The sequence below is a fragment of the Chryseobacterium lineare genome, assembly GCF_977014045.1.
On the sequence record NZ_CDRNIQ010000001.1, the window covers coordinates 1,614,802 to 1,730,144 of the forward strand.

The 115,343-nt window shown below is 36.7% G+C and carries 102 protein-coding genes and 1 riboswitch (2 of these 103 only partly in view); of the genes, 35 read left to right on the forward strand and 67 right to left on the reverse strand.

Annotated features, from left to right (window positions below):
- Positions 1-911 carry the 5' portion of a DUF4421 family protein gene (locus tag ACWNCI_RS07070; protein WP_449387750.1) on the reverse strand. It extends 109 nt beyond the left edge of the window, so 911 of the gene's 1,020 nt are visible here — the first part of the coding sequence; the start codon lies at positions 909-911; its stop codon lies beyond the left edge, outside the window.
- A 116-nt stretch (positions 912-1,027) separates the two neighbouring features.
- Here ACWNCI_RS07070 and ACWNCI_RS07075 point away from each other — a divergent pair, with 116 nt between their 5' ends.
- Entirely contained in the window at positions 1,028-1,501 is a 474-nt protein-coding gene (locus ACWNCI_RS07075) for a 23S rRNA (pseudouridine(1915)-N(3))-methyltransferase RlmH (protein WP_449387751.1), read from the forward strand.
- 68 nt (positions 1,502-1,569) lie between these two features.
- Here the strand turns inward: ACWNCI_RS07075 and ACWNCI_RS07080 are convergent, their stop codons facing one another.
- The 8 genes from ACWNCI_RS07080 to secD form a co-directional block, all read right to left on the reverse strand.
- Entirely contained in the window at positions 1,570-2,385 is an 816-nt protein-coding gene (locus ACWNCI_RS07080) for a tetratricopeptide repeat protein (RefSeq protein WP_449387752.1), read from the reverse strand.
- Positions 2,382-2,948 carry a phosphatase PAP2 family protein gene (locus tag ACWNCI_RS07085; RefSeq protein ID WP_449387753.1) on the reverse strand — a complete coding sequence of 189 codons (567 nt, stop codon included), beginning with the start codon at positions 2,946-2,948 and terminating at the stop codon, positions 2,382-2,384. Before ACWNCI_RS07085 ends, ACWNCI_RS07080 begins: the two co-directional genes overlap by 4 nt.
- 1 nt (position 2,949) lies before the next feature.
- Positions 2,950-3,285: a Sec-independent protein translocase subunit TatA/TatB gene (locus ACWNCI_RS07090; protein ID WP_449387754.1), complete on the reverse strand. Its 336-nt coding sequence runs from the start codon at positions 3,283-3,285 to the stop codon at positions 2,950-2,952.
- Positions 3,286-3,360: 75 nt separating this feature from the next.
- Positions 3,361-4,005, reverse strand: a complete 645-nt coding sequence (locus ACWNCI_RS07095) for an SCO family protein (RefSeq protein WP_449387755.1) — start codon at positions 4,003-4,005, stop codon at positions 3,361-3,363.
- Positions 3,977-4,552 (reverse strand): toxin-antitoxin system YwqK family antitoxin, encoded by a 576-nt coding sequence (locus tag ACWNCI_RS07100; RefSeq protein WP_449387756.1) that lies wholly within the window; start codon positions 4,550-4,552, stop codon positions 3,977-3,979. Before ACWNCI_RS07100 ends, ACWNCI_RS07095 begins: the two co-directional genes overlap by 29 nt.
- Entirely contained in the window at positions 4,524-5,288 is a 765-nt protein-coding gene (locus tag ACWNCI_RS07105) for a YHYH protein (RefSeq protein WP_449387757.1), read from the reverse strand. Before ACWNCI_RS07105 ends, ACWNCI_RS07100 begins: the two co-directional genes overlap by 29 nt.
- Before the next feature lie 106 nt (positions 5,289-5,394).
- Positions 5,395-6,663, reverse strand: coding sequence for a TCR/Tet family MFS transporter (locus tag ACWNCI_RS07110; protein WP_449389485.1), 1,269 nt, complete (start codon positions 6,661-6,663; stop codon positions 5,395-5,397).
- A gap of 154 nt (positions 6,664-6,817) precedes the next feature.
- The gene (secD, locus tag ACWNCI_RS07115) at positions 6,818-9,727 is read right to left on the reverse strand and encodes a protein translocase subunit SecD (protein WP_449387758.1); all 2,910 of its coding nucleotides are present in this window, start codon (positions 9,725-9,727) and stop codon (positions 6,818-6,820) included.
- Between the two features lie 215 nt (positions 9,728-9,942).
- Between secD and ACWNCI_RS07120 the strand changes: the two genes are divergently transcribed.
- Positions 9,943-11,304 carry a PQQ-dependent sugar dehydrogenase gene (locus tag ACWNCI_RS07120; protein ID WP_449387759.1) on the forward strand — a complete coding sequence of 454 codons (1,362 nt, stop codon included), beginning with the start codon at positions 9,943-9,945 and terminating at the stop codon, positions 11,302-11,304.
- Between the two features lie 238 nt (positions 11,305-11,542).
- Here ACWNCI_RS07120 and hemN read toward each other — a convergent pair whose 3' ends face one another.
- The 3 genes from hemN to ACWNCI_RS07135 form a co-directional block, all read right to left on the reverse strand.
- Positions 11,543-12,901 (reverse strand): oxygen-independent coproporphyrinogen III oxidase, encoded by a 1,359-nt coding sequence (gene hemN, locus ACWNCI_RS07125; protein WP_449387760.1) that lies wholly within the window; start codon positions 12,899-12,901, stop codon positions 11,543-11,545.
- A 190-nt stretch (positions 12,902-13,091) separates the two neighbouring features.
- Positions 13,092-14,117 carry a glycosyl hydrolase gene (locus ACWNCI_RS07130; RefSeq protein ID WP_449387761.1) on the reverse strand — a complete coding sequence of 342 codons (1,026 nt, stop codon included), beginning with the start codon at positions 14,115-14,117 and terminating at the stop codon, positions 13,092-13,094.
- A gap of 63 nt (positions 14,118-14,180) precedes the next feature.
- Positions 14,181-15,701, reverse strand: a complete 1,521-nt coding sequence (locus ACWNCI_RS07135; protein ID WP_449387762.1) for an APC family permease — start codon at positions 15,699-15,701, stop codon at positions 14,181-14,183.
- Positions 15,702-15,866: 165 nt separating this feature from the next.
- On the opposite strand from ACWNCI_RS07135, the gene pnuC reads away from it, so the two are divergent.
- The 5 genes from pnuC to ACWNCI_RS07160 all read left to right on the forward strand — a co-directional run bounded on the left by pnuC (position 15,867) and on the right by ACWNCI_RS07160 (position 21,765).
- The gene (gene pnuC, locus ACWNCI_RS07140; protein WP_449387763.1) at positions 15,867-16,541 is read left to right on the forward strand and encodes a nicotinamide riboside transporter PnuC; all 675 of its coding nucleotides are present in this window, start codon (positions 15,867-15,869) and stop codon (positions 16,539-16,541) included.
- Positions 16,538-17,167: a hypothetical protein gene (locus tag ACWNCI_RS07145; protein WP_449387764.1), complete on the forward strand. Its 630-nt coding sequence runs from the start codon at positions 16,538-16,540 to the stop codon at positions 17,165-17,167. Before pnuC ends, ACWNCI_RS07145 begins: the two co-directional genes overlap by 4 nt.
- Positions 17,168-17,269: 102 nt before the next feature.
- Positions 17,270-18,037, forward strand: a complete 768-nt coding sequence (dapF, locus tag ACWNCI_RS07150; protein ID WP_449387765.1) for a diaminopimelate epimerase — start codon at positions 17,270-17,272, stop codon at positions 18,035-18,037.
- 23 nt (positions 18,038-18,060) lie between these two features.
- On the forward strand, positions 18,061-19,086 hold the full coding sequence (mltG, locus tag ACWNCI_RS07155) for an endolytic transglycosylase MltG (RefSeq protein ID WP_449387766.1): 1,026 nt from the start codon (positions 18,061-18,063) through the stop codon (positions 19,084-19,086).
- 168 nt (positions 19,087-19,254) lie between these two features.
- On the forward strand, positions 19,255-21,765 hold the full coding sequence (locus ACWNCI_RS07160; protein ID WP_449387767.1) for a TonB-dependent receptor domain-containing protein: 2,511 nt from the start codon (positions 19,255-19,257) through the stop codon (positions 21,763-21,765).
- Positions 21,766-21,812: 47 nt separating this feature from the next.
- On the opposite strand, the gene ACWNCI_RS07165 is transcribed toward ACWNCI_RS07160, so the two are convergent.
- Genes ACWNCI_RS07165 through ACWNCI_RS07180 form a run of 4 tightly spaced genes read right to left on the reverse strand, consistent with a single transcriptional unit; the run spans position 21,813 to position 24,904 of the window.
- The gene (locus ACWNCI_RS07165) at positions 21,813-22,265 is read right to left on the reverse strand and encodes an adenylyltransferase/cytidyltransferase family protein (protein WP_346984895.1); all 453 of its coding nucleotides are present in this window, start codon (positions 22,263-22,265) and stop codon (positions 21,813-21,815) included.
- A 19-nt stretch (positions 22,266-22,284) separates the two neighbouring features.
- Complete coding sequence (gene galE, locus ACWNCI_RS07170) at positions 22,285-23,319, reverse strand: UDP-glucose 4-epimerase GalE (RefSeq protein WP_449387768.1); 1,035 nt, start codon at positions 23,317-23,319, stop codon at positions 22,285-22,287.
- 17 nt (positions 23,320-23,336) lie between these two features.
- Complete coding sequence (locus tag ACWNCI_RS07175; RefSeq protein WP_449387769.1) at positions 23,337-23,780, reverse strand: hypothetical protein; 444 nt, start codon at positions 23,778-23,780, stop codon at positions 23,337-23,339.
- Positions 23,780-24,904 carry a DegT/DnrJ/EryC1/StrS family aminotransferase gene (locus ACWNCI_RS07180; protein WP_449387770.1) on the reverse strand — a complete coding sequence of 375 codons (1,125 nt, stop codon included), beginning with the start codon at positions 24,902-24,904 and terminating at the stop codon, positions 23,780-23,782. The genes ACWNCI_RS07175 and ACWNCI_RS07180 overlap by 1 nt, the downstream gene beginning before the upstream one ends.
- An 87-nt stretch (positions 24,905-24,991) precedes the next feature.
- On the opposite strand from ACWNCI_RS07180, the gene ACWNCI_RS07185 reads away from it, so the two are divergent.
- The gene (locus ACWNCI_RS07185) at positions 24,992-26,602 is read left to right on the forward strand and encodes a S8/S53 family peptidase (protein ID WP_449387771.1); all 1,611 of its coding nucleotides are present in this window, start codon (positions 24,992-24,994) and stop codon (positions 26,600-26,602) included.
- Positions 26,603-26,648: 46 nt separating this feature from the next.
- Here the strand turns inward: ACWNCI_RS07185 and ACWNCI_RS07190 are convergent, their stop codons facing one another.
- Positions 26,649-27,398: a hypothetical protein gene (locus tag ACWNCI_RS07190; protein WP_449387772.1), complete on the reverse strand. Its 750-nt coding sequence runs from the start codon at positions 27,396-27,398 to the stop codon at positions 26,649-26,651.
- A 10-nt stretch (positions 27,399-27,408) separates the two neighbouring features.
- Positions 27,409-29,943: a phosphoenolpyruvate carboxylase gene (locus ACWNCI_RS07195; protein ID WP_449387773.1), complete on the reverse strand. Its 2,535-nt coding sequence runs from the start codon at positions 29,941-29,943 to the stop codon at positions 27,409-27,411.
- Positions 29,944-30,074: 131 nt separating this feature from the next.
- Here ACWNCI_RS07195 and ACWNCI_RS07200 point away from each other — a divergent pair, with 131 nt between their 5' ends.
- The 6 genes from ACWNCI_RS07200 (at position 30,075) to ACWNCI_RS07225 (ending at position 35,865) form a co-directional block, all read left to right on the forward strand.
- Positions 30,075-30,935, forward strand: a complete 861-nt coding sequence (locus tag ACWNCI_RS07200) for a hypothetical protein (RefSeq protein ID WP_449387774.1) — start codon at positions 30,075-30,077, stop codon at positions 30,933-30,935.
- A gap of 144 nt (positions 30,936-31,079) precedes the next feature.
- Positions 31,080-31,484, forward strand: a complete 405-nt coding sequence (locus tag ACWNCI_RS07205; protein ID WP_449387775.1) for a hypothetical protein — start codon at positions 31,080-31,082, stop codon at positions 31,482-31,484.
- 244 nt (positions 31,485-31,728) lie between these two features.
- Positions 31,729-32,313, forward strand: a complete 585-nt coding sequence (locus tag ACWNCI_RS07210) for a hypothetical protein (RefSeq protein ID WP_449387776.1) — start codon at positions 31,729-31,731, stop codon at positions 32,311-32,313.
- Between the two features lie 941 nt (positions 32,314-33,254).
- Complete coding sequence (locus ACWNCI_RS07215) at positions 33,255-34,418, forward strand: iron-containing alcohol dehydrogenase (RefSeq protein ID WP_449387777.1); 1,164 nt, start codon at positions 33,255-33,257, stop codon at positions 34,416-34,418.
- 254 nt (positions 34,419-34,672) lie between these two features.
- On the forward strand, positions 34,673-35,140 hold the full coding sequence (locus tag ACWNCI_RS07220) for a lipocalin family protein (protein WP_449387778.1): 468 nt from the start codon (positions 34,673-34,675) through the stop codon (positions 35,138-35,140).
- Positions 35,141-35,211: 71 nt separating this feature from the next.
- Positions 35,212-35,865 carry a GDSL-type esterase/lipase family protein gene (locus ACWNCI_RS07225; protein ID WP_449387779.1) on the forward strand — a complete coding sequence of 218 codons (654 nt, stop codon included), beginning with the start codon at positions 35,212-35,214 and terminating at the stop codon, positions 35,863-35,865.
- 76 nt (positions 35,866-35,941) lie between these two features.
- Here the strand turns inward: ACWNCI_RS07225 and ACWNCI_RS07230 are convergent, their stop codons facing one another.
- The 19 genes from ACWNCI_RS07230 to ACWNCI_RS07320 all read right to left on the reverse strand — a co-directional run bounded on the left by ACWNCI_RS07230 (position 35,942) and on the right by ACWNCI_RS07320 (position 63,129).
- On the reverse strand, positions 35,942-37,294 hold the full coding sequence (locus tag ACWNCI_RS07230; RefSeq protein ID WP_449387780.1) for a DEAD/DEAH box helicase: 1,353 nt from the start codon (positions 37,292-37,294) through the stop codon (positions 35,942-35,944).
- A gap of 179 nt (positions 37,295-37,473) precedes the next feature.
- Positions 37,474-39,123 (reverse strand): ABC1 kinase family protein, encoded by a 1,650-nt coding sequence (locus ACWNCI_RS07235; RefSeq protein ID WP_346984882.1) that lies wholly within the window; start codon positions 39,121-39,123, stop codon positions 37,474-37,476.
- Between the two features lie 67 nt (positions 39,124-39,190).
- A complete protein-coding gene (locus ACWNCI_RS07240) occupies positions 39,191-39,523 on the reverse strand; it encodes a transposase (RefSeq protein WP_042722146.1) in 333 nt (110 codons plus the stop codon).
- A 9-nt stretch (positions 39,524-39,532) separates the two neighbouring features.
- Complete coding sequence (locus ACWNCI_RS07245) at positions 39,533-39,964, reverse strand: transposase (protein ID WP_449387781.1); 432 nt, start codon at positions 39,962-39,964, stop codon at positions 39,533-39,535.
- A gap of 638 nt (positions 39,965-40,602) precedes the next feature.
- A complete protein-coding gene (locus tag ACWNCI_RS07250) occupies positions 40,603-42,102 on the reverse strand; it encodes a nitrilase-related carbon-nitrogen hydrolase (RefSeq protein ID WP_449387782.1) in 1,500 nt (499 codons plus the stop codon).
- A 915-nt stretch (positions 42,103-43,017) separates the two neighbouring features.
- Entirely contained in the window at positions 43,018-44,547 is a 1,530-nt protein-coding gene (gene guaA, locus ACWNCI_RS07255; protein WP_346984877.1) for a glutamine-hydrolyzing GMP synthase, read from the reverse strand.
- Positions 44,548-44,700: 153 nt separating this feature from the next.
- Positions 44,701-45,939 (reverse strand): phosphoribosylamine--glycine ligase, encoded by a 1,239-nt coding sequence (gene purD / locus ACWNCI_RS07260; RefSeq protein WP_346984876.1) that lies wholly within the window; start codon positions 45,937-45,939, stop codon positions 44,701-44,703.
- A 131-nt stretch (positions 45,940-46,070) separates the two neighbouring features.
- Positions 46,071-47,588 carry a bifunctional phosphoribosylaminoimidazolecarboxamide formyltransferase/IMP cyclohydrolase gene (purH, locus tag ACWNCI_RS07265; protein ID WP_346984875.1) on the reverse strand — a complete coding sequence of 506 codons (1,518 nt, stop codon included), beginning with the start codon at positions 47,586-47,588 and terminating at the stop codon, positions 46,071-46,073.
- A 276-nt stretch (positions 47,589-47,864) separates the two neighbouring features.
- Positions 47,865-48,437 (reverse strand): phosphoribosylglycinamide formyltransferase, encoded by a 573-nt coding sequence (purN, locus tag ACWNCI_RS07270; RefSeq protein ID WP_449387783.1) that lies wholly within the window; start codon positions 48,435-48,437, stop codon positions 47,865-47,867.
- A gap of 81 nt (positions 48,438-48,518) precedes the next feature.
- Positions 48,519-49,511 carry a phosphoribosylformylglycinamidine cyclo-ligase gene (gene purM / locus ACWNCI_RS07275; protein ID WP_449387784.1) on the reverse strand — a complete coding sequence of 331 codons (993 nt, stop codon included), beginning with the start codon at positions 49,509-49,511 and terminating at the stop codon, positions 48,519-48,521.
- A gap of 266 nt (positions 49,512-49,777) precedes the next feature.
- Positions 49,778-50,329 (reverse strand): NADPH-dependent FMN reductase, encoded by a 552-nt coding sequence (locus tag ACWNCI_RS07280; protein WP_449387785.1) that lies wholly within the window; start codon positions 50,327-50,329, stop codon positions 49,778-49,780.
- Between the two features lie 29 nt (positions 50,330-50,358).
- Positions 50,359-51,087: a pirin family protein gene (locus ACWNCI_RS07285; protein WP_449387786.1), complete on the reverse strand. Its 729-nt coding sequence runs from the start codon at positions 51,085-51,087 to the stop codon at positions 50,359-50,361.
- A gap of 199 nt (positions 51,088-51,286) precedes the next feature.
- A complete protein-coding gene (locus tag ACWNCI_RS07290) occupies positions 51,287-52,669 on the reverse strand; it encodes an MFS transporter (RefSeq protein WP_449387787.1) in 1,383 nt (460 codons plus the stop codon).
- 4 nt (positions 52,670-52,673) lie between these two features.
- Positions 52,674-53,189 carry a nuclear transport factor 2 family protein gene (locus tag ACWNCI_RS07295; protein WP_346984867.1) on the reverse strand — a complete coding sequence of 172 codons (516 nt, stop codon included), beginning with the start codon at positions 53,187-53,189 and terminating at the stop codon, positions 52,674-52,676.
- Positions 53,190-53,318: 129 nt separating this feature from the next.
- Entirely contained in the window at positions 53,319-55,169 is a 1,851-nt protein-coding gene (locus tag ACWNCI_RS07300) for a glycoside hydrolase family 13 protein (protein ID WP_449387788.1), read from the reverse strand.
- Between the two features lie 238 nt (positions 55,170-55,407).
- Positions 55,408-57,564: a glycoside hydrolase family 97 protein gene (locus ACWNCI_RS07305; RefSeq protein WP_449387789.1), complete on the reverse strand. Its 2,157-nt coding sequence runs from the start codon at positions 57,562-57,564 to the stop codon at positions 55,408-55,410.
- Between the two features lie 82 nt (positions 57,565-57,646).
- Positions 57,647-58,756, reverse strand: a complete 1,110-nt coding sequence (locus tag ACWNCI_RS07310; protein WP_449387790.1) for a SusE domain-containing protein — start codon at positions 58,754-58,756, stop codon at positions 57,647-57,649.
- An 18-nt stretch (positions 58,757-58,774) separates the two neighbouring features.
- Positions 58,775-60,373 carry a RagB/SusD family nutrient uptake outer membrane protein gene (locus ACWNCI_RS07315; RefSeq protein ID WP_346984865.1) on the reverse strand — a complete coding sequence of 533 codons (1,599 nt, stop codon included), beginning with the start codon at positions 60,371-60,373 and terminating at the stop codon, positions 58,775-58,777.
- A 5-nt stretch (positions 60,374-60,378) separates the two neighbouring features.
- Entirely contained in the window at positions 60,379-63,129 is a 2,751-nt protein-coding gene (locus tag ACWNCI_RS07320) for a SusC/RagA family TonB-linked outer membrane protein (protein WP_346984864.1), read from the reverse strand.
- 326 nt (positions 63,130-63,455) lie between these two features.
- Between ACWNCI_RS07320 and metG the strand changes: the two genes are divergently transcribed.
- Positions 63,456-65,492 carry a methionine--tRNA ligase gene (gene metG, locus ACWNCI_RS07325; protein WP_449387791.1) on the forward strand — a complete coding sequence of 679 codons (2,037 nt, stop codon included), beginning with the start codon at positions 63,456-63,458 and terminating at the stop codon, positions 65,490-65,492.
- 85 nt (positions 65,493-65,577) lie between these two features.
- Here the strand turns inward: metG and ACWNCI_RS07330 are convergent, their stop codons facing one another.
- The 5 genes from ACWNCI_RS07330 to ACWNCI_RS07350 all read right to left on the reverse strand — a co-directional run bounded on the left by ACWNCI_RS07330 (position 65,578) and on the right by ACWNCI_RS07350 (position 72,091).
- On the reverse strand, positions 65,578-66,282 hold the full coding sequence (locus tag ACWNCI_RS07330; protein WP_449387792.1) for a class I SAM-dependent methyltransferase: 705 nt from the start codon (positions 66,280-66,282) through the stop codon (positions 65,578-65,580).
- A 678-nt stretch (positions 66,283-66,960) separates the two neighbouring features.
- Positions 66,961-68,553 (reverse strand): MFS transporter, encoded by a 1,593-nt coding sequence (locus ACWNCI_RS07335; protein ID WP_449387793.1) that lies wholly within the window; start codon positions 68,551-68,553, stop codon positions 66,961-66,963.
- A gap of 149 nt (positions 68,554-68,702) precedes the next feature.
- A complete protein-coding gene (locus ACWNCI_RS07340) occupies positions 68,703-69,824 on the reverse strand; it encodes an HlyD family secretion protein (RefSeq protein ID WP_449387794.1) in 1,122 nt (373 codons plus the stop codon).
- A 21-nt stretch (positions 69,825-69,845) separates the two neighbouring features.
- Positions 69,846-71,156: a TolC family protein gene (locus ACWNCI_RS07345; RefSeq protein ID WP_449387795.1), complete on the reverse strand. Its 1,311-nt coding sequence runs from the start codon at positions 71,154-71,156 to the stop codon at positions 69,846-69,848.
- Positions 71,157-71,245: 89 nt separating this feature from the next.
- Positions 71,246-72,091 (reverse strand): helix-turn-helix domain-containing protein, encoded by an 846-nt coding sequence (locus tag ACWNCI_RS07350; RefSeq protein WP_449387796.1) that lies wholly within the window; start codon positions 72,089-72,091, stop codon positions 71,246-71,248.
- Positions 72,092-72,161: 70 nt separating this feature from the next.
- Here ACWNCI_RS07350 and ACWNCI_RS07355 point away from each other — a divergent pair, with 70 nt between their 5' ends.
- The gene (locus tag ACWNCI_RS07355) at positions 72,162-72,635 is read left to right on the forward strand and encodes an Mpo1 family 2-hydroxy fatty acid dioxygenase (RefSeq protein WP_346984855.1); all 474 of its coding nucleotides are present in this window, start codon (positions 72,162-72,164) and stop codon (positions 72,633-72,635) included.
- 79 nt (positions 72,636-72,714) lie between these two features.
- Here ACWNCI_RS07355 and ACWNCI_RS07360 read toward each other — a convergent pair whose 3' ends face one another.
- Complete coding sequence (locus ACWNCI_RS07360) at positions 72,715-73,509, reverse strand: glycosyltransferase family 32 protein (RefSeq protein WP_449387797.1); 795 nt, start codon at positions 73,507-73,509, stop codon at positions 72,715-72,717.
- Positions 73,510-73,754: 245 nt separating this feature from the next.
- On the opposite strand from ACWNCI_RS07360, the gene ACWNCI_RS07365 reads away from it, so the two are divergent.
- Complete coding sequence (locus tag ACWNCI_RS07365; protein ID WP_449387798.1) at positions 73,755-75,080, forward strand: alpha-amylase family glycosyl hydrolase; 1,326 nt, start codon at positions 73,755-73,757, stop codon at positions 75,078-75,080.
- Positions 75,081-75,122: 42 nt separating this feature from the next.
- Here ACWNCI_RS07365 and ACWNCI_RS07370 read toward each other — a convergent pair whose 3' ends face one another.
- Entirely contained in the window at positions 75,123-76,190 is a 1,068-nt protein-coding gene (locus ACWNCI_RS07370) for a DUF2891 domain-containing protein (protein ID WP_449387799.1), read from the reverse strand.
- 132 nt (positions 76,191-76,322) lie between these two features.
- Between ACWNCI_RS07370 and ACWNCI_RS07375 the strand changes: the two genes are divergently transcribed.
- Positions 76,323-77,189 carry a DUF4349 domain-containing protein gene (locus tag ACWNCI_RS07375; RefSeq protein ID WP_449387800.1) on the forward strand — a complete coding sequence of 289 codons (867 nt, stop codon included), beginning with the start codon at positions 76,323-76,325 and terminating at the stop codon, positions 77,187-77,189.
- Positions 77,190-77,240: 51 nt separating this feature from the next.
- Here the strand turns inward: ACWNCI_RS07375 and ACWNCI_RS07380 are convergent, their stop codons facing one another.
- From ACWNCI_RS07380 to dnaA, 3 genes are all read right to left on the reverse strand, one after another.
- Complete coding sequence (locus ACWNCI_RS07380) at positions 77,241-77,939, reverse strand: SAM-dependent methyltransferase (protein ID WP_449387801.1); 699 nt, start codon at positions 77,937-77,939, stop codon at positions 77,241-77,243.
- Positions 77,940-77,950: 11 nt separating this feature from the next.
- Positions 77,951-78,400, reverse strand: coding sequence for a low molecular weight protein-tyrosine-phosphatase (locus ACWNCI_RS07385; protein WP_449387802.1), 450 nt, complete (start codon positions 78,398-78,400; stop codon positions 77,951-77,953).
- Positions 78,401-78,498: 98 nt separating this feature from the next.
- A complete protein-coding gene (gene dnaA / locus ACWNCI_RS07390; RefSeq protein ID WP_346984848.1) occupies positions 78,499-79,953 on the reverse strand; it encodes a chromosomal replication initiator protein DnaA in 1,455 nt (484 codons plus the stop codon).
- A gap of 137 nt (positions 79,954-80,090) precedes the next feature.
- On the opposite strand from dnaA, the gene ACWNCI_RS07395 reads away from it, so the two are divergent.
- The 4 genes from ACWNCI_RS07395 (at position 80,091) to ACWNCI_RS07410 (ending at position 84,260) form a co-directional block, all read left to right on the forward strand.
- A complete protein-coding gene (locus tag ACWNCI_RS07395; protein WP_449387803.1) occupies positions 80,091-80,501 on the forward strand; it encodes an acyl-CoA thioesterase in 411 nt (136 codons plus the stop codon).
- A gap of 23 nt (positions 80,502-80,524) precedes the next feature.
- Positions 80,525-81,373, forward strand: a complete 849-nt coding sequence (gene pheA, locus ACWNCI_RS07400) for a prephenate dehydratase (protein ID WP_449387804.1) — start codon at positions 80,525-80,527, stop codon at positions 81,371-81,373.
- Positions 81,374-81,517: 144 nt separating this feature from the next.
- Positions 81,518-83,713, forward strand: a complete 2,196-nt coding sequence (locus ACWNCI_RS07405; protein WP_449387805.1) for a DUF2339 domain-containing protein — start codon at positions 81,518-81,520, stop codon at positions 83,711-83,713.
- 109 nt (positions 83,714-83,822) lie between these two features.
- Positions 83,823-84,260 carry a hypothetical protein gene (locus ACWNCI_RS07410; RefSeq protein ID WP_449387806.1) on the forward strand — a complete coding sequence of 146 codons (438 nt, stop codon included), beginning with the start codon at positions 83,823-83,825 and terminating at the stop codon, positions 84,258-84,260.
- A 94-nt stretch (positions 84,261-84,354) separates the two neighbouring features.
- Here the strand turns inward: ACWNCI_RS07410 and ACWNCI_RS07415 are convergent, their stop codons facing one another.
- Both ACWNCI_RS07415 and ACWNCI_RS07420 read right to left on the reverse strand, forming a co-directional pair.
- Positions 84,355-85,632: a replication-associated recombination protein A gene (locus ACWNCI_RS07415; protein WP_346984843.1), complete on the reverse strand. Its 1,278-nt coding sequence runs from the start codon at positions 85,630-85,632 to the stop codon at positions 84,355-84,357.
- 588 nt (positions 85,633-86,220) lie between these two features.
- Positions 86,221-86,967, reverse strand: coding sequence for a DUF6261 family protein (locus ACWNCI_RS07420; protein ID WP_449387807.1), 747 nt, complete (start codon positions 86,965-86,967; stop codon positions 86,221-86,223).
- Between the two features lie 49 nt (positions 86,968-87,016).
- Here ACWNCI_RS07420 and ACWNCI_RS07425 point away from each other — a divergent pair, with 49 nt between their 5' ends.
- The 3 genes from ACWNCI_RS07425 (at position 87,017) to lgt (ending at position 88,942) form a co-directional block, all read left to right on the forward strand.
- Positions 87,017-87,223: a hypothetical protein gene (locus tag ACWNCI_RS07425; RefSeq protein WP_346984840.1), complete on the forward strand. Its 207-nt coding sequence runs from the start codon at positions 87,017-87,019 to the stop codon at positions 87,221-87,223.
- Positions 87,224-87,393: 170 nt separating this feature from the next.
- The gene (gene yidD, locus ACWNCI_RS07430) at positions 87,394-87,645 is read left to right on the forward strand and encodes a membrane protein insertion efficiency factor YidD (protein WP_346984839.1); all 252 of its coding nucleotides are present in this window, start codon (positions 87,394-87,396) and stop codon (positions 87,643-87,645) included.
- 430 nt (positions 87,646-88,075) lie between these two features.
- Positions 88,076-88,942: a prolipoprotein diacylglyceryl transferase gene (gene lgt / locus ACWNCI_RS07435; protein ID WP_042722543.1), complete on the forward strand. Its 867-nt coding sequence runs from the start codon at positions 88,076-88,078 to the stop codon at positions 88,940-88,942.
- Positions 88,943-89,049: 107 nt separating this feature from the next.
- Here lgt and ACWNCI_RS07440 read toward each other — a convergent pair whose 3' ends face one another.
- Positions 89,050-90,564, reverse strand: coding sequence for an NAD(P)H-hydrate dehydratase (locus ACWNCI_RS07440; RefSeq protein ID WP_449387808.1), 1,515 nt, complete (start codon positions 90,562-90,564; stop codon positions 89,050-89,052).
- A 205-nt stretch (positions 90,565-90,769) separates the two neighbouring features.
- Here ACWNCI_RS07440 and mscL point away from each other — a divergent pair, with 205 nt between their 5' ends.
- Positions 90,770-91,159: a large conductance mechanosensitive channel protein MscL gene (mscL, locus tag ACWNCI_RS07445; RefSeq protein ID WP_449387809.1), complete on the forward strand. Its 390-nt coding sequence runs from the start codon at positions 90,770-90,772 to the stop codon at positions 91,157-91,159.
- Positions 91,160-91,211: 52 nt separating this feature from the next.
- On the opposite strand, the gene ACWNCI_RS07450 is transcribed toward mscL, so the two are convergent.
- Positions 91,212-92,171 carry a D-2-hydroxyacid dehydrogenase gene (locus tag ACWNCI_RS07450; RefSeq protein WP_346984836.1) on the reverse strand — a complete coding sequence of 320 codons (960 nt, stop codon included), beginning with the start codon at positions 92,169-92,171 and terminating at the stop codon, positions 91,212-91,214.
- A gap of 84 nt (positions 92,172-92,255) precedes the next feature.
- Positions 92,256-92,663 carry an LNS2 domain-containing protein gene (locus ACWNCI_RS07455; protein WP_089998567.1) on the reverse strand — a complete coding sequence of 136 codons (408 nt, stop codon included), beginning with the start codon at positions 92,661-92,663 and terminating at the stop codon, positions 92,256-92,258.
- A 257-nt stretch (positions 92,664-92,920) separates the two neighbouring features.
- On the opposite strand from ACWNCI_RS07455, the gene idi reads away from it, so the two are divergent.
- The 3 genes from idi to gcvT are packed head-to-tail and all read left to right on the forward strand — an operon-like array spanning position 92,921 to position 95,001.
- A complete protein-coding gene (idi, locus tag ACWNCI_RS07460) occupies positions 92,921-93,436 on the forward strand; it encodes an isopentenyl-diphosphate Delta-isomerase (protein ID WP_449387810.1) in 516 nt (171 codons plus the stop codon).
- Positions 93,433-93,909 (forward strand): hypothetical protein, encoded by a 477-nt coding sequence (locus ACWNCI_RS07465; protein WP_346984834.1) that lies wholly within the window; start codon positions 93,433-93,435, stop codon positions 93,907-93,909. Before idi ends, ACWNCI_RS07465 begins: the two co-directional genes overlap by 4 nt.
- 15 nt (positions 93,910-93,924) lie before the next feature.
- The gene (gcvT, locus tag ACWNCI_RS07470; protein ID WP_449387811.1) at positions 93,925-95,001 is read left to right on the forward strand and encodes a glycine cleavage system aminomethyltransferase GcvT; all 1,077 of its coding nucleotides are present in this window, start codon (positions 93,925-93,927) and stop codon (positions 94,999-95,001) included.
- Between the two features lie 290 nt (positions 95,002-95,291).
- Here the strand turns inward: gcvT and ACWNCI_RS07475 are convergent, their stop codons facing one another.
- The gene (locus tag ACWNCI_RS07475) at positions 95,292-95,645 is read right to left on the reverse strand and encodes an arsenate reductase family protein (RefSeq protein WP_449387812.1); all 354 of its coding nucleotides are present in this window, start codon (positions 95,643-95,645) and stop codon (positions 95,292-95,294) included.
- A 116-nt stretch (positions 95,646-95,761) separates the two neighbouring features.
- Here ACWNCI_RS07475 and ACWNCI_RS07480 point away from each other — a divergent pair, with 116 nt between their 5' ends.
- The 3 genes from ACWNCI_RS07480 (at position 95,762) to ACWNCI_RS07490 (ending at position 98,520) form a co-directional block, all read left to right on the forward strand.
- A complete protein-coding gene (locus ACWNCI_RS07480; protein WP_449387813.1) occupies positions 95,762-96,229 on the forward strand; it encodes an acyl-CoA thioesterase in 468 nt (155 codons plus the stop codon).
- Complete coding sequence (locus tag ACWNCI_RS07485; protein WP_449387814.1) at positions 96,229-97,101, forward strand: sugar phosphate isomerase/epimerase family protein; 873 nt, start codon at positions 96,229-96,231, stop codon at positions 97,099-97,101. Before ACWNCI_RS07480 ends, ACWNCI_RS07485 begins: the two co-directional genes overlap by 1 nt.
- A gap of 13 nt (positions 97,102-97,114) precedes the next feature.
- Positions 97,115-97,180: riboswitch (Fluoride riboswitch) on the forward strand.
- A gap of 32 nt (positions 97,181-97,212) precedes the next feature.
- The gene (locus tag ACWNCI_RS07490) at positions 97,213-98,520 is read left to right on the forward strand and encodes a voltage-gated chloride channel family protein (protein WP_449387815.1); all 1,308 of its coding nucleotides are present in this window, start codon (positions 97,213-97,215) and stop codon (positions 98,518-98,520) included.
- An 88-nt stretch (positions 98,521-98,608) separates the two neighbouring features.
- On the opposite strand, the gene ACWNCI_RS07495 is transcribed toward ACWNCI_RS07490, so the two are convergent.
- The 8 genes from ACWNCI_RS07495 to ACWNCI_RS07530 form a co-directional block, all read right to left on the reverse strand.
- Positions 98,609-98,797 carry a hypothetical protein gene (locus ACWNCI_RS07495; protein ID WP_449387816.1) on the reverse strand — a complete coding sequence of 63 codons (189 nt, stop codon included), beginning with the start codon at positions 98,795-98,797 and terminating at the stop codon, positions 98,609-98,611.
- Between the two features lie 165 nt (positions 98,798-98,962).
- Entirely contained in the window at positions 98,963-100,204 is a 1,242-nt protein-coding gene (locus tag ACWNCI_RS07500; protein WP_449387817.1) for an MFS transporter, read from the reverse strand.
- A 76-nt stretch (positions 100,205-100,280) separates the two neighbouring features.
- Complete coding sequence (gene rny, locus ACWNCI_RS07505) at positions 100,281-101,846, reverse strand: ribonuclease Y (RefSeq protein ID WP_449387818.1); 1,566 nt, start codon at positions 101,844-101,846, stop codon at positions 100,281-100,283.
- A gap of 223 nt (positions 101,847-102,069) precedes the next feature.
- Positions 102,070-102,357 carry a cell division protein ZapA gene (locus ACWNCI_RS07510; protein ID WP_346984828.1) on the reverse strand — a complete coding sequence of 96 codons (288 nt, stop codon included), beginning with the start codon at positions 102,355-102,357 and terminating at the stop codon, positions 102,070-102,072.
- On the reverse strand, positions 102,357-102,659 hold the full coding sequence (locus ACWNCI_RS07515) for a hypothetical protein (RefSeq protein WP_449387819.1): 303 nt from the start codon (positions 102,657-102,659) through the stop codon (positions 102,357-102,359). The genes ACWNCI_RS07510 and ACWNCI_RS07515 overlap by 1 nt, the downstream gene beginning before the upstream one ends.
- A 138-nt stretch (positions 102,660-102,797) precedes the next feature.
- Positions 102,798-103,580: a type IX secretion/gliding motility protein PorT/SprT gene (gene porT / locus ACWNCI_RS07520; protein WP_449387820.1), complete on the reverse strand. Its 783-nt coding sequence runs from the start codon at positions 103,578-103,580 to the stop codon at positions 102,798-102,800.
- Positions 103,581-103,583: 3 nt separating this feature from the next.
- Positions 103,584-104,315 carry a bifunctional demethylmenaquinone methyltransferase/2-methoxy-6-polyprenyl-1,4-benzoquinol methylase UbiE gene (ubiE, locus tag ACWNCI_RS07525; RefSeq protein ID WP_449387821.1) on the reverse strand — a complete coding sequence of 244 codons (732 nt, stop codon included), beginning with the start codon at positions 104,313-104,315 and terminating at the stop codon, positions 103,584-103,586.
- Positions 104,316-104,318: 3 nt separating this feature from the next.
- The gene (locus tag ACWNCI_RS07530; RefSeq protein WP_346984826.1) at positions 104,319-104,888 is read right to left on the reverse strand and encodes a hypothetical protein; all 570 of its coding nucleotides are present in this window, start codon (positions 104,886-104,888) and stop codon (positions 104,319-104,321) included.
- Between the two features lie 101 nt (positions 104,889-104,989).
- Between ACWNCI_RS07530 and ACWNCI_RS07535 the strand changes: the two genes are divergently transcribed.
- Together ACWNCI_RS07535 and ACWNCI_RS07540 are read left to right on the forward strand one after the other, a co-directional pair.
- Complete coding sequence (locus ACWNCI_RS07535) at positions 104,990-106,057, forward strand: 3-oxoacyl-ACP synthase III family protein (protein WP_449387822.1); 1,068 nt, start codon at positions 104,990-104,992, stop codon at positions 106,055-106,057.
- A gap of 69 nt (positions 106,058-106,126) precedes the next feature.
- The gene (locus tag ACWNCI_RS07540) at positions 106,127-107,332 is read left to right on the forward strand and encodes a metallophosphoesterase (RefSeq protein ID WP_449387823.1); all 1,206 of its coding nucleotides are present in this window, start codon (positions 106,127-106,129) and stop codon (positions 107,330-107,332) included.
- A gap of 66 nt (positions 107,333-107,398) precedes the next feature.
- Here the strand turns inward: ACWNCI_RS07540 and ACWNCI_RS07545 are convergent, their stop codons facing one another.
- Together ACWNCI_RS07545 and ACWNCI_RS07550 are read right to left on the reverse strand one after the other, a co-directional pair.
- On the reverse strand, positions 107,399-108,151 hold the full coding sequence (locus ACWNCI_RS07545; protein ID WP_449387824.1) for a polysaccharide deacetylase: 753 nt from the start codon (positions 108,149-108,151) through the stop codon (positions 107,399-107,401).
- A gap of 85 nt (positions 108,152-108,236) precedes the next feature.
- On the reverse strand, positions 108,237-109,202 hold the full coding sequence (locus ACWNCI_RS07550; protein ID WP_346984822.1) for an NAD-dependent epimerase/dehydratase family protein: 966 nt from the start codon (positions 109,200-109,202) through the stop codon (positions 108,237-108,239).
- 293 nt (positions 109,203-109,495) lie between these two features.
- On the opposite strand from ACWNCI_RS07550, the gene ACWNCI_RS07555 reads away from it, so the two are divergent.
- Positions 109,496-110,776, forward strand: a complete 1,281-nt coding sequence (locus ACWNCI_RS07555; protein ID WP_449387825.1) for a dicarboxylate/amino acid:cation symporter — start codon at positions 109,496-109,498, stop codon at positions 110,774-110,776.
- A gap of 253 nt (positions 110,777-111,029) precedes the next feature.
- Here the strand turns inward: ACWNCI_RS07555 and ACWNCI_RS07560 are convergent, their stop codons facing one another.
- The 4 genes from ACWNCI_RS07560 to ACWNCI_RS07575 all read right to left on the reverse strand — a co-directional run.
- Complete coding sequence (locus ACWNCI_RS07560) at positions 111,030-111,881, reverse strand: diacylglycerol/lipid kinase family protein (protein ID WP_449387826.1); 852 nt, start codon at positions 111,879-111,881, stop codon at positions 111,030-111,032.
- Positions 111,882-111,925: 44 nt separating this feature from the next.
- Positions 111,926-112,738 carry a hypothetical protein gene (locus tag ACWNCI_RS07565; protein ID WP_449387827.1) on the reverse strand — a complete coding sequence of 271 codons (813 nt, stop codon included), beginning with the start codon at positions 112,736-112,738 and terminating at the stop codon, positions 111,926-111,928.
- A gap of 17 nt (positions 112,739-112,755) precedes the next feature.
- Entirely contained in the window at positions 112,756-113,586 is an 831-nt protein-coding gene (locus ACWNCI_RS07570; protein WP_449387828.1) for an RsiV family protein, read from the reverse strand.
- An 81-nt stretch (positions 113,587-113,667) separates the two neighbouring features.
- Positions 113,668-115,343, reverse strand: the 3' portion of a protein-coding gene (locus tag ACWNCI_RS07575) for a transglutaminase-like domain-containing protein (protein ID WP_449387829.1). It continues 256 nt past the right edge of the window; 1,676 of the gene's 1,932 nt are visible here — the last part of the coding sequence; its start codon lies off the right edge, out of view; the stop codon is at positions 113,668-113,670.

Consider the following 115,343-nt stretch of genomic DNA (forward strand, 5'->3'; position numbering starts at 1 on the left):
TTTTCGTTGGAACTATTAATCCAGTTGAGTTGGGTTCCACCGCCAAAAAACCATTTTCCATTGTCATATCCTATTCTTGCATTTGAATAAAGCCCGACATTAAATTCATGAAAATTTTCGTCGATCAGCTTTGCATAATATAATTCCGGGTATACTTCCATAATAGCATACCAATGGGGTTTAATTTTCTTTTGGACACCTCCGCCCGACCGTAAAGCAATTCTGAAGTCCTTTGAAGGCGGATCATCATTTTCTGTAAAAATTTGTCCCTGATAGATTGTTTTGTTGACATCACTTAGAATATTATATTGGTAAAACAGCCCTGTACTTACTACGAAAACATCTTTCAGCGGCTGATAGGTCATATTGTTGAAACTTCTGTAACCTGATTTATTTCCTACCCACAAATAGGTTGTTTCACCTTTAAAAGAACGGTATTTTGCATCAGGAAACTGCAGGTAACCTTCTTCATTATAATCGTTTCCGTACAACAGTTGCATAAATTCTCTGGTGTCCTGAAAATAGAGGCCTTTCACCTGGCTGAAATAGATATATTGCCTGATCTTGGGGGTGAGGAAAAAAGTGAATCCAAAGTTGAAATATTTTGATTTTCCTTTTTCCGGATCGTCATTATTGATATTCGTGAGCTTGGGAGCAAAGGAAAAACTAATGTCGAGCCAGCGATATCTTAGAAAAAATTCTGTATAAAATGCATCATTGGGTCTTAAACGGAAAACCTTATCTTCATATAACAAACCAAATGAATTATGAAGATAACTTAATCCTCCAACAACAGAAATTTTCTTTTTATCTTTTTCAAAGTACTGATCTAACTCTTCATCACTAACTTCCTGAGAAAAGGAGATTAGTGGAAAACACAAAAGCAGAAAAGGCAGTATTGTTATTTTCATTGACTTGGCATAATACAAAAATAATAATTTTTTCAGACTTGGATTCCGGTATTGCAGAACGTGATTATGACATTTCTTGATTTATGAATATCTTTGAAGCTTAATTTAAAATAAAAATGCAGATTAACTTGCTTTGTATCGGTAAAACAGATGATAAGGAAATTACTTCTTTAATCAATTATTATCTAAAAAGACTTCCCAAGCACTGGAATTTTGAAATTACTGAAATTCCTGATGTGAAAAACGCAAGAAGTTTATCTGCTGATCTTTTAAAGAAAGAAGAAGCAAAACTGTTCATGAATTATATAGACAGAACAGACTTCGTCCTGATTTTAGATGAAAAAGGCAAGCAGCTTACAAGCCGGGAATTTTCAAAGAAAATTGACACATGGATGAATTCTTCAGTGAAAAAAGTTCATCTTCTTATTGGTGGTGCGTATGGATTTTCTGATGACATTTATACCCGAGCAAATGAAAAAATATCATTATCGAAAATGACTTTCACGCATCAAATGATAAGGCTTTTTATTGTAGAGCAACTTTATCGCGCAGATCAGATTTTACAGGGAAAACCGTATCATAATGATTAATCAGTTTTTTTAGGTTTCGGGGGGGGCGGCGAAGCCGCCCCCCCGAAACCTAAAAACTTACCATAAACTTATTTTTTAACCTCACATTTAGAGTAATATTCTATCAATAGAGGTTTTTCATAGCCCAGGCTTACCGCCTTATCAAGACTTGCGCAAGCTTCCTTTGGCTTTGCAGTTTCAAATAAAATTAGTGCTTTATTTACGTAAGCCTGCGCAAATTTAGGATCAATAGAGATTGCTTTATTAACATCTGCGAGCGCTTCTTTGTTTTTCTTTAATTTAAAATAAACATCACCTCTTCCGCTGTACAAAAGAGATTCCGGCTTTTCGGAAATCAACTGATTATAATCCTTCAGTGCGCCTTCAAGATCGCCACTGTTTTTTTTCAGATTGGCGAGTCCTGTTCGGGCGTAAATATTGTCCGGAGCAAAGCTTAATATCTGATTCAGGTCTTTTGCAGCCAGATCTTTTTTACCCAGATTTTCATACACTTTAGAGCGGGTAAGATACATGTCTGCATTTTCCGGTTCGAGCTTAAGACCTTGATTAAGATAATCCAATGCAGCCTGTTTATTGCCCTTCTGACCATGAATAGAACCTAAATTTGCATACACCGCGGCAGACATAGGATTGGCTTTTAACGCCGATTCGTAAGATTTGAACGCTGAATTTGTTTTACCGAGTCTTCTTTGGGAAGTTCCGAGATAATTATAATATTCAGATTGTAATTTCTGGATTTTCTCACTCTGAACAAGCTTTGAATATTCTTCTTCAGCACACTTATAATCTGCTTTCTGAAAACATTCTTCAGCAATTTTTTTGTCTTGAGCCTGCAGATATACTATTGAAAATGTTAAAGTTAAAAAAAGTAAATGTTTTTTCATGAGGTTATATTTTGTTTGTTGATCACTTTTTTTGCGAGTGCAGAAAACACCAGCCCCAATAAAGTTCCAACAAACGCCCCCACCAAAATATCTATCGGGAAATGCACTCCTAAATATATGCGACTGTAAGATACTACTACTGCCCACACAAATATAGCATAAGGAAACCATTTAAGCTTATTTTTTAATAAAATACTTAAATAGGTTGCCAAAAAGAATGTATTGGAAGCATGCGCAGAATAAAACCCGAACTGCCCGCCGCATTTTACAATCCTCATGTGATGCTCTAAGGCAGGATCATGACATGGCCTTAATCTCTCAATACCATGTTTGAAAATACCCGCAACCTGATCGGAAACCGTAACTCCTATAGCGACAAATATCAGAATAAAAACTAAAGATCTTAGTTTATAATTTTTAAATAAGAAATATAAAAAAATAATATAAAGCGGAACCCAGATCCATGTACTTGAAATCAGCATCCAAAACTGATCAAAAGAAGAATTCCCCAAATTATTGAGAAACAAGAATAGCTTTCTGTCTTCCTGAATAATTTCTTCCATATTATCTGCTTATAGGGCCTTCATAGGTTTCGTCTTCGGAAGGTTTCGGCTGTGGAGGTTGATTTGAGGTTTGAGGATCAGTAAGAATATCCTTCTGAACATCTTTCATCGGATTGAAATCTTTTGCAGCATCTTTCACTTTCTCAATCTCACGTTTAATCTCAGAAACAGGATTATCTGTTTCCTTCATGATTTCAGTTTTGATATCTTCCACTGCCCCACGCATCTTCCTTACCCCCGCACCCAGATCTCGGGCAATCTGGGGAAGTTTATCCGGTCCGAATAATACGACAATTGCTATAGCAATCAATGCCATTTCTCCAATGCTTAGTTCCATAACACAAAATTACAAAAGAAATGCGAAACTGAATATGAAATATTAAGTTTTAATAAAATATTAAGTTTGATAGCATTATTCTACTTTCAGAATTGAAATATCTCTGATGAGCTGTTCGATATCTGTCTGTAGAGTTCCGTTGTATATTCCTCTTATTTTTCTGTTCTGATCCGATAAAATAATATGTTCCGTATGAAGAAATTCTGTGCTGTCGCGGGTAAAACCAAGATCTTCTTCGGCAAAATAGGACTTTCGGGCAAGCTTGTAGATTTCGCCTTTGCTTCCGGTAAGAAAATGCCAGTTGGGATTGGTTATTTTGTGAGATTCTTTAAAAGCTTTCAGCTTGGATGAAGTATCGATCCACGGAGTTACGGAGAAAGACAATAAAACAACGTCGGGATCATTCCTGTATTTCTGATCTACCAAGCTCAGATTCCGAATCATGGTCGGACATATACTGCCACAGGAAGTAAAAATAAAACTTGCAATATGTATTTTATGATCGACAGTTTTATCCGTGATGGTTTTGTAATCCTCATCCGTAAATGAAAAAGTACCAATCCTATGAGTAATTTTTTCTGACGCTTCTTCCTTAGACAAAAAATATGGCGTAAAATCCGGTGTATTGTAATAAGGTACTGAACTTTCCTCCTTCTTTTTGCAGGAAAGAATACACAATAAAATCATAAAACTATTTCTGAAAAACACTGTCCGTGACATTTACGCAATTTTTTGTTCCTAATAATCCATATCTTTTTCCATGGTTTACCACATAATTGGATCTTATCTTTCCGTTGTCGTAAAACTGTTTCTGGATTCCCTCTTCATAGCCCAGTTTATAATGCATTTCTTTTACCAGACGGCCGTCCCTGTTCCATTCTTTGTATTCTCCATTATTTTCACCTTTAAGGAAAAAACCGGATATTTTCATATTTCCGTTATCCCACCATTCTCTAAGACTTTTAACCTTCACTCCTTTATCAAAAAAACGTTGTGCAGATAATTTTCCACTGGGAAAAAACTGTTTCCATTCTCCATTTTCTTTACCATTTTTAAATTCCATTATTTCTGCCGTATCTTTCGTGCCAGGGTACAAAGAATAAACAACTCCTGAAAAGAGTTTACTATCATGAAAAACCTGGCCATTATTATTCTCCAAGTGAATTGCATTCAGATTATAATAACTCAGTTTTTTTTCTTCCGGTGATTCACATGATATCAATAAGAAAAATAAGAGATTAATTACTAACAGTTCCCGGTGTGCCATAAAAACCATTTCCGTTGATGTACGGATCATTATTTGTGATATGATAATGGTAAATACCGTTAGGATAATCTGCTGTTGCAGATGTATGCCCGTGGTAAGCATCAAGTGAAGCATTTGTAACGGTTATGCCTCCTTCTTCAGGCCCGTAAACAGGAAAGCCATCCAGCAAAAAGCCAAGCAATGCAGATTTGGATGCTTTTACCGTGGTTAAATATTTAGGTTCCACATGATAATGATAATCTCCTGCCTGCGCCGGATGCCCCCACCATTGGTCAAAGGAAACAATTTCGCCTGAAAGAGGCTGATTTGGGCCTGCATATTGGTTAAAAAAAGGAACTCCATTAAGAGAAACTCCTATAGGACCAAGAGGCGTGGCAATATGAGCTGAATTAACAGCAGGATTAATCGGAATTTTAAATGTATAATTTTTTGTTGAAATAGAATTCGGATTTTTAGAAAATGTAAAGTCTCCATAGGTAGTTCCGGAAAAGTTTTCATACAGACTATTTGCTGCAGGGTAGTAAATACTTTTATGGTCGGGTGTACCATTGGTTTTGATATAAACATAAGTACCGTCTGAAGTAATGCTCAAAGCACCGTAAATCTTCTTGTAAATTGTGGGAACTTCCGAATTGTTTTCATTATTGCTGTCATCTTGGGAAGAATTGTCACCGGAACTGCAACCGGAAAATATCACTATTGTAATAAATGCCAATAAAATTTTAAAATTTTTCATATTCATGCTATTTTCATCAAATATATGAAAATAGCACAATTCAAAACCAGATTACTCTAAATTAATCAACATAAACCTGTCAGACGAATCAAACTGATGATTTGCTTTATAGATTAATTTCTTCTTTTTTAATTTTCTTTTTCTGAAAGTTGAAATACGTAATAATCACACTTATACTCATTAAAATAAAAGCCAGAAAGAATGGAGCCCCTGAAAACTTAAACGGTGCTTCATCATGAGTAAAATAGTAAAACAAATTCGTCATCATCGGCGGCCCGATAATCGCAGTCGCACTCATAAGACTGGTAAGTGCGCCCTGTAGCTCTCCTTGTTCATTCGACGGGACACTTTTGGTAATAACCGATTGAAGTGCGGGACCACAGATCCCTCCCAGACAATATGGAATTAAAAAAACAAACATCATCCATCCCTGAGTGGCAAATGAAAATAACAACATCCCTATCGCATAAAGCGTCAGTCCATAATAGATGCTTTTCTGTTCGCCCAATCGTGGAGTTGTCCATCTGATCAAACCTCCCTGGACAAGACCTACCAGTAAACCGACAACACCTAAAGATATGCCTACCATTCTTTCGTTCCAGCTGAATTTATACATGGTAAAGAAGCTCCAGTTACTCTGTACGGCATGGCCAGCAATATAAATTAAAATCAAAGAAACAATCAATCCTGAAATTTCCGGGTGTTTTCCTAAAAATTTAAACGAACCAATCGGGTTGGCGCGCTTCCAGTTGAATTCTCTTCTTTTATCTTTATCTAAACTTTCCGGAAGGATAAAATAACCGTAAAGGAAATTTAACAAACATAATACAGCCGCCGCATAAAATGGAACTCTCGCTCCATAATGCCCTAACAGACCTCCTAAAACTGGTCCGATAATAAATCCCAGTCCGAAAGCTGCACCAATAAGTCCAAAATTCTTTGCGCGGTCTTCATCTGTTGAAATATCTGCAATATAGGCACTGGCGGTAGTTACACTCGCACCCGTAATTCCGGCAATAATCCTTCCGATAAACAGCCAAAGTATCGTTGGAGCCAAAGCCAGCAAAATATAGTCAACCGCAAATCCGAAAAGAGAAATCAGGATGATTGGTCTTCTTCCGAATTTATCACTCAGGTTTCCTACAACCGGCGAGAAAATGAATTGTGTAAACGCATAAGCAAACCCAAGCCAGCCGCCATATTTTGCAGCCTCACTTATATCACTGTGAATCAGCTCCTCAATAAGTTTAGGAACCACCGGAATGATAATTCCCCATCCCGTAATATCAATGAGCAATGTAATAAATATAAAGCTCATCGCAGCTTTCTTCCTTGAGTTTTCCATAATGGTGCAAAAATAGTGAAATCGGAGAATAGTTTGAATTGTCAATTGGTAATTTTACTCGCAAAATCAATTTTTAAATTAAATTCACTTTGACTCCGAAGGAACTGACTATTAACTATTAAAAAATGCCAACAAAAAAGCCTTCCATCACTGAAAGGCTTTTTCTTATTTATTGTAGTATAAATTATTTTGAAGCAAGTACTTCTTTATTCGTAGTTGATTTACCGTGAACTTCTTCTTCCTTACCGGTTTTCAAGAAGTCATAAGCAATTGCAGATGCTACGAAGATTGATGAATATGTACCGAATCCGATACCGATCAACATAGCAAACATAAATCCTCTCAGGTTATCTCCACCGAAAATAAAGATCGCTAAAATTACTAAGATGGTAGTAAATGAGGTGTTGAATGTTCTACCTAACGTACTGGAAATAGAATCATCGAATAATCCAGCCAGTGTTAAAGATTTCTTCTCTCTCAAATATTCCCTGATTCTGTCGAAGATAATTACCGTATCATTGATAGAATATCCCAATACTGTAAGAATCGCCGCCACAAAATCCTGATTGATCTCCATATTGAATGGCATATATTTATGGAGTAATGAATATGCTCCCAAAATAATAACCGCATCGTGGAATAATGCTGCAACAGCACCAAGGGAGAATTGCCATTTTCTGAATCTTACCAAAATGTAGATGAAAATACCTGCCAAAGCCGCAATTACCGCAAGGATACCATGAGTTTTGATATCATCAGCCACTGTAGGTCCTACTTTTTCAGAAGAAATGATTCCGGCATGAGCTTTTTCAGGGGCTTTGAAATCTTTCATCGTTGTATTTGCAGGAAGGCTGGATTTTAATCCTTCGTATAATTTCTGCTCAACAGTCTGGTCTGCTTTTAAAGATTCGTCCTCAATAAGATAATCTGTAGAAATTTTCAGCTGTTTGTCGTTACCGAAAGTTTTAGCTTCAACAGAAGAGTTCTTACCATCTTCAGTCTGAAACATTTTAACAAGACTAGCCTCAACATCTTCAGCATTTACCGTTTTATCGAATCTCACTACATAATTTCTACCTCCGGTAAAGTCGATACCGTATTTAAAGCCATGAATAGCGATAGATGCAATACAAACAATCGTTAAAATACCTGAAACGATGTAAGCATATTTTCTTTTCCCTATAAAATCGATCCATGTATTTCTGAAAAGATTTTTCGTAGCCCCCGTCCATACGGAAAGGTGTTTTCCTTTATTTAATCTTGAGAAGATCATTACCCTTGAGATCAATACCGAAGTAAAGAAAGTCATCAAAATACCGATTCCCAATGTTAATGCAAAACCTTTGATTGGCCCAGTTCCGAAAAGGAAAAGCACACCAGCAGTAAGCAATGTCGTTAGGTGACCATCTACAATTGCATTTAAGGCGTGTTTGAAACCATCTTTGTATGCTTCAAGAATACTCTTGCCGGCGAAGAGTTCTTCTTTTGTTCTTTCATATATAATCACGTTCGTATCTACCGCCATAGCCATCGTAAGCACGATACCCGCGATACCAGGAAGTGTAAGGGTAGCATCTACGGAATCCATAATTCCAAAAATGTAGAATAAGTTGATGATCATTGCAATGACAGCATATACACCAGCTCCACCGTAATAGAAAATGATATACGCTATAATTAATAAGAATGCAATTCCGAAAGACATCATCCCGGCATCGATAGACTCTTGTCCCAGTGATGGTCCTACTACGGTAGCCTGAACTACTTTCGCACCTGCAGGTAATTTTCCTGCACCTAAAACATCTACCAATTCCTTGGCTTCTTCCTGAGAGAAATTACCGGAAATCTGTGTTCTACCATTAGGAATGGCATTCACAACATTTGGTGCGGTATAAACTCTGTTGTCAAGCGTTACAGCAACAGGTTTACCAACATTCTTTTCAGTCAGAGTTTTCCATTCTTTAGCTCCTTTGGAATCCATCTGCATATCTACCACTACTCTGCTCAGCTCATCATAGCCGATATTAGCAGTTTCAACAGCACCATCTACCGGAGCTTTTTGGTTGATATTCCCTCTGATTGCATATAATACTAAGCTTTCAGCATCAGTTGCTTCAGGCTTGTATCCCCACATGAATTGTGTATATTTAATATTAACCGGACGTAAAGACTGCGCTACTTTGCTGTTCAGAATTTTGTTTACAGCAGCAGTATCAGACAATTTTACGTTGGCAACACCATTCGTTCTTAATTTATCAAGGTGAATAATATTCATGAAGTTTGTTGTTTTCGCAACCCCCATAGAATCACCTTTTGCAGCCACCACCGAAGTTAATGTCTGGAAATATGGCGCAATTTCAGGAACCTGCTGTACTTCCCAGAACTGAAGTTTTGCAGAAGTCTGAAGCATCTTTTTTACTTTATCGATGTCCTTCATACCGGGCATTTCCACAGAAATTCTTGCGGTACCAGGCACTCTCTGTACATTCGGCTGCACAGCACCCATTTTGTCAATTCTGGTTCTGATTACTTCGTAAGCCGTACCTACAGACGCATCGATTTTTCTTTTAACAATGCTTTTTACCTGCTCGTCAGGAGTATTGTACTTTACTTCAGTAAGCGTTGTGTTTCCGAAAAGTTCCGGATCTGCCAGCTTCAGATTTGTACCTTTTGCTTTGTTAATTGCATCGAACTGATCAAAAAAGTTGTCGATGTAAGATTTTGTAGAATTCTTCTGAACTTCATCCGTTTTATTCAAAGCCTCGATAAGAACCGGATTGGTAGAATAATTTGTCAAATCATTCACCAGGTCTCTCTGGTTGATCTCCAAAAGAACGTTGATCCCGCCTTTAAGGTCAAGACCAAGCTTCATTTCTTTGTCTTTGGCTTTGGTGTAATAAAGTTTAGTGAATCCAAGATTCAGAGTATCCTTAGAAAGTCTAGCGATTTCTTTCTGATACTTCTCCGGATTGTCTCCTGCAATAGCAGTCGCCTGCTTTTCAATTTTGCTGGCGTACCATGTTGGTAATAGCTCGTTTAAGCAAATCAACCCTAGTACAATAGCAACAATTGTAATAAGTCCTTTTCCTTGCATTTTGTTATAACTACGTTAAATTAAGTCGGCAAATATAATCATTTTCTTGTATTTTATGAATATTTAACAACAGAAATCCTTTATTTTCAGATATATCGGCATTCTTATTTTCATTTAAGATTTAATAATTTTTTAATGGTATTTTAATGAATTCTATAATGTTTAATTGGTACGAAATTTTCATTGTTGTTTAATACACTAAATATCAAAATATTATGAAAAATCTACTTTTTGGCGCAAGCTTATTTTCTTCTTTCTTTTTTAATGCCCAAAGCATTAACCTGGAAGAATTTGCAGCCGGGTTTACAGCACCGGTAGAAATTACAAATGCCAATGACAGCAGAATGTTTGTAGTTCAGCAAAACGGAATCATCAAAATCGTACAGCCTGACGGAACAACAAATTCGACCAATTTCCTGAATATCAGCTCAAAAATAACCTATGGAGGTGAAAGAGGACTTTTAGGACTGGCTTTTCATCCGCAATACTCAACCAATGGGTATTTTTTTGTGTATTACAACGATACCAGCGGAAATATTACGGTAGCCAGGTACACCAGAAGTTCAAATCCGGATGTGGCCGACGTAACAACGGAAAAAATTATTTTAAACCAACCCAAACCGTTCGATAATCACAATGGCGGAAGCATACATTTTGCTCCCGACGGATATCTTTGGATCGTTACCGGTGATGGCGGAAGCGGCGGAGATCCTAATAACAACTCGCAAAACAAAAATTCTCTTTTAGGAAAACTCCTGAGATTGGATATCAATTCTACAGGGGCGTACAATATTCCTGCTGACAATCCTTTTGTAGGGACTGACGGAGCTGATGAAGTTTGGGCTTACGGATTGAGAAATGCATGGAAATTCAATTTCGACACGGTTTCAGGAAACGTGATGATTGCGGATGTCGGTCAGGGACAGATTGAGGAAATCAATAGAATGCCTTTAACACAAGCAGGAATCAACTACGGATGGAGATGCTACGAAGGTAATAATGCATACAACACAACAGGATGTGCCGCACAGTCTACCATGACATTCCCTGTAGCAGCATACGACCATTCAGGCGGAAAATGTTCCATTACAGGCGGATATGTTTACAGAGGAACCCAATATCCGGCTTTACAGGGAAAATATATTTTTGCAGATTATTGCTCAACCCAGATCGGAATCATGAATAATGATGATTCTATCACCTGGTCGCCTGCATTTTCCGGAAATAATTTTTCTACGTTTGGAATCAATAATCAGAATGAACTTTTTGTAGCCGCAGTCAATAACGGTAAAATATTCAGAGTAACAACATCAACGTTGGCAACGAATGAAAATGATTTTTCCTCTCAAATAAAAATTTATCCTAATCCGGCTACCAAAAAGGTTTTCATAGAAGGAATCAAAGATAAAAATACGACTGTGGAAATTGTGAATAGCGAAGGAAGAAAAGTTCTGGAACAAGGAAAAATTGAAAATGATAATGGTATAAATATTTCAGGAATTCCAAGCGGAGTTTATTTTATTCACCTTAATTCAGACAACCAAAAATCATACAGTAAAAAACTCATCATCAAATAACCGGAATACACATCCATAATCCCTTTAAGCTCCGGTATTTTAACCGGAGTTTAATTTTGCTTTCAAAATTAACCCTAATGACTTTAAAAATTTATCCTGATGATTTTCCGAAATTATCAGGATAAATTCAAAGATTTATACGGATGAATATTTCTAACCATGCGAAGGCTAATAAAAAAATGTTTCTGCAGGTAATATCCTGACAGAAACATTTTAAGAATATTTTTTAATGTTATTTCTAAATCGTCATTGAGAAAATCCTTGTTTCAGGTTTATTCCTCATCATTCTAAGGTCAAATACCATCGCTACATTTCTCGTAAAAGCTCTTCCTTTTTCCGTTATTTTGATCTGATTATCATGAATTTCAACCAGTTCATCTTTTTCCATCTCTTTTAACATTTCAAATGCATTTTGCAATTCAGGAAATGAATTATGCATATCAAAATGAGTTTCAAGCTGGCACATCAAATTAAGAATATGCCTTCTTACTATAAGATCTTCTTCATTTAAAATATGACCTTTTACCACAGGAATTTCGCCTTCTTCAACCATTTTCTGATACTCTTCCACTGTTTTTACATTCTGTGCAAAAGCATACCAGGAATCTGAAATAGCCGACATTCCGAGCCCAACCATCAGCTGGGTCTTACTGGAAGTATATCCCATAAAATTCCGGTGCAGCTTTTTTTGAATCAGAGACTGATAAAGATCGTCGTGCTCAAGGGAAAAATGATCCATTCCTACTTCGATATATCCTAAATCCTGAAGTAATCTTTTACCATCTTCATACAGCCGGCGTTTTTCCTCACCACTTGGAAGGTCGTTTTCATCAAAACCTCTCTGCCCAACACCTTTTACCCACGGAACGTGTGCGTAGGAATAGAAAGCAAGACGGTCGGGTTTTAATTCCATCGTTTTACGGATGGTATATTCCATCGCTTCCCAAGTCTGATGGGGAAGACCAAAAACAAGATCATGACTGATCCCCGTATATCCGATTTCTCTTGCCCATTCCGTTACTTTTTTTACGTTTTCAAAAGGCTGAATCCTGTTGATCGCCTTCTGAACTTTCAGATCATAATCCTGAACTCCGAAACTTGCTCTTCTGAAACCAAGATCATATAAGGTCTGTAGATGCTCTCTGGTGGTATTATTAGGATGTCCTTCAAAAGAAAATTCCTGATCTTCGGCAATTTCAACCGTTTCAAAAATCCCTTCCAGTAAGGTTTTTAAATTCTGTGGAGAAAAGAAAGTTGGCGTTCCACCGCCCAGGTGAAGTTCCTTTAGCTTTGGTTTTTCATTAAATAAATTAAGATAAAGCTGCCATTCTTTCAATACACTCTCCATGTATGGTATTTCTACGCTATGCTGCTTGGTGATGCGTTTATGGCAGGCACAAAATGTACACAACGCCTCACAAAAAGGCAGATGGATGTAGATGGAAATCCCTTCTTCTGCATTCGATTCCTTAAACGTTCTGATGACACTCTGCTTCCACAATTCCGGGGAAAAACTGCTTTCATCCCAATACGGAACCGTAGGATAAGAGGTGTAACGCGGTCCGGGAATATTATATTTATCTATTAAAGAATTCATTTCGATTTAAAATTTTAATGAACTTTCGTAAAAGTTTCATAATGCAAAATTAAAGATATCTGATGAATTTCTAATCATGAAATATATTAGGATCTTTTCGCGAAATTTATAATCAGTCTAAATACTTCAATTTAATTGAAATAATCAATAATATTATTAATTACAAAAGATTGGTCAGATAATGATAAAATCAGAATCTTAATTTCATCACAGAAATCTTGTCCTTTCCTGCAAAAACAACAGTATTTTCATCAATCCACTGGCACACGAAAAATCCTTTTTCATCGGAAATTTTTCTCCAGGTTTTCCCAAAATCTGAAGAGTAGCTGATGTGTTGATCTCCTACTGCTATAATTTCTTTTCCTTTTGAATCGGGTTTTATTTTTACACAAGTCATGTAACCTGCATTTTGGCCCGAAGCCTGGATGGTCCAGCTTTCTCCGCCGTTATTTGTAGTAGCGATATTGTTGATATTCTCATTTTGCTTAGTATAATCTCCACCTACTGCAATACCGAATAAATCTTTGTAAAAATCGATGGAATAAATCCCTTGTGATGATGTTCCGGAAATAAAAGGTTGTTTCGGAAATTGCCAAACAATGTTGGTATCAAAATCTTTTCTAAAAACCCTGGAAGTAGCACCTCCTGTGGCGATCCACAAATGATTTTCCGATGATGCCATATTAGAATTACTTGCAGCAAATGCAGCTTCTCCTTTTTTAAATTCCAACCCGTTTGTTTGATTTGTCCAAAAAAGATTATTTTTTTTATTATACTGCAAAATACGTGCATTCCCATCTTTGTCGGGATCGCTTAATGCAAATGCCTTATTTTCATTTACAAAATGTAGCGCATCATAAAAAGCAGTTTTCAAAGTATCTTCAAAAATAATACTATGTTTTAAGTTACTTTTATTGATCCGAAAAAAATAAGCCGGGCTTTCAATGTTTATCGTATAAAAATATTTTTTGTCCTGAGCTAAAGTTCTAAACTGAAGTTTTTTATCTGATAATTCTATCTGTCTTTGTTTTTTAGGATGTTTCAGATCAACAAAGCCAAATTTAGAATCCGTACCGCTGTACCAGACTTTGTTGTCATATATTTCAATTGCTCTTATACTAATTTTATCATTTAGAATAGTCGTAAAACTTTCTATTTGTTGAGAAAATGTAAAAACTCCCAATAACGAAAATAAAAGTGGTAAGGTCTTTTTCATAGGTAACAAAAATAAAAAATCCACAAACTTCTCTGTGGATTTTTTGAATTTATATTAAATTAATTATAAATCTAAATCGGTTTTTTGTAAAGGCTCCTGCTCTGCCTTGAAAGTTTCTCCGTAACCAACTTTGTGAAGCTTACTGTTTCTAAGACTATAGGTGAAATAAATGATCACTCCTAATGCAAGCCATGCCAATGAAAGATATTTTGCTTCATGGCTCAGGTTCCAGATTAGGTAAACATTGATACAGATTCCTAAAGTTGCAATAACAGGCAATGCAGGAACTTTAAATGTTCTTGGTAACTGAGGTTCCTTTTTTCTTAAAATCCAAACTGCCACACAAACCATTGTAAACGCGAACAACGTACCGAAACTTGTCATATCAGCCAATTTGCTAATTGGTGTAAATGCAGCAACCGTGGCAATTAAAATCCCTAAAAGCATTAAACTTTTTGCAGGAGTTTTTCTTACAGGATGTACATCACTGAACAATTTAGGAATAAGACCATCTTTAGACATTCCTAAAAATATTCTCGATTGTCCCATGATCATTACCATTAACACGGAAACCAGTCCTACTGTTGCAGCTATCGTGATAATATAACCCGCCCATCCTTGTCCGGCAATTTCAAATGCATACGCTACAGGCGCCTTAATCGCATCCGGATAATTTCCGTGAGGATCAAAATCCTTATAGTTCATCATTCCTGTAAGTACCAAAGACACTAATATATATAATGCTGTACAAACCAAAAGTGAAACAATAATCGCAAAAGGAACATCTTTTTTAGGATTAATAGCTTCCCCTGCCTGTGTAGAAACCGCATCGAAGCCCACATACGCAAAGAAAATGGCAGCAGCTCCCGATATAATACCCTGAACACCATACGCTTCTTTCATACTATCCCCTTCTTTAACCATTGTAGCTACAGGGATAAAAGGATTCCAATTTTCAGTATTAATGAAGAAAGCACCAGCGACGATTACAAATATTACCGCAGAAACTTTCATAATCACAATAAGATTATTTGCTTTTGCAGCTTCTTTGGTTCCTTTAATAAGGATCGAAATCACTACAAGAACGATTACAAAAGCAGGCAAATTCATTGAAAACCCTTCTCCTGTATAACTTGCAGGATCTGAAGTAAGATAATCCGGCAAATGAAGCCCGAACATTTTCAAAAGCTTATTAAAATATCCGGACCAGGATACAGCCACCGTCATAGATCCCATTGCATATTCCAGGATAAGTCCCCATCCGATAATCCATGCAAAAATTTCTCCTACAGTTCCGTATGCATACGCATAAGCAGAACCTTCTACTGGTAAAATAGATGCAAATTCTGAATAACATAATGCTGCAAATACACAGGCGATTCCAGCGATAATGAAAGAAAGAGCTAATGCAGGTCCTGCATGGTAGTAAGCTCCGGTACCTGTAAGTACGAAAATTCCCCCACCAATAATAGCTCCGATTCCGATAGCTGTAAGACTCCATTTACCGAGCACTCTTTTGAGCTGACTGCTTTTCATATCATTTTCGAAAGCACTCATCGGTTTCTTGGTCCAAATTTTAGACATATTTTATTATTTATTAAAGATTTACGAAAATATAAAAAATTTAGAAACCTTAACGTTTATTAATAGATTTTCGTCATTTATTTTAAAGTAAGGTATATAAAAAACTGATTTTCATATTATTTAAATCATTTTAAAGTATCTCTTTTTTTGTTTATTTTTGATCTTATGAATCTATACGATCTTTTCGTAGAACCCTACGAAAGCTACACTACACTGCAGATTTTCCTTGAAGCCACTGCTACCGTATTCGGAATTTTAAGCGTTTATTTTTCCATTAAAAAAAATATCTGGGTATATCCCACCGGTATCATATCTACCCTGATCTATGTGTACATCCTCTTCAATTTCGGACTTTTGGGAGACTGTATGATTAATGTATATTATACTGTGATGAGCGTTTATGGATGGATTTTATGGGCGAGAAACTCAGAAGATCATGTCCATGTGGACGTTTCATGGGCATCAAAAAAAGAATGGCTTTACGGGATTTTACTTTTTGCCTTAAGTTTAATCTTAGTAACTATAGTATATTATTATAAACCTTACATCGATAATCATTTTTCAATAAAAAACGTAAGTCTTGGTTTGTATCACCTCGATTGGGGCAACTGGCTCGACGTCGTTACCACCTCTGTATTTCTGGTAGGCATGTGGTTTATGGCAAAAAGACGGATTGAAAACTGGATTTTCTGGATCATCGGAGATTTTATCTGCATACCCATGATGATTTACAAAGGTCTCGGAATCACTTCGGTTCAATATTTGGTATTTACTATAATGGCAATCCAGGGCTATGTTACCTGGAAGAATAGTTTAAGAAAAAGTTTAAAAAAGTCATGAAAAATTTATTAAAAATAGCATTCAGTGTTGTCACCATAGCGACTTTAGCATCGTGTACAGCCTATGCGGATCCGTATGCAAATACCTATGGAGATCCGTATTATGATAACGGATATTACTACGCCCCACAGGGATATTACGGTGGCGATGGATACTGGGGAAATGACGGGTATTATTACCGAAATAATATGAATTATTACTATGATAACGGAATTCCCTACTACTATCAAAACTATAACAATTCGAGAAGAAAGGTTTATGTTGAAAGAAGATCCGATAATGGAACAACCTCTGCCAGACCAAATAACGGATTCCGAGGAAATGTAAATGACGGAACATCCAACAACGGAAGTTTCAGAAACAATAACAGGCAAAATAATAATCAAAGATCAAATAACGGTTTCAGAAACCAGCAACAGAATGCTCCTAAACAGCAGAATAACAGCGGAGGATTCAGAAATAACTCTTCGAATAATACTAATAATTCAAACAGCGGTTTCAGGAATAATTCGTCTAACAGCAATTCCAATAGTGGAGGTTTAAGAAACAATTCCGGGACGCCGACGCAGCAAAGTACTCCTCAGCCGAATACCAACATGAACACAAACGGCGGAGGTTTTAGATAAAAACGATTATAAATAAGAAAACGGACAGCTAACACTGTTCGTTTTTTGTTTTAATTGCACTAATTTTGCATGTTTAATTCGAGATAAATATCAGCTATAAATATGGAATTTTATAAATATCAGGGAACCGGAAACGATTTTGTAATGATCGATAACCGCTCCGGAGAATGGGACGATCTTTCCATTACCCATATTCAGAAACTTTGTGACCGCCGTTTCGGCATCGGTGCAGATGGTTTAATAAAAATAAACTCTGCGGAAGGTTTTGACTTCGAGGTGGATTATTATAACTCCGATGGTTCAAAAAGCTTTTGTGGGAATGGCGCGCGCTGCTCAGTTGCCTTCGCTTTTTTCCTTGATATTTTTGAAGGAAAATGCAGATTTACAGCTATTGACGGAGAACATATTGCAGAAATTCACAACGGAATTGTAAAGCTGAAAATGAATGATGTTAAAACCATTTCCAATGATGGTGAAGATATGGTAATGGATACCGGATCTCCGCATTACGTAAAATATGTTGAAGATATTGTTAATTATGAAGTTTTTGCAGAAGGAAACAGTATCCGTAATTCTGAAAATTATAAAGAAAAAGGAATTAATGTGAATTTTGTGGAAAAAATTAATGATGATGAAATTTTCGTAAGAACCTATGAACGAGGCGTTGAGGATGAAACATATAGCTGCGGTACCGGAGTTACAGCTTCAGCTTTAACTTTTCTCCAAAATAACAATCTAATTTCCGTAAAAGTAAAGACTTTGGGAGGAAACCTAAAAGTATATGCTGAAAAAGAGGGAGATTCCTTCAGGAACATTTGGCTTGAAGGACCTGCAAAACAGGTTTTTAAAGGTAAAATCGAACTTATTTAAAGCAAATATTTAATCAAAATTCAATGAAAAAAGCTATACTCATCGTTATTCTGCTTGTTTTTGTGATAGGTGGATTTTTTGGTTTTAGATTTTATACTAAATATTACGGGAACAATATTAAAAAAGATGGTTATGTTCTCATCCCTCACAATGCGAATTTTAAACAGATTCTTGATTCTGCAGCAAAATATGTTGACAATAAAGAGACATTTGAAGCGGTTGCCAAAGAAAAGGAATTGGATAAACATTTCAAAGCGGGACGATATCATTTTCAAAAAGGTTTGGGAAATGCTAACCTTATCAATATGATCAAAGCCGGAAACCAAAGTGAAAACAGTTTCAGAATAGGTGATTTTGGAGACGTGTATCAGATGCTTGGAAAAGTTACAAAAAAAACAGAGCTGGATTCTTTACAATTCGTAAACGGATTGAATATCATTGCTACCGAAAAAGGTTATAATAATGCAGAAGATCTTAAAAAGTATTTCTTTATTGATACGTACAATTTTTTCTGGACGGTAACTCCCGAAGAATTTTTCAAAAAATTCAATGATCAGTATAATGAATTCTGGAACTCGGAAAGAAAGGCAAAAGAACAGCAATCAGGTCTTACAAGAGATCAGATTTATGCGTTGGCTTCCATTGTTTATAAAGAATCCGGAGGTAAGAAAGATGAAATGAGAACGATCGCAGGATTGTATCTTAACCGTTACCGAAAAGGGATGAAATTACAGTCGGATCCGACGGTAATTTATGCTATCAATAAGCAGACTAATTTCCAACAGTCCATTAAAAGGGTTTTCTATAAACACTTATCTACTCCATCGCCTTATAACACGTACGCCAATAAAGGCATTCCTCCGGGACCGATCTGTGTAGTGGATAAGAATTCAGTGGATGCCGTTTTAAATGCTGAAAAAAATGATTACATTTTTATGTGTGCAGATCCGGCAAGATTAGGATACCATAAATTCACAGCAAGTGCAGAGCAACACGTCATTAATGCAAAAGCATATCAGGACTGGCTGAATTCAAAAAATATAAAATAATAATCATAATTAACTTTTTTTTAACAATTTAATAATTAACATTTCGTATTTAAAAGCGACATATATATTACAAATAATAAATTAGGCTTGATATTTGAAATTAAAATCAATTGACAATTTCACAATATTAAGAGAAATCTTTCACGATTTTACACAAAAAGATACCTTATGAATCAGACGGAAATCATTAACATTTTTACAAAAAAAACCTTAGGGCTTACATTTGTACTTTCTGCAGCCGCTTTGGCTTTTGCACAGGAGAAGGTAGGTATTTCCGGGTCGGTAGTCAGTAAGAACAACCAGCCCGTTCCTTACGCATCTGTTACTTTCAGTAATAAAGCAAACAAACAATTCAGTGATGCTACGCTCACCGACGAAAAAGGCCAATATAAACTTGAACTTACTCCCGGTCAATATGACATTACGGTAGAGGCTATCGATTACAAAAAAAGTGTCGTTACAAAACAAATAACTGCTGCGGGCAATATAGGAGCACTTTCTATTGATCCTGAATCAAGTGCGACCAACATCAAAACCGGAGACATCCAGGGGGTTGTTATTACAGCGCCTTCTACAAAACCTTACAAAGTAGAACTGGATAAAAGAACATACGACCCTTCTCAGGATATCGTAAGTAAAGGAGGAAATCTTCAGGATGTACTTGCGAATGTGCCTTCAGTTTCTGTAGATACGGACGGTACCGTTTCGATGAGAGGAAGTTCTAATGTAAAATTTTTAATTAACGGAAAACCTTCTGCCTTACTGGGAATTGATGACGGAGCAAATGCTTTGCAAAGCATCCCCGCTGACCAGATTGAAAGAATTGAAGTAATTACCAATCCTTCTTCTAAGTTTGAAGCAAGCGGAACAGCAGGTATTTTGAACATCATCCTAAAGAAAAGTAAAAAAACAGGTTTTAACGGAAGTATTACCGGAACTCTGGGATATTTACCTCAAACCAATCTCAACACCAATCTTAGCTGGAGAAAAGGAAATCTCACATGGTTCCTGAATGGTGGCGGTGGATATAGAGAATCTAAAAATACGAACAGAAATAATGCAACATATTTCACCCCGACACTAGATAATAAGGTAAATGCGGATCAAGAATCCATAACAAAGAGTAAAAACGATAACTATAATGCATCTACAGGTTTTGTGTATGATTTTTCTGACAAAACTTCAGTCAATGCATCAGGAACAGTAAGAACTTTTGATAGTGAAAATGACGGAAATGTATTTTATGGATATCGTTTTACTAATGGAAGCTTTTCGTCTGCGAGAAGACAAAATACCGGATCAAATAATAATCTTGCTTTTCAGGGAGACTTTGGACTAGACCATAAATTTGATGATAAAGGACAAAACCTATCGTTATCTTTAAGCTTGCAGAGAAATAGATCATATAACGATACAGATGTACTTCAGACTGAAAATGATGCTTTCACCCTACAAAATCTTATCGACCAAAATACGATTAATAAAACAGTAATTGCTAAGGCAGATTATGAACTGCCATTAGGAGAAAATTCTAAAATTGAGGCAGGATACAGATTGGATATCAATCAAAATGATTATGAAAATGATGTTTCACAAAGATATTCAACTACTGCAGATTATTTCTTTTTGCCAACCTTTACTTACAATGCAAATTACAAGGAGACCTTCAATGCAGGATATGCTCAGTTTAAAAGTAAAATTGGCAATCTTGCATATCAGCTGGGTTTAAGAAATGAATATTCTCAGATAGATATTAAATATCAAAATTTAGATTCTGATTCTAAACCGATTGATAAAACTAAAACTTACAACAACTTATTTCCTAGCGTTTTTTTAAGCTACGAAATAGCGAAGGACAATCAGTTTTTGGTTAATTACTCAAGAAGAATCGACCGTCCGAGATCTTTCTTCCTGATTCCTAATCCGAGTTATACGGATAATCAGAATATTTTCGATGGGAATATCGACCTGAATCCTTCTTATGTAGATTCTTACGAATTCGGATATAGTATTTCTAAAAATAAATTTACCATTAATCCAACCTTATATTTCAGACATACTACGGATGATGTGAAAATGGTTGTCTTTACAGGTAATGATGGGGCATTTCATACAAAACCCATCAATTTGGGAACTGATGACCGCTATGGTTTAGATCTTAATTTTAACTGGGACGCAACAAAATGGCTGAAGTTTTTAGGAAACGTAGATTTATTCGGTTACAAGACAACAGGTGTTTTTGCTGATGCCAGTTTAGTAAAAGAACCACTTTCATTTGAAGGTACAGGGTTCTCCAGCAGAGCAAGATTAACGACTACTTTTAAAGTTGATAAGACATTTAGTTTCCAATTCCAGGGGTTCTACAGAGGAGCACAGAAATCTCAGAATCAGGATAGAAAAGACATGTATGCCATCAGTTTCGGAGCTTCCAAAACAGTATTGGCCGGCAATGGTACAATAAGCTTCAATATTCAGGATATCTTTAATACAAGAGCGATGAGAAGCCTTACAACAACACCTTCCTTTGAGAGAGAATCTTACATGCAATGGCAACCAAGACAGTTTGCCCTTTCATTTACGTACAGATTCAAGCAGGGTGAAAAAATAGAACAGCCTAAAAGGAAAAAAGACATTAACTCCAACGCTGCAGGAGACGATCAGCAGGGAGGGCCAATGTAAACTTCCTCTATACAACAAAAAAATCCCGAAACTTAATTCGGGATTTTTTATTTAATTGTTTCAGCTTTTGAAACTTTTTCTAATTCTGCTTCGTAAATTCTTTTTCGCAAATCACTTGAAGAAAACCTGTGATCTCTCTTATTATAAAAGATCTCTATTCCTTTTTCTTCACAGTATTTTTTCCCTGTAAAATCACGGTCAAGATAATCGTCACCGATAATTCTCACATCAATCACAAAAGACTTTAGAATATCTTCCAGATCCTGCTCCGTGTAATAAGGAATAATCTCATCTACAGCATTTACTGCTTTTAATTGAATATATCTTTCAACGATAGTTTGTGTAGGCTTATTTTTATTAGGACGATCATGCGAAGGATCAATCTGCAAACCCACTATAAGATAATCGCAAACTGTTTTTGCTTCTTCAAGCATCTTGATATGACCTGCGTGCAGCAAATCAAATGAGGAAAACGTGATGCCTATTCTTTGTGTTTTCATATGTATAAATTCTTTTAAATTATAACTTGGCTTCTTGATTTCGTATTTCAAGATACTTTTGCCATTCCCAAACGGTTTTCAGTGCTTCTTCCAGAGAAGTGTCGGATTTCCAGCCGAGTTCTCTTTCCGCTTTGTCTACATTGGCATAGGCTATTGTGATATCACCTTCCCTGCGGTCACAGATCTGATAAGGAACTTGTACATTGTTTGCAATTTCAAAAGCTTTAACAACTTCCAAAACCGAAGATCCTTTTCCAGTTCCCAGATTATATATATCAACCACAGTGCCATCAGAAGTATTTTGCATTAATTTTTGCAATGCTGCAACGTGAGCCTTGGCAAGATCTACCACATAAATATAATCGCGAACCGCGGTACCGTCTTCGGTAGGATAATCATTTCCCCAGATATTAAGTTTTTCACGGATTCCTGCCGCCGTTTGCATGACGTAAGGCACCAAATTATTCGGGACTCCAATCGGTAGTTCTCCAATTTTAGCAGAAGGATGCGCCCCAATCGGGTTAAAATATCTTAGTAAAGTGATTTTCCGTTGATAAGCTTTAGCAAAATCAATTAAAATCTCCTCTCCCATCTGCTTGGTTTTTCCATAAACACTTTCCGGCATTTTAAGAGGGGTATTCTCGTCGATAGGCATCGTATCTGCCTGTCCGTAGACTGTACACGAAGAACTGAAGATGAAATTTGAAATACCTCTTTCCCTAAATTCCTGCAAAATATTGATTAGTGAAAACAAGTTATTTTCATAATAATCAACAGGCTTCAGCTGGCTCTCTCCCACTGCTTTTGATGCTGCAAAATTAATACAGCCTTCAATATTGTGGGCATCAAAAACCTGGGTTAAAAGTTCTTTTCTTTTTAAATCGAAAGGATAAAAAACAGGTTTTCTACCCGTAATCTCCTCAATATTTTTTAATATAAATCGTTCTGAATTGGATAAATCATCCACAATAACAACTTCAAAATTGTTATTCAAAAGCTCTACAACTGTGTGCGAACCGATATACCCTAAACCTCCTGTTACAAGTATTGCCATTTTTTAATTTTTATTTTTTAATCATTTTGTGTTCCTATTGTATCGACTTCAGATATATCAAAACTAAATTTTCTTTTATTATTTAAATAAATTAGAGATGAAAAAATCACAGAAAATATTACAATAATAGCAATAAATAAATATCTGGCTTCATCCTTTTCATATTTTAAATAATGAATACTAAAATCGAAAAAGTTTAAAATAATAGCTAAAAGATACATGATGCTAAGAAATCTTACAACTTTGGCCGGCTTTACAAAAAGTAAAATTAAAGCAATTGAATAAATAATAATATAACCTGAATACAATACTATTTCTATACTTTGATTCAAATTTTTAAAAGTATATTTTTCAAAAAAGATTAGTGAATACAAGCTTAATGATGAAATCGTAAACAGAATCACACTAATTATAATATTAGCGATATATAATTTCTTGCTATTAAAGATATTTCTTCTCATTACTTCATAAACTCCAGCACCGCATCCGTAATATACTTTAGCTGCTCATCATCAAGCTCTGTATGCATCGGAAGAGAAATTACCTGATCCAACAGCTTGTCTGTATTTACAAAATCAGCATCATTACTTTCCTGATAATACGCTTTCTGTTTTCTCAGTGCTACCGGATAATAGATCATTGCAGGAATTTCTTTTTCTGTCAGAAACTTTTGGAGTTCATTACGTTTTCCGTTCAGGATTCTCAGGGTATATTGATGGAAAACATGAGTAGAATATTCAGCTCTTTTCGGCGTTAAAATATGTTCGTTTTCGGCAAAAGCTTCATCATAATAATCTGCTGCCTTTTTTCTTGCTTCGTTATAATTGTCAAGATTAGGTAATTTTTTTCTCAAAATAGCAGCCTGAATACTGTCTAATCTTGAATTTACTCCAACCTCATCATGATAATATCTTTCGTACATTCCATGGTTGACGATACCTCTCAAGCGGTGCGCCAATTCATCGTTATTGGTGAAAATAGCTCCCCCATCTCCATAACAACCTAAATTTTTAGATGGAAAAAAAGAGGTTGTACCGACCGTAGACATTGTCCCTGCTTTTTTTACGGTTCCGTCTGAGAAATTAAATTCAGCACCGATAGCCTGCGCGTTGTCCTCGATAACATATAATTGATGCTCTTCGGCAATCTTCAAAATTTCCTCCATATTGGCACATTGCCCGAAAATATGAACGGGAATAATAGCTTTTGTTTTGGGAGTAATAGCTTTTTTAATTGCTTCTGTTGAGATCGTAAATGTATCATAATCAACATCTACCAAAACAGATTTCAATTTCAGTAAATGAATTACCTCAACTGTCGCCGCAAAGGTGAAATCTGCGGTAATGACCTCATCTCCTTCTTTAAGATCCAAAGACATCAAGGCAATCTGAAGTGCATCGGTACCGTTTGCACAAGGAATTACGTGTTTTACGTCTAAATAAGACTCCAATTCATTCTGGAAAGACTTTACCTCGGGGCCATTGATGAAAGCCGCCGAATCCATTACATTTAAAACTGCATTATCTACTTCATTTTTTATTTTGTAATACTGACTTTGTAAGTCAACCATTTGAATCTTTTTCATAAATAAATATTTCTGTAAAAATAAGGAATTTAAAATCCTTTCAAAAATTTTATTGATTTTGTTTTATCTTTATCTGAAAATAAATACATGAAAAAAATTTTACTCTTTTCTTTTTTAGCCGTTTGCTCTGTAAGCTTTGCGCAAACCTCACTTGTTTTTGTTTTTTTTAATGACAAACCCAACAAAGCAGCATTCTATGCCAATCCGCTGTCTGAACTTTCCCAGAAATCCCTTGACCGCAGAACAGCATTAGGTGTAGCACTCAATGATCAGGATGCACCGATTGAACAATCATATATTACCAACATTCAAAACTTAGGATTTACGGTTACAGATTATTCAAAATGGCTGAATGGAGTTGCAGTAAATGCTACTCCCACACAAATAGCATTGCTGCAGTCACAAACCTACGTTAATTCTGTAGAAAGTTTTGCTAAAAATACATCAGGAGTCCCAAAGATTAAATACGTTAACAAATGGGAAGATCCTTCATCAGCTGCCAATAAAAATTTAACTGTTTTTGATTATGGTTCCGGTTCAGAGCAGATTGATCAGATCAACCTTCGCCCTTTGCATCTTGCAGGTTATACAGGAACAGGCGTTACGATCGCTGTCATTGATGCCGGTTTTCCAAATGTAAATACAGGTTCAGCCTATGCAAGACTCTGGTCGAACGGCCACATTAAAGGCGGATACGACTTTGTTACAAAGGGAACGGACATCTACAATACATCACTTAGCGCTCACGGAGCTGTGGTTCTGGGAGCTATTGGAGGCTATGTACAGGATACCTTTGTAGGATCTGCCCCGGACGCTGATTTTTATCTTTACCGAAGCGAAAATGCCACCGTAGAAATCCCTGAGGAAGAACTCTACTGGATAGAAGCCGCAGAAGAAGCAGACAGAAAAGGAGTTGATATGATCACAACTTCTTTAGGCTATTCCACTTTTGACGATCCGAAATACAGTTATACGTATTCCAATATGAATGGCAACACGTCTTTCATTGCGCGTGGTGCCGAAATTGCCGTTAATAAAGGAATGTTTGTACTATTTGCAGCCGGTAATTCGGGGGTTCAACCGTGGCATTACATTATGACTCCGGCAGATAATGCAAAAGTATTCACCATCGGTTCCGTGGATGCTAACGGAGCATCTTCTGATTTTTCGTCTTATGGGCCTAATTCTGCAGGGGTAATAAAACCGGATGCCAGTGCGAGGGGCAGTTTAGCAACAACGGTCAACAATAACAATTCAACCGTTATAGTAAGTGGAACCTCTATAGCCACTCCGATTGCAGCTGGAGGAGTTGCGTGCCTGATTCAGGCATTTTCAACCATGGACAGAGATCTGATGAGGAACAAACTCAGGCAAACAGCATCCCTCTATCCCAATCATTCCGATCAGATGGGCTTTGGAATACTGAATTTTGGAAGTTTGTATAATAATATTTTAAATACTTCCGAATTGGTGAAGAAAAACAACATTGCTATTTTTCCGAATCCTGCTAAAGATATTCTTAATGTTGCTTCGGAAAGTGACGTTTTAGCACTGGAAGTTTATGACAATCTGGGAAGATTGATCATGAAAGCTAATCATCAAAAATCGCTGAAGGTTGAAGATTTTGCGAAAGGAGTCTATTATCTGAAAATTCAGACGAAAGATAAAGTCTATTATGAGAAATTTATAAAAGAATAAAGCAAAAACCTCTCGTGATGAGAGGTTTTTTCATATGATAAGATTATTAAAAATCAAGCTGGTCAAAATCTTTAATTTCAGATAAAAGAACAGGTTTCCGATTATCAATGGTAGACCAGGTTTCCTTGAAAACTTCATCACCATCTTCTTCTGAATCTTTGTTGATATTATCTTTAAACTGTTTTTTACCTGTTAAAAAATTAATGCTCGTTTCGTTTTGCACAATCGGTCCGCGATTATAGCTCGAATCGTAGCCAATCAGCTGAAAATCATTGTTTCTATATTTAAAAGTATAAGTCCAGTAGCCATATCTGCCGTGCATATAATTAATATAGAGGTTATTTTTGTCTATGGAGACATCCATTTCAGGAGCGTAATACACACCGCCATCTTCATTTTCGGACGAAAAACAGCTTTTGTTTTCAACAATCTTATTATAGCTGCCATCTTCTGTTTTAAACAAAACAATAATTCCCCGGCGGTTGCGGTCCAGCTTTCCCCGGTATTCATGGGTGATAATTTTGTCTTTTTCGGTTCCTTTGATAATCAGAACATAATCTTTATGCCCGTCATTATTCAGATTACCTTCAATCTTATCAAAAATCACAAATCCTTTTGGAACAAAATCAGAAGGCTGTTTCTTCTCAGTAGTTTTCACATGATCTTCCAATGCTTTTTCCACCGACAACGCTTCATTTTTGGCTGCAGGCGGCAATTTGTTCTGTGTTGAATCTTTACAGGAATCAAACAACAGCAAAGCGATAAATATGGAAACTGAAAAGAATACATTTTTCATACTACTAATTTTAAGCTGAATTTCTGCTCGCATTAATATTACCAAACAATGAACGTGTCACAAGCTTTTCGTAGGCTTCTTTATTTCCTTCGCCTTTCTGAATTTTCATTAAAGCATATTGCTGAATACTCAGTAACGGAAGTACAATTCTTTCCCGGATCTTGACCGATTTCCTTGAAAGCGGATCTTCTTCCTGAAGCATTTTGAAGCCCGTAAGTTCCAGCATAATATTTTTAGAAAGATTATATTCATCAAACAAAACATTCCAGAAAGCTCCGAATTTTGGGTTGATTTTAATATAATACGTTAATGGAAAATACGTTTTATTCATGCTCATCATTGAGTTTAGCACCAATGTTTTAAAGAAATCCGAACCTTTATACAATTCTTTCACTTCATCAAATCTTCCCTGCTCTTTCATCCGCTGCATAGCAAAACCGAATCCGAAAAATCCCGGAACGTTCTGTTTAAGCTGCGACCATGATCCTACAAAAGGAATCGCTCTCAGATCTTCAAATTTCAGTTCGTTACCGGCACCTCTTTTTGACGGACGGCTGCCGATATTGGTTTTTCCATAATATTCCAGTGTACTCATTTCCTGTAGGTAAGGAACAAACATCGGATGAGCCTTTAAATCTGAATATTTTTTATAGCTGATATCCGCCAGTTCTATAATTAATGCCCTCTCCTTTTCTGTAAGATCTTTTTTGGAATTTTTAAAGACATCATTTTCCACACCGGCTGTGAGAAGCTGCTCAAAATTATATTTAGCCTGCTCTTTATTTCCAAAAATACTGGTAATCGTCTGCCCCTGAATCGTTAATTCAATTTTATGATTGGCAATGGTTTTTCCCTGAGAAGCATAGAAGTCGTGCGTTTTTCCGCCACCTCTTGCAGGAGGGCCACCACGCCCATCGAAAAAGACGACTTTGATGCCGCTTTCTTCGGACAATTTTGTAAGCACTTCTTTAGCCTTATAAATTTCCCAGTTGGCTTTCAGGTAACCGCCGTCTTTGGTTCCGTCTGAAAAGCCAAGCATGATCGTCTGTTGATTTCCTCTTCTTTCCAGATGTTTTTTGTACACAGGATTCTGGTATAGTTCGGCCATCACATTTTCCGAATTGGCAAGACCTTCCATCGTTTCAAAAAGCGGAACAATATCCATATTGATTTCTTCATCCTGATAGCCGCAGATTCTGAAAAACGCATAGACATTCATCACATCCTTTACTGCATCGGAATTGGAAATGATATAACGGTTCATTCCTCTTGAGCCATTAAGCTTTTGGATGTCAGAAATTTGTGAAACCGTAAGCAAGGTGTCTTTAACAATATCTTCAAAATCATCAGGATTGACTTTTTCCGAAACCTGAATTAAGCTGTTGAATTTCTCTTCATAATCAGCATCGGCATTCCCGTTCAGCTTAGCAAAAACTTCATCAATGACTCTCTGATGAATCCTGCTGTCTTGGCGAACATCCAGCGTAGCAAAGTGGGTTCCGAAAATTTTCACCCGATCCCTGAAATCAGTCAGCAAATCGATGAATAATGAATTGTGCTGTTCTGTAAGAATTTTTTCTGCTTCGTCAATTCTTCTGATGATATCTTCAGCCGTTATTTTTTCGTTCCTGAAAATGGCAGCATACAGCTCATTGCTCAGTTTGGTAAGAACTTCAGAAACGCCTCTGAAGCTCAATCTTCTTCTTACCGATTTCAGATTATTATAGTAGGCTTTCAGTATAGCCGAATGAAGTTCTTCCGCTACCCTTTTGGTAACTTCCGCTGTTACAAAAGGATTTCCGTCACGGTCACCGCCGGGCCAGAAGCCTAGTTGGATGAGATCTTCATGAAGATGGAAATGTTCATTTCCAAAAGTTGATTTTATTTTATTGAAAAGTTCTCCGATCGAATCATAATACACATATCTCAGGTAATAGATAATGCTCATCGCCTCGTCAATCGGTGTGGGTTTTTCTTTGTTGACGAAAGGTGTCTTACCCAGCTGCTGCAAAAGCATATCGATATTGGTGATCGAGTCGTGGGTTATTGCATTTCTCAGATCATGGAGAATTCTCTGAACAGAGTTTGGGTAAAACTGTGTCGGGTGCGCGGTAAAAACGATTTTGACTGTGAAGTCCTTCAGTTTCTGTCGGACTTCCTCAAGTTTGTGATCCTGAAGCGAATGTTCGTAAAGATTGGTAACCGTCCCTTTATCACTGTCGGAATGAAGATTAGGAAACGCTGCGTCTTCGATGCTATCGAACAAAACCACCTGTCTTTCGATGTATTGTATGATTTTAAAAAGCAGTTCGAGTTTCTGCTCTTCGGTTTGTAAATCGGTATGGCTTTTAAAGAATTCTTCAACGATTTCTTCAGGAGTTTTTCCGGCCTCGTAGCCGATCTTGCTTTCTTCGCAAAGAAAGGGAAGCAGCATCCCGATATTTGTCATTTTATCATAAGGCAGGCTCATAAACAATGAATTGTAGATCTGGAACTTATTTTCCACGATCTGCCTGAATTTTTCTGCGCGTTGGTCGTGTATCATAATAACAAATGTAGGGGATTTTAAGAAAATTTTTACTTATTAATGTGTATAATTTTGAACAAAAATAATATTTTGATGTATTGTTAACTATTCTTTAATTTGATAAATTAGCGAAAAATCTAATACTCTATATGCAAGGCGATTTAACTAAAATAACCAAAAAGGAAATCATTGACTCACTATCAAGATCTGGATATCTTTTAGAATCAGAAATCACAAAAAAGATGCTAGATTATGGTTTCTTTGTGGAGTCAAATATCTCAGTACTAGATCCACAAACTGGAAAAAGTAGAGAAATTGATTTGGTAGCGGAAATTTATAGAGATTATAATGAAGAGAGAGCAAAATTAAAAACTGTTGCATTTGCTAGATATGTTTTTGAAATAAAAAATAATAATGCTCCACTAGTTTTATTGACAAAATATGAATTTTCTCCAAATTCTGAATTATACACAGGTCTTAAGACTGCAAAGACTTTTCCGAAAACAATGGATGAAGATGATATTTATTACTCAGATTTCTTCGATGTTCTTTTTAATAATGAAGAGAAAAATATTTTCACACAATATTGTTCATTTACACAAAAGAAAAATGAAGAATTAATGGCATATCATCCTGAAAATATTTATTCAGCTTTGAATAAATTAACCTATTATTGTGAAGATGTGATTTCAAGTTGGAATAATAACGACGGAGATTACAATGATGATTATTTAAGAAATTTTCTTTACTTGCCTATTATATTAATTAATGATCATCTATACGAGCTTGAATATAATGGAGAAAATGAAAGTAATCTACAAAAAGTTGAATTATCTCACTTAGTTTTTAATTATCATTATAAGGAGGAACATAAAACTTCAATAATTCATATCGTTACAAAATCTGGATTAAAAGATTTAATTGATAAGATTAAAAAGGCAGAAAAAGAGGTTGAAAAAAACCTTATGGAGCTAAGAATAAAATGGGAAACGTACAACAATAACTATTAAAACAGCTAGCTATTAGCTATTAAATTATCGACTGTCACAAGTTTTGGAAATATTTAAATCGCTATAATAATTCTGGATTACAATAATTTTGCTCACAAAACTTTAATAATTACTTTTACATTACCCACAATTAATTAATATGCAATGAAAAAACTCATCCTACTTTTACTCCCGCTTCTCCTTTTCACCGCCTGCGGTGACGACTGCTACAATGCACCTCAACCTGTGGTTTTTGAATTCGTGAATGCTGCCGGTGAAAATCTTATTGCCAACGGAACGCTGACTACCTATTCCATTCAGGATGAAAATCACGTATCTGTACAACTGACGAAAACGTCAGACAACAGAATACTTCTCGAAAATGTCGGGGCTTATGACGGTACCAAAAAATATACGTTTTATTCTAATGTCAAGGTTTTTGATTTTTCTATACAGTCATCAGAATTCAACAGTGGGTGTGATGGTTTTCAGATCAATAAGCTGACTTTTACAGGTATCGCCATCGATGTAAAGGATGAAAATGGGTATTACAAAATTATATTCCAGTAAATTTACTTTTTACTTGTTTAAACTTTCTATTAACCGCAAAAGGTGCAAAAGATTTAGATACTTTTAATCAAATTTCATCAACATGAAGAATAAAGAACACAATAGTTTTTAAAAATCTTTGATTTTTATTCTTTTGAGAACTTTGTTTCTCTAATAACAACTTTAAAATAGTCTTTTGCCTCTTTTATGGTTAAATTTAAAATAGTTTAAACAGCTTTTTTGCTAAATTGAAAAAAACAACAGAATGAAAGTACTATTTCCGGTTTTATTTCTATGCTCAGGATTGATTTTCGGTCAGAAAACTGTTCCTTCAGATTACAAAAAGATCCCGGAAATTTTAGATAATCCTGAATTGCTTTTTCCTTTTATTGTTCCCGATAAAAAATACGATTACTGGTCCGTTCTTCGCAACAATCCTGATCCCGACAAAGCCATCATCTATGAAAGTCAGGCCCCGGATTTTATGACATTAAATGATCCCACTCCGGAAAAAGGATTTTTTCAGAAATGCCTTGGAGAAGATTGCTTTTCTTATCTTTTGGCCTGTGAAAAAGGCAAAACGAAATACTTTTCCACCGAGCAGCAACTGAGAGATTTTATCGGAACGGTCGATAATCTTCCGGAAGCTATTTTAATAGCCAACACTTACGGTTATACTGTTGACACAGGCAATGCATTGAGCAGCTCTTATAAAATGGATGATAAAAATATATTCCTATATCTCACCAAGCTTACAAACAATGCTGCAGGCAAAGAATCTTTTTTCATTAAAATCAACAGGAAAACGGGAAAGCACGAGGTAAAAGGCAATGGGAACTTTTTAATATAAATACGTCAGTTCGATTTCTATAATATCCGCAACTTTATTTCATACACAGAATTACTTTTTACGTTTAAAATAGGTCTGAATTCTATTGTACAGCGTATTGTTTAACTGATTCACCTTTTCAACGAAGCTATAAATCATTGAAAAATAACAAATTGTACTTGATTGCCTCTTCGGACTGGTTGATCGGCTCTTCGGACTGGTTAATCGCTACTTCGGAACGGTTGATTGCTTATTCGGAGTGATTGATCGCTACTTCGGAGTGGTTGATCGATCATTCGAAACACTTAATTGCTTCATCGAACTGATTGATCCTATATTCGAAGTACTTGACGATCTCATCGAAGTAGTTGATGGTCTCAACTGAATGCCTGAATTTCACTTTACATACCAAAATACTTTAATCCGTCAGTTCGAGTAGGTTTTTTCGCAATGCAATGGAGAAAAGTGTATCGAGAACTTTTTACAATTAAGACATCTGTTCTCGATACAAAATTCTTTCAGAATTTCACTCGAAATGACGTTGTGTTTATAGATACAGGCAACAATGTTTTAATCCGTCTGTTCGAGTAGGTTTTCGCAATGGAATGAAGAAAAGCGTATCGAGAACTTTTTGTAATTAAGACATCTGTTCTCGATACAAAATTCTTTTTAGAATTTTTACTCGAACTGACGTTGTGTTTATAGATACAGGCAACAATGTTTTAATCCGTCTGTTCGAGTGGGTTTTCGTAATGCAATGGAGAAAAGTGTATCGAGAACTTTTGTTAATGGTACAGGTTCTCGATACAAAATTCTTTCAGAATTTTACTCGAACCGACGAAACGTTATTTACAATAGATCCGATAGTTTTAATAAAAATGAATCATTATAATTTTAAAACTTTATTAACGGTTATTTCACGATCCATTGCGTAAATTTGGGTTAAAATAAATTAAAGAACAATGCTTAATTTCGAATTTAAAAATCCAACTAAAATACTTTTCGGAAAAGGTGAAATTGCTAAAATTTCAAAAGAAATCCCGACCGAAGCCAGAATATTACTCATTTACGGTGGTGGAAGCATCAAAAACAACGGTGTTTATGACCAGGTAAAAGAAGCGTTGAAGGATCATGATGTGTATGAATTCGGTGGGGTACCTGCCAATCCTGAGTATGAAGTACTCATTAATGCTTTAAACTTCATCAAAGAAAAAGAGATCACTTATCTCCTTGCTGTGGGCGGAGGATCTGTAATCGACGGAACCAAATTTCTCTCAGCAGCAGCCAACTATGAAGGTGAGCCATGGGAAATACTCACAAAACCGGTAAGAACTTTTGAAGGAGAAGGAATGCCTTTCGGAACAGTATTAACATTACCGGCAACCGGCTCTGAAATGAATTCGGGCTATGTGATTTCAAGAAGGGAAACCAATGAAAAATTGTCTTCAGGAGGCCCGGGACTTTTCCCTGAGTTTTCAGTGCTGGATCCTGAAGTGGTAAAATCAATTCCGCCAAGACAGATTGTTAACGGACTGACGGATGCTTATACACACGTTCTGGAGCAATATATGACGGCTCCTTCTTCAGCAGACCTTCAGGAAAGAATTGCAGAAAGCATTCTCATCAGCTTACAGGAAACTGCTCCGAAAGTTCTTTCGGATGATTTCGATTATAATGCAGCCGGGAATTTCATGTGGTGCTGTACAATGGCGCTCAATGGCCTGATTCAGAAAGGAGTTATCACAGACTGGGCAGTACATGCCATGGGCCATGAACTCACGGCTTATTTCGGAATAGATCATGCGAGAACGCTGGCGATTATTGCTCCTTCTCATTACCGTTATAATTTTGAAACTAAAAAAGGAAAACTCGCGCAATATGCTGAAAGAGTCTGGGGAATAAAAGACGGAAGCATTGAGGAAAAAGCAGAGGCCGGAATCAAAAAGCTGGAAGAATTCTTTCACAGCCTACATATCCAGACTAAACTTTCAGAATACACGGAAGATTTCAAAGGAACTGCGGAAAGAGTAGAAAAAGCATTCACAGAAAGAAACTGGATGGGCCTCGGAGAGTACAAAAAACTAACTCCCCAGGATGCTTATAAGATTGTGGAGATGAGTTATTAGGAAGCTGGAGGCTGGGTGATGGAGGTTTATTTTCACTATGTTAAAAAAAAATTAAGCGTATACGATAAACTTCCAGCATCCATCTTCAAACCTCAAATCAAAAAATCAAGCGGTATAATAGTAAACTTCCAGCATCAAGCTTCAAACTTCCGGCACAGATTATTTTTTCTACAAACATTCGTTTAAAAATCCTTAATTTCATTAGAGATATTTCAAATTTATTTATATTTTAGCATATTCTTAAATTTGTGAAAATGAAAAAACAATTACTTTTATTTGCCTTTGCCTTTTCTGCGTTATCGCTTAGCTCATGTCAGGATGATGATACCCAAGCTTATGAAATGGATATGATGAAAGGTGAATGGAAAACCAGTAAAACAGAAGTAATTTCAGGAAAAGACGATAAAACAGTTATTGAAACAGATGTTCCTACCGGATGTTCTGCGAAGAATATTACGGAATACAGAACTGATTATTACACTGCTTATTCTGCTTATACAGGAACGGGAGCAGACTGTCAGCTAAGTTACAAATCAGAAGGAACGTATGAGTATGATACAGATACAAAAGATCTTACCGTCAAATACACCAATGACAGCCCTAGAAAATACAAAGTAATTGTGCTTACAAGCTCGGAAATGAAACTTAAACAGATGTTCGGAAACATTGACCAAGACGGAGACCAGGTGATCGACAACACCTACATTTCCTACAAAAGATAAAATGAAAACTCTCGAATTTCTCGGGAGTTTTTTAATGACAGAAATTTTATTAACTGAAAATTATTAAAACAATGAAGAAGATGTTATCAGCATTTTTATTGCTGACTTTTGCGCTTTTCTTTTTACAGGAAAAGAAACCAATGTTCTGGCAGGACATTCAGAACTTTAAAAAACAGGATCAGGAAACGGCACCTCCTAAAGACGCCATTCTATTAATCGGAAGTTCATCATTCACAAAATGGACGGATGTTTCCAATTATTTTCCTGACAAAACTATTATCAACAGAGGTTTTGGAGGCTCAAGACTGACAGATCTTAATGATTATGCGACAGATCTCCTAAACTATCAGCCCAAACAGATTATCATCTACTGCGGAGAGAATGATTTTGCTGATGATGACAAATTAAAAGCGGATGTAATTGTAGACAGATTTAAAACATTTTATAAAAAAATAAGGACAAAATTCCCGAAAATAGAAGTTGATTATATTTCCATAAAATATTCTCCAAGCCGCGAAAAGCTTTGGCCTCAAATGAAAGAAGCCAACAAAAAAATTGCTGCTTTTATGAAAAAGCAACCAAATTCTGAATTTATCGACATTACAAAAGTAATGGAAGATAAAAATGGAAATGTGAGAAAAGATCTTTTCGTGGAAGATATGCTTCACATGACACCGGAAGGCTATCAGCTTTGGGCTTCGGTCATGCTTCCTTATATGAAATAAATAAATGAGATTGATACAAAATCATTTCATTCTGATTACAAACAACAAAACTCCCGAAAATTTCGGGAGTTTGTTTTTATTTCTTTTTCTTAGACTTAGAGATTGCTTTTTGCTGAGCCCTGTTTGCCCCGAATTTTTTCGGTGCTTTTCTTTTGGATGGGCCACCCCAGTTTTCTTTCTTGTTTTTATCTTTCTTTTCATGGAAAGCTCCTCCGCCATCATTCAGTTTTACCTGAGCAGGATTTTTCATTATGACCTGTTCTTCTTCAGAAGCAATTTTCTTAGGATTGATCTTTACTTCTGCAGGGAAGTCGATATACTTTAGTTCTTTATCCATCAGCAATTCAATGTCAAGCGCTAAAGTTTCTTCCTTCTTAGTAACGAATGTCACAGCTTTTCCATCTTTATCCGCCCTACCGGTTCTACCGATCCTGTGAATATACTGCTCCGGAATATCAGGCGTTTCAAAGTTGATAACATGGGTAATGTCTGAAATATCAAGACCTCTCGCCATCACATCTGTTGTAATAAGTCCTCTTATTTCCTCATTCTCAAAACTTTTCATTGCTTTGAGCCTGTAATTCTGTGATTTATTGGAATGAATAACATCAAACTGGTCCGGGAAAAGCTCATCGATCTTGGTAAAAACGAGATCTGCATTTTTCTTATTATTGGTGAAAATCAACACTTTTGACATCTCAGTATCTTTCTTCAACAAATATTCAAGAAGGTTGATCTTTGTATTAAAGTTTTCTACTTTATAAGCGGTCTGTTCAATTTTTTCGAGCGGAGTCCCGGATTTTGCTAATGAAATCTCAATTGGACTCGCAAAATACTCATCCAGCATTTCATCTACAGATTCTGTCATGGTTGCAGAGAAAAGGATATTCTGTCTTTTCTCTTTCATCATTTCAAAAATATGGGTCAGCTGCGGTCTGAAACCAAGATTCAGCATTTCGTCAAACTCATCAATAATCAACTTCTGAACCTCTTTCAGGGAAATAGCATTATCAATTGCCAGATCCATCACTCTCCCAGGAGTTCCTACCAGAATATCACAGCCTCCGTCGAACAACAGCTTTTGGGTATTGATATTCTTTCCTCCGTAAATTCCTATAACTCTTGCAGTGATATTTTCCGTTAATTTCTCAACAATTTCTGAAACCTGTACTACAAGCTCTCTTGTAGGAACAAGAATCAAAACAGTAGGATTTCCGTTTTTGTTATACTTCCATGTTTTAAGGACAGGTAAAAGATAGGCCAGCGTTTTTCCTGTTCCGGTCTGTGCAATTCCCATTACATCACGCCCGGAAAGGATAGGTTTGAGGCTCTTCTCCTGAATCGGTGTAGGTTCGAATAATTCCAGATCTGCCAAAACATCAAGAATCTTAACCGGAAGTTCAAAATCTGCAAAAGTGAGTTTTTCCATTTTGCAAAGATAGGTAATTAATTTTTTAAACTTTGGCGGGAAGCCTTGAAGATGGATGATAGAAGTTTTTTAGAGATAGAGATACTTCGACAGGCTCAGCATTGCATTTCTAATACTAACTGTTTTAAAGAAAATTTGTAGCGATGTCATGCTGAGCGAAGTCGAAGCATCTCTAACAATTATTTTCTTGTAATCCTTAACAAAATAATGACAACCAATAAAATTGAAAAAATAAAACCCAGCACCGCTACCAAAGACATCTCCCCAATTCTAGGTCCGGATTCTGATACAAAAACAATTGCTGTTGCAATGATATTTGCCCCTAGAATCATAGCCAGAATCAGATTGATAATGCTTGATTTTATTAATTGATTCGTTTTTTCAATATTTTTGATTTCGCTGGAAACAGTAAATTTATTTTCGTCTAACTTCTGTAGAACAGAACGTAATTCTTTGGGGATTTCATCTACATTATCTGTAAAGTTCATCACTTTATCCATTCCTGCCTTAAAAATATTCTGCGGACTTATCTTTTTCGTAAATATTTTTTTTGTGTAAGGATGTAAACTTTTTACAATATCCAGATCCGGATTAATCGTTCGTCCGACTCCTTCAATCAGACCTATTCCTTTAAATAAAAGATAAAAATAATCCGGCATATACAGTCGGTTATCCTTCAGGACATCTTTCATCTTATTCATTACGGCATGAGGATCAATTTCTTTCAGTGAAGTGCTGTGAACGAAATCCAGAATATCTTCAACATCACCTTCAAATCTCCTTTCGTCGGGAATCTGATAGCTGACTGCCATTTTCTTCAGATAACGTACAATTTTATGTGGATTTTTCGCAACGAAACTTACAATAAGATTCTCAAGAATTTCTTTATCATTTGGCGGAATTTTTCCAACTGCTCCGAAATCTATGAAAACAACTTTTCCGTCTTTTTTTACCAGAATATTTCCCGCATGAGGATCTGCGTGAAAGAAACCATAGTCGAGAATCTGTGACACGAAAAGCCTCAGACCGGCTTCAGAAACCGTGACAGGGCTGATGGAATTAGCAAGAAGTGTTGTTTTATCGGTCACTTTTATTCCATCAATAAATTCCATACAGAGAATATTATTGTTGGAAAACTCTTCGTAAACCGTCGGAACGTAAGTCACTTTACTGTTTTTGAAATTTCTCCTGAACTGCAGAATATTTTCCTTTTCATTAATTAAAGAAACTTCTTCCAGCAAAGATTTTTCAAATGTTGAAATGGCCTGTTTAAGATTTAGCTTGTCTCCGATCTCGGAATATGATGAGATCAGTTTTTCAATATCTTTAAGGAGCAATAAATCATCTTCGATAACAGACTGTACATCAGGTTTCTTTATTTTTAAGATCACCTCGGTGCCATCTGCCAGTGACGCTTTATAGACCTGAGCAATTGATGCCGTGGCCAGAGGCTCATTCTGAATGTCAGAAAAATGTTCGGAAACGACAATATTAAATTCATTTTCAAGGATTTCAGCAACATTCATTTCTATTTTATCCACCTTATCCTGAAGTTTCTGAAGCTCCTGGATCAGCTCAGGAGGAAGAAGATCTTCCCTGTTGCTAAAGCTCTGGCCAAGTTTTACAAAAGTAGGTCCCAGCTCCTCCAAAGCCAATCTGATTCTTTCGTAAACGGTACCTTTAGATACGATTTCTTCAGGATTGGCGGAAATTTCCACCTGCTTATTTCCAACATTCATCCTGGCCAGAAGATCTTTGAAACCGTATTTACTCAACACGGAGATCAATTTGGCAGATCTTTTAAATTTTCTTTGTTGCTTGTCAAACATAATTTATAAAAATACAAAAAAACAAGCCAAAATCATTTCAAAAAGCGTTCCCTAATTGTATGCAAATTTATACAACAAAAAGCTTTTTCCATTTTGAAACAGTATTACGGCTCAGCTTGTAATGTAAAGCAAGCTTGGTATTATTTAAGCCGTGCTGCTTCTGAAATTCCAGAATTTTAATAATGGTTGATTTGCTGTATGATCGGTGTTGCTGATTAGATTTTGTAATATCCTTCGTAGACGGAGGAAAAATGATGTTGTTAATCGCTATCACATCCAGCTCAGTAAAGACTTTTTTATTTAAAATCTTTTCACATTCGCTCTTTTTTTCAGGAAATTTTTTATTGAGAATATCAGTATAAATCCTTCTAAAATCAGGCTGTGAAGTATTTTTTTTCATAATTAATTATTATTCAGATTTACCATATTTTTTAGTCCACCTATGCAGGGTAGATTTCGGGATTCTATATTCCTTTACAATCTGCGGCATTGTTTTTTCCTCATTTTCTATGAGTTCAACAATAAAATCAATAACTTCTCTTGTATAAATACTTTTACGGAAGTTTGGCAGCATTGATTTTTTTTCTTCTGTTTTATCAACTTTAGAAGGTGGTGCATAGAGAATAAGATGCTGGGAATATATCCTGAAAAAATCATATTCCAGAAGTTTACTCCACCTCATAAGCACATCAGTATCAAGACTTTTAGAGGCATACATTTCATTAATCTGTGCTTTTGTAGATTTCATGAATTTGCAGATTCTCTCTAATTCTATTGAGGTATCGGCTACACGTGTCTGTATGATACTTCCGATATGTATTTCTTTATAGTCAAATTTCATCTCTGTTTACTATATATAATGTATGGTTATTTTTAATTCGCTGATTTTTAAACATTCATAAACTTTTATAAAGTCAACCTTAGATTGAGCTAAGAAAAATTTTATCCTAAATATTTATGAAATATTGTTAACATGGAAATTCTATCGTTGTGGCAAAAATTGCAGAATCGTTTCATCAGCTATCAATTTTCAGCTGAAACAGAACTCATAAGCAATACAAATATTTTATCTCTTAAAGGGGAATATTTTACTTTTTTCATACTTATTATCAACGACTTACTAAGTTCTATAAAATACGATTTGGCATAATATCAGTTCTCTTATGACTGGCATTCCGACAAATTTAGTCAAATTGTAACAATAATGCAATATGTTTAAAGTATTGATATTTAATATCAACGACAAAACAATTTTCTTGTAACATTTACTGGATGATATTTCAAGTTTTTATTGAAGAAAACTATTCGTAATGAGATTCATTAAAGTATTGTAATGCTATTAATTACCAGCTTCATACATGATCTAATCAATGATTAGAATTTAATTTTTAACATAGACTATCTTCCAGATAAGTATCGGATCTGAAACAAAAAATAAACCTCTCAAAAAGGAAGTTTATTTATCGGTTAGATTACAATTTACTTTAAATATGTTTCATAAAGATCTTTTCTGCGGTCTTTCATGACCTGAACGGAGCCGTGATGATGAAGGTCTTTGAGTAAGTTCAGATCCACATCGACGATCAGGGTCATTTCGGTATTGGGGGTTGCTTCTCCTTTTACGGCATTTGACGGAAATGCAAAATCTGATGGCGTGAAAACAGCAGCCTGACCAAACTGAATATCCATATTATTGACTCCCGGAAGATTACCTACACAACCCGCTATAGCAACATAGCATTCATTTTCAATTGCTCGTGCAGCGGCGCAGTGACGCACTCTCATGTAAGCATTCTGCGTGTCGGTAAGGTAAGGAACAAAAAGAATCTTCATTCCCTGATCTGCAAGAATTCTCGGAAGCTCAGGAAACTCAACATCATAGCAAATCACTAATCCGATTTTCCCGCAGTCGGTATCAAAAACACGGATTTCGTTTCCTCCTTTCATACCGTAATATTTTTTCTCGTTTGGCGTGATGTGAATTTTACGGTATTCATCGACTCTTCCGTCTCTATGAAGGAGGTAACTTACATTATACAGATCATTATTTTCAAAAATCGGCATACTGCCTGAAATGATATTGACATTATAACTGATCGCCAAATCTGAAATTCTCATCTTTATTTCATCTGTCAGCTTAGCCAGCTCAATCATACTGTCTCTTTCGGAAAGCTTGTTGAAGGGCGCTAATAAAGGGGTATTGAACAGTTCCGGGAACAGCACGAAATCTGCTTTGTAATCGCCCATCACATCTACAAAAAATTCTACCTGTTCGTAGAAAGCATCAATATCCTTAAAATGTCTCATTTGCCACTGAACAAGACCAAGGCGGATGATGCTATCCTGCATCGTATTTGGTTTTTTGCTGTAATAGATGTTGTTCCATTGTAGCAGAACTGCATTTTCTTTTGAAGATTCGTCTTCTGGTAAATATTTTTTTAAAACCCTGATTGGTAAAAAGTTATTGGATAACTGAAAGGATAAAACAGGATCATAGATTTCTTTATCACGCACTCTCCTGATATATTCTCTCGGCGATAGTTCGCTGTGTTTATGATAATTCGGGATTCTGCCACCGAGAATGATTGATTTTAAGTTTAATAATTCACACAGTTCTTTTCTGGCATCATATAATCTTCTGCCCAATCTCAATTCGCGAAACTCGGGGTCTACAAAAACTTCAATTCCATATAAAACATCACCGGTGGAAGAATGGGTATTAAATGTGTAGTTTCCTGTGATATCACTGTATGTGTGATCGTCTCCGAATTCATTGTAATTAACTATAATTGAGAGTGCCACCGCAGCTAATTTACCATCTACAGTGATACATATCTGTCCTTTTGGAAATATTCTTGTGAGTTTTTCGATACTTTTTCTAGACCATATTGATTCTGACATTTGGGGATAGGCCCGTTTCATTGTAACAACCAATTCTTCATAATCCTGTACCGTCAGCGGTCTTGTTTCTATTTGCATTTGACGTAATTTTATTTAAATTTAGGGAAAATTTGACATTTTTTCCAGTTAACGGAACATTTTTCATTCCACTTCATGCATTAAGCTATAGCTATTTAGAATTGAGTCATTAATATTTTCCTAAAGTTGTTAATACCTAAAGCGAAGTTACCAGCTTTTTAAATGAAGTTGCTCATATTTAAACCGAAGTTGTTAATATCTAAATCGCAGTTGATAATATCTAAAGTGAAGTTAGTAATATCTAATCCGGAGTTGCGAATATACACAATGAAGTTGCGAATATCTACATTGAAGTTACTGGGTTTTTAAATGCAGTTCTTAATAATTAAATCAAAGTTGCTCATATTTAAATCAACGGCACTAATATTTAAAATGACTACGTGAATATCTTAAGTAACATCGCTAAAATCTAAACCTACAATGCTAAAATATACAATGGCGGTGCGAATATTTAATTTAACATTGCGAATATCTAAACCAATACCACAATAATCACCGATGCCGCCAAGTCTATACGAAATAAGTTTAAGGTTAGTTCGGGATAAGCATTATGCTTCCATTATTACAATACGAATCAGTAGTATTGGGCTTTAGCCGAAACTTATATTAGATTTTTATACAGATATATCGACTTAATGGATATTTTTACTTTATGAATCTTATATATTGATAAACTAATTAAAAAATAAATAAATTATGTGGTTTCAAATAATAGTATTATTGATTATAGTGTTTATAATTATGCCGTTTATGATAGGTAATCAAGTTAAATATAGGGATAAAGAATCTAAATATTATAACAGAAAAAAGAAAAACAAGAAATCTCAATAAACAGTATTGCTGCTAAATATTTAGATAAAAATGTAAAAAAAATCCCGCCCGAAGGCAGGATTTATATCTAAAATTCAAGTCAAATTATTCCCACTCAATAGTTGCAGGCGGTTTGCTTGAAATATCGTACGCAACTCTGTTGATTCCTCTTACTTCGTTGATGATTCTGCTTGAAACGGTATCTAAAAACTCGTAAGGAAGTCTGCTCCACGTTGCTGTCATGAAATCGATGGTGTTGGCAGAACGGACAACTGCTGTATATTCGTACGTTCTCTCATCGCCCATTACCCCAACCGATTTTACCGGAAGAAGGACAACGAATGCCTGAGAAACTTTTTCATATAAATCATTTTTATATAATTCTTCAATGAAAATATCATCCGCTTCCTGAAGGATTCTCACTTTCTCCGCGTCAACAGCTCCCAATACTCTGATCCCCAAACCAGGACCCGGGAAGGGATGTCTGTGTACCAAATGATGAGGAATTCCCAATTCTTCACCTACTTTTCTTACTTCATCTTTAAACAATTCTCTTAAAGGCTCCAGCAATTCAAACTCCATTTCTTCAGGAAGTCCACCTACATTATGGTGAGATTTGATGACGGCCGAAGGACCGTTTACAGACTGGCTTTCAATAACATCAGGATAAATTGTTCCTTGTGCCAAGAATTTTGCCCCTTCAATTTTGTGAGATTCTTCATCAAAAACATGGATGAATTCGTTTCCGATGATCTTTCTTTTTGCTTCCGGATCATCAACTCCGGCTAATTTTGATAAAAATCTTTCTTTAGCATCAACCAGTTTAATGTTCATATGGAAATGTTCTCCATAATTATCCATTACTTTTTTGCCTTCATCTTTTCTCAAAAGACCTGTATCTACGAAAATACAAGTCAGCTGATCACCGATTGCCCTGTGAATCAAAACTGCAGCAACAGAGGAATCTACTCCACCGGAAAGTCCTAAGATCACTTTCTGATCTCCTACTCTTTCGCGGATTTCTGTTATTGTTTTATCGATATAGTTTGTCAGCTTCCAGTTTTTCTCTGCATTACAGATTCCGAATACAAAATTCTCCAGCATTTTTCCGCCTTCTTCCGTGTGGGAAACTTCAGGATGGAATTGCACGCAATAGATTTTCTTATCTTCATTTGACATGGAGGCCACTACACCCGACTGAGCATTTAACTCAAACCCCGGAGGCAGCTGTCCCACTTCGTCAAAATGACTCATCCAAACGATAGAATTATTCGTTACACCTTTTAATAAAGAACTTTCTTTTACGATTTCAAGGTGAGCTTTTCCGTACTCTCCTTTTACACCTTTATGAACTTTTCCGCCTAAAAGATGAGCAGTCAACTGCATTCCGTAACAGATTCCCAACACAGGAATTCCTTGTTCATACAGCTCTTTTTCAACCAAATGAGCATTTTCTGCATTGACAGAACTTGGCCCTCCTGAAAGGATAATTCCTTTTGGCTGCTTTTCTAAAATTGTTTGTAATGGTGTATTGAAAGGTAAAATTTCCGAATACACACCCATCTCACGAATTCTTCTTCCGATAAGCTGGTTGTACTGTGATCCGAAATCTAATATAATAATACCGTTGTTCATTTTAAATTATTATTAATGCTTTAGGCTATAGGCTGAAAGCAGTAGGCATTTGTAAATATTTAAAGCTTATCGCCTATAGCTTAAAGCTTACTGCTATTAAATTCTTTACAAAAAAAGACCTGGATTTCTCCAAATCTTTTTTCGTGATTTATGTTAGAACTTTCCTATGTCTTCTCTGTAGAAGCCGTAATCGAAATGTACATGACTTGCATCTTCGTAAACTTTCTTGCGGGCATCTTCGTACGTGGCTCCGGTGGCTACGATGTTCAGCACTCTGCCGCCGTTTGAAACTACTTTATCTCCTTTTGTAATGGCTCCTGCATATAACAGCTTGCTTTGTTTTACTTTATCTTCTCCCACGATTTCGAAACCTGTTTCGATGTTTCTTGGATATCCCCCTGAACACATTACCAGACAAATTGCTTTTTCGTCTTTAAATTTAAGCTCGATATCTTTTCCTTCCATACAATCCTGGATAACATCAAGAAGATTATTTTCCATTAAGGCCATCAATACCTGAGTTTCAGGATCTCCGAATCTCATGTTGTATTCAAGAAGATAAGTTCCGTTCTTGGTCACCATTAATCCGAAGAAAATGATCCCTTTAAAGCCGAAGCCTTCTGCTTTAAGTCCGTTGACAGTCGGTTCAAGGATATTTTTCTCAAAGTCTTCGTAATGTTCCTGGGTAAATTCAGGGCTTGGAGCGACAGATCCCATACCTCCTGTGTTTGGTCCTGTATCGCCGTTTCCTGCTTTTTTGTAATCTTTTGCAGCAACACAAGGGAAAAGTTTATTACCGTTTGAGAAGGCAATAATAGATGCCTCAAAACCTTGTAAGTATTCTTCGATCACCAAACGGATTCCTGCATCGCCATATATTCTTCTGATCATGAAATCATGGATGGTAGCTTCAGCTTCTTCCAGTGTATCGCAGATCACAACACCTTTTCCTCCGGCCAATCCACTGGCTTTTATAACCAAAGGATATTCCTGTTTCTGAACGTATTCTTTAGCGTCGTTGTATGAATCAAAAACTACAGCTTTTGCTGTTTTGATATCATAGGTCTGCATAAATTTCTTAGAGAAAGCTTTACTCCCTTCCAGGCTTGCCACCTTTTGGTTTGGTCCGAAAACTTTAAGGTCGTGCTTTTTGAATTCGTCCTTCAAACCAGCTACAAGTGGTGCTTCTGGGCCAACGATCGTTAAATCTACCTTTTCCTTGATTGCAAAATCTCTAAGTTCTTTAATCTCTGATAAATGAACATTTTTTCCTATTACATCAGTGGTAGCGTTTCCGTTGGCGAAAAACATCTTAGTAATTCTCGGATCATTCTGAAGTTTTGCTGCCAAAGCAGATTCTCTTCCACCTTCACCTATGATTAATATTCTCATACTTTATTTAATTATCTAGTCTATAATTTACAAATATATAATTTAAAATTAAAAAATTGAGAGATTAAGGAATTAAGAAATTACCATCGAAAATCTCTTAATTGCTAAATTTCTGAATCTCTTAATCTTATTTAGTGTAAAAAATGTCTGATCCCGGTAAACATCATCGGAATATTGTGCTCGTTGGCAGCGTCAATACTGTCCTGATCTTTTACGCTTCCGCCGGGTTGGATGATCGCCGTAATTCCTTCCTGAGCGCAGAAATCCACCACATCACGGAAAGGGAAAAATGCATCTGAAGCTAATACCAATTCTCCTGAGAACTTTTCTTTAGCTCTTTCGATCGCCTGTTGGGTAGCCCAGATTCTGTTTACCTGTCCGCCTCCGATTCCAAAAGCCTGAATTCCGTTGGAAACTACAATCGCGTTGGATTTTACATATTTCACTACTCTCTGAGAGAACAATAACGCTTTTTTCTGCTCTTCCGTAGGCTGAGTTTCAGTAACGACTTTGATATCATCTGAGAAAATGCTGTCATTATCCTGAACTAAAATTCCTCCGTCAATCTTCACCCAAGTTTGCTTGTCAGAAACCGGATTTACGATTTTTATAATTCTCAGATTTTTCTTCTTTCTTAAAATTTCTAAGGCTTCTTCATCAAATTCAGGAGCCATAACAATTTCAAGGAATGTTTTGTTTAATTCCTCCGCTGTTGCTGCATCGATTTTGTAGTTCATTGCAACAATTCCGCCAAAGATAGAAACAGGGTCGCACTCGAAAGTTTTCTGATAGGTTTCCAACGCTGAAGTTCCGATCGCAACGCCACAAGGTGTAGAGTGTTTTACGGCGCAACAAGCCATTTCTTCTTTGAATTCTGTTACCACTTTCCAGCAAAGATCCATATCACGAAGATTATTGAAAGATAATTCTTTACCTCCCAATTGTTCGAAATCTTTCATAGCGCCGTTTTCGAAAGTAGAAACGTAGTAAGCAGCTGTCTGATGTGGGTTTTCACCATATCTAAGATCAGAAACTTTTTTGTAAGAGGCATTTAAATAAGTCGGATAATCTTCTTCTAAAAGCATTCTTGAAATCGCTGCATCATAGGCAGAAGTAAGGTTGAATACTTTTCCTGCTAATTTTTTACGGGTTTCGATATAGGTATCACCGTTTTGCTCCATTTCGATTTTCACGGTTGCATAATCTTCAACGTCAGTAATTACCGTCACAGAATCAAAATTTTTAGCAGCAGAACGAAGCATTGAAGGACCTCCGATGTCGATGAATTCCACCTTTTCGTGAAGAGAAATGTCTTTGTTTACATTTTCAAAGAAAGGATAAAGATTTACGATTACCATGTCAATCAGTCCAATTCCGTGTTGCTGAACGGTATTCATGTGCTCTTCATTGGAACGAACGGCCAACAATCCGCCATGAACTTTCGGGTGTAATGTTTTTACTCTTCCATCCAACATTTCAGGAAAATCGGTAACCTCATCAATCTGAATCGGATTTAAACCAGCGTCTTTCAGGTGTTTGAATGTCCCTCCTGTAGAAATCAATTCGTAATTTTGGGCTTCCAAAAACTGTGCGAATTCTATCAATCCGCTTTTGTCAGAAACACTGATTAAAACTCTTTTTTTGCTCATCTTACTTTAAATTTTTTCTTTTTGATAGAATGAAATCATCCTATCCTGATTTAAATCGTCCTTTAAGGACTCTTTTGATCAAAAACTTTTACTTTCAATTTACTTTTTACAGCTATTTCAAACTGTCGACCGGGTCTTTCACCTCCGGTCTATTATTTTTTACTTAGATTTTTCTTGTTTTTCGAAATATTTAAATCTAAATGTGTTTTGTATTAATGTAATAATGTATCAGTATAGCAATGTAACAATCATTTAGATTGGTAAATTGGTACATTACTAGATTGGTATATTATTTAATACTTTGTTTATAGCTTTTGGGAAAATTTCGTATTCAATTAAATGAACTTTTTCCGCTACCGTTTCAGGAGTATCATTTTCTGTAATCTGGAATGATTTCTGAAGAATGGCTTCCCCTTCATCAATTCCTGATGTTACGAAATGTACAGTAGCCCCGCTTTCTTTTTCCTTTGCTTCAATCACCGCGTTGTGAACATGATGTCCCCACATTCCTTTTCCTCCGAATTTCGGAAGCAAAGCCGGATGAATGTTGATTATTTTACCGTTCCAGTTTTCACAGAATTCAGGTTTCAGAATGGATAAAAACCCTGCTAAAACGATTAAGTCTGTATTTCCAGGAATGACTTTGCTCAATTCACTGCTGAAGTTTTTTCCTCTCGGAATCAGAACGTTGTCTATATTATGATTTTTTGCTCTTTCAAGTCCGTAGCACTCTCTGTCGGCCACTACCAACGATATTTTTGCATTCGGGATTTCTCCGTTATCAATAGTATCGATGATTCGCTGAAGATTGGTTCCTGAGCCTGAAACGAGTATAACTAAGTTTTTCATAGATTAATGTAACAATGTATCAGTTTAACAATATAACAATTCATTAAAATTGGTAAAATATTACATTGTTATATTGGTACATTAAAATGATAAGTTTATCTTTTCGTTTCCTTCTGTAATTTCTCCGATTTCGTACGCATCGTCCAAAAGGTGTAATACTTTTTCTGCGTGTTCTGTGTCTACCACAACGATCATTCCGACACCCATATTGAATGTTCCGAACATTTCTTCATGAGCCACACCTCCTCTTTTTTCCAATTCAACCATGATCGAAGGAACATTGATTTTTGATGCGTCAATAGAAGCACATAATCCTTCAGGAATGATTCTCGGAACATTTTCATATAATCCACCTCCGGTGATGTGGGCAATTCCGCAAACTTTTACTTCTTCAAGAACTTTATGGATATCTTTGTAATACAATCTTGTAGGAACTAAAAGTGTTTCGTATAAAGGTTTTCCTTCGAATTCTTCATTGAAATCAGTAAAAACTTTTCTCACCAGTGAAAATCCGTTGGAATGAAATCCTGAACTTGGCAATGCAATAATTTTGTTTCCTGCTTTAATTCCTGAACCGTCAATAATCTGATCTTTTTCAACAATTCCGACGCAGAATCCGGCAACATCATAATCTCCAGGCTGGTACATTCCCGGCATTTCAGCTGTTTCTCCACCGATCAATGCGCAATTGTTGTCTTTACAGGCTTCCACCATTCCTAAGACGATTTCTGCGGCGATTTCAGAATCCAGTTTACCACAAGCTAAATAATCCAGGAAAAATAATGGTTTTGCACCGTGGCAAAGAATATCATTGGCACACATGGCGAAGCAATCTACCCCGATCGAATCGTATTTTTTTGAGTCTAAAGCTACTTTCAGCTTTGTTCCTACCCCATCGGTTCCGGAAACCAACACAGGATTTTTGTATCCTCCGATTTCATAAAAAGCACCAAAACTTCCCAAATGGTTCAGTACATTGGAATTATGGGTTTCGCCAACCGCTTTCTTGATCTTGTCAACGGTTTTGTATCCTTCTTCTTTGTCTACTCCTGCTGATTTGTACGTGTTGCTCATATTATTAATGTAACAGTGACCAGTTTAACAATTTAACAATGCTTTTAATTGTTAATGTGCTAAATTGGCACAATTTATTTCTATGTTAAGTTTCAATTTCGAAAATAAAAAAGCCGACAATCTTAGTAGATTATCGGCGTTGTATCATCTCAGAATTTCAGAGCCCACAATATTCCCTTTCTTGGAGAAACATTCTTTAAAAGTGGTCTGAATATTCATCTTTTTTTCTTTTTGCAAAGATATTAATTTTAAATTAATATTCAAATCTATTTTTCAAGGATAATTTCTACTGCCGAAATTTTTGCAATCTTTTCCTTCAATTCGCTGTCTTTCTCTTCATTAGAAATTTTCTGAGCCGATTTGTCAAAATTATCATTAAAGAAAGGAAGCGTAAAGGTATCGACGATATTTCCGCCGTGAAGTGGAAAACGTTTTGCTGCCGCTTCTAAAACACCCAATCCTCCTCTTGCTCCGGGAGCTGTTGCCATCAATAACATTGGTTTTTCATTCCAAACTGCTCTGTCTTTGATTCTGGAAGTCCAGTCGAATACATTTTTGAAAGCAGTAGAATAGGTTCCGTTGTGCTCGGAAAGAGAAACCAAAAGTATATCTGCAGCATCAATTTTTGAAGCAAAATCTGCTGCCTGTTGAGGCACACCATTTTCTACTTCACGCTGATGTTTATAGATCGGCATTTCAAATTGATTCATATCTATGATTTCCAATTCTGCATTCTGAACGAGTGAAGCGGCATAAGAAACTAAAAGTTTGTTGATTGATGTATCGGAATTGCTTCCGGCTATGGCTAAAATTTTCATTGTTTTTATTTAAGTTTACAAATTTAATATTATTTAAGGTAAGATGGCAAGTCCATCGGAACTTCCATTAAAAGAATTTCGGTATCTTCAACGGCTTCAATGTTGAAACTTTGGGTATCCCAGATTCCCAGACCATCTCTTTCATTTAAAATCCTGTCGCCAATTTTTGCGCTTCCTTTTAAAACAAATGCATATACCCCGTTTCCTTTTTTATGAAGCATATAATTTTTACCGTTGCCTTTGGTAAAGTTTGCCAGGTTGAACCAAGCATCCTGATGAATCCAGACTCCGTCGTCGTTTTTATCCGGTGATAAAATTTGCTGAAATCCATTTATTTTTTCACCTTCTTTAATGCTTTTCTGATCATACCTCGGTTCAACATCAACTTCTCTTGGAAATACCCAGATCTGTAAAAATTTTACTTCTTCATCCTTATTTTTATTGTATTCGCTGTGCATTACACCGGTTCCGGCACTCATCACCTGGATCTCTCCCTTTCTGATAACAGCTGTAGTTCCCATGGAATCCTTATGCTCCAAATCACCTTCCAGCGGAATTGAAATGATTTCCATGTTTTTGTGCGGGTGTGTTCCGAAGCCCATTCCCTGAGAAACGGTGTCATCGTTCAGTACCCTTAATACTCCGAAATGGGTTCTTTCATGGTTTTGATAGTTTGCAAAACTGAATGTATGGTAAGAATTCAGCCAGCCATGATTGGCGTGGCCTCTTGTATCTGCTTTATGATATACTGTTTTCATATTGTGATTATTTATGGTACAAATGTACATTCAATAAATCGGTAAGGTGTTGATGTAGGATAAGAATGGATTTAAGCTAATTCTTGTAGAAGATTTAGAAACTATATGTCTTTAAATTTCGGCTAAAGCCATTTCCATGACATATAAAAAGCGGACTAAAGTCCGCTCCTATTGATTATTTCAAGATACAAAATTTAATTTAAAAATGTACCTGCTGGATTTCTTCTTCAATTTCCTTTGGGGTATCATGTTCTGATTTAATAAAAATCATTGTTAAAACAGCACCCAACAGCATACAGATTCCACCGACTACGATGTAAGCAATTGCCATTTTGCCAAATACACCACTTACAATCGGACCTCCGAAAATCCCGTTAATGATCTGAGGAATCACAATAAAGAAGTTGAAAATTCCCATATAGACTCCCATTTTCTTTTGTGGGATTGAATCGATCAGCATGGCGTAAGGCATGGCTAAAATACTTGCCCAGGCAAATCCCAGTCCGACCATTGAAATCCAAAGATGATGAATATCTTTAATGAAATACATTGAGATTAAACCTAACCCTCCACAAGCTAATGCTAAGGCGTGCGTTTGTTTTTTACCTATAAATTTTGCAATCGGCGTTAAAGCAAAAGCAAAAAAAATGGCATAGAAATTATAACTTCCGAACAAACTTCCTGTCAAGTCTCCGGCTTTATTAAATTCCGCAGAATGGGTATCATCAGGTGAAAGCCCGAAATGATGTGTCGCCAAAGCACTTGTTGTAAAAACCCACATCGTAAACAAAGCGAACCAGGAAAAGAACTGTACAATTCCTAATTTCTTCATCTGAGAAGGTACATTCGCAAAATCTTTAAAGATATCTGAAAGTTTAGATTTTTTTTCTACTACTTCCTTTCCTCCTTCAAATGAAGCAAATTCTTCCGGTGAGTATTCTTTGGTGGTGGTGATGGTGTACAAAATCGATAAGATCAGCACTGCTGCGCCAATGTAGAAAGCATAAATCACATTGTCTGCCACAAATCCTTCAGGCGCTTCATTTGAAATTCCCATTTTTGTAAGCCAGTTTGGTAAATCTGAACCAATTACCGCTCCGATTCCTATTAAAATAGTCTGAACAGAAAAGCCTATCGTTGCCTGATGTTTCGGCAGCATATCTCCCACCAAAGCACGGAAAGGCTCCATGGCAACATTTATAGAGGCATCCATCATTGCTAAGAAAATCACGGCCATCAGCAAAACATTTGCCGCTATCATCTGCGTTACAGAGGCTGCATTGGGAAGCATCACCAATCCGATGGCGCATAAAACCGCTCCTATTAAAAAATAAGGCTTTCTTCTTCCCAGCGGGCTCCATGTGTTATCTCCCATGTGACCGATGATTGGCTGTACAATCAATCCTGTTACAGGTGCCACCAGCCAAAACCATGACAACTCGTGAACATCTGCTCCAAAGTTTGCCAAAATCCGGCTTGCATTTCCATTTTGTAAACCAAAAGCCATCTGGATTCCCAAAAATCCCATGCTCATGTTAATGATCTGAGGCATTGACAGATTGGGCTTTACTTTTTTCATCATTATGTTAATTTGATTTTAATTGTTTAATTAAAGTATCTTCAATCGGAGTTTTTTCAACGACCACTTTATCTACAATCTCATTGGGAACCGTTACAGAAAGAACGTATTGTTTTACTTTCCATTGTCCGTTAATTTTTTCAACCACACCGGAACCGCGGCAGATCTTCATTTGAGTATCGAGCAATTCATCGAACCACGCCAGTTTTCCATCATTGCTGAAATAGATATTTCTTTTTAATGATGTGAAATCCCATGTTCTTTTTTTGTCGAAATGAGGTTTAGCCCAGATCATAAAAGCTTTTTTATCCCAGACTTCCGTTGCATCTGTTCCGATGAAGGTAGATTCATCTGCGAAATAATTGAAATAGGTTGTAAAATCTGCTTTTGCAGCTGCGACGTTGAATCCGTCGAGCATTGTCCCGATTTCTGCTTTTTCTTTTTCAAATTTTTTCTGAGCTGAAATGGTCGTAAAGCTCAATATACACATGATGAAAGTAAAGAATATTGTTGTTTTTTTCATATTTAATTATAAACCTTTAAATTTTATTTTTTAACGCAAAGGAGCGCAAAGCTTTCTTCTTAACTACTAACCGTTTTTAAGTTCGCAAAGGCGTTTCACTCAGCAAAGGTGAATGAATTTATTTTTAAGTTACTTTAATTCAATAACCATAGAAGTTTTTGCGGGTATGGTAAGATTATTCTGTAATGAAAATTCTTTATCGGAGATGATGTCTTTTCCTTTTGAAAATCCTTTTAATGATTCAGCAAAATGCTTCAAATCCAATGTTTCTTCTTTTTCATTGTTATTTAAAATAACCATTACGCTTTCCTTTTCGTTATATCTAAAATAAACAAAAACATTGTTCTGCGGGACAAAATTTTTAGTTTTTCCGGTGTGGATTACTTCTTTTCCTTTCCTCCAGTTCAACAGTTTTTGAGTAAACTGATAAAATTCCTTTTGTTCGGCAGTCTGTTCTGAAGGTTTAAAAGCATTTACTTTGTCAGACTTCCATCCACCCGGAAAATCTCTCCGGATATCGGCATCGCCACCTTTATTTTTATCACCGCGCATTCCGACTTCCGAGCCATAATAAATCTGTGGAATTCCGCGAACGGTTGAGATCATTGTTAAACCTAACTTATAAGCTTTTGGATCATTATTGAATATTTCATTCCATCTTTCGGTATCATGATTTTCAAAGAAAACCATTACGTTATTGATATCGGGGTAAAGGAAATCGCTTGCCAGGCTGTTGTATATACGATTCATTCCGCTGTCCCAGCCTTCTTTTTCCTTTAATGCTTTCGGCATATCGCCGTACAACATAAAATCCATCACCGACGGAAGATTGGAATTATAATTTGCCGCTTCACCCGTTTTTGAATCTTTCTGCCATGCCGAAATATATGCCGCTGTATTCAGCCATGTTTCTCCAACAATATTAAATTTCGGATATTCATCGGTAATTGCTTTAGCCCATTTAGCCATCGCTTCCTTGTCATTGTAAGGATAGGTATCTACACGAAAGCCTCCCAGATCTGCATATTCGATCCACCAGATGGCATTTTGAGTAAGATATTTTAAAACCAAAGGATTTTTTTGGTTAATATCAGGCATTGTTGTATCAAACCAGCCGTCCAACGCTAATTTTTTATCAATATCGGAAGCATTGGTATCAAACTGTGTGGTTGTTTTGTAATTGGAACGTTTAAAACCATTTTCTCCGCTACTAAACCAATGAATCCAGTCTTTTGTCGGCAGATCTTTGATCATCCAGTGTGAAACTCCCCAGTGATTCGTGACATAATCCATCACGAGTTTCATGTTTCTTTTGTTTAATTTTTGGGAAAGTTCGCGGTAGTCTTCATTGGTTCCGTATCGGGCATCTATTTTATATAAATCGGTCTGTGCATAGCCATGATAAGAATATACTTTTTCATTGTCTTCATTCACCGGAGTGAGCCAGACTGCCGTTGTCCCAAGATTCTGGATATAATCGAGATTATTGATGATTCCGCGCAAATCTCCGCCGTGACGTCCGTTGGGAAGGCTTCTGTTTGCTTTTTCCGTTAAGTCCGGGCTTGAATCATTTTTCTCATCACCATTGGCAAAACGGTCGGGCATAATCAGATACATTACATCCTTAGACGTAAAAGATTCTCTATCCGCAGAATTGGGTTCTCTCTGCTTTAATTCGTAAGTGTAAGAGCTGGTGATTTTTTTTCCTTTTCTAGTATTGATCTTAAACTTCGGAACATTGATCTCATTGGTATTTAAAGTTATAAAAACGTAATTCGGATTTTCTACTTTCTGAATATCTTTGATCTGAACTCCGTCTGAAATTTCGATTTCGTCATTGGCAACATTTTTTCCATAAACCAGGACCTGAAGTTCAGGATTTTTCATTCCTTTCCACCAAAAGGCAGGTTCTACTTTTTGAATTTGTGAAAATGCAACGGATGCTGCCGATAAAGCAAATATTGTATATATTTTTTTCATTTTAAGATTTTTAAAACGTTAACAAAGATTTTAACTTTGAAAAAGTCGTTTTGTATGGTGTGTAATTATTAGCCCCGATAGAAACGGCGTCCTTTTTCGTTACGGCCTCCGCTTCGCTCCGGCCGCAACAAAAAAGATACAGTACTTCGGCAGGCTCAGCATAAATTCCAAGCGGGAAAAAGCTTCTAAAAATAAAAAACTTTGTCAAAGATTAAACTTTGACAAAGTTGATAATATATTACAATGGTTTTATCGAAATTGCAAAACCGCCGCTTCGTGCCATTTTAAAATTGATCTTAGACTTACTCGTAATCTGTTTTTTATAAATGTGATAGCTTTGAGGATTGTCGATGTAATCTGCATCTTTGCCATCTTCATAAATTACCGCTTCGTACTTTTTGCCTTTATCAAGGAAAGAAAAATCCACGGTGTAATCACGCTTATTCTCATCGGTAATACCGCCCACAAACCAATTTTCTGTACCTTTTGCTTTTCTTGCGGTGATGATGTAATCTCCGGGTTCAGCTGATAAAATTTTAGTATCATCCCAATCTGCCGCTACATCTTTGATAAACTGGAAGGCATCCATGTGTTTTTTGTAGTTTTCAGGCAGGTCGGCAGCCATCTGAAGGGGCATGTACATTACCACATAAAGAGCCAGCTGCTTTACTAAAGTCGTCTTTACAAAACGCTTATCACCCGGGAAATAGTAATCCAATTTCGTCTGGAAAATCCCCGGTGTATAGTCCATCGAGCCCCCCATCCATCTTGTAAACGGAAGAATGGTTTGGTGATCCGGGTTATTTCCGCCGAAAGCTTCGTATTCCGTTCCCCGTGCTGCTTCAGCAGAAATATAGTTCGGGTAGGTACGGCTTTCTCCGGTAGGTCGCACGGATTCGTGAGAGTTAACCATGATTTTGTACTCATTTGCCTTTTCAGCAATTCTGTAGAAGTGGTTGATGGACCACTGAGAATAATGATGTTCTCCCCGAGGGATCATATCTCCTACATATCCTGTTTTCACGGCATCGTAGCCATATTTATTCATTAGCTGATAAGCTTTATCGGCCCATCTCTCATAGTTCGTTGCAGAACCTGAAGTTTCATGGTGCATAATCAGCTTGATACCTTTTGAATGTGCGTATTCATTCAACATTTTGATATCAAAATCCGGGTAAGGCGTGATGAAATCGAAAACAAATTCTTTTGAATGCCCAAACCAGTCTTCCCAGCCGATATTCCATCCTTCGATCAAAAGCCCCTGGAAACCGTTTTCTGCGGCAAAATCAATGTATTCTTTAGCTTTTGTATTGTTGGCAGCATGTTTTCCGTTAGGCGTTAATTTAGAAAAATCGGTTACTCCAATACGGACATTTGATTCCGGTTGGCCGTATGCCCATTGTGATTTCCCGATGATCATTTCCCACCATACACCCATGTACTTTGTAGGATGAATGTAAGAAGTATCGGTATATTTTGTAGGTTCGTTAAGGTTGAAAAGCATTTTTGAATCCATCACTTCTTCTGCTTTCGGAGCCACAACAATGGTTCTCCAAGGCGTTACGGAGGGTGTCTGAATATATCCTTTTGCTCCCTGCCTGTCAGCAGTAAGATGTGTTTTGAATTTAAAATTAACCGCATCCACTTCAAGATGAGAAGCCGGATAATCTAAAACTGCCGCTTCTGCAACGTTAATATATAATGGTTCTTTACCTTCCTGCTTCAGCATTACCGGTGACTGCACTGCATTTTTTATCAAAGTCTGCGAAGCATTGGCATCTGCCGCTTTCGGCCATCTTGCAGGGATCTCGGAAAGTTTTGTCTCCTGGTATTGGTACTCCTGAGAATCATAATCGGCAACGATCCACCAGGCTTTCATGTCGGTTGGGAAATCAATCTCGGAATCTTCTTCACGGATTACGAAATAATTAAGGTTTTTCTGCTGCGGAAATTCATACCTGAAGCCTAACCCATCGTTAAAAAGTCTGAACTTAACGATAATATTCCTGTCAGTAGTATCCTGGTGCAGCGTAACTGCTAATTCATTATAGTTGTTAATATAATTTTTCTTCTCCCCTAAAATCGGTTGCCAGGTTTCATTTTTTGCATCACGTTTTTCATCAACTTTCGTAAAGCCGTTATTAAGATCAAATTTTACATCTTCGGGTTTAGCAATTTCAGATGCAAATTTGATAGAAGTATCTTTAAATAATCTCAATCCCAGTTTTGAATCTTCAACTATTATTTTTCCGTTGTATTTTAGGTTATAGAAAGGTACGCCCTGCTTCAGCTGGAAATCCATTTCAAATTTTCCGTCCGGCGATTTTAAAGATTGTGCATTAACACCCACAAACATCATCGAGAACAATAATGCCCCAATTGTAATTTTCTTCATAATGATCATTTATAAACTTTAAAAATAAAGAAAGTGCTGCCGAAAAGCAACACTTTGCTATATTATTCAACTTAAATTAATATTATAATGGCTGGATTTTGTAAGTTCCCATTTTTACATCGATAGAAATTTTATAACTACCTCCTGTTCCATCAAATTTAATATTCCCGTTACTTCCTTTTGGTCCTAAATATCCAGTATTCCCATCAGCTGTAATATTTCCCCAATCCAAATCTCCCCAGCTTTGTTGTCCTAAAAATTTAAATTCAGAAGCAGCCGGAAGTGCTACAGTATATTCAAACTTACCATTTCCTAAGCTTGTCATTGGAATTGCCGTTCCTGCATTCCATCCATTGACAGTTCCTACTAAATATACATTAGCAGGATTCCAAGTATTAACAGATGAAGCTGAAACAGTGATGGATTTTACAGTTGCATCTGCATCAATAACAACCTTATACATTCCTGTTGTCCCATTAAACTGGATATTTTCAGGAGTTGACGCAGCTAAGTTTGTTGACCAAGTTTTAAAATATTTGTTTCCCGCATTCATTCCTGCAACATCAAGGCTATAATTTGTTGGTCCCCAATCTTGTTGTCCCAAAAATCTAAATGTTTTTCCATTTTCTAAATACGTATAGATTGTTGAAAGATTATCTTTTTTGTATAGTAATTGTGATGTCGCCGCATCCCAGCCTACAGCTGATGCATCACCTACTATATAAAATGATGGATAAGCGGTCATATAAGGCTGAACATTGATCGTTAAAACATTAGAATTAACAGGATTATAACTACCTAATTTAGAAGATAATCTTACTTCTATATCAGTAGCAACATTGGGAGCAAGGCCTGCATCTAACATCATATTATTAAAATCAGCAACGGTATAGCTAACTTTTTTAGCCCCATCTGCTAAATCTATATTTTTGGGGCTGGCGAAATTTGTTCCCTTTAAAGAAATTTGTAATTGATTCTTTTGAGCAACACTTACTCCATAATCAGGAGCACTCCAATCAAAAGTAATGGCAGTTTGAGCTTCATTATCTTTAATTAAAACTAAAGTAGTTTTATCTGCTTTTAGATTAGATGCTGACGGATTTTGTAAAACAGCCTGATCTTCATCTTTATCACAAGAAGCTATTAAAAAAGCTACCACAAAAAGTGTGAATATTTTAAATACATGTTTCATTTTAATAGTGTTTTTTTATTAATAGCCAGGATTTTGAACCAAATTAGGATTTGCTACAATCTCATTAGCTGGCAAAGGAAATAGATTTCTGTAGTCTTCAACAGCTTTACCATCTTTCACGCCCCCTTTCCAAGGCCATAGATAAGAGCCTGTCGTAAATTTACCATAACGAATTAAGTCCGTTCTTCTTGTTCCTTCCCAAGACATTTCTCTTGCTCTTTCATCTAAGAAAAAATCGGTATTAATTGATGTAACCGTATTACCTCCTGCTCTTGTTCTCAAGGCATTCACATACCCTAATGCAGTAGTAACATTTCCTCCCGATCCCCCTCTTGTAACAGCTTCCCCGTACATTAAATAAATATCAGCTAAACGATACAAAGGAATATCTGCGTCTACGAAATTACCAGAGGTATCTGACCCAGGTGCTCCATTAGAATATTTTATATTTTTATATTTGATAAATGCGTAACCGTCTGTAAAAGTTGCTACATTGTTAATTTCTAAATTCTGACCAGTCGTATAAAAATTCCCTCTTTGATCACTTGGAGAACCTGCAAATAGATTAACAAAAGATTTTGTAGTTCTAAGACCACCCCAGCCTCCATTTATTCCAAAATCAGAAGCAGGCATAGATCCTCCAACAGCAGCATGTACCATGAAAGTTGAACCACCATAAGTTTTTGTACTTGTACCATCGTAGTTTACAGATAGAATAACTTCAGGGTTACTTACATTATTATCAGCCATAAATAATGATCCATAATTTGATTTCAGAGAATAACCAGCACTTATAATTTTGTTACAATACGTAATACAATCTGTATATCTTCCTGTACCTGTGTAAACTTGTGCATTTAAATACAATCTTGCTAATAAAGCCCAAGCTGCCGCTTTATCTGCTCTTCCATACTCATTAGTTCTTGCATCTTTAAGATCATTGGCACAAGCCAAAAGTTCAGCTTCTACATACTTGAATAATTCTGCTCTCGTAATTCTTGGTGGAGGATTATTAATAATATCTGTAGTTTCTATTACATTAGGAACGTTTCCAAATAAATCTAATGCGTGATAGTAAGATTGTGCTCTCAAAAAACGCGCTTCGGCACGCATATATTTTGCCTCAGTCAGATTATTTCCTGTAATGCCGTTTGTGGAAAGTTTTTCATCTGTAGTGTTTTTAATAAATTCATTACTTATAGCAATTACACTATAGATTCTGTAATATATCGCTGTTATAAAAGGGTTCGAAGCATCCCAAGTCATTCTATGCATTTCTGGTAGACCAGAATCTGCCCAAGCGATAACAGCTTCATCAGTTGTTAAGACCTGCATACTATACATTTGACGAAGATAATTGGAAAATCCACCATCAATACCTCCAATATCAGTATTTGCATCTCCATTATTCTGATCTCCTTGTCCTCCAATAGCCAGCCCAGCATAGATTTTTGCTAAAGCAGGTTTATAGTTATTAAAGTCTTTATATAATACAGAGGAAGTAAGTCCTAAACTTGGTTCTCTTTCCAGATCTTGTGAGCACGAGCCTGCTGAAATTACAGTTCCCAGCACAATAGATCCTATAATTATTTTTTTGTATAAATATTTATTTTTCATGTTAATTAAAATTGAAAGTTAAATCCTAATGAATACACTTTAGGCCTTTGATAAAATCCATTATCCACACCATTAAAAATCTCTGGATCAATACCTTTATATTTAGTGATTACAAAGACATTTTGTGCCATAGCATTTATTCTTAAATTAGTTCCTTTCCCCATAAATTCTCCAACATTATAACCAACCGTCAAATTATCCATCCTTAAAAATGAAGCATTTTCAACAAACATATCAGAAAATAACTGGGTAGTTGCAAATTGTGTATTTAAAACACTTACATTAGTATTACTCAAGAAATTATTATTTTGAATATTCGCAATTGAACTGTTAGAAGCTGAATTATTATAGACATAGTTTCCTAAGATAGCCCTAAGTGTAGTTCCAAAATCCCATTTTTTGTAAGATATCTTAGTAGAAAAACCTAAAATTGCGCTTGGGTTAGGCGATTTATAAAAATATTTATCAGAATCATCAATTTTTCCATCTGTGTTTCTATCTACATATACTCCTTCAAGAGCTTTTCCATTACTATCATAAACTTGCTGGTAGACAAAGAAAGAGTTGGGTGCATATCCTACAGAATTCCATTCTATATAGTTATTAATTCCTGTAATATTTGATGATGATGTCTGAAATCTATACGAAGAATCAACATATTGTGAGAAGCTAATAATTTTAGGGTTTGCCTTACTGAAGTTAAAATTAACGTCCCATGTTAAATTCTCATTTTTTACAGGTATAATATTCAGATTAAATTCAATTCCTTTATTATCAATTACGCCTACATTTTTCGTAACAAAGTTATTAAGACCTCCTGCCCATGTCGGTACATTCGCAATCAAGCTGTTATCATCCGTTCTTTTTGCAAACAAATCTACCGAACCGTTGATTCTATTATTCAAAATTCCAAAATCTAATCCTATGTTTTTTGCAGTAGTAGTTTCCCATCTTAAATTTGGGTTATAAATATCTGGTCTTAGCAACGTGTAAAAAGTATCACCAAGCTGATACTGTGAAGTACTGCTATTACTATATGAATATGAACCAAAAGCGGTGTAAAAACCTCCTGTTTCTTGTTGCCCAGTTTGTCCCCAACCTGCTCTTAATTTTAAAGAATTAATAAGTTTTACATTCTTCAAGAAACTTTCTTCATTAATTTTCCATGCAACGGATACGCCCGAGAAATTACCCCATAAGTTATTTTTATCTGTACCGTTCCAGAAAGTAGATGACCCATCTCTTCTGATTGATCCGTTAATAATATATCTATTGGCTATAGTAAAAATACCTCTTGCATAGTATGACTGCATCGTTCTTTGGTTATCTCCCGCAGTCGAAAAATCGGTTTTTTGACCATTCCCATAATAAGTTGGTGCTACTGGAGTTATTTCATGTTTATCCTGATAAGAGTAACCTCCAATAATATCAATATTGGTAGCTATAGCGTCTATTTTTTTAACATAATTAAAATATGTTTCCAATAATTTACCTTTAGCTTCCTGCGAATATGAACGATAAGATCCTAAAGTGCCAATACCTTGTGCATAATTCGCAGCCACAGCCGTAGAACCGTCACTTTTTGCATAATCATAAGAAACATTTGCTACTAATCTTAAATCTGGTAAAAAATGAAGCTTATAGTCTACTTGTAAACTTGGAATGATTCTGAAAACAGATGATAGATCTCTTTTACTGTATAGTAGACCAAGAGGGTTTCTTGTTCCATTTACATTTAGTCCGGTAGCTGTGTTTGCAGGATCCAACCACTCATAATATCCTCCATAATTAGAATTACCAGAATATATCGGTTGTGTCGGGTCAAAATAAATAGCAGCACCTATCGCTCCTCCATCAGGGAATCTGTTTTCCGTAAATGTTCCTTTTAAATTTGCATTAATTGATAAATGGTTGTCAAAAAACTTTGGCGATAGATTTAATCCCAAAGAAGTTCTTCTAAATTCATTAGTTTTAACAATACCATTCTGTTCATTATATCCTAAAGATAATCTATAAGGTAAACCTTTAATTCCTCCAGAGAAAGACACATTATTATCAGTACCTAAAGCCTGTTGATAAATTTGGTCTTGCCAATTTGTATTAGCATTTCCCAAATAAGATTTTTGCTGTGTTGTACCATAGGTATTTACAAAACTTCTGAATTGATCTGCATTCATAACATCTGTATTCCCCATTTTAGTTGAGACAGAAAAATTGGTATTAAAATTTACCCTGAATTTTCCCGCCGTTCCTTTTTTGGTTGTAATTAATATAACCCCATTAGTTGCTCTGTTACCATAAATGGCAGTAGCAGAAGCATCTTTAAGAATATCAAAAGTTTCGATATCATTTGGATTAATTAATGATAATGGATTTGTTGCTCCTGCTAAACTATTCGTTTCTAAAGGAACCCCATCAATAACTATTAGAGGATCATTATATTGGAAAGAAGAACTACCTCTCACCCTGATTGTAGATCCTGATCCGGGAGCTCCTCCATTTCCAGTAACTTGTACCCCTGGTGTTTTACCAACAATCAATTGATCAGCAGTTGTAGCTCCTCCATTAAAATCTTTAGCAGTAACAGAAGTTATCGACCCCGTAAGATCCGTCTTCTTCTGTTTCCCATAGCCAATCAGAACAACCTCTTCTATTTTTTTCTCTTTCGTAGCAGAGTCGCTTGTTTGCGCATGAATTATTGTACTTGCCAATAAAAATGCAGGCGCAATTTTTAATACCGTTGTAAAATTTTTCACAATATTATTTTTATATAGTTTCTTTTTTATCGTACAAGGCCAGAGCCTGCTGCAATTTAAAAAAATTTAATAATTATCATAAATTTTAAAAAATTTTATTAAAATTATGTAAATTAAACGAACATTTTAATGCATACATCTAACTGCCAGTTATTTAAACTAAAATATGCATCACATAGCACTATTTTAAATTTAACAAAAAGTTAAACATTTGTTTAACTAAATATAATATCCGACTGTCTTGATAGACTTTAAAACCGTTTAAAAAGAAGGCTTACGGTATTCCGCAGATATTCGTTATCTTTGCACATAAAACTTTACTATAAATGTCGAACAGAAAGATGATTACGGCAGCTTTGCCTTATGCAAACGGACCGGTTCATATAGGACATTTGGCAGGGGTATATATTCCTGCGGATGTTTACGCAAGATTTCAGAGAAGATCAGGAAAAGAGGTAGCGTTTATCTGTGGTTCGGATGAACACGGAATTCCTATTACCATAAGAGCTAAAAAAGAAGGAGTTACCCCACAGGATATCGTTGATAAATACCATGAGATCATCAAGAAATCTTTCTCAGATTTGGGGATCTCATTTGATGAATATTCCAGAACGACTTCTAAAAAACATTACGAGACAAGTCAGGATTTCTTTAAGGTTCTTTATGAAAAAGGGAAGTTCACGGAAGAAGTATCTGAGCAGTATTTTGATGAGCAGGCAGGAGAATTCCTTGCAGACCGGTATATTGTCGGAACATGCCCTAACTGTGGCAACGAAAACGCATATGGAGATCAGTGCGAGCGATGTGGCTCTACCCTTTCACCTTCTGAGCTGATTAATCCAAAATCAATGCTTAGCGGAAATGTTCCTATTTTAAAAGAAACAAAAAACTGGTATCTCCCATTAAATGAATATGAAGATTTCCTTAACGAATGGATCATAGAAGGCCATAAAGACGATTGGAAACCCAATGTGTACGGACAGGTAAAATCATGGCTGAATGACGGACTAAAACCGCGCGCCATGACAAGAGATCTCAACTGGGGTGTCCCGGTTCCGCTTCCTGGTGCTGAAGGAAAAGTATTATATGTATGGTTTGATGCGCCGATCGGCTATATTTCTTTCACCAAAGAATGGGCCGAGAAAAACGGAAAAAACTGGAAAGACTACTGGCAGAGCGAAGAATCTGATCTGGTTCACTTTATCGGAAAGGATAATATTGTGTTCCACTGTATTATTTTCCCAAGTATGATGAAGGCTCACGGAGATTACATTATGCCGGCAAATGTTCCTGCTTTTGAATTCCTGAATCTTGAAAACGATAAAATTTCGACCTCAAGGAACTGGGCGGTCTGGGCGCACGAATATGTAGAAGATTTCCCCGGACAACAAGATGTGTTGAGATACGCTCTCCTTTCATCGGCTCCGGAAACAAAAGATAATAATTTTACATGGAAAGATTTCCAGACCAAGAATAACTCTGAACTGGTAGGAATTTTCGGAAACTTCATCAACAGAGTTGCCGTGCTGATTCATAAATATTACGATGGTGTTGTTCCGCAAGGTGATGTAAATGCTCCTGAACTACAGGAAATCAATAAGTCAGCAAAAGAAATTGCAGGGTTTTTAGAGAACTATGAGTTCAGAAACTCTTTAACAGCCTTAATGAATCTTGCCCGTTTCGGAAACCAGTATTTACAGACTGAAGAGCCTTGGAAAACCATTAAAGACAATCCTGAAAAAGCGGCGCATTCATTATTTGTCGGCGCACAGATTGCCGTTGCTTTAGCACAGTTGTGCGAGCCATTTATGCCTTTCAGCTCTGAGAAGTTACTGAATATGTTTAATGTTGAAAAACAAAGCTGGATTGATATTGAAACGAAATCTGTATTGATAGAAACAGGTCATAAAATCAATGAATCATCTCTTCTTTTCTCTAAGATCGAAGATGATGTTATTGAAGCCCAGATCCAAAAGCTGGAAAACACAAAACAAAACAATAAGAAAACAAACCCTAACGCCAACCCTATGAAAGAAGAAATCACTTTTGATGATTTTACAAAGATTGACTTGAGAACAGCTACTATTGTAGAAGCTGAAAAAGTGGAAAAAGCAGATAAATTATTAAAACTGACGGTTGACACCGGTGTTGATGTAAGAACTGTAGTTTCAGGGATTGCAGAAAGCTTTACTCCGGAAGAAGTGATCGGGAAGCAGGTGATGATCTTATTAAATCTGGCTCCAAGAAAAATCAGAGGCATCGAGTCTCAGGGAATGTTATTATTAACAACGAAACCTGATGGAAAATTATCTTTTGTAACCCCGGACGACAGTAATGTAGAAAACGGTATTGAAATAGGTTAATCCATCATTCTTAGATATACAAAATCCACATGAAATTCATGTGGATTTTTTTGTTTGTCATTGCGGGAAAGAAATGACTTACACTTTATTTCTTAGTCAGTTTAGCCAGATAAGCATCCTCATCCTGCAAAACCTTTTTAATGTTGAAACCATTATGTTCCGCAGCATTTTTTAAGGTATTAAAGTCAAGATACAGCCATTTGATCGCTTCTTCCGATTCACCTTTGTAGTGAACAATATAATCGAGTTCGCCATAATATCCTTCTGCCGGAATGTAGACACCGCCGTCTTCATCGCGGTCGAACATATAGAGAATATCCGTACTGTCGATCAGGATCTGTCCGTTTTCATTCAGAAGGGAGTGCAATTTTTTAAGATAAATATCAATTACTTTAAGGCTTTGAAAAATCCCTGTTCCGTTCATCAATAAAAGGATCGTATCATAGGTTTCATCCGAAAACTGAAGCATATTTTCACAAACTGCTTTCCTTATTCCCCGTAACCGGCACACTTCAATAGATTTTGGCGAAATATCAAGGGCCGTAACATCTAGGCTTCTTTCGTTCTGAAGATACAGAGAATGCGAACCCGCTCCCGCTCCGATATCAAGAACTTTTCCCTGAGCCAGTATCAAAGCTTTCTGCTCGATTTCATTCATTTCTTCAAAATCACGGAAGAGATATTCTACTGGAAGTTCATCCAGTTCGGAAATTGAAGTTTCAGTCTGCAGATCCTGAGGATTTTCCTGATGGTAATAATCCCAGATCGCCTTTCCCATAAGGTCTTTCATAGTGCTAATTATGGCTGTAAAGATAGCTGTTTTTGATGTATTTTCCGGGTACTATTAAGTTATTAACGCTATGTCCGCAAGAAACGTTTGCTGTAGCAAAGCGAAATGAAGAATCTCTTGTAGTTATTAACGCTATGTTCGCAAAAGTCTATAGTTTTATGCATATTCTTTCGAACGCAAAGGCGCTTTGCTCAGCAAATGATAGCGAATCATAAAACCTGGGTGGCTGAGGTTACTCGAAGCCACCAGGGCACTACCAATCTGAAACACTCTCACCCTCACACTTATACCCTAAAACTCTCAAACCATCCTCTTTTTTGCAAGATGATTACATCGTACGTCACAAGCACCTTGCAAGGTAGCTTGCAAGCATCGTGCAAGGTACGTCACAAGCATCGTGTTAGCCTCGACACAATCATCTTGCTCCGTAAGGTTAGTTCATCTCGTCTTGTCAACTCCTCATGCATCGGGCGGTCAACATACCCTTGACGGTACGGTCAACACATCCTTGACAGTACGGTCAACACACCCACTACAGTACAGTCAACACCGCATTGACAAGCAATAGCGAATTCGCCCAAAAACCTCTTTTGAAAGATAAGCCTATCAAAAAACGCAAAGCTCCATTCTATAACATAAAATGAAGCTTTGACTAAGTAAATGAAAAACAAGGTATCGTTATAGCGCAGGACCTGCTGCATCTTTTATTTCTTCGAGAAGTTTTTTTCTCTCGCGGAGTCTTCTTCTGGCAATGACCGATTTTCCCGTGAGCATCCTGATAAATCGTACGTATTCGAAACGTTCTTTTCCAAAATGATGGGTAAAAACATAGATCAGAATACCGAGGCCGGCAAGGATAATATATCCGAATATCTTTTTGGAGGCGACAATTATTGCATTCAGCTGAATGAGTTTCATATTGGCTGCAACATTCTGAGGAGTCACCGTCATTCCATCCATATACACCGCCAGATCCCCGATGGCTACTACCTGGAAACGGTACTGAAACCATGAATACAGCGCTGAAAACACGCCCACTGCGAGGAATGTTCTCCATACCAGCACAAGACCAATGGCTGCAAGCATTTCATCCATTTCAAGTTTATCCAACGTATAAAACCACACTGAGATGAAGAGCGCTCCCATTCCGTATCCTTTCAGGAACATCGGAAGATACCAGTAATCGTAGCTGAATTCCAATACCATTGAAAAATACATCACAATCGCATAACCCAGCATCGCTGCAAAACCGGAAAAAATGAACATTTTCAGCGGGATCTCTTTTTTAAACCAGAAGATGGCCGTCATACCTGCCAGTATCAGTCCGGGAATCATTAAGAGATTCAGCCGGGCATTTGTAAGTTGGTCGTATCCTAAAACTCCTACTGCAAAAGTATTCTGAATAGAAGTTGTCCCTAAAAACATTCCCAGACATAAGAGCATGAACAGCCCGTGCTGCACATTATTTTTAGTGAAAATTTTAAAAGATAAATAAGGTCTCTTTAACGTCAGCTGTCGTATGGTAAGCAATGCAAAACTGATGAATGCAGCAATTCCGGCATTGATGATCTTATCTGAATTGAGCCAGTCCTGTTGTTTTCCAAACGAAAAAACATACGCCGAAAACATAAAGGTAGACACAAAGAGCAAAACACTGAGCCAGTCTATATAATGCAGAGGAATTTTTAAGGCAAAATATTTATCATGCATAAAAACCCAGTGCAGAAGAGCCAGAATGAAACACCCTACCGCCGCCATGATGTAGAAATGCTGCCAGTTGTAACGGATGGAAATATCAACCGCATAGTAAGCAACTATCTGATTCAAAACCAGCACAAAGGTGTAAAACGCGCCGTAAAATACTCCTCTATTTCCGATCATCGCCATCAACGGAAGGAAAAGCTCAATTGTCACCATCATTTTTAAAAACCCGATAACCAGTGAACTGAACACAAAGATCATAGGGTCAAACGTCGTGGAATTCAGGTAGCTTAATAATCCCAACAGGACCAGCAAAACCACCATTTTATCTCTGACTTTAAATCTCATTTTCATTCTGAGAACGATGGGCATACAGGCGCCCATACCGATCGTAGTGGCATAATTGGCCCACATGAAATATTCGGTCATCGCACCTGTGCCGCTGACAAGATAACTGATGTTTCCCGTGTACACCCCTCCCAACGGCATCACTACCGCGAGCAGCAATACAATGAGAAGTAGCTGTATGGGCTTGGGAACCCAGTCGTTGTATAGTCCTTTGTTGTACATATTTTGATTTTATGAAGAGCCAAGTAAAAAGGCAAAAGTAAAAAGTATGGTGCGGAATACAGATTCATCAACTGATGAAAACTTTTACACATTTTTCTTTTTCATAGCTTTAATATTTAATGTGAGCTTTACTTTTTACTTGGCTCTTTTTACTTTTTACTTATTAAACTTACATTCACATTCATTCCTGCGCTCAGCTTATTGAGATCCGCTTTCTTGTTGGATTCTGTAAATTCTATTCTTACCGGAATTCTCTGCTGAACTTTGATAAAGTTTCCGGTAGAGTTATCCATTGGAACACTGGAATATCTTGAGCCTGTCGCGGCAGAAATAGCCGTTACAACACCTTCAAATTTTTGTCCGCCCAGCGCATCTACGGTCATCATCAGCTTTTCACCGATCTTGATATCAGGCATCTGGCTTTCAAGGAAATTGGCAGTCACCCATTTTTGTCCATTTAATACAATGGTCGCTACCTGCTGCCCCGGCTGTATCAGCTGACCTTCAGAGATTGTTCTGCGTCCCATTACTCCGTCATACGGTGCCGTGATTACGGTATAGGAAAGATTGATCTTTGCCATATCCAAAGCAGCTTTTGTTCTTTTGATCTCCGCATCATTGATTCCCAATTTGCTTTTCACTTCGGTCGTAGAAAGGTTTGCAGATTGTTTTTGGTTAACTAATGTTTCATAAGCAGCTTTCTGTGCTTCATATTCGGTTTTCACCTGATCGTACTGCTGTCTTGTCACCGCTTCGGAAGCCAACAGGTTTTTATAACGGTTAAGATTCTGTTCAGCATTCCACAACCTTGCTTTTGCACCGGCAATATTGGATTCCATCACACTGACATTATTGGATACCGTATTTACGGAAGAACTGGTAGCTGTTCTCTGGGCAAGGGCATTCTGGTAAGCGGCCTCTGCCTGACCCAGCTGGGTAAGAATTTCGCGGTCATCAAGGATTACCAAAGTATCTCCTTTTTTCACCTTCTGATGTTCTATGAATTTTATCTCTTTTATATAAGCTGAAACCCTCGTGTTGATGGGATTGATGAATTCTTCCACCTGTGCTGCTTCTGTATAGGTTTTATCGCCCACATGAAAATATTCGCGCACCAGCCAGAATAACCCTAAACCAATCACCAGGAAGACGATGGTATTGGAGATAATGGCTCTTATTCTGTTCTTTTTATTTTGTTTTTTCTTCGCTGCAGCAGCCCCTTGTACCTGAGCAGAAGATGCATTCTGTATATTTTGTTCCTTGTTTTCCATTGTTTATTTACCTTTTAAAAATTATAATGTTCCCGTAGATTTCAGAAGATTGTAATATTGATACAGCATGTTGATCTCTGCATTGGCATAATCTAATTCTGACTGTAATTTCTGATTCTGTGCATCGATCATTTCTGCCTGTACCGCCAGCTGATTCAGATATTTGGCTTCAGTAATTTTGTAGTTTTCTTCTGCCAGTTGTTTAGCATCATTAAGAATTTCCGCCTGCTGAATCGATTCCTGATATTTGATATAAGCGGCATTCACGGCCATATCCACATTCTGCTGAGTCAGGGTTACCGCATCACTCGCCTGGTTTTTCTGAAGCTCACCCAACTTTACCCGTTCTTTGGTTTTGTATAAATTGTCGATGTTATAACTCAGTGAAATTCCTGTCTGCCACCCGCCCGAATACATATCTATAACAGGATTTCTTGTGGTGACGGGTCTTTGCAAAGTATAGCCGCCAAACCCTGAAACGGTAGGCATCTTATCAGTTTTAATAATTTCAATATTCTTATCAGCAATATTAACATTGGTTTGTGCAGATTTAAGCAAAGGATTGTTGTCATAGGCAAGATTCAGATAATACTCTATTCCGATTCCGGATTCTTTGTTTTCCAGACTTTCAACGGGAACAATTTCTGTATCTGAAGGCAGGCCAAGGGCAATATTCAGATTATAATTAAGAATTTTCCTGTTGTTAACCAATGTCAGAATCCCCTGATCTAAATTTTTAATAGCAAGCTCACCACGGATCACTTCGTTTCGGGTGACCATCCCCTGCTGGTAGAATTTCTGAATGTTTTTGAGACGTTCTTGTGCCAGTTTCTTATTGCTCTGAAAAACCTCCTGCTGATTTAAAATTTTATAAACATCGAGATAGTTAGAGATCACCAGGAACTTTACATCCTGCTTGTTCTTTTCGAGATCCAATTCAGAAAGCTGCTCACGAAGCCCGGCCAGTTCAATAGATTTATTGACGAGTCCGCCTTTGAAGATCAACTGCGTCGCCTGAACACCATACGTGCTCCCATAATGAGGCATCGGAACGTTTGTGGACTGGGAAAAATCTTTATCTATAGCCACCGCATCACCTAGATAAAACTGGCTTGTAGAAGCAGTAATATTGGGAAGTTTCTGAAGTTTTACGACATTGGTATTCTGTTTCGCAATATCTATATTCTGCGCCGAAACTTTCAGCTGCTGATGATTCTGAAGGGCAAGTTCTGCCACTTCATTCGCTGTCATCTGTTTTATTTCCTGTGAAAAAAACAGCGCAGGAAAGACTGCTATCATAAATGACAGCGCTGTTTTTATATTCTGTACCATTTTACCTTGTTTTACGAATGCAAAGTTATGGCACGAAGAAACTCAAACAAATGTTTGAATTTTGGAAAAAGATGTTCAAATGTAGGATTTTATTTTTCGAACTGATTCCTATACTGCGTAGGACTTTCGCCTAAATGTTTTTTAAAAAAGTGAGAAAAAGAATACTGATCACTAAAACCAAGCATTCCGGAAATCTCCGAAACAGGCTTACTTGAGGAATTCAGCAGTACCTTCGCTTCATTGATGACAATTAAAGCAATGATCTCACTGGCCGGCTTACCGGTAACAGACTTGATCACCGACGAAAGATGTCTGGTTGTAATCGACTGACGTGCGGCATAGTACTCGACATTTCTTTCTTTATTATGATATTTCGCCACATCATTAAGAAAAACAAAGACGATTTCTTCCTGTCTCGACATCTGATTCATGGCATTGCTGTCTTCCTTGGAAATGATTCCTGCCATCTGATAGCAGAATACAGAAAAAAGATGTTCCACAATTTCTTTTTTATACGTCATTTCAGTATCCGAATCGAGGATATACTTTAAAAAATTAACGCTTTTCCACACGACTTCCATTTCATCGGCATGAAAAGGAACACCAATGTTCATTTGCTGACGGAAATATCTGTATGTTATTAATCTGTTGAATTTTAATGATAATGCCGAAATAAACTCTCTTTTATAGGAAACCATTCTCGACTGGAAATCATCACTGATGGAAATCATTTCATAAACTGTCTCCGGATCCGTTACCATGAACATATTGGCGGAAAGCTCCAGATCACGGAAAGATTGTTTTAGTTTGATGGTTCCTGTTTTAATAAAGATAAATGCTGGATTATCAGGACGGAAAGGCTTGTCGACAGCGATTCTCTCGAAGATATTATGTTGTGTAAAAATCTCAACCCCGAATTTTTCTAAGACAGACATAACACAAATGTAAGCAATCTGTTGAGTGATTACAAAAATTTATTATTTTAGTGATTCCCAATTTATAACTATGAGAAAAATTGATTTGCTTTTCGCAGAGTATAGTGAAAGCCACAGAAATTCTACGAACAAACTGATTCACTGGATCTGTGTTCCTTTAATTTTCTGGACAATTCTTGGTTTTATTTCACTTATTCCCTCGAAATCCATATGCTTTATCTACATTGGCTGTATCAGCTATGTAAGCCTTGTTGCAATGGCTTTAGTTACCTTATTTTATATGAGACTTTCTGTGCTTATCAGCATCGTAATGCTCATCATCATGGTAATCATGGAAAGTTTTGCGTACGGAATCAATATTCGCTTCAGGGGAAATTCCTGGATGGTTTATCTTTCTATTTTCATTATCACCTGGATCTTACAATTTGTAGGACATAAAATTGAGGGTAAAAAACCATCTTTCCTGAAAGATCTGCAATTTCTCCTTATCGGACCAATCTGGCTGTTAAGTTTCATTCTGAAAAAGCTGGGAATCAGGTATTAAATTTTAATATATAAAAGAAGCTCCGAAACAATAACTTCAGAGCTTTTATTTTAAATTAATTGTGATTAAATGATGTTGCTTATACAGACTGGTTTTCTGTTTTTTTGCCTTTAAGATAGCCATGGATACTTTCTTCAGGAAACAGATCGAGTACTTTATTGATATCGATGATCTTATGCTTATTAAGGATACTTTCTATTGATTTTTTCGCATCGGGCTGGTTAATCAGCTGCTCTAAAATGCCGTATGTATTCACCATTTTTTTATGGGTATTTTCTTCATCGCCCCCAAACCAGGAACCGTTAAAATGATGGCTTACATAATTTTTCGGAAGATCCTGCGAGAAATATACCGAGGGATATAAGGTAACGTCATGTCTGAGCTTCTGTATAGTGTCGCTGTAGCGGTCTGCCCCATATTCTTTTTCAAGCATTTCAGAGAAAATATCGGTATTAATGCGTTCTTCAAAACCTTTCTGACGCTCATAATAATCCACAAAATCCGCGGCCAGTTTATGTTTAGGCTCAGCCATCCAGAATGCAGAATATGGAACGCCTTTTACTTCAAAGCCACAAACGGCTGTTTCATTAAGAAATTCATCCAGCGGCAACTTCAGTTCCATATCGGTATCCATATAAATGCCGCCGTGTTCATACATGACCTTAGAGCGTACATAGTCGGATACGAAGGCCCACTTTTTCTGTTCAAAAGCTTCTTTTACATATTGATTATCTTCCAGCGGAGAATTGCTTTCATTCCATTCTATAATCTCATAATCGGGATGAATTTTCTTCCATGATGCAATACAGTGTTCCGCAAGTTCGTGTTTTGCCTGGCCTCCAAACCAGCAATAGTGTATTTTCTTTGGAATCATATATTATTTTTAAGTGATTGGTTTCTTACAGATGGCAATAGCCTTTATTTAATGTTTGCAAAAATTAAACCTTAAATTTTAATTCATGAATATTTAAATACCACAAAAAACAGAAACAAGTCCTGCACTGCATTGTAAGACTAGAATTTACAGAATTTAACTCTTATTATTTAATGAAATCAATTATGGTACATTTATTTCTTTCATGCTCATGATTATATTTCTCTTTATCTTTAATTACAATTATGAAGCAAAACACTGAATTTCCGTACCTTCCGGAACAATATGTGAAAATCACACTCCCGGAATGGGCCAAAAATGCAACGGTTTACGAGCTAAATATCCGACAGTTCTCAGACGAAGGAACTTTTAAGGGCATTGAGCAACAGCTTCCAAGGCTAAAAAAAATGGGAATTGATATTATATGGCTGATGCCGGTACAGCCTATCGGAGAATTGCACCGTAAAGGAAGCATGGGAAGTTATTATTCGGTGAAAAATTATCTGAAAGTCAATCCTGAATTTGGTACACAGGATGATTTCAGAAGCCTGGTAAATGCTATCCACCGAGAAGGAATGTACGTCATTCTGGACTGGGTTGCCAACCATACCAGCTGGGATAATCCTCTGGTGGATGAGCATCCGGAATGGTACCGTAAATCCAGAAAAAATACATTTCAGTCGACACGCTGGAGAGACTATGACGATATTATCGAACTGGACTATCAATATCCTGAACTTCGGAAATATATGACGGAAGCCCTGAAATACTGGATCCGGGAATTTGATATCGATGGCTACCGATGCGATATCGCAAGTTTTATTCCTATTGATTTCTGGGAAAATGCCAGAACTGAGCTTGATGTTATAAAACCTGTATTCATGCTTGCGGAAGCCGAAGACCGTGAGCTTCACCGGAAAGCATTTGACGCTACCTACAACTGGACACTCTGGAACATCCTGCACCAGATCGCCCTGAATGAAAGAAGCGTAAAAACCCTTACTGAAGCGTATCTCGCAGAGCATGTATCTATCTTTCCTAAAGAAGGCATCCGTTTAAATTTTATTGATAATCATGATAAAAATTCATGGGAGGGCAATCAGTACAGCAATTTCGGAGATGCCCTGAAAGCGGCAACCGTTTTTACAGTCATGATGGATGGAATGCCACTCATTTACAGTGGTCAGGAAGCAGGTCTTGACAGGTCTTTAGAGTTTTTTGAGAAAGATCCAATTAACTGGAAATCTCATGAAAACGAAGAGCTTTACACCGTTCTTTTCAAATTAAAGCACCAAAACAAAGCGCTTTGGAACGGCAAATATGGTGGTGAAATGATAAGGATCATCAATGACAGGATGGACCAGGTGATTTCATTTGTACGCGAAAAAGACGGCGATAAAGTTCTCACCTTCATGAATCTCAGTAATGAATCTGTAATCGTACAGTGTGATACATCGTTTGATACCGGTGTCTACACAAACCTTTTCACCGGAAAGCAGCAAAATGTTCCGGATACAATGATTCTTAATATGGAGCCATGGGAATATATTATTTTACATGATGAGAAATAAACTCTTTCAGGGATGAATTAATGAAAAGAATTGCTTTTCGGATTAATCTTCCAATGCATATACTGCAAAGCTGGCAAGCCAGTGATCTCCACCGTAATTTCCCTGAAATAATAATGGAAGTCCGTTATTAAGGAAAACTGCTGAGGTTTTCTGAAATTCTTTTTTCAATGGATGATGATCTGGGAGTGATTTGGCAATCCCCTTCATGCACCACGCTTTAGAGAAGGAAAGCCCCACCAGATGAACGGTTTGATAATCACTCAGATCACTCACAACCGGAATCTTTTCAATATTTTCCAGGCTGCGCTTTTCATAAAACCTGTTCAGCCACTGTACAAATTCTTTTTGCGGAAGAACTCTTCTCATCAAATCTGCAATTTCAAGACTCGGCGAGAAAAAATCTGAACCATCAGGTTCCAGATAAGCCGGAGTTTTTTCATCTTTTAAATAAAAATATTTTGCCTTTTCGATCAGTTGTTTTTCAAAATCGTTATTGCCTGTTGTCCTGGCCCAATCAATAGCAAAAGACATTGCAAATGCTGTGTTTGGGTGAACTCCCGTTCTGTTCGGATAAGTCTGTTTAGGCAGATAGGTTTTCCAGGCAATTAAAATTTTATCCATCAAAGGTTTGAGGTTCTGATGCCAGGTTTTGGCTTTCGGGGAATCCCAGCCAGTCAACTCTTCATCCAGTTTTAATAACCAAGCCCAACCGTAGGTACGCTCAAAAGTTCCTGTCAGCTGATATTTTGTAAAATAATCTGCTTCGGCCTGCAGATTTTCTTTTGTAAAGGAATGGTCGAGAATGTTTTCGATGTCTTTAGCAATTGCAAGGTTTGGCTTTGTTTTCAGTATGCGAACCAGCATCCAGTGACCGTGTACCGAACTGTGCCAGTCGAAACATCCATAAAAAGCGGGATGAAGTGCTTTTGGGCTTAAGGAAACTTCATTAGCATTGTTAATGATATGCGCTGTTTTATTCGGATATTCCTGATTGATACAGTGAAGTGGTTTCTCAGATAATTTTACGGCCATGTCATCCGTAAGTTTCGGAATTTCCTGGGCAAACGTTAATAACGGAAAGAAAATAACAGCTAAAAGACTTTTTTTCATTGACTAAAAATATAAAATTATTTCAACTTGATTTTAAAAATCAAATAAAAAGCAGCGAAATTAAAGATGATTATTGGTAATATTAACTTTTCAGTACAATTTTTGATGTTGGTTCAATAAAAACTTCTATTCATGAGAAAATTACTTATACCTCTGTTTTGTTTATTATTAATCCATTGTAAAAAGAATGAAACACAGGCAGTCAATGCAGATATGGTTGATATCATCCAAGAAGATAAAGTAGCTACGGTTGATGCACCACCACCGCCAAATGCTGTAGCAGAGAAGATGCTCAGCCCGGAAAGCAGCCCACAAAATCCATCTTTACAGGTTAATACGATTTCCAAAAAGATCATTAAAAACGGTGAAATGAGAATCCAGGTGGGCGATATCAAAAAAGCTCAGCAGCAGATTAGTTCGATCCTCAAAAAGAATAAGGCATATATTCAGAAGGAAGATTTCCAGAATACGGATGTTGACGAAAATTTAGATATTGTCATAAGAGTTCCTCATCAGAATTTTGATGCTTTAATTAATTCTTTTTCTAATGGAGTCGGTTCTGTATTGTCCAAAAATATATCATCAAATGACGTAACAGAAGAATATACCGATATTTCCATAAAACTCGGCAACAAGAAAATTTATCTCGAAAAATACCGTGATATGCTGAAAAGCGCAAAAACGACGAAAGATATACTGGAAATTCAGGAAAACATTCGTGCGCTTGAAGATGAAATCGATGTAGCGGAAGGGAGACTGCGCTTTATCGATGACCGGGTGAATTACAGCACCTTAAATTTAAATATCTACAAAGAAAAAATAAGAAGTTCGGCTACTTCAAAAATAGGTTTCGGAAGCCGTTTTGGTGATTCTGTAACGGAAGGTTGGAATAGTTTTGTCGAATTTTTACTCGGTATTATTTCTTTTTGGCCATTCTTATTACTGGTTCCGATTGTTATCATTTTCCGGAAAAAATGGAGAAATAGGAAGAAAAAATAATATTTTTATAAGAGATCGCTTCGTCGCTTTGCTTCTCGCGATGACCTAAAACTATTTCCCCAACACAAACACCGCCGGAATTTTATGCAGTTCCGGTTTTTGTTTTTGCCATTCCTTAATCGTTTTTGTTTTAATGAATTCATGTTCAGGATCGTTGATATTAGCGGCGATGCAAAGCTTTGTATTCGGAGATAAAAATTTCGTCAGATCTTCAAAAAGTTGATTATTCCGGTAAGGCGTTTCCATGAATATCTGAGAATATCCCGTCTTTTGAACAAGATTTTCAAGCTGAAGAATTTGTTTTCTCTTTTCTCCTTTATCAATGGGCAGATATCCGTTGAACGTAAATTCCTGACCGTTGAAACCACTTGAAATCAACGCCAGAATAATCGATGAAGGTCCTGAAATCGGGATCACGCGGATATCTTTTTCGTGACACCATTTCACAATCAGGTTTCCAGGATCGGCGATACATGGAAGTCCGGCTTCGGAAAGCAATCCAAAATCCTGACCTTTCAGCATCAGCTCCTGAGCTTCTTTGATATCTGTATTTTCGGTGTATTTATCCAGTAAAAAAAGCTTCAGGTCCGATTGTTTCTTTTCCGGAGCAAAAAATTTGACAACCTTTCTTGCCGTTTTTTCATTTTCAACAAAAAAGTAATCGGTCTGCATGATATACTCTTTTATTACCGGTGAAAAGTGCGTGATAGAAGTATTTTCCGAAAGATAAGCAGGAAGTAAAAAAAGCATTGTCTTATTTTTTAATGTAAAATTTCTTTTAAAATTGATTCGCAGCCGCGTTCCAGTAAATGAAAGACATCTTCAAAGTCATTCATTTCTCCCCAATACGGATCCGGAACCTCAGCATTCTGATGATCACCCATGGCTTCCAGAAATAAAGAAACTTTCTGCCTCTGATTTTCATTTTTCGTCTTTGAAACCACATCTGCCAATACATCAACATCCATACAGTAGATTTTGTCAAATTTTTCAAAATCTGCTTCGGTTATCGGTCTGGATCGCTGTTTTGAAATATCAATTCCATGATTTGTTGCGGTTATTACAGCTCTTTTGTCAGGATGTTTACCTTCATGAAGAGAAATAGTTCCTGCAGAGTCTATAAAAAAATCCTGAGGAGCTTTAGCTTTCATTATTCCTTCGGCAAGAGGACTTCTGCAGATATTTCCCAGACAGACCATTAATATTTTCATGGCAATATATTGATAACGGATTAAATTTAAACAAAACTAAATAAAAAATGAAGAATAAAAATTATTCTCCATTTTAGATATTTAAATTAAATTATTTCTTATTGTTTAATTCTTTCAGATAATTCTTTAACATATTTTTTCACTTCCTTGTCGATCTTAGAAACGTCTTTAATGGTTTCGCAGGCATACATTACCGTAGAGTGATCTTTTCCGCCCATTTCTTCACCGATTTTAGTAAAAGTAGCATTGGTCAGTTCTTTCGCAAAATACATGGCCAATTGTCTTGGAAGAGCGATTTCTCTTTTTCTGGTTTTTGATAAAAGCTGCTCTCTTTTGATGCCGAAATAATCACAAACCACTTCCTGAATATAAGGAATATTGATAATTTTCTTCTGATTGGCAGCAATCTTATTGATCGTATCCTTTAATAATTCAAGGCTTAGATCTGATTTATAAATGGTAGAATAAGCAATCACCGAGTTGATGACCCCGATAAGCTCTCTTACATTCGTTTTTGCTTCTGAAGCAAGGAAATCAAGCATATCATCCGTTAAAACGATACCGTCTCTGCTTAATTTGTCTACGATAATCTGCTTACGGGTATTGTAATCCGGAGATTTGATCTCTGCAGAAAGTCCCCACTTGAAACGGGAAACAATTCTGTCCTGAATATCCATAATATCCGCAGGAGCCTTATCAGACGTAAGAATGATCTGTTTTCCGTTCTGATGCAGATAATCAAAAATATGGAAGAAACTATCCTGTGTGGCAGATTTCCCCGAAAGGAACTGAATATCGTCAATGATCAGAACGTCTACCATCTGGTAAAAATTGGCAAATTCTGTCTGCTTATGAGCTTTGGCAGCCGAAATAAACTGCTGAATAAATTTTTCGGAAGACAAATATAAAACGACTTTATCAGGAAACTGGCTTTTCACTTCCAGTCCTACAGCCTGTCCGAGGTGGGTTTTTCCGACTCCGTATCCACCATATAAAAACAATGGGTTGAAAGCGGTTGCACCAGGTCTTTTAGCGATTGATCTTGCTACGGTTGCCGCAAATTTATTGCTTTCCCCTTCCACATAGTTATCGAAAGAGAAATCAGATTTTAAGTTGGAATCAATATTAATCTTCTTAATTCCCGGCACCACAAAAGGATTTACAATATTGGATGAAAAGCCCTGAGGCATAGTTTCCTGAACTTTTGGAGTAGGAACCGTCTTTCCTTTCATATTCATGGTAACGGGCTTTTCCAAACCGGAAGGTTTGTTTTCCATTACAGAATACCAGAGTTTCACACCTTTTCCTATATTTTTCTTCAGGGCAGCAGAAAGTAAGGACAGGTAATTATCCTCTATATATTCCTTGTAAAAATCACTCGGGACCATCAGCGTAAGGTTATTGTCAACCAAAGAAATTGGCTGTACCTTGTCGAATAGCAAATCGAAAGATTTTTCAAGTTTTTTCAGATCAGAATTATCTTCAGCTGCATTTAGATTGTCTCGCATGAACTGAAGGCACTTCTGCCATGTCATTATTAAATTTTCATCCATAATTTATGCCCCGATTAGTTCTTTGTTAGTATTGTTTTTGGAAGGAAGACAAAGGTCCATATTTTTTATTTCAAAAAAAAATATTGCACTTATTGATTATTTAAAAATATATTTGTATGTATATTTAAGCAATAAAAATGATACACACAAAACACTCATTAAGAGTGCGTTACGGAGAAACAGACCCCATGAAATACGTTTATTACGGCAATTACGCAGAGTACCTCGAAATTGGCAGAGTAGAACTTTTCCGAAGCATAGGAATGTCTTATAATGAGATTGAAAATCAGGGAATTTGGCTGCCTGTTTCAGAGTATAAAATCAAGTATCTGCGCCCTGCTTTTTACGATGAAAAACTGGAAATACATACCTATATCAAGAAAATTCCGGGGGTGAGGATTGAGTTTGACTATGAAATTTTCAACGAAGAAAATATTAAAATCACCGAAGCCTCCACTACTCTTTTCTTTCTGGATGCCAAGACAAACAAAGTAGTAAAATGTCCGGATTATCTCATGAAACTCATTAAAGAGAACTGGAATGAATAAATTTCAATCATAATAATAAAATAATGAAGATTGCATTTTTAGGACCGCAAGCCAGTTTTACGCAACTTGCCACGATACAGCTTTTCCCTGACGAAGAACTTATCCCTCAACCCAATATTCTGGATTGCTTTATAGCCGTGGAAAAGGGCGACGTTGACAAAGCTGTAGTTCCCCTGGAAAACTCTATTGAAGGTACGGTTTCCATGACGCTTGACTATTTATATAAAACACAGGGAATTAAAATACAGGCAGAAGCTGTCATGCCCATTGCCCATCATCTGATGATACATCCGGATTCTGATCCGCAGAATATTGATAAAATCTACTCACATCCGCAGGCATTGGCTCAGAGCTTTCATTATCTCGATGAGCATTTCAAAGAGATTCCCAAACAGGATTTCTCTTCCACAGCGGCGGCGGCAAGGCACGTTTCGGAAAACCATGACCGGAATCTGGCGGCAGTGGCAAATCAGTTTGCAGCCAACCTGTACGGACTGAAGATCATTCATCGCAATATTCATGATTTTGAGCAGAATCATACAAGATTTATTGTCATATCTAAAGAACCTTACCGCTATGAAAATGAAAATCTAAAAGTATTAGGGGAAAAATCAGGCTTGCTTATCACCCTTCCTGAAGATCATGCCGGAGGGCTTCATCAGGTTTTATCGGTATTTGCATGGCGGAAGATGAACCTCAGCAAAATAGAATCCAGAACATTGAAAACCGGACTTGGAAATTATTTTTTCTTTATCAATGTCGTCGGAAAATGGGAATCTGCCCTTTACCGAAATGCTTTGGAAGAGCTGAAAGCACTGGATGCCGAAGCTTATTTCCTGGGAAGTTACCAGGAGTTTTATCTGGAAAGCTGAAACCGGCAACAATTTCAGCGATTCCTGGTTTTAAAATTTAAATATTAACCACTGATAATCCATCGTATCGCTGATATGATGGATTAATCATATAGGTTTCAAAAACATTTGATTATATTTGAGTTCACTTAAAAAAGGAAAATAATGTATATCCTGGTCATTATCTTACTTATAATCATTATTATTCTCTTCAGCAATCTGAATAAAAGGATCAGGATTCTGGAAAACGAAATTTCTGAAATCAGAAAAAAACATTCCGAAAACGAAACTGCTGAAGGACAAGACATTTCTGAACCTATTGCAGTCGCATCAGTAGAGCAACATGATGAACAACCTACAATTCCCATTCTGAAACAAGAACCCAAAGACCGACTTGCTCCCCTGTTCGATTTTTTACAGCAAAACGCCTTAACGATAGCCGGAATTTTCACACTTGTACTTGGCATCGGGTATTTCGTAAAATATGCCATCGACAAAAACTGGATCGGCGAAATTGCAAGAGCAGGAATAGGATTTGCCTCCGGAGCAGGAATCATTTTAGTCGGACATTTTCTCCGCAGAAATTATACTGCTTTTGCATCTATTATTACCGGAGGTGGTATTGCCGTATTATACTTTACTACTACGATTGCTTTTCGCGAATACCATTTGTTTTCGCAGACAGCTGCATTCTCCGTGACTTGCCTCATTACCCTGATCTCCATATCACTTTCCTATTATTATAAAAGTGAAATCCTCATTATTTTTTCGCTTTTCGGAGGATTTCTGGCACCTTTAATGATAAGCAATGGGGAAAGTAATTACCCTTTTTTGTTCATCTACCTTACCGTTATTAATATCGGAATGCTGGCAGTAGCATTTCTTCAGAACTGGAAAAGTATCGGCTGGATCGCTTTTCTTTTTACTTACCTATATCTTTTTTACTGGACTTTTGAAAAAACGGAGATTGTTACAGTGTATTTTTACATTGCCAGCTATATCATTTTTTATGCTTTTGCCTTACAGAATTATTTCAGGAAGAGTATTTTATCTTCATGGGATATTGTAATGCTTGTACTTATTAATTTTACAAGTATCATCGGGACAGTTTATATTTTTAAACAATTAAATTACGAACCCATCATTATTTTCCCTGTCGCATTTACTATAATCAATGCCATTCTTCTTTACAGAGAATATAAAGAAAGAAAATTCGGCATCAGCCAGTCGGTATTTGTGGGGATGACGGTGAGCCTTCTCACGGTAGCTGTTGCTTTACAATTTAAAGCCCATTTAATCACCAGTGTCTGGGCTATTGAAGCTACCCTTCTGTTGTTTATCTGGAAGAAAACCAATCTCAGCATTCTCAGAGTCTTTTTTTACATTATATTTCCTTTGGTTATTATTGCCCAAATGATGACCTGGGCAGAATATATTGATGCGAAAAATCTTACGATCGTCTTCAATCCTATATTTCTCACAAGCTCTGTAACGGTATTCACCACCTTTGTCAATTTAATTTTACTCAGAAAACTCACTGAAAGCAGAGAACAGGACAACAGTTTTTTTGAAAATATCTTTGCTGCTGTGAGCTACGCCGTAATTTACATTGCCTTGTTGCTTGAGATTATTTATCATGTTTCTGAAAAACCGCTGATTATCATTTTCAGTATTGGTATGCTGTTTAGTATCTGTTATATTTTTATCCTAATACTTTTCAGGAAAAAGCTGGAGATCGGGCGCATTCTGGAAACAGGCCTTCTGTACGTCTTCTTATCCCTTATTATTTTTAATACCATCATCGCAGGTACCGGAATTACATCTGATATTGTAATGAAAAAAGCTGATCTGAATTCCTTTATTTTCTACGGATTATACCTTATACCGTTGATTTATACAATAATTAAAATTCTTCCGGACTCATCTTTTTTCAGAATCGGCATATCGTATTGGTGGCTCTCAATAACTATCGTTACAACGGTCAGTATGGAATTTTATCACCTCTATATATTGCTCCTTGCAGAAAAAATTTCAGAAGTTACCGAACTCCAAAGACATTTCAGCCTGCTTTATCTCCCGATCATCTGGGCGGTTATGGCAAGTATTTTCATTTATAAAGGATTAAAAAACAATGCCCGGGAATATGGCAAAGCCGGATTTGCCCTTCTGATCATCACAATTTTAAAGCTATACCTGTACGATGTCTGGGAAATGGATAATGTTTCAAGAATCATTGCTTTTATCATATTGGGGATCATCCTGCTGTTGAGTTCTTTCTTATTTCAGAGGCTGAAAAATATATTGAAAAGTATGGTTGAGAAAAAGGAAGAAAACAGGGAAAGTGACCACTCTCAATTATAAAAAAAGTTTTATTTATAAATAATCTTTAAATTATTCCAAAATTAAATTCACATTTTATAAAAAATAACTATATTTATCACGTTTTTAATACGCACTTATTCCAAAACCTATGAAAAAATTACTCTACTCTTTTTTATTACTGGCTTCTGCTACTTTATTTGCTCAGAAGAATACATCTACAAAATTTGCAGTGGCCAATGATGTTGTCGGAACAGTAGATATGTTTACTGCCAATCATAAAAATGCGATTCAGAGTACGCGGAACTTTAAATCGGCAGCGGAACTTCCGCAAAATCTTAAAAAATTCAGTTTTATTGCAGACAACGGCCTGGTAGAATACAAGCTAAAGCCCGGTCAGACCAACATCGACAGAATTGCGGTTTCAGACATCAACGCACAGTTCGGGTTTCCAAAAGATACTCCGGTACTTATTGACGGCTACGAATTCACTAACCCTGATACATTAATTTTCGGAGATATCCTAAACAAAATGGAAGCCGTAGACCATAACGGTAAAAAAGTGGCATCCGTTTCAACAAAGCAATAATTTCATAAAATCATATTTAAATCAAAGGATACTTCTAGAAGTATCCTTTTTGTTTATCGTAAAATCAGTAAGATAAAACTTGCGTTTAATATCTCTAATACCTGTCATTCCATTTCTTTTTCAGTTCCTCGTATATCTTTTTCTCGGTGGCATTATTTCCGGGTTCATACAGCTTCACATCCCGGATCTCTTCCGGCAGGAAATCCTGATCTATAAAATTCCCTTCATATGAATGTGCATACTTATACTCTTTGCCATAATCCAGATCTTTCATCAGTTTGGTAGGCGCATTTCTGAGATGTAGTGGCACAGGCAGATTACCTGTCTTTTTTACCAGTGCCAACGCTTCATTGATCGCCATATACGTTGAATTGCTCTTTGGGGAAACAGCCAGATAAACAGCCGTTTCACTCAAAATAATTCTCGCCTCAGGATTTCCAATCACATTCACTGCCTGAAAACAATTATTGGCAATCACCAAAGCATTCGGGTTGGCAAGACCTATATCTTCCGAGGCAAGTATCAGCATTCTTCTCGCTATGAACTTAATATCTTCACCGCCTGCCAGCATTCTCGCCAGCCAGTAAACGGCACCATTAGGATCACTCCCGCGCATCGATTTGATGAAGGCCGAAATAATATCGTAATGCTGCTCCCCGTTTTTATCATACAGCGCCATCGTTTCCTGCAGAACTTCCAGAACATCATCGTTAGTAATCTCCGATTTAGAAGAACCCTTATACTGATTAAGCACCAGCTCCACAGAATTAATGAGCTTTCTGGCATCCCCTCCGGAATACTGGATCATCGCTTCCTTTTCGGTAATGGCAAAATCTGTTTTTTCATCCAGATTAAATCTTTCAAGGGCAATATCTATTAATTCCTCAAGCTTTTCATAGCTTAATGCTTTCAGAACATACACCTGACTTCGGGACAGCAACGCAGAAACCACTTCAAAGCTTGGGTTTTCGGTAGTGGCACCGATCAGGACAATCCAGCCTTTCTCTACGGCATGAAGCAGAGAGTCCTGCTGCGATTTGTTGAAACGGTGAATCTCATCGATAAATAAAATTGGTGATTTCCCTGAAAAAAGATTCTGCTTCTTGGCATCTTCTATCACGTCGCGTACATCTTTTACTCCCGATGAGACAGCGGAAAGCTTATAAAATTTTCTCCCCGACTGTTCCGAGATAATTTCAGCAAGCGTAGTTTTCCCCGTTCCCGGCGGTCCCCAGAAGATGAGAGAATTCAGCGAATTATTCTGCAACATTTTCCGTATCGTACCCTTCTCTCCTGTCAGGTGCTCCTGTCCCAGAACATCATCCAGTGTCTTCGGCCTTAATTTTTCGGCTAATGGAATATTTTGATTCAAGATATTTTAATTATTTGTTTGAGTTGATGTATTGATGTATTAGATATGAATACATTTTATTACTTACAAAGGTAGACAAAGTATTTTTTTAATTATAAATTGAAGATTGTTTAAATTAAAATGCTCAATTATTCAAAAAGAAATAATCATTGAACGAATTAAACACCTCTATTTGAACACAAAGTACACAATGATTTTTAAAATGCTAATCGGCTTTTAAGGTTCACGAAGCCGTTTGACTACGTCGAAATAACATTCATCGACTAAAAGGAGATAATCTTCGATTTCACTTATAAGAGTTCGCTAAGCTTAATACTACTTTACTTGTCCTATTTATTCAAAAAGAAACCCGCCGATGATTGAGGCGGGTTACAATAACAAGTTTTATTATAAATATACACATCGTACATTTTGAAAAATTTTGATATTTGATTCGTCAATTCGAGTGTTTTTTCGCAACAAAGTGAAGAAAAAATGTATCGAGAATGAATTTATCTTCAAAATCACAACTTCTCGATACGATTTTTTTCAAAAATCTACTCGAAGAGACGAAAATTAATTCAAAATGCACAACAGGTTATAAATATGTTATTGCTGTGAAGGAGGCTGCTGATTATTCTCCGGAGCATCCGTATCCTTTCGGTTCACCAACAGTACATTGTATTGATCGGTAAGGGCATTCAGTTGATTAATAACAGTGGCGTAAGGCGAAGGTGAAGTTTCTACCAGAAGATGAAGTGCATCGATACGATCGCGTAATGCATAATAAGCGGCATTTACCTCTTCCCTTTTTGATTTAATGGTATCCGGATTTGCATCACCATATTCCTGGGTTCGGGAAAGATACTTTGCATTGAACTGGTCGTTGGCATCTTTCAATTCATTTACCCAATCTGACAAATCAAAATAGGTGATCGCATCCATCAGTTCCGGCTTATTTTCCCAATCACGAATCAGGTTGTTGAGGGTGGCGGTTTCCGCCTGGTAATTCAGTCTTGGGATACCGCTTCCGTACAATGCAATATTATTGAGAATCAATTGTGCTTTCTGTCTTTTTACGTTGTCATAATGGTAAGACTGTGATAATGCAAAGTAATTGATCCCATTGATGGCATTGTCTCTTCTTTCATCCAGCAACAAGAGTTCCCTTGTCTTATCGTTAGCCAAAGCTTTTTTGTAAAGCGCCTCCAGCTCCGCAATTCTGGCATTAAAAGCCGAAAGCTTGGCATCAATTTGTAATGTTTCGGGATTGTTCAGGGCGATAATTCCTGAGAAGTCTTTCACGTACTGCAGATATTCTGCGTTGCGGAGTAATTGTAATTCAATTGTATTCATAATTTTTTAACATTGTTTGCGTTTTTTATCAAGAAAACCTGTTGCGAGGGTGCAAGAAGGTTTCCTGCTTTCCGGAAAGTTTGTCGCAAGGGTGCAACAGCCTTTCTGGTTTACCAGAAAAGTCATTACAAGGGTGCATGGAACTTTCTGGTCTTCCGGAAAAGTCATTGCAAGGGTGCGACAAGCTTTCCGGAAAATGAATGACATCAATTTCTCAATTCATTCATTTCCATCACAAATATATGATTTCAGATAATATGTGCAAATATTTTTATTGCATCTATTATTATTTTAAATAAGAGGATATTCTTCAAACCAACAAATCGACCAACCCTATAATTTCTCCGACAAACACGCCTCCGGACTGCCGAAACTTCTGATAGATTTAAACTAATTTCCAATTTTTTAGCCTATTTTTGCAATGTTTTGAAACCTACAGCCAACAAGATCATCACTTTTCCTCTGGTAATTCTCATCCGGTTTTACCAATGGTTTATTTCGCCGCTGTTGCCTAAAAACTGCAGATACGAGCCTACATGCTCACATTATATGGTGAAAGCATTACAGGTACACGGTCCTGTTAAAGGATTCTGGCTGGGTGTGAAAAGAATTTCAAAATGCCATCCCTGGGGAGGAAGCGGCTATGATCCCGTTCCCCCTAAAAATTGTAAACATTAGAATAAAACAAACTACTAAAAAAATAGAAATGAGTAATATTTTTTTCAGAATCTATCTCGTCATTTTTGCATTGATTACCCAATGCCTTTTTGCACAGAACTATCCGGACGGAATGTCGGAAGGAACTTTAAAAGTGAACTCTACCAATGTTCCCGTAAAGATCTACAGCACCACAGAATTGGGCGACCTTAATGTATTTCCTGACAGAAAAGTAAACGGAAATGTACTGATCATTCTGAACGAATCAAACTTTGAGCCTGCTTATTTTAATATTGGCGCTCTTACCCTGGATAAGCTGAAGCAGGCAAAATATCAGCTTTTGGATAAAGATTTCCATCTCATAGAAAGTCCTGCAACGAAGGAAAATATTGAGTCTTTTAAATATGCCGTAAAATCTGATAAACCCATTGCTTCGGCAGATCAGGTAAGTCTGGAAACTCCTTTTAAAATCTGGGACCCTTCGAAAGGGATTGTGCTTGGACCCATTACCCTGCACTTTTACAGCTTAATGTTCATTTTTGCATTCGGTTTCGGGTATGTTTTAATGACTAAAATATTTAAGATTGACAACGTCAACCAAAAATATCTTGAACCATTATTTACCTGGACATTGGTGGGAACAATTCTCGGAGCACGTCTGGGACACGTCATCTTTTATCAGCCGGAATTGTTTAAAGAAGATTTTTGGAGTGTATTCTTGCCCATCAGTACCAAAAACGGTTTTCACTTTACAGGTTTCTCCGGATTGGCTAGCCACGGAGCAACCATTGCTTTGATCTTTACTACTCTTTATTATTCATTTAAAATCATTAAAAAGAATCCTTTCTGGGTATATGACAGGCTGGGAATCGTAGTCTCTCTGGGCGGTGCATTTGTAAGATTGGGGAATTTCTTCAACTCTGAAATCATAGGGAAACCAGCAGATCCCAACTCACCTTTTGCTTTACTTTTCCCGCAACAGAGCAGTGAGTATGGGGTGACTGTTCCCCGTTATCCTTCACAGCTGTTTGAAGCTTTCGGATATGTATGTCTGTTTGTTCTTTTATGGATATTATACAGAAAAACCAACAAGAAATACCAGCAGGGATGGTTATTCGGACTGTTTTTCATCATTCTTTGGGCCATCAGATTCTTTGTAGAATTCCTGAAAGAACCTCAGGGAGACGAATTCATCCAGTTTGGAGGATTAAATACAGGACAGGTTCTATCAATCCCTTTTATGATTGCCGGTGTTGTGATCATGATTATTTCTAAGAAGTTTAAAATTACGCAGGCAGAAAACGAAAAACCTGAATAATTAAAAAAATATAATTACGGAACAGCCGTTAAAAAAAGCAAGTCTATTCAGGCTTGCTTTTTTGTATTCTTACATCTATTTCCTATCCGTCTATCATCTACCCTTTTTTATAAAACCTTCTTAACCTTAGCATTCAATTCAGTAAAGACATTCCCGAATTCAGCAATAACATCAGTAGGCAGCATCGATTCCTTTGAATATTTTTCTGCCGCAAGCTCTGCCGCCTTTCCATGAAACCAGACTCCCAGAATGGCAGCTTCTTCTTCAGAATATTGCTGGGCCAGTAATGAGGTAATAACCCCTGTCAGAATATCTCCGCTACCTCCTTTTGCCAGTCCGGAATTTCCTGTAATATTGTAAAATACTTTTTTCTCCGGAGTGATGACCTGCGTATGATGATCTTTTAAGACGATATAGATCTGAAGTTCATGAGCCTTATTTTTAGCTAATATGGTCCTTTCAAAAGAATTCTCTGTCTTCCCGAAAAGTCTTTCAAATTCTTTCGGATGCGGCGTAATAATGGATCTTTGCGGAATTAAAAGAAGATTGTCATGATTCTCAGCAATTATATTTAATGCATCAGCATCCAAAATCAAAGGCTTTGAGTAATTTTTTAAGAATTTTAAAAAGCTTTCCGATGTTTTTTTGTGGGTTCCTAAACCGGGGCCAATTCCACATACGGCGGTTTCATCAATTTCGAACCGGTCGATATAGTCGGCACCCCCTTCTATAAACATGGCTTCCGGGTCAGATGTTTGCAAAATTTCATAGCCACATTTCGGAGCCAATGTAAAAGTAAGGCCGGCACCTGTCTTTAGAGCCGCTCTTGTAGAAAGTACTGCCGCACCCATTTTCCCATAACTTCCTCCCACAATAGTAACCTTTCCGTAGGTGCCTTTGTGCGAAAATTCATCTCTGATCTTAAATATATTTTTAATCACTCCATCATCGATCACAAGGTCACCTGTTTCGGTATCGTCAATATAATCCTGACTTAAATTGATATCCAAAACCTGAACTTTTCCTGCAAACTTTCCGGTTTCGGTATGGAGAAAACATTTTTTCCAAAACTGAAAGCTCAGCGTATAATCTGTCTTAAAAACCACAGCATCTGTATTGAAAATACCATCTGCCAAAAGTCCTGAAGGAAGATCGATGGAAATTTTTATATTATTTTTCAGGTTTAAAAATTCTACAAGATCCTTCATTTCATTCTCTAAACTTCTTGAAAGTCCGGTTCCGAAAAGCGCATCGATAATCACTGTTCTGCTGTCAAACCGGTAATTCATTGCTTCTTTGAATTCTCTTACCGATATTCCTGATATTTCTTTGATCTGCTTAAAATTTTCCTGAGCATCTGGTGAGAACTTCGCTTTGGAATTGGTGAATATATCAATATCAAAACCCTTCTGATACAGTAATCTTGCAACAGCAAAGCCATCTCCTCCGTTATTTCCGCTTCCACAGAATATGGCGAAATTTCTGTGATGATTACAATTCTCGGAAATCCAGTCTACACATGCTTCTGCTGCCCTTTCCATAAGCAGGATTGAAGAAATCGGCTCATTCTTTATCGTATATTGATCGCAATTGCGAATCTGCTCTGCCGTGAAAATTTTCATTGAAGTCGTTTTAGTGATATCTCAAGAGCAATTTACAAAAAAGTACATTTAAAAATATACATTAAAGGATTTATCATAATATATTGGGAAGAAATTTATACTAGACCTATAATTTATTTATTGTGATTTCCATTAAAATATAAATAATTCCACATTTTTTTGTAACTTAATTCCCTGTTTTCGGATAAAACTAAAAAAATATAATATGGGATTTGTAAAAGAATTTAAAGAATTTGCATTTAAGGGTAATGTTCTTGATCTTGCTGTCGGTGTGATCATTGGTGCTGCTTTCAGTGCGATTGTCAAGTCATTTGTAGATGACATCATCACTCCTCTCCTGCTGAATCCTGCGTTGGAAAAAGCGAACGTAAAGAACATCGCAGAACTTTCCTGGGGAGGTGTAAAGTACGGTAATTTTTTATCTTCCGTGATCAGCTTCCTGATTGTCGCCTTTGTGTTATTCCTCTTAATTAAAGGAGTGAACAGTCTTAATAAAAAACCGAAAGAAGAAGCTCCTGCCGCACCGGTAATTACTGAAGACCAGAAACTGCTGATGGAAATCAGGGATCTTTTGAAAGCTAAGAATAATTTATAAAAGAAAAGCACTTCCATCCCGAAGTGCTTTATATATTTTCTGGTACAGTCAATTACTGAATCTGTAGAATACTTGAGATCTGCTCTGCCAGAGAAAGCCCGATTCTATCCTGCGCTTCCAGTGTAGACGCGCCTGTATGAGGAGTCATAGAGATCTTAGGATGGCTCAGAATTTCCTTTGAAGGTGTCGGTTCGTTAATAAATACATCAAGACCGGCAAACCTCACTTTCCCGGAATTCAATGCTTCAATTAAAGCGGTTTCATCAATTACTCCGCCTCTTGAACAGTTGACAATGGCAACACCGTCTTTCATCATTTCAAACTCATTTTTACCGATCATATAACCGTCTTTCTGAGCCGGAACGTGAAGGGTAATAAAGTCAGAATGCTTTAAAACATCGTGAAGCGGTTCTGTTTCAATATCTACATTGATGAACTGCTTGTTGTAAAAAGTCACCTTAATGCTTGCCTTTCCGACATTGCTATCTGCTGCAACGACTCTCATTCCAAGGCCCAGAGCGATTTTAGCCACTTCCTGCCCGATTCTTCCCATTCCTACAATACCGATGGTTTTTCCTTTCAGTTCGATACCTGCTGCATATGCTTTTTTAAGAGCCGCAAATTCTGTATCACCTACTACAGGCATTTTTCTGTTGGAATCCTGCAGAAATCTTGCCCCCGAAAACAAATGGGCAAAAACCAGCTCTGCCACCGACTCTGAAGATGCTGACGGAGTATTAATCACGTGGATTCCTTTTTCTCTTGCATAATCCACATCAATATTATCCATGCCTACGCCGCCACGTCCGATAATTCCCAGAGACGGACAGTTGTCGATGATATCTTTTCTTACCTGTGTTGCACTGCGTACAAGCAGCGTACGGATCTTGTGTTCATTAATGTAATCCATTAAAAGCTCCTGGGGAACTTTGGTGGTAATTACTTCAAAACCTTTCTCAGTTAATGCATCAATACCGGATTGATCCAAACCGTCGTTTGCTAAAACTTTCATAAACTTTGTAGATTATTGTAGTAAAGATTAAAAGACAGACCAGTTTATAGTAGAATTAATCGTTTAATCTTTACATTAATTTTTTTATTCTTCTTCTTTGAAAACTTCAATGGTTACCTGTTTTTCTACCAGATCAGTAAATTTCCCTTTGTATCGCGTAGCTCTTACCAGATGATTGTCGATCCAATGATAGTTTCCGCCTCTTGGCTTTCCGCATAATACACTATGATACTTAAATCCGTGTTTATCGAGCCAGTCGATGGTGATCTGTTTAAGGTTTTCAGTTCGCGAGGTAAAAAAACAAATCTGATGTCCTTCGTCGTACCATTTGTTGATGGTTTCCAATGCATCAGGAAAAGGTTCGCAGGTAACCATTCTTTCGGGTTCTTCGTTCGGAACATCTTCTGTAATGGTTCCATCGATATCGATCAGGTAGTTTTTTACGCCGTCTTTTAAGATAGGGCTAATGTGCTCTTTGTACTCTAATTCCATCATAAAAATTTGAATGGCAAAGTTACGTCTTTTACATCAATAAGCCCTGTTAAACTTAGTAAATGTTAATTTTTTAAACCTAAATCAAATATTTAATGAATAATTTTAATCAAGACTAATAATTTTTACAATTAAAGTTAAAAATATTCTTTTTAAAGGATAATAAAATTCTGAGATCTGCTTTCAATTTAAATTCAAAATCATGATGTTTAACCAAAAATTTCCAAAATACATTTATTACACTTACATTTGTAGAAATGGAAGAATACGTAGTTTTAGTAGACTCTGAAGATCAGGTTACCGGCATGATGGAAAAGCAGCAGGCACACATTAACGGTCTTCTGCACCGCGCTTTTTCGGTATTCCTGTTCAACAGCAAAGGTGAAATGCTTTTGCAGAAAAGAGCTTCGGGAAAATACCATTCTCCTTTAAAATGGACCAATGCGGTATGCTCTCATCCGAGAATGGAAGAAACTTACCTGGAAGGGGCAAAACGCAGGGTAAAAGAAGAACTCGGAATTGAAACTGATCTGTCGGAAAAATTTAGTTTTATTTATAAAGCCGATGTCGGCAACGGGCTTTGGGAACATGAACTTGATCACGTGTTCGTGGGGACATTCGAAGACGAATTTCATCTGAATAAAGAAGAAGTTGAAGAAGTAAGATACATCACCATAGAAGATCTGGATCGGGAAATGTCCGAAAACCCCGAAAACTTTACTGAATGGTTTAAGATCATTCTTGAAGAATATAAACATCATTTTAATTCATGAAAAAAATTATTCCTGCTTTCCTTTTATTCGTGGGAACGCTGCTGTTTGCACAATCCATTCCTTCAGAGATCTATGAAAGTGAAAACTACTCTATCACTCATCCTGCCGGCTGGAAAGTGACCAACAATGATGAAATTATCAATATTTTCCCGCCTAATCAGATAGGAGCCATTACCATTTCAGAATATCATGATCTAAATCTTCCAAAAACGGAAACCAAAAAATTTATCCTTGCTCTTTACAAGTCTTCCGATGACGAAAAGAAAGTGATCTCTAAAGGAAGTAAAAAAGGATATACAGAATATTTTTACGAGTACTTCGACGAGAAAGAAAAGCTTTTTTGGCTTACAAAAGTCTTTCAGAAAGACAAGGATCTTTACCTGATTTCCATTAACTGCGGGCAGAAATACTGGAGCGGGAATTATGTAAAACTTTTTAAAGAAGCATTCAACAGTTTTAAATTAAAGAAATAGAAATAATAATTAAATATGAAGAAAACAGCATTGTACGACAAGCACGTTTCTTTGGGCGCTAAAATCGTACCTTTTGCAGGTTTTGAAATGCCTGTACAATATTCCGGAGTGACGGAAGAACATTTTGCAGTAAGAGAAAAGGCGGGATTGTTTGACGTTTCCCACATGGGACAGTTTTTTATTGAAGGAGCGGGTTCCAAAGAACTTCTACAATACGTTACGACCAACAATGTAGATGCTCTTGAAAACGGAAAAGCTCAGTATTCATGTCTTCCTAACGAAAATGGAGGAATTGTGGATGATCTTATCGTTTATAAAATGGAAAACGATAAATATTTCGTGGTCGTTAATGCTTCAAACATCGATAAAGACTGGAATCATATTTCAAAATACAATACTTTCGGGGCAAAAATGACGAATTCTTCAGACGATATGTCGTTATTGGCAGTTCAGGGTCCGAAAGCAACGGAAATTCTTCAGAAATTAACGGAAACCAATCTTTCGGATATTCCTTATTACCATTTTACAGTCGGTTCTGTAGCAGGGGTGAATGATGTGATCATCTCCAACACGGGATACACAGGAAGCGGAGGTTTTGAAATTTATTTTAAAAACGAAGATGCCGTAACGCTTTGGGATGCTATCATCGAAGCAGGTCAGGAAAAAGGAATTATTCCTTGCGGACTTGCTGCCAGAGATACTTTAAGACTTGAAAAAGGATTCTGCCTTTACGGAAACGATATCGACGACACTACTTCTCCTATCGAAGCTGGCTTAGGTTGGATCACGAAATTCGATAAAGATTTTGTTTCCAAAGATACTTTCGCGAAACAGAAAGAAGAAGGCGTAACCAGAAAATTGGTTGGCTTTGAATTGAACGATAAAGGTGTTCCAAGACACGACTACCCTGTTGTAGATGCGGAAGGAAATGTGATTGGAAAAGTAACTTCAGGAACACAGTCACCAATGAAAAAAGTTGGTTTAGGTCTTGCGTATGTAGATAAACCTCATTTCAAGTTAGGTTCTGAGATCTTTATTCAGGTGAGAAATAAGAATATTCCTGCCAAAGTAGTGAAGGCACCATTTGTATAACATTCATATTCAATTGTCAAAGTGAAAATTGTTGACAAGTTTTAATAATACTGTAAAACCTGCCCTTTCAGCAGGTTTTATTTTTTTAAGGAGCTTGATCCGGCTTGGAATTTATGCTGAGCCGGTCGAAGTACTCTATCTTTTTCCTCACCCTAAATCCCTCTCCCGAGGAGAGGGACTTTCCAGCAGCTAAAAAGGATGCCATTTCTGTCCGGGCTAGGGCTTGGTCTTTCCATTCAATGTATGTGTAAAAATATTTTTTTTGTGAATGTTTACCACGATAGAAAGAATTACTTTACACCAAAAAATTCTCTCAAAGCTTCCACATTTTTTTTGTCATTCCCAACAAAAATCTGTTCATCCGTCAGAAAAACCGGACGCTTCAGGAATGTATAATGATCTAATAACAATTCTTTAAAGTCATTTTCTGTTAAAGATTTTACGTCAAGCCCTCTTAATTTAATCTGTGTCGATTTTTTACTGAATAATGTTTCGTAAGATTTTGTAAGGCTGTACATCTCCTGCAGCTCTTCTTTCGTCAGCGGCTGTTTTTTTATTTCGTGCATTTCCCAGTCTGTAAGATCAAACTGTGCCAAAATTTTTCTGCAGGTATCGCATGTATTTAAATGAAATACTTTTTTCATATAAGATGGTATAAATTTTATTTTGAAACGAAAACACTAAAGTTTTCTTTTTTCAAAAGTAAGATTTAATCTAAGATTTTAAAAATTATAAATACCTTTATTCAAATTTTAAAAGGATGGATAACAAACCAATTACTTTTCAGTTTATTTCCGAGCCTTCTGATGTAAATTACGGTGGAAATGTTCACGGTGGAAGCGTGATGAAATGGATCGACCAGGCCGGCTATGCATGTGCAACAACATGGAGCGGGAATTATTCTGTTACAGTTTATGTAGGCGGAATTAGATTTTATGAGCCCATCAAAATCGGGGAAATCGTAAAGGTTGAGGCGCAGGTTATTTACACAGGTTCATCCAGCATGCATATCTCTATTAATGTATTTTCAAGAAATCTCAAGCAGCCGAACTTTGATAAGAAGACACACTGCATTATCGTTTTTGTTGCTGTTGATGAAAATGGCAAAAAACTTCCTGTCCCCAAATGGATTCCCGAAACCGACGAGGAAAAACAGCAGGAACAGTACGCCAAACGCCTGATGGAGCTGAGAACACAGATCGAAGATGAAATGAAACCCTTCCTGTAATGCTGAGAAAAGACTTTATAAAACTTTCGTCCCTGGGATTCTTAGGTTTCTATTCCTGCGGAATTTTTAATGTAAAAAACAGAGATAAAACATTGGCTATTCAGTTATACACCGTTCGTGATGCAATTGCAGAAGATCTTGAAAAAACACTGGAAAGACTCGCTAAGATGGGTTTTACAGGGCTGGAAATTTATGGTTATAATGGCACTTTTTTCGGTAAAAGCAGAAACGAATTTCAGGCTCTGTTGAATAATCTCGGTTTAAAGGTGATCAGCTCACACCACACTACCGGAATTCTTCATAATGATAAAGGAACGTTATTGAACAATTGGGAAAAAACTGTTGAGGATTTACATTTTATTGGTTCAGAATACATGGTTTGCTCTTATCTTTTTCCTGAAGAAAGAACGGTTGAGAATTATAAAAAACTTCCCGTGTTATTTGATACATCCGGAGAAATTACAAAAAGTGCCGGAATTCAGTTTGCTTATCACAATCATGATTTTGAATTTGAAAAATTTGACGCTACTCAAAATATTTATGATTTTATTTTAAATAATACTTCATCCGATCTGGTTAAAATGGAACTGGATCTCTACTGGATCATGAAAGCCGGAATTGATCCTTTACCTTATTTTGAAAAATACCCGCAAAGATTTCCATTGTGGCATGTGAAAGACATGAAAGCCAAAACAAAAGACTTTGCGGAAATTGGTAATGGAACCATCGATTTTAAAAGAATTTTTACAGCTAAAGAAAAAGCCGGTCTTCAGTATTGGTTTCTGGAACAGGATTCCAGTGATAAAAATATGTTTGAAAGTATTCGTATAAGTCGTGATTTTATTATTAAAAACGATTTCTTTCTAAAATAATTTTTATATTTGTGCAGTAAAAGGAAATGGTGTTCTTCCTTACCCAACCGCTTTTTAAGCTGATGACGCCTGATTAAAAAGATTATTAACAGTAATTTGATCAGGGAAATTATGTCACAACATTCAAAGACTTTAAGCCGAAAAACAACAATTCATATCCGTTTTTTCTTACGGAAATATCCTGCGTTATTATATATTACCAGATGGTTTTCGATCAGTATTATCATCGGAATCCTTGTAGGAACTGCTTCTGCGGGATTTTTAGAATCATTGTCGTGGGCTACAAATTTCAGAGAGAAGCATATCTGGCTGATTGCTTTTCTGCCATTGGCCGGATTGATTGTCGGAATGTTATATTATTACTACGGAAAAAATGTTGAGGCAGGCAATAATCTGTTGCTTGAAACGATCCATGAGCCGGGCAAAGAAACTATTCCTTTCAAAATGGCTCCTTTTGTTTATCTGGGGACGATAGTCACTCATTTTTTTGGAGGATCGGCAGGACGTGAAGGTACAGCTCTGCAAATGGCAGGTGCTATTTCAGACCAGTTTACCCGTCTTTTGCGACTCAATCAGAATGAAAGAAAAGTATTAATTATCTCAGCAATTGCGGCGGGATTCGGTTCAGTTTTCGGGACCCCTTTAGCCGGCGCAGTTTTCGGATTGGAAGTTTTTTTAATCGGCAAAATACGCTACAACGGTATCTTTCCTGCTTTTGCCTCCGCTATTCTGGCAGATCAGGTGACCAAACTTTGGAATGTACACCATACTCATTATCCTATTGATTTTATCCCGAAAATTGATTTCTTATCATTTATCTACTGCATTGTAGCCGGAATTTTATTCGGAGTTTGTGCTGCAACCTTCAGTAAAATGATGCACAGGACGAGTATTTTTTTCAAATCAAAAATAAATTATCCGCCATTTAGATCTTTATTTGGTGGGGTAATTGTCGCTCTCGCAGTATTTGTAATGGGCACAACAAGATATATTGGGCTGGGAATTCCTGTTATTGAAGAAGCCTTCGGTAAACAGCTCCCTCTATATGATTTCGCTTTAAAAATGCTTTTTACAGTGATTACCCTTTCGGCTGGTTTCAAAGGCGGTGAGGTTACCCCATTGTTTTTCATCGGCGCTACATTAGGCAGTGCGCTTTCTATTATTATCCCTCTTCCATTTGCCTTATTGGCGGGAATGGGCTTCGTAGCCGTCTTTGCAGGCGCCACCAATACTCCGCTGGCCTGTACACTCATGGGAATTGAATTGTTCGGAGCTGAATGTGGGGTTTATGTAGCGGTGGCATGTATTGTTGCCTATCTGTTTTCAGGGAATAACAGCATTTATACAAAGCAAAAGATCGGAGAAGCTAAAAACAGCAGATTCACAGATCTTACCAATAAGAGTTTTGAAGATTTATAGAATTTATTAAACAACAAAAACCTTCCGGATCTCCAGAAGGCTTTTGCGTATTAAATGTGGAAATGTTTATTTCTAGTTGAAATAATTCTTAAATCGCCTGATTGCATGTATAAACCTGTGGGCAAGCAATGTACTGAATACAATACTTCGGTCCCGTTACAGACCCTGAACAGCTGCATCCACAAAGTGAAAGATCAGGTGTTCCGCTTATTCCTCCTGTGATGTTTTTAAGATCGGCTTTTTTTAATTTTGTAGCATTTTTCAAAAAATTTTTCATTGTGATTTGAATTTAAAGATTATATATTTTAATTACACTCTCAAAGTTAAACAAATATTAATTATTCAACGCATAATTTAATATTAAATTTTTTAATTAATTTATTTCGTTCAAGTTATTATAAGTATAACGGAAAATTACACATAAATATTTCTTAAACACCTGTTATTCTGTAAATTCAAGATCTTTATCGTGAGTTTCTGATATAGTGAGCGATGAGTAAAAGGCAAGACCAAATACGATAATTCCCACCAACGCTGCACTCACAATGACTGAGAAATCCCGCTTGAAGAAATCGAAAGTTAAGATCATCACAGGAACAAGTCCGCGCACCATATTCGGTACTGTAGTCGTGGCCGTATTTCTTATATTCGTACCGAACTGCTCGGCTGCCAGAGTGACGAACATCGCCCAGTAACCGGTTCCCAACCCAAGCCATATACAGAAAATATAGTATTTTGTTTCTGTATCTGTATTTCCGAAAAGCATAATGGCGACGCCGATAATGGTAAAAACCAACATATAGAAAATAGCCATTTTCCGTGACTTTAGAAAATGAGAAATAAATCCGCTCGCCAGATCACCTACAGAAATCCCAATATAAGCCCACATAATTGCTTTTCCCGGATTTAGCTCTTTAATTCCAAGTTCAGGAGCAAACTGATTGGCGAGAACCGCTAAAATTCCGATACAGTACCAGGTAGGCAATCCGACTGCGATGCATTTTAAATATCTTATTAAACGATCTTTATGGGTGAAAAATGAAAGAAAATTTCCTTTGGAAACAGATTGATGTTCAATATTTTTATAAATCCCGGATTCAGATACGCTGATCCGCAGGAACAATAATAAAATTCCGAGAATTCCCCCGATGATGTAAGAAATATTCCAGCCGCCAGACAATTCTACGGTCAATTGAGCTACAACCGCGCCCATTAACCCAAAACCTGCTACAACCGAAGTACCAATTGCTCTTAAATTCTTTGGTAAGCTTTCGGAAACCAGCGTAATTCCGGCTCCAAGTTCTCCTGCAAGTCCAATTCCTGCAATAAATCTTAAGGCTGCATATTGATATACTAAATGAGTTTGTGGAAAATGCGGCAAAAAACCACAGGCAATATTAGCAAGAGAATATACTAAAATCGATCCGAACAATACCGACAACCTTCCTTTTTTATCTCCGAAGATACCCCAGAATATTCCTCCAATCAGCAGTCCGACCATTTGTGCATTGAGAATAAAGGTTCCGTCTGTATCGGGATTTAAACCTAGAGCTTTTAAACTCGGAATTCTAACAATTCCAAATAATAGCAGATCATAAATATCTACAAAGTATCCCAAAGCGGAAATAATAACTGGAATTGAAAAAATGTACTTCATTTTTGAAGACAGGGAAAGCTCTTGCATCTTTGATTAATTTTGCTAAAAATAAAAAACCTTTCAATTTCTTGAAAGGTTTTTATGAAATATCTTTTTTTGATTCTTATCTGGCAATATTTACCGCTCTTGTTTCCCTGATTACGGTTACTTTTACCTGTCCGGGATAAGTAAGCTCATTCTGGATCTTTTCAGAGATATCGTAAGACAGCTGAGAAGCCACTTCGTCATTCACTTTTCCGCTTTCCACCATTACTCTTAGTTCTCTACCCGCCTGTATTGCATAAGCCGATGAAACGCCATCAAAACTTAATGCAGCAGATTCAAGGTCTTTTAATCTTTGAATGTATGATTCCAGCACCTGTCTTCTTGCACCCGGTCTTGCTCCGGAGATAGCATCTGCTACCTGAATGATTGGTGATAACAATGAAGTCATTTCCACTTCATCGTGGTGAGCTCCGATAGCATTTACTACTTCAGCATTTTCACCGTATTTTTCAGCCCATTGCATACCTAATAAAGCGTGAGGAAGTTCAGATTCCTGCTCAGGAACTTTTCCGATATCGTGTAAAAGACCTGCTCTTTTCGCTAATTTTACATTTAATCCTAATTCGGCAGCCATGGTTGCAGCAATGTTTGCGACTTCTCTTGAATGCTGTAACAGGTTTTGTCCGTAAGATGAACGGTATTTCATTCTACCTACGATTTTAATTAATTCAGGGTGCAAACCGTGGATTCCTAAATCGATAATCGTTCTTTTTCCTACTTCAATAATTTCTTCTTCAATCTGCTTTCTTGTTTTTTCAACAACCTCTTCAATTCTTGCCGGGTGAATTCTTCCGTCTGTAACCAGTCTGTGAAGGGATAGTCTCGCAATCTCTCTTCTTACCGGGTCGAAACACGAAAGAAGGATTGCTTCAGGAGTATCATCAACGATAATTTCTACACCTGTTATTGCTTCTAGTGCACGGATATTTCTACCTTCTCTACCGATAATTCTACCTTTTACCTCATCAGATTCAATATTGAAAACCGAAACTGAATTCTCAATTGCCTGCTCCGTACCAATTCTCTGAATAGTCTGGATAACGATTTTTCTCGCTTCACTTTTAGCATTCAGCTGCGCTTCTTCCATAATGCTCTGAACATGTGCCTGAGCTCTTGTTTTAGCTTCAGCTTTCATGGTTTCCACCAATTCTGCTTTTGCCTCTTCTGCCGTGTAATTGGAAATCTTTTCAAGAACTTCAACTTTTTTAGCCGTAGCTATATCCAGTTCGTGCTGTTTTCTCTCTAAAATTTCTGTTTTCTTTGCATAATCTGCAATTTGCTTATCCAGATCTTTTTCAAGTTTTCCGGCTTTGCTTAGCTCATCATTAAGCTTGTTTTCCTTATCCTTAATTCTTTTTTCAACCTCCTGCATTTTCTTTTCACGTGACTGAATATCTGCATCATGCTGTGATTTCAGCTCCAAAAATTTTTCTTTTGCCTGAAGGTTTTTTTCTTTTTTTATGGATTCGGCTTGTACATTGGCTTTTTCTATAAGATTTTCGGCATTTTTCTTTGCATCGTCTATAATAAATTTTGCCTTAGTATTCAGTGAACTCTTAGAGAAAAATATCCCTGCTGCAGCTCCGATTACCAGGCAAACAATGCCGACTATAACTTCTATCATAATTTATATCGAGTTTTAATTGTATTTACATAAAAAAAGCCTACAATAATCCAGAGATTGAGAGTAAACTCCTAATCAACACGATTTGAACTGATTTCCACTGTCTGTAATCCGGACGGACCGGCACGCCATTCAATGGACATTTGTTCGGTAATTGTTTAGCGTTGAGTTTACCTTTAATGTGTTAGAATTATTGTAGGCAGCACTTTTTGGGAAAAAAAATCTATTTCCCTGTTTCATTCAACGATTGATTGATTTTCACTAATCTTTCGTTGGTAGATTGTATTGTTTTATCGTAGTTCATAGACACCACTTCCGCATTGGTTCCCAGTTTCAGGGCACACATTGCCAAAGCATCCTGTTTGTCTCTCACATCGAAATTCTGTTCAAAATCTTTAATCATATTTTCAATCTGCTTCCCGACCTTACGCAAAGTTTCTTCTTCTGCTGCCGGTACGTTCAGCGGATATACCCTTCCTGCAATGTTGATGGTTATTCTTCTTACCTCCATTATAATCCACTGTTTTGAAGCTGTGCAATACAGAAATCTATTTCCTTTACCAATCTGTTGATGTGATTTTTCATCAACCTGTTATGTTCAGGATTTCCTGATATTGCTGAATAAAGTTTTATATTTTTTTGTTCTTCTGCTAATACCTGACTTTTTTTCCTTTCCTCATCATATCTCTTCTTCAGGTCTTCATGCTCAATATTTAATTCCGAAAACTTTTCAGAAAGATTTTTATAATTCTTTTGTAATATTAAAATCTTTTTCTCTAATTCTGAAAAATTATTTTCTAAATCTTGAAGCATTTCAGGTTTTGTATATTCTAACTATTAGCAAAAATAACAAAATATTAACACTAACAAAAATAAAAGTCTCTATATTTTGTTTTCAAAAGGAAAAGGAGACACAAAATGCATCTCCTTTTTATATTTTCATAATATTTCTTATTCAAATTTCAGTACAAAAAATATCGCTCTGGTCTGTAAGGTAGACATTGCAGACGTCCAGTACGGAGGTGTTGTTGCATTATCTGCCACAATTTCATTGTTCATGATAAAAGTACCTCTTACCGCCGGAGTAAGTTTAAACTTGTTGAAGTAAAACTGTATTCCCATTTCTGCAGACCATGCAAAATTGTGCGTCGTAGATCTGAAAACCTGTTGTAAATTATCATCAGTAGAGTCTGAATTTGACTGTAAATTAACAATATAATTCACCCCTGCTGCCACGTATGGTCTTGAGTTATACCATCTTTGTCCGTGGAATTCAAGCAATACCGGAACATCTACCAAAGTAGTTTTAATCTCTCTTACTCTGTCATTTTCTGTTAAAGGAATAGGAATAAAAGGATCATTTGTCAAAGTACCTGCTGCGTATTGGTCATTCGACTGTGTATTGAAAGTCAACTGTCTCTGACCGAATTGTAACCCTGGTTCCAATCTTAAGTCCAGATAATCGTTTAGTCTCCATTTTGCGATCAACCCCGCACCGAAACTATAACTTTCTTTGGATGTAACAAGATTGTGATTATTATCCATACCATATCTAGGATTCAAAACGATACGGTAGTCTAGTCTGTTACCATTCAGATAAAAACCCCAGCTGAATTTCTGCTCGTCAAAGTCTTCCAACTTATCCATTCTGTTTCGGGTTCTGAATTGCGCGTTTGCTAAAACTGCAACATTTACTGAGGTTAAAACCAGTGCTCTTAATAAAAATTTACTCATAGGTTACTTTGTTGCTTTATAAATTGTGGCTATACCTAAACTTAGTTTTTTATATTCAACTTTTTTAAATCCTGTATCTAAAAGAATTTGTCTCATCTTTTCCCCGAAAGGAAAAGCGTTTACAGAATCCGGAAGGTATGTGTATGCCCTATTATCCTTAGAAACCAGTCTGCCGATGGCAGGTAATACATTTTTGAAATAAAACATATAAAATGGTGCTAAGAAACCCTCAACCTTTGAAAACTCCAGTATATAAACACTCTTGTTATCTTTAACAACTCTTCTTAATTCCGCCAAACCCTTGGTAAGGTTTTCAAAATTCCTCACTCCAAATGCAACGGAAACTGCATCAAATCTATTGTCCTCGAAAGGTAAATTCTCTGCATCGCCTTTTTGCATGGAAATTTTGCCGTCTAATTTAAGTTTTTTTATTTTAATAACGCCAACATTTAACATTTGTTGCGATAAATCTAATCCTATTACTTTGGAACCTGTTCCTTTTTCAATAGTAATAGCGAGATCTCCCGTTCCTGTAGCCACATCCAGCACTTCCTGCGGGCTGTCATTTTTCATCCATTTCACCAAAGTATTTCTCCATAGAACATCTATTTTCATGGATAAAACATGATTCAGAAGATCATATTTCGGTGCAATATTGTCGAACATATCCTCAACCTGGCTCTTCTTGGTAGCTTCAGAGTTGTAGGGCGTAATTTTGGTAATATCTTTTGTCAAAACTTAAAACTTGTAATATTCGTTATAATAATTCAGGTAATCCTGTTTTCTGAAAATCTTCGATCTGGATTCTACTTGCTGGATGTTTTTGATCACTTTATCGTAATCTTCATCTACGTTGTAATAAAAATCATCCGTAAACAATTTGTTAAAGTGTCTTGCTCCTCCAAAGTATGCTTTTCCGTCAATGACAGTCTTATCCAGTGCCAAAAGTAATGAATCTTTCTTAAGGTTGTATCCATAGTACTGATCATTAATATAATAATCCTGATGGGCAATATTAATAAGGCCTCGAACTTTATTCACCTCGAAAGCAGAATCAAACAGTAATTTTTTATGCTGATCAAAAACTTTAATTGAATTCTTTCCTTTATTTAAATCAACAGGAACGGTTTGCCCGCCGGCAATTGTGCCTTCCGCTCCGTTATTTATTTTATAGTAAAATGTATTGGAAGTAGGATTATCCACCACATAATAATTCTTTTTGGCCAAAAGGAAGAAGTAAATCCCAAAGGCAAAGATAACAGCCACGATTGCAATAAGTAAGCCTTTTAAGGATGGATTATTTTTCATAGGATTGTAAAGTACAATTTTTGCAAATTTAATAATATTTTTAATTCTCTGTTATTAATATTAATTATTAACTTTGCATCTTTAAAAAATCATTTAAACGAATGCCGAATACGATCATTATTGGTTCTGGATCTTACCTTCCCAGCAAAATTATCGGGAGAGACTATTTCTTAGATTCAGATTTTTATACTGAAGACGGGGTGAAGATTGACAAACCTGCAGAAGAAACGATTGCAAAATTTGTAGAAATTACAGAAATAGAAAACAGAAGATTCATAGAAGATGATCTATCCAATTCTCAAATCGGTTACGAAGCTGCAAAAATAGCTATTGAAGATGCAAAAATAGATCCCGAAGAACTTGATTATATTATTTATGCAAGTAATTTCGGTGAAGTTACCGTTCATGGATATGCCGATTTTATGCCGACGATGGCCGCAAGAGTGAAAAATAAGCTTGGTATTAAAAACAGAAAATGTGTAACCTATGATATGCTTTTCGGATGCCCGGGATGGGTAGAGGGAATGATTCTGGCTGATAATTTAATCAAGGCTAAAGTTGCCAAGACTATTCTTGTGATCGGCGCTGAAACCCTAAGCAGGGTAACAGATCCTCACGACAGAAACAGAATGATCTTCGCAGACGGAGCCGGAGCAGTTGTTGTAAAGGCTACAGATGAAGAAAATGTAGGAATTATCGCTCACAATACAATTTGTGACAACGGTATCGAGCTGGATTATCTTGCCAATGGGCCTTCAATCAACAAAGACTCAGATCAGACACGCATATTTGTGAGAATGCAGGGAAGGAAAATTTATGAGTATGCCCTTAAAAACGTTCCCACAGCCATTAAAGAAACTATTGAAGACGCAGGTCTTTCCATTGAAGACATCAACAAAATCCTGATTCACCAGGCCAACGCCAAAATGGATTACGCCATGATCGAAAGACTTCATAAACTTTATGATGTGAAAGATTATGATCATTCCATCTCTCCAATGACGATTCAGGACTTCGGAAACTCTTCCGTAGCCACAATTCCTACGATGTATGATTTAATAATTAAAGGAAAAATGGACGGCCATTCGTTTAAAGAAAAAGGTAACATTGTAATGACTTCGGTAGGTGCCGGAATGAACATCAATGCTATCGTTTACAGATTTCCTTAATAATATTATTTAATATAAAATATAAAAGAGCACAGGGAAATTATTCTTTGTGCTTTTTTTAAACGGATTATGCAAAGAAACTTTTTTATTATTGCAGCCATCTTCCTATTTCTGGAAGTATATATTTATCAGGCCATAAGAACACTTACAGATAATTTCTGGATAAAGATAGGCTATTGGGCTGTTTCTCTGGCAGTGTACGGGATTTTCGCTTATGAAGTGACACACTTCAGCAAAGCCGACAGAAGTATGATGAGAGCACAAATCATGATATCGCTCTTTTTGGTCTTTATTCTTCCTAAAATCTTTATCGTTTTGTTCCTGTTGATTGATGATCTCATTAGAATCTTTGGCTATCTTATAGGTTTGGCAGGGTCTTCAGAAAATCATTTTCCTGAAAGAAGGAAGTTTTTAAGCCTGGTAGGTTTGGGATTAGGAGGTGTTCTCTCCGCCCTTTTCATTGATGGAATCACATTCGGGAAATACCGCCATAAAGTAAGAAAGGTGAGAATTAATTTAAAAAATCTTCCGGAAAGCTTTAAAGGCTATAAAATCGTTCAGATTTCAGATGTTCACAGCGGAAGTTTTTCCGATCCTTCAAAATTAGAACACGCAATCAATCTTATTAATGAGCAAAAGCCGGATCTGGTTTTATTTACGGGTGATATGGTGAATAATGTCGCTGATGAATTTAAACCATTTATTCCTCTGTTTTCAAAAATAAAAGCTAAAGACGGAAAGTTTGCTGTTTTGGGTAATCATGATTATGGTGATTACGTACATTGGACTTCACCCGCAGAAAAACAACAAAATCTTAAAACCCTGATTGAGTATGAGCGACAAGCCGGTTTTGATATGCTTCGTAATGAACACAGAATTATTGAGAAAAATGGTGAGAGATTATACATTCTGGGGGTTGAAAATTGGGGATTAAAACCTTTCCCACAGTTCGGAAGATTAGATGATGCACTTAAAAACATACCTGATTCTGCCGCTAAAATATTAATGAGCCATGATCCTACCCATTTTGATTACGTGGTAAAAAAACACCCAGGAAACGTTCAGCTGACGCTTTCCGGCCATACACACGGAATGCAGTTTGGCCTTGATCTTAAAAATATAAAATGGTCACCGGTTCAGTACAAATACCCGAAATGGGCAGACCTTTACGAAAGTGAAGGGAAAATGCTCTATGTCAACAGAGGCTTTGGGGTTCTGGCTTATCCTGGAAGAGTAGGAGTTTTACCGGAAATTACACTTTTTGAATTGGCTTAAAATTTAAGATTTAAGCTTTACCTATATTTTAAAAACTATAACCTGTAATCTAAAATCTGCAACCTATTAAAAAATATAATCTTTCATACGGGAAGTAGCCATTTCTTTCTCGTTGATCCAGGTAAGGAGGGCATCTAATTTGTCCTCCATTTTTTTGCCCGAGTTAAATCTTCTGTGCATAGGAACATCAAAATGGTACTTTCCGAAATCAGTAAACTGCCACGAGTTTAAATAAATCAAAACAAACTCATCATTCTTCAAAGTTTCAAAAACCATGTTCTGATAATATTTCATCGGCAGAATCTGAAATACAAAATCATTATAAGGAAGTTGACTGTAAGGAGAGATACTTTCCGGCACAATACTCAATCCGTCTTCTTCAATAATTTCCGTATTTCTTTTCAGGCGTTTGAACGGGAAAAGAATATCAGCATTATCAATATTTGAAACATAATTAAATTCCATTAGCTTTAAACTTTGCTGAGGAACTTTGAAATCTTTCTGACGAATTCCCTTAATCTGCTTACCCAATAAATCCTGAATATTTTTTTTGGTAACTTCAATTTCTGCAGGATCTGAATTCTGATTATAAAAAGCAATTTCATGTCCTTTGGATGAAATTGCTTTTAGTAAATCCTGAAGCTTTCCGGCGATGGAAATCTCCACAAAAAAGCTTGCTTTAGTATCATGTATATCTAAAATTCTGAGGATGGCTTTTGTATTTTCAACAGATATTTTTAAACGCTCATCACCGGAAACCTTAGCTCCGTTTTTACATTCCGCTTCAATAGTTATGATGTTGAAAGTTAATAATACCATATCAATTTAATTTTAGATAAAAACTGAAAACATTTAAAAATCAGATGTTAATAATCTTTTCACTTAAAGTATAACTTTATATTTATTATACTTTACCTAGCTTTATCTTAAGGTTCTTAATCATGTCTTTTGTCATTTCAGAAATTCCGAAATTATAGGTTAGTCCCCAGTCTTTTTTAGCCACGGAGTCATCAATAGATGCCGGCCATGAATCTGCAATCTGCTGTCTGAAATCCGGTTTATAATCGATCTCAAAATCCGGGATTTCTTTCTTGATTTCTTCAGCCAGTTCTTTTGGAGTAAAAGACATCCCTCCCAGATTATAGGAAGAACGAACGGTTAAACTTTCTTTCGGGGCTTCCATTAACTTAAGTGTGGCGTTGATAGCATCATCCATATATAACATCGGCATTCCTGTATTTTCAGAGATGAAGCTTGTATATTTCCCCTCTTCTATCGCTTCGTAAAAAATCTCTACAGCGTAGTCGGTTGTTCCTCCACCGGCAGGAGTTTTCCATGAGATTAATCCGGGATATCTGATACTTCTTACATCTACCCCGTGTTTATCAAAATAATATTCGCACCATTTCTCTCCTGCCATTTTTGATATCCCGTACACTGTTGTCGGGTTTAATACCACATCCTGACCAACATTTTCTTTTGGAATCCCTTTTCCGAAAACAGCAATGGAACTAGGCCAGAAAATCTTCTGAATAAGACCTTCCTTTGCCATTTCACAAAAATGAAGAAGAGGTTCAAGATTAAGCTTCCATGCAAAAACAGGTTGCTTTTCCGAAGTACCGGACAGCAAAGAAGCCAAATGATAAACGGTAGTGATTTCATAATCTTTTATCACCTGCCTTACCAACTGTGTGTTTGTTACATCCATTCGTTCGTAACTTCCTGCAGAAGTAATTCCCTTTTGCCATCTGTCGAGTCCTGAAGCTACAACATTTTCAGCTCCGTGAATTTCAACAAGTCTGTTGGTAAGTTCGGTGCCGATCTGTCCTAAAGCACCTGTAATAAGTATTCTTTCCGTGTGGGATTCCATTTTGATTTTTTATTAGTTGATGAAAGCAAAAGTAAATATTTTAAAGTCTATCTTAAAACAAAATTGTAAAATGGATTACAAAATTCGCTATTGAAACAGATTATCATTTCACTTATTTATTTACTTCCACATTTTCAGCATTATATACAGACTGCAAATATTTTTATGAAGCAAGCTATGAGTCGTTCCTACAAATAAAGGTTGAAAAGACACATTTTTAGTTACATTTTACTGACATTTATCATATCAAACAATAAATTTTTCATAATTTTCGCTCCTATAAAACAACTTCATTGAAAGCAAAAAAACTTTATAAGCAACTATATTTCCAAGTGGTTATTGCCATTATTGCCGGGATTCTTTTAGGAAGGTTCTATCCGGAACTCGGAGAAAAAATGAAGCCTCTCGGCGACGGATTCATTAAACTGGTAAAAATGATCATTGCTCCGGTAATTTTTATCACCCTTACATTAGGCATCGCCCACATGACAGATCTGAAAAAAGTAGGAAGAATTGCTGTGAAAGCCATGATTTACTTTTTAACATTCTCAACACTGGCTTTAATTATCGGACTTATTGTAGGAAATGTATTACAACCCGGACACGGTCTGAATATCGATCCTTCTACCCTTTCCGGCGATGTTTCCCAGTATCAGCAGAAAGCCCACGACTCTACCCTTACAGGCTTTCTTATGAACATTATTCCGGAGACGCTCTTCAGTCCGCTTGTAGGAGAGAATATTCTTCAGGTGCTGCTTGTTGCTATACTGATGGGTATTGCTTTGGTTTTAACGAAAGAAAAAAGCCGTAAAGTAACAGAGTTCTTACAGGATCTCTCCACGCCGGTTTTCAAAATTGTGCATATGCTGATGAAACTAGCTCCGATAGGAGCATTTGGTGCTATGGCCTTCACGATTGGAAAGTACGGACTTCATTCCGTTCTGAATCTCATTTTTCTTGTTGGCACATTTTATATCACATCAGCTCTTTTTGTGGTTCTCGTTCTCGGAACTGTTGCCTGGTACAATGGCTTTAATATTTTTAAACTCATGTACTTTCTGAAAGAAGAACTTCTTCTGGTATTAGGAACCAGCTCTTCGGAATCTGCTCTTCCGGGAATCATGGAAAAGCTTGAAAAAGCAGGCTGCTCAAGAGCTATTGTAGGACTTGTAGTTCCTACAGGATATTCTTTCAATCTTGACGGCACAAACATCTACATGACTTTAGCTTCCCTGTTCATTGCCCAGGCACTCAATATTCACCTTCCGATTGAAAAACAGATGATGTTGCTTTTAGTAGCCATGCTCAGTTCGAAAGGCGCTGCAGGTGTTACAGGTGCAGGTTTTGTAACGTTGGCAGCTACTTTAGCAGTAGTCCCCGAAATTCCTATTGCGGGGATGACCTTAATTCTGGGAATCGATAAGTTCATGAGTGAATGCCGCGCATTAACCAACGTGATAGGAAATTCCGTAGCAACAGTTGTGGTAGCAAACTGGGAGAAACAGCTGGACAAAAAGCAACTGCAGTATTGTCTGGATCATCCTAATGATATCGAAAAAAAGCTGGAAGTATAGATCAATCTTTCCATTTAGAATTTAGGTGATAAAAAAATGTCTTATTATGCAATCTATCACTTACGACCGATGCATACACCATGTGACGACCGATGCAAGCATCTTATAACACCCGATGCATGCTCCTTGATGCGCTCGAAGCAAGATCCTGCACCGTCCGATGAAAATCTCACGGAGTATAAAGAATTATATATTCTAAAATTAAACTTATCTCGTTGAAGATTATGGTTTCAGGAAATAAGACTATAGTTATTTATATCAGAATATTAAGGCTTGAAGGCAGCACCTTAACATGAATCGGTGATTTTATTTTATTGAATTCACCATCAAGATGCCAGTTTTTCGTATTGACCTTAAATTCAATTTCCGATACCGGTAAGTAGGTAATATAATCATCATCCTTCAGTTTTTTGGTAAACATTCTGAAGGCAAAAAGCGGAGAATACGTCAGGGGAAACTTTTTCACCAGCACCATATCAACCAGCCCATCACTTTTGCTTGCATTGGGCGCGATATAGGCATTATTTCCGAACTGTCTGGTATTGGCTATATTCACCATCAGATATTTACCGTTGTATTCCTTATATTTTTCATCAAAGAATTTAACCTTGATCGGTTTATAGCTGAAAAACGTTTTAAGGGAAACTTTAATATAATTTTTAAAGCCGCGGGTTGTCTTCTCAAATTCCTTTACTACTTTGCCATCGAATCCCGTCCCTGAAACATTGATGGAAAGCCTGTCATTAATCGTAAAAGTATCAATCTTCCTGGATTTCTTTGCATTAAGCTTTTCGAGAAGCTCATCCAGATTTTTACTGAATTTTGTTTCATTGGAAAAACCGTTTCCGGATCCGGCAGGGAAAATAGCCAGGATCTTTTCTGTATTGATAAGATTTCTCGCCACTGTAGAGATCGTTCCGTCTCCTCCTATCGCCACGAAAATATCAACTTCATGAAAATGTTTCCGGATAAAATCATCGGTTCCAAGAATAGATTCCGAAATATAATACAAAGGATTCTGAACCTTGGTATTCAGCTCATTGAGAAACGGATGATAGTTCTTTTTGGCTGAAAAAGGATTAATGATAAAGGCAATGTTTTCCATTGATGCAAAATTAAAAAATGCTTCCTTACCAGAAAGCATTAAATTCAATTAATTTTCATTCTCCTTGCAAAATCGGGCTTTATATAACCGCTAAGATCATCCCAGGATACCGTGAGAATAATATCTCCGATATCGTAATCATGGGCAATTTCGTTCATATTATAATGAAAATACAAGTTCAAATCATCAAAGTAAAAGTTTTTGGTCACCGGAAACGTAACAGCTGATAAAATATTGTAGGCTTCGCGGTCATAGGTTTTGATCTGCTGCATCATTGTCGTTCTTTCAAGACTCAGCCTTAAAATCCGTCTCACCGTCTCTTCAGAAAGCACAACGATATCAGACAGCCTGAGTTTCTTTTTGTTCTTAAAATCAAAAACTTTCTCTTCGTAATGGTATCGTGACTTTTCCGCTCCCGCCTCATTCTCATAATACTGAACAGAGACGTAATTATTTTTATTCATACGTACATTCATCTGCGAAATATACGACCACTCCTGTTGCTGTTTTACTTCAGAAAGATTTCCTGAATTCATCATCCGGTCGTAGACATTCTGTTTTTCCTGTTTTAAGTGAGCCTCAAGTCCGTTTTTAGAAAAATCAGAGATTTGCTTTCCCTCATAAATTTCTTTGAGAAGCTTTTCATCTTCAACATCGGGAAACCATAAAAGCTTTGAAGAATACCGTACCAAAACCGAATCTGATATCTTTGCCGTATCTTCTTCTATCACAGCATCAATATTGATTCTCCCATAGCTGTTCTTTTCAGCATCCTTCTTCTCACTTCTGAGTTCTTTACACCCGGACAGAAGCAAAAGCAGCATGACAGTCCATATGAGATATTTTTTTTTCATCATTCATGTTTAATTAAAATCTAATAATTAATACCCATTCTCTTTTTAAATTCCGGATTGATGGTTCCTTTCAATTCTTCCCACGATACCGGAATCGTAATGTCTCCTGCAGCAAATGCGGCAATTTCGTAAGGACTGTAATGAAAATACAGATTTTTTTCATCAAAATAAAAGTTGTCGGTTGCCGGAACTGCATTCACCAAAAGCATTTCCGAATTGTTAACATTTCCGTTAGAGTCTGTAGTTCCACTATTTATTTTATTGATATTTTTCATGAGCATGGCTTCAATCTTTGCTTTCGGCATCGATGTGATATCTTTCAGCTCAAGCTTTTTATTGTTTTTTAAATCAAAAACCCTTTCCGAAAAACCGTAATTATCGTGAGCGCCTCCTTCATAAGAACCCCATAGGTACTGAATATGTATATAATCTTTCGTTCTTGATTTAAGATTCATTGCCATATCAGAATACCATTCCTGGGCAAATCCCAGATCTGAGATCCAGTCTTTCGAATCTTTTTTAATCTTGCTGAAGTATTCTTTTTTATTATTTTCAAGTCGTGTCTGAAGACCTTTCTTCGAAAAATCCTGAATATTTTTATCTCCGAAATAAATGCTGTCAAGCAGGCTTTTATCCTTAATAGTCGGAAATACCAGCATTTTGGATGAATATTTAATCTTCAATGAATCATTAAGCTTTACAGAATCGCTTACTTTTACCGAATCTACACTAAATGTATTGTTCTGTACAGTATCCTTTTTCACAGTATCGGTAGAATTGTTTTCCGTTTTTTTACAGGCCGATACAACAAAGAGTGTCGAAAGAGCCAAAACGGCAATCGTGTTTTTCATAATTCTGATTTTCCTTCTTATATGCAAAAACCATTCAAATATTGAATGGTTTTACATTTATTTTAAAATTATATTGCTTTTTTATTTCTTTACAAGACTGATTACCTGATTCTCCTGCTTGGATGCCACCCCCCAAATCTGCTTGAATGCAGGATAATATTCTTTAGGATAGGTAGGGCTCAGAACTTTCGTCGTGGAAACCACTTCTATGGTATTCCCTTTCTGTTCGGCAAAATAGCTGTATTCGATTTCTTTATCATCGGTTACAATTTTCTTACTCTTAGGCATTTCTTCGATTGCATACCCTTCCGGAATTTCTAAAACGATTTTTTTCACTCTTGTAAATGGTGATGTGAAATCTATCATATATTTTCTTTCTTCTGTCTGATCAAACTCATTGGAGCTTTTGTTCAGGAAAAGCATTGGATTAATGATGATTTTCTTCCCGATCTTATCGATCAGATTATCCGAAGAAAACTTCATGGTGCTTTCAAAATCTCCGTTTTCAGCAACTTTAGAATCAATATCCGTAAAGTCTATTGCAAAATTTTCTTTGTACTGCTTCTTGTATTTATCGGCATTATCATCATAACTTTCTTTGGCAAACATGGCGTAAGTTCCCGTATCTTTATCAGAATAGCTTCCTGAAATACTTCCGTCATTATTGATTTTCGCAGTTGCCGTAAGGTAGGTAAAACTTGTTTTTGCATTGGTAAGGGAAAGCTGCTGTACCTTATCTTTTGAGATCAGTATCCCGAACTGGTTCCAGTCTCTCGGCGGAAGTTGGTCTATCGAAGATTGCTTTGCCGTGGCATCATACAAATGGAAGCCGTCTTTTGTCTGGATCGCCGCAATTACAAAATTCATGTTTGAAACATTGGGAGACGCAATATTGATGAGTCCGTTGCTTACTGTTGATATGACAAGAGGATCTGCTTTAAGACCAGCCTCACGAAACATCATCACTAAGAAAAGATTGATCTCGGCAGCATTTCCGGTTTTGGTTTCCAGCATTTTCTTAATACCGTCTTCTACATAAATTCCTCTGTCTTTGTTCCAGGTAAATGTATTTTTCACATAATTAAACACCGCATCCGCTTTTTCAATTTCATTTGAAATTCCTGATATATTGGCTGGCATATTTTCTTTGGCCAGTCTGGTTTTCTTCAATTCTCCTCCGAAATCCTCATTTTCATATAAGCGCTCTTTTATCTGTTCCCACGAAGAAGAATAAAGCTTCAGCTCACGGTAGTTGGTAGAATGCAGCTCTGCGCTTATTTTTGTTCTGTAGTTCCTGTCATTATTAACAAACTTTTCTGTTTTAAATCCTTTTACATTTTCATATCCGAATCTGTACGTTCTATAGTTCATTCCGTACATCATTCTTTCTTCAATTTCCCTGTATTTAGGGCTTAAAAATCCTGTATAATTGACATTGTAAGAAATGTTTTCCGGGCTGTCCAAAACATATTCTGTGTACAGCGAAGGCGTATCGGTTTCGATTAAGATTTCAGGTATTATGAATAGAAAAGGCGATGTCACCTCATACTGATATTCAATAACAGAACCATTTTTCACATTTGGGAAAGCAAATTTTGTAATGGAAACGTACTTGCTTTCTTTACTTTTATATTTCGAACTTTTATCGACTTTGGTCGCCACGGAGGTTCCGTTTTCGAGATTATAAGTAAAAGCTTTCATTTTGGAGAGCGTTTCCTGACTGCTTCCGTTCTGATAAAGCGGAATCTCCAGGTTCA

Bases quoted from the DNA above. Each gene is read 5' to 3' on its own strand.
- ACWNCI_RS07075 (WP_449387751.1), top strand. From the start codon at position 1,028: ATGCAGATTAACTTGCTTTGTATCGGTAAAACAGATGATAAGGAAATT.
- ACWNCI_RS07080 (WP_449387752.1), bottom strand. From the start codon at position 2,385: ATGAAAAAACATTTACTTTTTTTAACTTTAACATTTTCAATAGTATAT.
- ACWNCI_RS07085 (WP_449387753.1), bottom strand. From the start codon at position 2,948: ATGGAAGAAATTATTCAGGAAGACAGAAAGCTATTCTTGTTTCTCAAT.
- ACWNCI_RS07090 (WP_449387754.1), bottom strand. From the start codon at position 3,285: ATGGAACTAAGCATTGGAGAAATGGCATTGATTGCTATAGCAATTGTC.
- ACWNCI_RS07095 (WP_449387755.1), bottom strand. From the start codon at position 4,005: ATGTCACGGACAGTGTTTTTCAGAAATAGTTTTATGATTTTATTGTGT.
- ACWNCI_RS07100 (WP_449387756.1), bottom strand. From the start codon at position 4,552: ATGGCACACCGGGAACTGTTAGTAATTAATCTCTTATTTTTCTTATTG.
- ACWNCI_RS07105 (WP_449387757.1), bottom strand. From the start codon at position 5,288: ATGAAAAATTTTAAAATTTTATTGGCATTTATTACAATAGTGATATTT.
- secD (WP_449387758.1), bottom strand. From the start codon at position 9,727: ATGCAAGGAAAAGGACTTATTACAATTGTTGCTATTGTACTAGGGTTG.
- ACWNCI_RS07120 (WP_449387759.1), top strand. From the start codon at position 9,943: ATGAAAAATCTACTTTTTGGCGCAAGCTTATTTTCTTCTTTCTTTTTT.
- hemN (WP_449387760.1), bottom strand. From the start codon at position 12,901: ATGAATTCTTTAATAGATAAATATAATATTCCCGGACCGCGTTACACC.
- ACWNCI_RS07130 (WP_449387761.1), bottom strand. From the start codon at position 14,117: ATGAAAAAGACCTTACCACTTTTATTTTCGTTATTGGGAGTTTTTACA.
- ACWNCI_RS07135 (WP_449387762.1), bottom strand. From the start codon at position 15,701: ATGTCTAAAATTTGGACCAAGAAACCGATGAGTGCTTTCGAAAATGAT.
- pnuC (WP_449387763.1), top strand. From the start codon at position 15,867: ATGAATCTATACGATCTTTTCGTAGAACCCTACGAAAGCTACACTACA.
- ACWNCI_RS07145 (WP_449387764.1), top strand. From the start codon at position 16,538: ATGAAAAATTTATTAAAAATAGCATTCAGTGTTGTCACCATAGCGACT.
- dapF (WP_449387765.1), top strand. From the start codon at position 17,270: ATGGAATTTTATAAATATCAGGGAACCGGAAACGATTTTGTAATGATC.
- mltG (WP_449387766.1), top strand. From the start codon at position 18,061: ATGAAAAAAGCTATACTCATCGTTATTCTGCTTGTTTTTGTGATAGGT.
- ACWNCI_RS07160 (WP_449387767.1), top strand. From the start codon at position 19,255: ATGAATCAGACGGAAATCATTAACATTTTTACAAAAAAAACCTTAGGG.
- ACWNCI_RS07165 (WP_346984895.1), bottom strand. From the start codon at position 22,265: ATGAAAACACAAAGAATAGGCATCACGTTTTCCTCATTTGATTTGCTG.
- galE (WP_449387768.1), bottom strand. From the start codon at position 23,319: ATGGCAATACTTGTAACAGGAGGTTTAGGGTATATCGGTTCGCACACA.
- ACWNCI_RS07175 (WP_449387769.1), bottom strand. From the start codon at position 23,780: ATGAGAAGAAATATCTTTAATAGCAAGAAATTATATATCGCTAATATT.
- ACWNCI_RS07180 (WP_449387770.1), bottom strand. From the start codon at position 24,904: ATGAAAAAGATTCAAATGGTTGACTTACAAAGTCAGTATTACAAAATA.
- ACWNCI_RS07185 (WP_449387771.1), top strand. From the start codon at position 24,992: ATGAAAAAAATTTTACTCTTTTCTTTTTTAGCCGTTTGCTCTGTAAGC.
- ACWNCI_RS07190 (WP_449387772.1), bottom strand. From the start codon at position 27,398: ATGAAAAATGTATTCTTTTCAGTTTCCATATTTATCGCTTTGCTGTTG.
- ACWNCI_RS07195 (WP_449387773.1), bottom strand. From the start codon at position 29,943: ATGATACACGACCAACGCGCAGAAAAATTCAGGCAGATCGTGGAAAAT.
- ACWNCI_RS07200 (WP_449387774.1), top strand. From the start codon at position 30,075: ATGCAAGGCGATTTAACTAAAATAACCAAAAAGGAAATCATTGACTCA.
- ACWNCI_RS07205 (WP_449387775.1), top strand. From the start codon at position 31,080: ATGAAAAAACTCATCCTACTTTTACTCCCGCTTCTCCTTTTCACCGCC.
- ACWNCI_RS07210 (WP_449387776.1), top strand. From the start codon at position 31,729: ATGAAAGTACTATTTCCGGTTTTATTTCTATGCTCAGGATTGATTTTC.
- ACWNCI_RS07215 (WP_449387777.1), top strand. From the start codon at position 33,255: ATGCTTAATTTCGAATTTAAAAATCCAACTAAAATACTTTTCGGAAAA.
- ACWNCI_RS07220 (WP_449387778.1), top strand. From the start codon at position 34,673: ATGAAAAAACAATTACTTTTATTTGCCTTTGCCTTTTCTGCGTTATCG.
- ACWNCI_RS07225 (WP_449387779.1), top strand. From the start codon at position 35,212: ATGAAGAAGATGTTATCAGCATTTTTATTGCTGACTTTTGCGCTTTTC.
- ACWNCI_RS07230 (WP_449387780.1), bottom strand. From the start codon at position 37,294: ATGGAAAAACTCACTTTTGCAGATTTTGAACTTCCGGTTAAGATTCTT.
- ACWNCI_RS07235 (WP_346984882.1), bottom strand. From the start codon at position 39,123: ATGTTTGACAAGCAACAAAGAAAATTTAAAAGATCTGCCAAATTGATC.
- ACWNCI_RS07240 (WP_042722146.1), bottom strand. From the start codon at position 39,523: ATGAAAAAAAATACTTCACAGCCTGATTTTAGAAGGATTTATACTGAT.
- ACWNCI_RS07245 (WP_449387781.1), bottom strand. From the start codon at position 39,964: ATGAAATTTGACTATAAAGAAATACATATCGGAAGTATCATACAGACA.
- ACWNCI_RS07250 (WP_449387782.1), bottom strand. From the start codon at position 42,102: ATGCAAATAGAAACAAGACCGCTGACGGTACAGGATTATGAAGAATTG.
- guaA (WP_346984877.1), bottom strand. From the start codon at position 44,547: ATGAACAACGGTATTATTATATTAGATTTCGGATCACAGTACAACCAG.
- purD (WP_346984876.1), bottom strand. From the start codon at position 45,939: ATGAGAATATTAATCATAGGTGAAGGTGGAAGAGAATCTGCTTTGGCA.
- purH (WP_346984875.1), bottom strand. From the start codon at position 47,588: ATGAGCAAAAAAAGAGTTTTAATCAGTGTTTCTGACAAAAGCGGATTG.
- purN (WP_449387783.1), bottom strand. From the start codon at position 48,437: ATGAAAAACTTAGTTATACTCGTTTCAGGCTCAGGAACCAATCTTCAG.
- purM (WP_449387784.1), bottom strand. From the start codon at position 49,511: ATGAGCAACACGTACAAATCAGCAGGAGTAGACAAAGAAGAAGGATAC.
- ACWNCI_RS07280 (WP_449387785.1), bottom strand. From the start codon at position 50,329: ATGAAAATTTTAGCCATAGCCGGAAGCAATTCCGATACATCAATCAAC.
- ACWNCI_RS07285 (WP_449387786.1), bottom strand. From the start codon at position 51,087: ATGAAAACAGTATATCATAAAGCAGATACAAGAGGCCACGCCAATCAT.
- ACWNCI_RS07290 (WP_449387787.1), bottom strand. From the start codon at position 52,669: ATGATGAAAAAAGTAAAGCCCAATCTGTCAATGCCTCAGATCATTAAC.
- ACWNCI_RS07295 (WP_346984867.1), bottom strand. From the start codon at position 53,189: ATGAAAAAAACAACAATATTCTTTACTTTCATCATGTGTATATTGAGC.
- ACWNCI_RS07300 (WP_449387788.1), bottom strand. From the start codon at position 55,169: ATGAAAAAAATATATACAATATTTGCTTTATCGGCAGCATCCGTTGCA.
- ACWNCI_RS07305 (WP_449387789.1), bottom strand. From the start codon at position 57,564: ATGAAGAAAATTACAATTGGGGCATTATTGTTCTCGATGATGTTTGTG.
- ACWNCI_RS07310 (WP_449387790.1), bottom strand. From the start codon at position 58,756: ATGAAACATGTATTTAAAATATTCACACTTTTTGTGGTAGCTTTTTTA.
- ACWNCI_RS07315 (WP_346984865.1), bottom strand. From the start codon at position 60,373: ATGAAAAATAAATATTTATACAAAAAAATAATTATAGGATCTATTGTG.
- metG (WP_449387791.1), top strand. From the start codon at position 63,456: ATGTCGAACAGAAAGATGATTACGGCAGCTTTGCCTTATGCAAACGGA.
- ACWNCI_RS07330 (WP_449387792.1), bottom strand. From the start codon at position 66,282: ATGAAAGACCTTATGGGAAAGGCGATCTGGGATTATTACCATCAGGAA.
- ACWNCI_RS07335 (WP_449387793.1), bottom strand. From the start codon at position 68,553: ATGTACAACAAAGGACTATACAACGACTGGGTTCCCAAGCCCATACAG.
- ACWNCI_RS07340 (WP_449387794.1), bottom strand. From the start codon at position 69,824: ATGGAAAACAAGGAACAAAATATACAGAATGCATCTTCTGCTCAGGTA.
- ACWNCI_RS07345 (WP_449387795.1), bottom strand. From the start codon at position 71,156: ATGGTACAGAATATAAAAACAGCGCTGTCATTTATGATAGCAGTCTTT.
- ACWNCI_RS07350 (WP_449387796.1), bottom strand. From the start codon at position 72,091: ATGTCTGTCTTAGAAAAATTCGGGGTTGAGATTTTTACACAACATAAT.
- ACWNCI_RS07355 (WP_346984855.1), top strand. From the start codon at position 72,162: ATGAGAAAAATTGATTTGCTTTTCGCAGAGTATAGTGAAAGCCACAGA.
- ACWNCI_RS07360 (WP_449387797.1), bottom strand. From the start codon at position 73,509: ATGATTCCAAAGAAAATACACTATTGCTGGTTTGGAGGCCAGGCAAAA.
- ACWNCI_RS07365 (WP_449387798.1), top strand. From the start codon at position 73,755: ATGAAGCAAAACACTGAATTTCCGTACCTTCCGGAACAATATGTGAAA.
- ACWNCI_RS07370 (WP_449387799.1), bottom strand. From the start codon at position 76,190: ATGAAAAAAAGTCTTTTAGCTGTTATTTTCTTTCCGTTATTAACGTTT.
- ACWNCI_RS07375 (WP_449387800.1), top strand. From the start codon at position 76,323: ATGAGAAAATTACTTATACCTCTGTTTTGTTTATTATTAATCCATTGT.
- ACWNCI_RS07380 (WP_449387801.1), bottom strand. From the start codon at position 77,939: ATGCTTTTTTTACTTCCTGCTTATCTTTCGGAAAATACTTCTATCACG.
- ACWNCI_RS07385 (WP_449387802.1), bottom strand. From the start codon at position 78,400: ATGAAAATATTAATGGTCTGTCTGGGAAATATCTGCAGAAGTCCTCTT.
- dnaA (WP_346984848.1), bottom strand. From the start codon at position 79,953: ATGGATGAAAATTTAATAATGACATGGCAGAAGTGCCTTCAGTTCATG.
- ACWNCI_RS07395 (WP_449387803.1), top strand. From the start codon at position 80,091: ATGATACACACAAAACACTCATTAAGAGTGCGTTACGGAGAAACAGAC.
- pheA (WP_449387804.1), top strand. From the start codon at position 80,525: ATGAAGATTGCATTTTTAGGACCGCAAGCCAGTTTTACGCAACTTGCC.
- ACWNCI_RS07405 (WP_449387805.1), top strand. From the start codon at position 81,518: ATGTATATCCTGGTCATTATCTTACTTATAATCATTATTATTCTCTTC.
- ACWNCI_RS07410 (WP_449387806.1), top strand. From the start codon at position 83,823: ATGAAAAAATTACTCTACTCTTTTTTATTACTGGCTTCTGCTACTTTA.
- ACWNCI_RS07420 (WP_449387807.1), bottom strand. From the start codon at position 86,967: ATGAATACAATTGAATTACAATTACTCCGCAACGCAGAATATCTGCAG.
- ACWNCI_RS07440 (WP_449387808.1), bottom strand. From the start codon at position 90,564: ATGAAAATTTTCACGGCAGAGCAGATTCGCAATTGCGATCAATATACG.
- mscL (WP_449387809.1), top strand. From the start codon at position 90,770: ATGGGATTTGTAAAAGAATTTAAAGAATTTGCATTTAAGGGTAATGTT.
- ACWNCI_RS07450 (WP_346984836.1), bottom strand. From the start codon at position 92,171: ATGAAAGTTTTAGCAAACGACGGTTTGGATCAATCCGGTATTGATGCA.
- ACWNCI_RS07455 (WP_089998567.1), bottom strand. From the start codon at position 92,663: ATGGAATTAGAGTACAAAGAGCACATTAGCCCTATCTTAAAAGACGGC.
- idi (WP_449387810.1), top strand. From the start codon at position 92,921: ATGGAAGAATACGTAGTTTTAGTAGACTCTGAAGATCAGGTTACCGGC.
- ACWNCI_RS07465 (WP_346984834.1), top strand. From the start codon at position 93,433: ATGAAAAAAATTATTCCTGCTTTCCTTTTATTCGTGGGAACGCTGCTG.
- gcvT (WP_449387811.1), top strand. From the start codon at position 93,925: ATGAAGAAAACAGCATTGTACGACAAGCACGTTTCTTTGGGCGCTAAA.
- ACWNCI_RS07475 (WP_449387812.1), bottom strand. From the start codon at position 95,645: ATGAAAAAAGTATTTCATTTAAATACATGCGATACCTGCAGAAAAATT.
- ACWNCI_RS07480 (WP_449387813.1), top strand. From the start codon at position 95,762: ATGGATAACAAACCAATTACTTTTCAGTTTATTTCCGAGCCTTCTGAT.
- ACWNCI_RS07485 (WP_449387814.1), top strand. From the start codon at position 96,229: ATGCTGAGAAAAGACTTTATAAAACTTTCGTCCCTGGGATTCTTAGGT.
- ACWNCI_RS07490 (WP_449387815.1), top strand. From the start codon at position 97,213: ATGTCACAACATTCAAAGACTTTAAGCCGAAAAACAACAATTCATATC.
- ACWNCI_RS07495 (WP_449387816.1), bottom strand. From the start codon at position 98,797: ATGAAAAATTTTTTGAAAAATGCTACAAAATTAAAAAAAGCCGATCTT.
- ACWNCI_RS07500 (WP_449387817.1), bottom strand. From the start codon at position 100,204: ATGCAAGAGCTTTCCCTGTCTTCAAAAATGAAGTACATTTTTTCAATT.
- rny (WP_449387818.1), bottom strand. From the start codon at position 101,846: ATGATAGAAGTTATAGTCGGCATTGTTTGCCTGGTAATCGGAGCTGCA.
- ACWNCI_RS07510 (WP_346984828.1), bottom strand. From the start codon at position 102,357: ATGGAGGTAAGAAGAATAACCATCAACATTGCAGGAAGGGTATATCCG.
- ACWNCI_RS07515 (WP_449387819.1), bottom strand. From the start codon at position 102,659: ATGCTTCAAGATTTAGAAAATAATTTTTCAGAATTAGAGAAAAAGATT.
- porT (WP_449387820.1), bottom strand. From the start codon at position 103,580: ATGAGTAAATTTTTATTAAGAGCACTGGTTTTAACCTCAGTAAATGTT.
- ACWNCI_RS07530 (WP_346984826.1), bottom strand. From the start codon at position 104,888: ATGAAAAATAATCCATCCTTAAAAGGCTTACTTATTGCAATCGTGGCT.
- ACWNCI_RS07535 (WP_449387822.1), top strand. From the start codon at position 104,990: ATGCCGAATACGATCATTATTGGTTCTGGATCTTACCTTCCCAGCAAA.
- ACWNCI_RS07540 (WP_449387823.1), top strand. From the start codon at position 106,127: ATGCAAAGAAACTTTTTTATTATTGCAGCCATCTTCCTATTTCTGGAA.
- ACWNCI_RS07545 (WP_449387824.1), bottom strand. From the start codon at position 108,151: ATGGTATTATTAACTTTCAACATCATAACTATTGAAGCGGAATGTAAA.
- ACWNCI_RS07550 (WP_346984822.1), bottom strand. From the start codon at position 109,202: ATGGAATCCCACACGGAAAGAATACTTATTACAGGTGCTTTAGGACAG.
- ACWNCI_RS07560 (WP_449387826.1), bottom strand. From the start codon at position 111,881: ATGGAAAACATTGCCTTTATCATTAATCCTTTTTCAGCCAAAAAGAAC.
- ACWNCI_RS07565 (WP_449387827.1), bottom strand. From the start codon at position 112,738: ATGATGAAAAAAAAATATCTCATATGGACTGTCATGCTGCTTTTGCTT.
- ACWNCI_RS07570 (WP_449387828.1), bottom strand. From the start codon at position 113,586: ATGAAAAACACGATTGCCGTTTTGGCTCTTTCGACACTCTTTGTTGTA.